Source organism: Pantoea coffeiphila, from assembly GCF_016909495.1.
Lineage (GTDB): Bacteria > Pseudomonadota > Gammaproteobacteria > Enterobacterales > Enterobacteriaceae > Erwinia > Erwinia coffeiphila.
This window is the reverse complement of record NZ_JAFBFW010000002.1, coordinates 115,344-230,686: the sequence shown is the minus strand read 5'-3', so window position 1 is coordinate 230,686 and position 115,343 is coordinate 115,344. Positions and strand designations below refer to the sequence as shown.

The window sequence follows — 115,343 nt, the reverse complement described above, 5'->3', positions numbered from 1 at the left end:
CAACCACTGGTCTGGCGGCTGGTGCCGGAATCGATGCTGGCGTGGCATGCGGGAATCAGCTACTGGCAGGGAGCCACGCGGCTTAACGACACCTCGATTGGTATTGAACTGGAAAACCCCGGCTGGCGGCGGGTGGGGAAAGAGATGGTTTTCGCTCCGTTTCCCCCTTCGCAAATGGCTGCACTGCTGCCGCTGGCTCGCGATATTGTGCAGCGCTACGGTATTCGTCCGCAGGATGTGGTGGCGCACAGCGATATTGCGCCGATGCGTAAGCAGGACCCCGGCCCGATGTTTCCCTGGCAGTGGCTGGCGGAGCAGGGTGTGGGCGCCTGGCCCGATGCTGACCGGGTCGCGTTTTATCTCGGCAACCGCTCACCCGCCCAGCGGGTAGATAAAAGTAAGCTGCTTGGCCTGCTGGCAAGCTACGGTTATGAGGTCACTCCGCAGATGACACCGTACCAGCAGCAGGTGCTGATCGCGGCGTTTCAGATGCACTTTCGCCAGAGCGACTATCGCGGCTTTGCCGATGCGGAAACGGAAGCTATTGCTTCGGCGCTGATTGAAAAATATGGGACGGGTTCGGGTTAATCGCCCGGATACTGGACGGGCTTGTACTGGCCCGTTCAGCGTCCCTCATACCGGCAGCAATATCACCTGGCCTGAGGTTAATCAATATTGTGCCAAAAATGCCTGCCACTCATTAACGAGGGTTTGCAGCGCATCACGATTGACGTCCAGATGGGTCACCAGCCGTGTTACCGCGCCCGGGCTGAGCAGAATGCCGCGCTCGCGCATCCACGGCCCCAGCGCGGCAATCTGATTTTCCGGCAGGCGCAGGAACAGCATATTGGTATCGTGACGGGTGACATCCACGCCGATTTCACGCAGCGCACCGGCCAGCCAGGCTGCGTTATCATGATCTTCCCGCAGGCGTTCAACGTTGTTTTGCAGCGCATAGCGCCCGGCTGCGGCGAGGATACCCGCCTGGCGCAGGCCGCCGCCGGTCATTTTCCGCCAGCGGCGTGCGCGCTGGATAAATTCCGCACTGCCGCACAGCAGCGAACCGACCGGCGCACCCAGCCCTTTAGACAGGCAGATGGTTAAGGTGTCGCAGTAGCGGCTGATTTCTTCCAGCGGCACGTTCAGCGCCACCGCAGCATTAAAGATGCGCGCACCGTCAATATGCAGTGCCAGCCCGCGCTGGCGGGTAAATTCCCACGCCTGTTGCAGATAGCTCAGCGGCAGCACTTTGCCGTTATGGGTATTCTCCAGGCTGAGCAGGCGGGTGATGGCGAAATGCAGGTCGTCTGGTTTAATAAACTGTGCGACCACATCCAGCGGCAGCGTGCCGTCACCGGCGGCTAAAATCGGCTGTGGCTGGATGCTGCCAAGTACTGCAGCTCCACCCGCTTCATATTTGTAGTTATGGGCCAGCTGGCCGACGATGTATTCTTCGCCGCGCTGGCAGTGGCAGAGCAGCGCCACCAGATTTGCCTGAGTGCCGGTGGGCAGAAACAGCGCCGCCTCTTTGCCGCTGAGCGCTGCGGCTTCCGCCTCCAGCAGATTTACCGTCGGGTCATCACCATAGACATCATCACCGGTTTCAGCGGTCATCATTGCTGCCAGCATTGCCTGGCTCGGGCGTGTTACGGTATCACTACGCAGATCGATCACATTTGCTCTCCTCTACCCATGAAAACGGGCGCCGCAGCGCCCGAAAAAAAGACAATCCTTTTTTACCTCAGCCAGTTAGTTTTTGCCAGTTCGACCACTTCATCGCCACGACCGTTGATAATCGCCCGCAGCATATACAGGCTGAATCCTTTGGCCTGTTCCAATTTAATCTCCGGCGGCATTGCCAGTTCTTCTTTCGCGGTCACCACATCCACCAGGGCCGGGCCATCGTGTGCAAATGCCTGCTGCAGTGCATCATCAAGGTCGGAGGCTCGCTCCACACGAATTCCCTTAACGCCGCAGGCTTCGGCGATTGCCGCAAAGTTAGGATTATGCAGTTCGGTGCCGTCGGTCATATAGCCTCCGGCTTTCATTTCCATCGCCACAAAGCCCAGCACGCTGTTATTAAACACCACGATTTTCACCGGGAGTTTGAGCTGGGCCAGCGAAAGAAAATCGCCCATCAGCATACTGAAGCCGCCGTCGCCGCACAGGGCGATAACCTGCCGCTGTGGATCGATGGCCTGCGCGCCCAGCGCCTGCGGCATGGCGTTAGCCATGGAACCGTGGCTGAACGATCCCAGCAGGCGACGCTTGCCGTTCATTTTCAGATAGCGGGCCGCCCACACGGTTGGCGTGCCGACGTCGCAGCTGAATATGGCATCTTCTGCGGCGAACCGACTGACCTGCTGTGCCAGATACTGCGGATGGATCGCCTGTTTATCGTTAGCGGTGGCCAGATCGTCGAGATCTTTGCGAGTCCTCGCATAGTGCTCCAGGGCTTTGTCCAGGAACCGTCGCTCGCTTTTTACGCTGAGCTGCGGCAGAAGCTCGCTCAGCGTGGCTTTGATATCACCCACCAGCGCCATATTCACATGGCTGTGGCTGCCAAGGCTGCCGGGATTGATATCAATCTGAATAATCTGTGCTTCAGGCGGATAAAACGCGCGATAGGGGAACTGGCTGCCAAGTACCACCAGCGTATCGGCATTCATCATCGCGTGATATCCCGATGAAAAACCGATCAGCCCGGTCATACCGACATCATAGGGGTTGTCATACTCAATGTGTTCTTTCCCGCGCAGGGCGTGAACAATCGGTGCTTTCAGGGTTTCGGCCAGTTTCACCACCTCGGCATGGGCTCCGGCGCAGCCGCTGCCGCACAGCAGGGTAATATTGCTGGCGGCGTTAAGTTTTTCAGCCAGCGCGGAGAGCTGTCCGGCCGTAGGGCGCACCAGCGGCTGCTGCGGAGGATACCAGGCATCGCTGGCACCCTCCGGGGCGAGCTGAAGGGCGACGTCACCCGGCAGAACCACCACCGAGACGCCCCGATTGAGTATCGCTTTACGCATCGCGATACCGAGTACCTGCGGCAGCTGCTCGGGATTGGAGACCAGCTCGCAGTAGTGGCTGCATTCGCGGAACAGCTCCTGCGGATGGGTTTCCTGGAAATAGTTGCTGCCGATTTCGCTTGAGGGGATATGTGCGGCAATGGCCAGCACCGGAACATGGTTGCGATGACAGTCAAACAGGCCATTGATCAGATGCAGGTTACCCGGTCCGCAGGAACCGGCACAGACCGCCAGTTCACCGGTAAGATGCGCCTCTGCCCCGGCAGCAAAAGCCGCTACCTCTTCATGGCGGGTGGGCATCCAGCGAATGGTTCCCATCTTATTAAGGCTGTCACTCAGTCCATTAAGCGAGTCGCCGGTCACGCCCCAGATGCGCTTTACTCCTGCACTTTCAAGGGTTTTCGCGACCAGTGCCGCAACAGTTTGCTTCATGCTTTCCTCCTCGTTCAGCACGATCGAATTAAAATACCGTGATTAATTCCTGGCAAAAGCATAGTTGAAGACGAACAGGATCGGGAAAGCGTGTGCAACAAGCTGTTTCACACGCGGTGGGTCAGCCAATAACAATATCGCTGTTTGGCTGGCAGCTGCACGCCAGCACATAACCCTGGGCGATCTCGGCATCGCTGAGCGTCAGCGTGCTGCTGGTTGTGTAGTTGCCGCTGGCAACGCGCGTTTTACAGCAGCCGCAAACGCCCGCCCGGCATACGGCGGTGACCGGAAGATGATGGGCCTCCATGGCGGCCAGCAGTGACCAGCCAGCGGGGAACGGTGCCGCAGCAGCGAGCGGCGGGCCGCTGATGGTCAGAGTAGCGCCTGCTTCGGAGGCTGGTTCAACATGTGCAGTAGCGGCAACGGGTGTAAATCGTTCTGTCAGTATTTGCCTGGCACCCAGCGCGGCGGCATCGCTCTCCATCAGATCCATATAGGGTTGAGGTCCGCAGATCATCACCGTTGCGTCAGCAATATCCGGTGCGATTGCTGCAAGGCGCTCACGGTCCAGGCGACCTGCCAGCATGTCCGCTGCGGGCTGATTTTCCGCTACTACGGTCAGTTTCAGCCAGGGCTGCATGGCGACCAGTTCACTGGCAAAGATCACATCGCTGGCGGAACGCACGCTGTAAATCAACCGCACGCTGCATTCCGGCCGATGCTCCCGCAGCCAGCGGCACATTGACATCACCGGCGTGATGCCGCAGCCCGCGGCCAGAAACAGATAGTTTGCGGCCGGATACTTTTCACAGCTGAATTCGCCCTGCGGATCGGACAGCCAGAGGTGATCGCCCGGTTTCAGCTGCTGCGTCAGCCAGCCTGAGCCTTTGCCCTCGGCAATATGGCGTACGGTCAGCGTAATCAACGCGCTTTGTCCGGGCGTGGAGGAGAGGGTGTAGGCGCGCAGTTCATCGCTGCCCGCAATGCTGACCAGTGCATACTGTCCTGCCTGCCAGCGATAAAAATCGTGGTTAATCAGCGCAATGGTCCAGACATCCGGCGTTTCCTGATGCAGGTGATGAACCTGCATCCGCCACTGACACAGGGGATGCATGTCCATGATTTATACCTCTTCGCCCAGCGCGATAGCCATATCCTGTTCGGCAGTGTTGACCGGCATCAGGCCAAACTGTTCGTTGAGGATGGTCAGCAGGTTTTCTGTCAGGAATGCCGGAACGGTTGGGCCGGTGCGCACATTCTTAACCCCCAGCGCCAGCAGCGTCAGCAGCACGACAATGGCCTTCTGCTCAAACCAGGAGAGCATCAGCGACAGCGGCAGATCGTTAACCCCGCAGTTCAGTTTTTCGGCCAGTTTCACCGCCAGCATAATTGCCGAGTAACTGTCATTGCACTGGCCGACATCCAGCAGGCGGGGTAGCCCTTCGATGGTGCCGAAGTCGAGCTTGTTAAAGCGATACTTGCCGCAGCCGAGCGTCATAATCAGCGCGTCTTTCGGGGCTGCCAGCGCCAGTTCGGTGTAATAGCTGCGCTGGTCGCGGCTGCCGTCACAGCCGCCAATCACAAAGACGTGGCGCAGTTTTTTACGGCTGACCAGGTCAATCACGCTGTCGCACGCATCCTGTAACACTTTTCGGCCAAATCCGACGGTGATCTCATGCGGGATTTCACTGTACGGGAATCCCGGCATCGCCAGCGCCTGGTTGATAACTGATGTAAAATCTTCGTCTTCGATATGGTTCACGCCCGGCCAGCCAACGATGCTGCGGGTCCAGATGCGCTGCTGATAGTCGCCGACGGTGGGATCGATAATGCAGTTGGAGGTCATGATGACCGGGCCGGGGAAACGGGCAAACTCGGTCTGTTGGTTTTGCCAGCCGCTGCCGTAGTTGCCGACCAGATGCGGGTGTTTTTTCAGTTCCGGGTAGCCGTGAGCGGGCAACATCTCGCCGTGGGTATAAACATTAATACCTTTGCCAGCGGTCTGTTCCAGCAGCAGCTGAAGGTCTTTCAGATCGTGGCCGGAAATCAAAATCGCTTTACCGGCAACCGGGCGGACGTTCACCGTCGTCGGCTGCGGGTCGCCGTAAACGCTGGTTTGTGCTTCATCCAGCATGCCCATAATGGCGAAGTTCATCTTGCCGATTTGCATCGCGCAGTCGACCAGTTTCGCGCTGTCGTTCGGCTGGGTGCCGAGCCAGGCCATGATCTGGTGATATTGGGCGTAGACGTCATTGTCGAAACGACCATGTACGTGAGCATGCTCCATATAGGCCGCCGCGCCTTTCAGACCGTACAGATTCAGCAGGCGCAAGCCGAGGATATCGGGGTGGGTGTTCGCATCGCGCAGAGCAAACTGCGCCGCCTGCTGTTGCAGAACGCTGACGTCGTGGCTCTCCAGACGCAGATTGGCCAGCGGGTGATGCGGTGCTGCGCTTCCGGCCACCAGTTCACAGCGCTGGCGCAGATCCTCACGCAGGCGAATCGCTTCGAAGGCGTAATCGATAATACGATGGGAATCAAAGTTGACGTTGGTCAGCGTGGAGAAGAAGGCGCGGGGTGAAAAGCTGTCGACCTGGTGATCGACAATCCCCAGACTACGTGCTTCCAGCGCCCACGCCGACAGGCCCTGCAGTACGGCGACCAGCAGATCCTGAAGATCGGACGTTTCCGCCGTTTTACCACACATACCCTGTGCATAGGCGCAGCCGTCACCGGCTGGCGTACGCATTGTTTGCTCACATTGAATACAAAACATGATCTCATCCTTATAAGATGTATTTTAAATACACCTTATAAAAGATCGTGCAGCCGATGATTGCAAGCTTCAGCCGGGTGAATCAGGTATCGACTTGATCTGGCTCAAATTCATGCGTAAATGGAAATAATAGTAATCTGCATTACGAGCCTTGACCTGACGCTGTCCGCCGACCATTCTCATTAAAACGGACGAGTTGAGGCGGATATGATTCTGGAACAAATTGACGTCATGGGCTTTCGTGGCCTGAGTCGACTGGTGCTGCCGCTGGAACAGCACAATGTACTGATTGGTGAGAATGCCTGGGGTAAATCCAGCCTGCTGGATGTACTGTCGCTGCTGTTAGCGCCGCAGCAGGAGCTGTATCAGTTTACCCCGCATGATTTCTATTATCCGCCAGGGGAGCAACAAAGCCGCGAGCAACGTCTGTATGCAATCTTTACCTGGTGTGAGGAGCAGGGCGATGTGCAGTCCGATCGCTATCAGCGTTATTCGTCGTTGTGGCGTAAAGGAGACGATCGTCTTCAGCGGATCAGATTACGCTTTGAAGGGCGTTTACAGGCCGACGATCGTGTGACGACCCGACGCCAGTTTATCGACAGCGAAGGGCTGCCGCTGCTGGAAGGCAGCGCCTGCAATGAGCGGGTGAAATTGCTAATACAGCTGCATCCGGTACTGAGGTTACGGGATGCGCGCTTTAGCCGTCGCCTGCCGCGTGAAGCGATTGCCGAGGCAGGAGAGCGGCAGTTTGGTGAGCTGGTCAGCCAGATAAGCGATTTGACGCGCGACGTGGTTTCCCGACCGCAAAATCTTACTGACAGCGCGCTACAGCAGGGGCTGGGCACGCTGCAACAGCTGCTGGAGCACTATTTCTCCTGGCAGCAGTCCGTGGATGATGTGCCGCAAAAGCGCGCGCCTCACCATCATCGTGCTTCCCGACTTGGCTGGCGGCATCTGGCCGAAATCAATCAGCTGATTGTGGCCGCCGACAGCCGCAGTCGGCGGCTGATCCTGTTACAGATGTTTGCACAGCTGGTGCAAGTCCGCGGCGTTCAGCAGCTTGCACCGCAGGCACGGCCGCTGCTGCTGCTGGAAGATCCTGAAACGCGGCTTCATCCTATTATGCTGGCGGTAGCACAGGAGCTGCTTGCAGTGCTACCGCTGCAGCAGATTGCCACGACCAACTCCGGTGAGCTGCTGGCGCAGGTGCCGGTTGAACATGTTTGCCGTCTGGTGCGCGACAGCGGGCGGGTTGCCGCCTGGCGGCTGGGTGAGAGCGGACTGAGCAGTGAAGACGCACGGCGTATTGCCTTCCATATTCGCCTGAACCGGCCCTCGGCGCTGTTTGCCCGCTGCTGGCTGCTGGTGGAGGGCGAAACGGAAGTCTGGGTGATGAATGAGCTGGCGCGGCAGTGCAATTATCATTTTGCCGCTGAAGGGATCAAAGTCATCGAGTTTGCGCAGTCGGGGCTGAAACCGCTGCTGAAATTTGCCCGGCGCATGGGCATTGAGTGGCACGTGCTGACCGATGGCGACGAAGCCGGGAAAAAATATGCCGCTACGGCGCGCAGTCAGATATCAGCAGAAGAACATGAAGCGAACTATCTGACGCAATTACCCGCACTGGATATGGAGCATTTCCTGTACAGGCAGGGATTCTCGGCGGTATATCATCGTGTAGCGCGTTTACCCGAGGGCGTGCCGATGAACCTGCGGCGGGTTATCGCCAAAGCCATCTCCCATTCGTCAAAGCCTGACCTGGCGATTGCGGTGGCGGAAGAGGCTGCCGTTCGCGGCACGGAGGCGATTCCATCATTGTTGCGTAAAATGTTTGCCCGCGTGCAGTGGCTGGCAAGAGGGAAGGCGGACTGAGGGAAAACGGGCGCGGTGGCGGGTTGAAAAGCGACTATTCAGCCCAATATTAATACCGTTGTGCAGTTATCGCATAAAAATGCCAGCATCGCTGGCTGGCATTTTGTCGCAGGGTTGTACAGAATGAGTTAGAAAGGTCAGGCGCTTACCGCGACTGCCGTTTCTACAGGGACGATCAGGCTGGCATGATTGCCTTTTGGCCCCTGATGCACATCAAACTGGACTTGTTGCCCGGCTTTCAGCGTTCTGTATCCATCCATCTGAATCGTGGAGTAGTGCGCGAAGATATCGTCGCCACCCCCTACCGGGCAGATGAAACCGAAGCCTTTGGCGTTATTAAACCATTTAACAGTACCCGTCTCCATGCTTCTACATCCCTCGCAAGACATTCAAAATTGGTGGGGAAACATCAGGCAATTCGCCCGATGGCTGTTTAAAACACATTCAGCCTGTTTGAGTACTGTAGAGAATTAGCAGGGCCGGTCAAGCAAACGAGCGGTGCACTCAGGGACAAAATCATCAAAATTTGAGGTAGTTAACGCTATTGCGAATTTTGTGATGAAGGTCGCGAATGTTACCTTTCGTTCACAATATCAACGATATTGCACAACATTTTGGTCATGTAAAACATAACCTGAATGATGTTAATCTGGCAGAAGTAAGTAATGTTGATCACACTGGATATGTATGGGAAAGACTAACGACTGGCTTAATTTTGAACAGCTTGCGGATGACAAAGTTCGCGAGGAGCTTAAGCCACCCTCCATGTATAAGGTCATTCTGCACAATGATGACTATACGCCTATGGAATTTGTTATTGACGTACTGCAAAAGTTCTTTTCTTATGATGTTGAACGTGCAACGCAACTGATGCTTACGGTGCATTACCAGGGGAAGGCGATCTGCGGCGTATTTACCGCCGAAGTTGCAGAAACCAAAGTGGCACACGTGAACAAGTATGCCAGGGAAAACGAGCATCCGTTGCTATGTACGCTGGAAAAAGCCTGAATAAGGCGATCTATTGGGGGAGGTGCCTATGCTCAATCAAGAACTGGAACTCAGTTTAAATATGGCTTTCGCCAGAGCGCGCGAGCACCGACATGAGTTTATGACCGTCGAGCATTTGTTACTGGCATTGCTCAGTAACCCGTCGGCCAGAGAGGCACTGGAAGCCTGCAGTGTCGATATCGTGGCGCTCCGTCAGGAGCTTGAAGCGTTTATCGAACAAACCACCCCGGTTCTGCCGGTCAGCGAAGAAGAGCGTGATACACAACCTACGCTCAGCTTCCAGCGCGTACTGCAGCGTGCAGTATTCCATGTCCAGTCATCAGGCCGTAGTGAAGTGGCTGGCGCAAACGTACTGGTCGCTATTTTTAGCGAGCAGGAGTCGCAGGCAGCTTATCTGCTGCGCAAACATGAAGTCAGCCGCCTTGATGTGGTGAACTTTATTTCTCACGGCACGCGTAAAGATGAGCCAGGTCCGTCATCCAGCGCAGAAAATCCGGTTAACGAAGAGCAAGCAGGCGGGGAGGAACGTATGGAAAACTTCACCACCAACCTTAACCAGCTTGCCCGCGTCGGGGGCATCGATCCCCTGATCGGCCGCGATAAAGAGCTGGAGCGCGCCATCCAGGTACTGTGCCGTCGCCGGAAAAACAACCCGCTGCTGGTGGGTGAGTCCGGTGTAGGTAAAACCGCGATTGCCGAAGGTCTGGCATGGCGTATCGTGCAGGGTGATGTGCCGGAAGTCATGAAAGAGTGCACCATCTATTCGCTGGATATCGGTTCGCTGCTGGCGGGTACTAAATACCGTGGCGATTTCGAGAAGCGTTTTAAAGCGTTGCTGAAGCAGCTTGAGCAGGACACCAGCAGTATTCTGTTTATCGATGAGATCCATACCATCATCGGTGCAGGTGCAGCTTCCGGTGGCCAGGTTGATGCGGCTAATCTGATCAAACCGCTGCTTTCAAGCGGCAAGATCCGGGTCATGGGCTCAACTACCTATCAGGAGTTCAGCAATATCTTTGAGAAGGATCGTGCGCTGGCGCGTCGCTTCCAGAAAATTGATATCACTGAACCGACAGTTGAAGAAACGGTGCAGATCCTTAACGGGCTGAAGCCGAAGTATGAAGCGCACCACGATGTTCGCTATACGGCGAAAGCCGTGCGTGCAGCCGTGGAGCTGGCGGTGAAGTACATCAACGATCGTCATCTGCCCGATAAGGCGATTGACGTGATTGATGAAGCCGGTGCGCGTGCACGTCTGATGCCAGCCAGCAAACGCAAGAAAACCGTTAACGTGGCGGATATTGAAAGCGTTGTGGCACGCATTGCACGCATTCCGGAAAAAAGCGTTTCTGCCAGCGATCGCGATACGCTGAAAACGCTCGGCGACCGCCTGAAAATGCTGGTGTTCGGTCAGGATAATGCTATTGAAGCGTTGACCGAGGCGATCAAGATGAGCCGCGCGGGTCTGGGTCAGGATCGCAAACCGGTCGGTTCATTCCTGTTTGCCGGGCCTACCGGGGTTGGTAAAACTGAAGTTACGGTACAGCTGGCGCGTGCGCTGGGTATTGAACTGTTGCGCTTTGATATGTCCGAGTATATGGAACGCCACACCGTCAGCCGCCTTATCGGTGCGCCTCCGGGCTACGTTGGCTTCGATCAGGGTGGATTGCTGACCGATGCGGTGATTAAGCATCCGCACGCCGTAGTGCTGCTGGATGAAATCGAGAAGGCCCACCCGGACGTATTTAACCTGCTGTTGCAGGTGATGGACAACGGCATGCTGACCGATAACAACGGCCGTAAGGCGGACTTCCGTAACGTCGTGCTGGTGATGACCACCAACGCCGGGGTGCGGGAAACCGAACGTAAATCGATCGGCCTGATCCAGCAGGATAACAGCACCGATGCGATGGAAGAGATCAAAAAGATCTTTACGCCGGAGTTCCGTAACCGTCTCGATAACATTATCTGGTTCAAACACCTGGATCGCGTGGTGATCCATCAGGTTGTCGATAAGTTTATCGTTGAGCTGCAGGCCCAGCTGGACCCGAAAGGCGTATCGCTGGAAGTCAGCGATGATGCAAGGGAATGGCTGGCGGATAAAGGCTATGACAAAGCGATGGGTGCCCGTCCGATGGCCCGTGCCGTTCAGGAGAACCTGAAAAAACCGCTGGCGAACGAGTTGCTGTTCGGCTCGCTGGTTGATGGTGGTTCGGTATCCGTTGGGCTGGACAAAGAGAAGAATCAGCTGACCTATCACTTCCTCAGCGCTGAAAAGCGTAAAGCGGAAGGGACCGTACACTAACGGTTCAGTTCAGTAGATAAAATAAAGGCCGGATAATTATCCGGCCTTTTTAATGGTTGCTGCCAGGCAGAATTCTGCGGGCAGCAACGGAATGGGGCTAATCAGCGACTACGGAAGACAATGCGGCCTTTGCTCAGGTCGTACGGGGTCAGCTCTACAGTGACTTTGTCACCCGTCAGGATGCGGATATAGTTTTTGCGCATTTTACCGGAGATATGAGCGGTAACCACGTGACCGTTTTCCAATTCAACGCGGAACATGGTGTTAGGTAACGTATCAAGTACGGTACCCTGCATTTCAATATTGTCTTCTTTGGCCATCGAATCCTCTAGGTGGACTACCTTAGTTTTGAACCGGCAAGATAATGCCGAATTTCACGTATTAAGTAAAGAATTGCAGATGATTTGATCACCCACATCAACTCCTCTCATGCCATTTAAGCACGGAAAAGTTACGAATAAGTCGTATTGAATAGCGTCTGCGTGGGGGAACAGCGGGCTAAGAATCTGTTTAAATCTGCTTTATCGCACGATGAGAAACAGTTCTGACAGGTGCGTTGAGATTCCCAGCCTGGGATTCCGCATCACCATCTTGTACCGGTGAAAAGCGGACGACATACCAAACGCCGGGGATTATATCACTTTTATTCGTCGGGTGCTGGAAAACATCAGCGTTAGCGTCTAAAAAAGGCGCTTTGGCTGCCAGCAGTCGGATAAAAGTGCCTGTCTGGCGTAATTTTCTACGTGTTGCAAATAGCTGGCGCGGGATATTTCCCTGGCACCCAGCGAGGCGGTATGAGGATTAAGTATCTGGCAGTCAATTAATTGCCCACCCTGCTGCTGAAACCAGCGGCTGAATACCAGCAGGGCGGTTTTTGATGCATTCTCGCTGCGGCTGAACATCGATTCACCGCAAAAAATCTGCCCCAGCGCCAGGCCGTACATACCGCCGACCAGCTCGTCCCCGAACCAGACTTCAACCGAGTGTGCATAGCCCTGAGAATGTAATAATTGCCAGGCCTGCCTGACCTCCGGGGTAATCCAGGTGCCTTCATCACGTTCGGCTGCACAGCCTGCTACAATGTCGGAAAATCGCTGATTAAGCGTAACGGTGTAGGGGGATTTATGATGAAAACGCTTCATGCTGCGGCTGAGGTGAAATTCCTCCGGCGGCAGTACAGCACGGGGGTCAGGTGACCACCAGAGAATCGGATCGCCCGGGGAAAACCAGGGGAAAATACCGTGATGGTAGGCATTAAGCAGGCGGGCGGAGCTGAGATCGCCCCCCATAGCCAATAGTCCGTTAGGTTCCCGCAGCGCCATTTCTGGCGGCGGGAAGTTTAACGAATCGCGTGATAGCTGGATCAAACGCATCGTGATATCCGCAGGTTTTCTGAGCTAAAGACTATAGCGCAAAGCGTTGTAAAAATGTCCAGTAGCGGCCACGATCCGCCACTAATTTCTGATGATCGCCCTGTTCGATGATCCTGCCGCTATCCATCACGCAGATCCGATCAAAGTTTGCCAGGCCACGCAGGCGATGCGTTACCATGATCATGGTTTTACCCTTCGACACTTCACGTAGCAGTGACAGTATTTGCTGCTCGGTCTCCGCATCCAGCCCCTCGGTCGGTTCATCCAGGAGCAGCAGGTCACCGTTGTGCAGCAGCGCCCGGGCAAGGCCAAGACGCCGCAGCTCACCGCCTGACAGTTGGCGACCGCCCTCACCCAGCCATGCATTTAGCCCCTGTTCATTATCCAGGAGCTTATCCAGCCCGACCTGATGCAGAGCGGTGCTGAGTTCTTCATCGCTGGCATTCGGTGCAGCAAGCAGCAGGTTGTCGCGCAGCGTGCTGGTAAACAGGTGAACGCGCTGAGTCACCACGCTGGTGCGGCTCCGTAAGTCGGCCTCACTCCAGCTCTTGAGTGGGATACCATTCAGCATGATCTCACCCTGTTGCGGGTCCCATGCACGGGTTAACAGCTGCAGCAGCGTGGATTTTCCGCAGCCGGTTCGACCCAGCAGTGCGATGTGCTCACCGGATGCAATATCCAGAGAAACGCTGTCCAGCGCCAGCGGATCGCTACTGGCATAGCGGAAACTGACGTCACGTAGCGTTACCGCTGCGCCGCCAGCATTCTGCGGCGAAGTTGTCGTAAAGGTTACCGCCGGTTCTTGCTCGATGATTTGCGTTACCCGCTGCGCTGAGGCAATAACATGCCCCAGATGCTGGAAAGCGGTGCCCACTGGCCCCAGTGCTTCAAAAGCGGCCAGTGCACAGAATACAAACAGTGCAATATACGCGCCGGGATGAGGATCGCCGCCAATGCCTGCGGCACTCAGCCACAGCATCAGGGTGACGGCAATCCCTCCCATCAGCATCACCAGCGCCTGCGACAGCCCGGTCAGGCTGGCCTGGCGAAGCTGCACATTCAGCCACTGTTGTTCCGTACCGTCCAGCGCGTTGCGGAACTGAGCGGCGGCACCATACAGTCTCAGCTCGGCCTGCCCCTGTAACCATCGTGTGAGGCCGCTGCGATACTGCCCGCGTAAACGGGTGAGGTTTTGCCCTACGGGCAATCCGGCACGATAAAATACCGGGGGAAGCAGCAGCAGGGTTAACAGCATCAGTGCGGCGAGGGTCAGCGCCAGGCCGACGTCGAGCCAGCTCAGACCAACTGTGACCACGGCAACCACCACCAGCGCGCCGACCAGCGGCGAAATGACCCGCAGGTAAAGGTGGTCCAGAGTATCGACATCGGCGACCAGACGGTTAAGCAACTCACCCTGACGGAAGCGGGCAATACCGGCAGGGGAGAGCGGTAGCAGTTTGCTGAAGGTAAACACCCGAAGATGTTGCAGTACGCGGAAGGTGCCGTCGTGGCTGACCAGGCGCTCGACGTAACGCGCAACGGTACGGCTAATGGCAGCACCCCGCACGCCTGCCGCCGGCAGCATGTAGTTAAAGCTGTAGATACCCGCCACGCCCGCCAGCGAGGTGGCCGCAAGGAACCAGCCCGACAACGTCAGTAAGCCGATGCTGGCTAACAGCGTGACTGCGGCCAGCAGCATGCCAAACAACAGCCGCCAGATGTGGCGACGATAAAGCTTCAGAAAGGGCAGCAGAGTTTTCATTCCAACGATCCTCCTCGCTGTGCCAGTAGTTCAGCAAACGGTCCCGGGGTATCAGCCAGCGTTGCCCAGTCTCCCTGTTGCACAAGAGTACCGTTGCGCATCAGCCAGATTTCGTCCCACTGCGCCAGACGGTCCAGCTGGTGGGTGATCAGCAGGGTGCTCTGGTCATGAGAAGCCTGCAACAGCGCATGATTCACATGCTGCTCGCTTTGCGCATCCAGGCTGGCATCGGGTTCATCCAGCAGCATCAGGCGGCAGGGTTTCATCAGCGCACGCGCAACGGCAACGCGCTGCGCCTGCCCTACAGACAGGCGTGCGGCCTGATCGCCCGTCTCACTGTCCAGACCCGCAGGCAGCCGGGGGAGAAATTCATTAACACCGGCCAGCTCCAGAACCTGCTGCAGGCGCATTTCGTCCTGGCTGCCGTTAAGCTGAATATTTTCACGCAGCGTGTTTGCCGGGAGATGAGGGTTTTGCCCGACCCAGGCCAGCTGCGCCTGCCAGTGGTCCTGATCGATATCGCGTAGCTCCGTATCGTTCACTAACAGCGAACCCGTATACGGCAGATAACCGAGAAGGGCATTCATCAGCGAGGTTTTACCCGCTCCGCTTTGCCCCACGACCGCGATCCGCTGTCCCGGTTGCAATACGAAGTTCAGCGGGCCAGCCAGCACCGTGCCATCGGTGGTGGTCACGGTCATATCGCGCGCAATCAGGCTGAAGCCAGCGCTGAGATCTGGTTTCAGTTCCCCGCGCTTAATGGCTGCATCCTCGCTCTCTTCCAGGAAGGTTTGCAGTGCATCGGCACCGCCAACAGCCTGGGCTTTGGCATGATAGAAAGCGCCCAGATCGCGCAGCGGCTGGTAAAACTCCGGAGCCAGAATCAGCACCAGGAAGCCTGCAAACAGCGTGACCGGGCCGCTGTAGTGGCCGAAGTCGAACACGCCGAGGTAGGAGAAGCCGAAATAGACGGCGATCAGCGCGATAGAAATAGAAGCAAAGAATTCCAGCACTGCCGAGGAAAGAAAGGCCATGCGCAATACTTCCATCGTGCGCTGGCGGAACTGCTCGGAGGCATCTCGAATTGTTTCGGTTTCAGCTTTGGCGCGATTAAACAAACGCAGCGTTTCCAGCCCGCGCAGGCGATCGAGAAACTGACCGCTCAGGCGGCCGAGCGCGAGGAAATTACGGCGGTTTGCATCCGCCGCGCCCATCCCGACCATCGCCATAAACAACGGAATGAGAGGAGCCGTGGCCAGCAGGATAAGCGATGCTGCCCAGTTAACCGGGAACAGCAGGATGAGCACCATGCAGGGGATCACGCCGGCTAGCATCATCTGTGGCAGATAGCGCGCGTAGTAATCCTGCATCTCTTCAATCTGTTCCAGCAGCAGGGTGGCCCAGCTTCCGGCAGGCTTGCCTTGAATCCACGCCGGACCCAGCTCGGTCAGTCGGTCCAGTACGCGCTTGCGCAGTGCCAGACGGATCGCCTGTCCGGCTCTAAAACCCGCCTTTTCCCGCAGCCATGCCAGCAGGGCGCGTGCAGCGAAACAGGCCAGTAACAGGATAAAATCAACCCGCTGCGTTTCGCGAGGGAGGTGATCGATGATCAGCGCCTGCAGCAGCGAGGCAAGGAACCACGCCTGAGCCAGTATAAGCAGCGCGCTTAGCGTACCGAGCAGGGATGAGAGCCGCAGCCAGCGATGGCCGTGAACGCTCTGACTTTTCAGCCAGCGGGTGAGTTGTTGTTGTCGAGTTTTATTCATGTTTTGCCGAGTTGCCCTGACGTAAACGGTAGTGAGGCGGAAGCCCCCAGGAAGATCGGTGTCAAGCGCGGCAATGTTACAATGCGGAGGGTAAAAAGGCGACAATTGCTCGTCGCCTTAAGCAAGATAAGCTCAGAGTTTTAACAACTTACTGATTATTTTTAACCAAACCGTCCAGGTAACGCTCTGCATCAAGCGCAGCCATACAGCCGGTGCCCGCAGAAGTAATCGCCTGACGATAAATATGGTCCATCACGTCACCGGCAGCGAATACGCCGGGAATGCTGGTTTGCGTGGCGTTACCGTGGATACCGGACTGTACTTTGATATAGCCGTTTTCCAGCTCAAGCTGACCGTTGAAAATGCCGGTGTTCGGGCTGTGGCCGATAGCAACGAACAGGCCAGCCACTTCCAGGGTTTCGGTTTGCGTTTCATCATGAGTTGAACGCAGGTGCAGGGAGCTGACGCCCATCTGATCGCCAAGCACTTCATCCAGCGTGCGGTCGGTGTGCAGCACGATGTTGCCGTTCTTCACTTTTTCCATCAGCCGGTCAATCAGGATCTTTTCCGCGCGGAAGCTGTCGCGACGGTGGATCAGATGTACCTCAGCGGCGATGTTTGCCAGGTAAAGCGCTTCTTCAACGGCGGTATTACCGCCACCGATAACGGCGACTTTCTGATTGCGATAGAAAAAGCCGTCGCAGGTTGCGCAGGCAGAAACGCCACGGCCCTTAAACTCATCTTCAGAAGGCAGGCCCAGATAACGCGCGGAGGCACCGGTAGCGATAATCAATGCGTCAGCGGTGTATTCGCCTTCATCACCGGTAAGACGGAACGGACGATTCTGCAGATCAACGCTGTGGATATGGTCGAAAATGATCTCGGTGTTAAATTTCACCGCATGTTCGTGCATGCGTTCCATCAGCAGCGGGCCGGTCAGCTCGTTAGCATCTCCCGGCCAGTTTTCAACGTCGGTCGTGGTAGTGAGCTGACCGCCTTTTTCCAGACCGGTAATCAGCACCGGATTCAGGTTGGCCCTGGCCGCATAAACGGCGGCAGTGTAACCAGCCGGACCCGAACCAAGAATCAGTAACTTACTGTGTTTAGCCGTACCCATGAGATCCTCATTAATTAACTGACGAGCATGATTGCGGATTGTAGGGAATTTAGCGGGGCAAAAAAAGCATTCTGCGATTTTGTTAACGATTAATGAAAAAGGCTAAACCAATCATCCTTATCTTAAGAGGGAAATCTGGGTAAAAATTCAGCAGTTGTTATCTTATCATGGCGCAAAGGGAAAAAAATTGTCATTGAAAAACAGAGAGCCAGCCTCTTATCTGGAATGTTGTACTGGTTTTGATTGTTTTACTTTGACAATCGGCTGCTGTTTTGCGAAAACATTATTGGAAGCGGAGAATATTTAAGAGAGCGCAGCGGCGTTTTTGCCTGTTTTGTGTTCATCGTCAAATAAACTCAGTCTGTCATTTGGAATGACGCATGGTGTGGACAGACAACATGCGTCATGCAGATGAGGCGTGCAATATCGCAGCAGGCTCTATGTCTTCACTTAGAACGACTCTGTAAACGACTCAGCGTGCAGGGTAGGCAGGTAAAGGGAAGGATTTAAGAGAGACAATAATAATGGTAGACAATAAAAAACGACCGGGTAAAGACCTTGACAGAATCGACCGCAACATCCTGAATGAATTACAGAAGGATGGGCGTATTTCTAACGTTGAACTATCCAAACGCGTGGGACTATCCCCAACGCCGTGTCTGGAGCGTGTCCGTCGCCTGGAACGCCAGGGCTTCATTCTTGGCTATACCGCGCAGCTGAATCCACACTATCTTGACGCTTCTCTGCTGGTTTTCGTTGAGATTACTCTGAATCGTGGCGCGCCAGACGTGTTTGAACAATTTAACGCCGCCGTGCAAAAACTTGAGGAAACTCAAGAGTGTCACCTCGTTTCCGGTGATTTCGACTATCTGTTGAAAACGCGCGTACCTGACATGTCCGCCTACCGTAAATTACTCGGCGAAACGCTGCTGCGCCTGCCGGGAGTGAACGATACGCGTACCTATGTAGTCATGGAAGAAGTGAAACAAAGTAACCGTTTAGTGATTAAGACCCGGTAACACAGGACAGGTGCAAAACCTGGTAGGTTTCGATACACTCCTGTGAATTCATACAGGTTCAGCGTCGGGTTAACCCCGACGCTGTTGCCTTCATAGTTTACAGGCACCTGGAGAGTACTCTTGAGCCAGGAATATACAGAAGATAAAGAAGTTTCGTTACAACCGCTAAGCAGTGGACGCCGTCTACTGGAAGCGTTATTGATTATTGTTGCTCTTTTCGCCATTTATCTGATGGTCGCACTGGTGAGCTTCAATGCCTCCGATCCGAGCTGGTCGCAAACCGCCTGGCACGAGCCTATCCATAACCTCGGTGGTGGAGTGGGTGCGTGGCTTGCCGATACGCTGTTTTTCATCTTTGGCGTGATGGCGTATGCAATTCCTCCCGTTATTTTAGGCCTGTGCTGGATCACCTTCCGTCAGCGTAGCTCCCAGGAATACATCGACTATTTTGCCGTTGCTTTACGGCTTATCGGCGTACTTGCGCTGGTGGTGACCTCCTGTGGCCTGGCTGCGTTAAATGCTGATGATATGGGTTACTTCGCCTCCGGTGGCGTGATTGGCAGTCTGTTAAGCAATGCCATGGCTCCGTGGGTGAACGGCCCTGCCGGGACTTTAATCCTGCTTTGCGTTTGGGCGGCAGGCCTGACGCTATATACTGGCTGGTCCTGGTTGACCATCGCTGAGAAAATTGGCGCGGTGGTGATGGGCGTGTTGACGTTTGCCAGTAATCGCTCCCGTGCGGATGAAAAGTGGCAGGAAGACGATGATGACGAGGAAGAGGATGCACCGGCCATCTCTTCACGTGCGACGCGTAAAGACGAAAGTGATGACGTTCTGCTGACAAAACACGCTTTGCCGGATGTTGAAGACGACGAACACGATCCGCTGTTGGCTAAACCGCTGAAGGCCGTATCCGACGAATCCGCAGTACCTGTGGTTTCGGTGGCGGAAGTGGCTTCCGCAGGTCAGGCTGCGGCAGTCAGCGCTGTTGCATCGACGAACGCCTTTGCTGCAGAAGCGACGAATACTGATGCTTTGCAGCATACCCCTTCGGCGCATCATGAACCTGTTATCGCGCAGCCGCAGGCATCTGCTCTGTCGCAGCCGACTACGCCGTCAGCACAGCCCGTTACACAACAGGCCGCTGCTCCGGTCTATCGCTTCGAAGTTCCACAGGAAGTGCAGACCCCGCCGCCGGTTGCACCCTCTTATCAGGATGAAGATGATGGCCCACAAATGGGGAACTGGCGTGAAGCTTCTTCCTCACCGTTTGAATTTTCACCGCAGTCGACCTCACATGCTGCTGCGACGATAGCGACAGCGGCCGGTGCCGCCGCTGCCGTTGTGCAGGCCTCTGATAACGCGATGCCGTTTATGCCTGGCTTCAGCGCGACCAGCGATGATGACGATAATCCGCAGGTGAAGCAGGGGATTGGTCCTGAACTGCCACGACCGAAACCGGTTAAGCTCCCGACGCGGCGCGAACTGGCTTCCTATGGCATTAAGCTGCCTTCGCAGCGGATGGCCGAAGAAAAAGCCAGAGAAGAAGAACTGCGTCAGCAGCAGGAACAGCAGCAGGCCGCAACCCGTTATGCTGTGCCAGAACTGAGTGATGAACAGGATAACGAAGCCGAAGAGGCAAGTCTGCGTGCAGCGTTCCTGGCTCAGCAGCAGCAGCGCTACGGTGAAGAGCTCTCCCCTGAGGAAGAGGATCTGGTGCAGCAGGCTGCGCTGGCCAGCCAGTTTGCGGCGCAGCAACAGCAGCGTTATGCAGCTGAGAGTGCACCGACTGCGCCAGCACAGTCTGCATCAATACCTGCAGCTCCAACGTTCACTCTGGATACCTCTTCCGCATTCGATTTCTCACCAATGGACGATCTGGTGGATGATGGTCCTGTCGAGCCTCTGTTTATGCCATCGGCAGTCACAGAACCAGAGCACGTTGCGCCTCAGTGGCAACAGCCACCGGTAAGTACATATCAACAACCGCAGTCTCCAGTCAGCGCTCAGCAGCCTCAGGCTTTGGTTACTGCGCCACAGCAACAGTGGCGTGAAGAGCCTGCGTCCCAGTGGCAGAAAGCGGAGCCTGAATCGCAGCGGCAGCCGGAGCCAGATAGCTGGCAGCCAGCACGGGAGCAAGCGGCCGATCCTGCACCCGCTTCAGCCTGGCGACCGGTGCCCGCCGCGCAGGCCGTTCAGCCGCCGGCGAGCGTTGAGCCTGTCGCAGCCGAACCGGATATGGACAGCCTGATCCATCCATTCCTGGTACGTCACGAGCAGCCAACGTATAAACCGACGACGCCACTGCCTAGCCTCGATCTGTTGACCTCTCCGCCAACGGAAACCGAGCCGGTCGATCATTTTGCGCTTGAGCAGACCTCACGTCTGATTGAGGCACGACTGGCAGATTATCGCGTTAAAGCTGAAGTCGTGGGTAACTCGCCAGGGCCGGTAATCACGCGCTTTGAGCTGGATCTGGCGCCTGGCGTGAAAGCGGCGCGAATTTCTAACCTTTCCCGCGATCTGGCCCGTTCCCTTTCTGCCGTCGCCGTGCGCGTGGTGGAAGTGATCCCGGGGCGGCCCTACGTTGGCCTGGAGTTGCCTAACCAGAAACGCCAGACGGTTTATCTGCGAGAAGTGCTGAACTGCCCGGCGTTCCTGGATAACCCTTCGCCGCTGTCTATCGTTCTCGGTAAGGATATTTCCGGCGAGCCGGTGGTGGCCGATCTGGGTAAAATGCCTCACCTGCTGGTTGCCGGTACGACCGGTTCCGGTAAGTCTGTGGGCGTTAACGCGATGATCCTCAGCATCCTGTATAAAGCGACGCCGAAAGAAGTGCGCTTTATCATGATCGACCCGAAAATGCTTGAGCTGTCGGTCTACGAAGGTATCCCGCATCTGCTAACTGATGTGGTTACGGATATGAAAGATGCGGCAAATGCCCTGCGCTGGTGTGTGGTTGAGATGGAACGTCGTTACAAGCTGATGTCGGCGCTGGGCGTGCGTAACATTGCTGGCTACAACGAAAAAGTCGATTTGGCAGAAGAGATGGGGCGCCCGATTCCCGATCCGTTCTGGAAGCCAACCGACAGTATGGATATGACGCCACCGGTGCTGGAGAAAGAGCCTTACATCGTGGTGATGGTCGATGAATTTGCCGACCTGATTATGACCGTAGGTAAAAAGGTGGAGGAGCTGATCGCTCGCCTGGCGCAGAAAGCCCGTGCCGCCGGTATTCACCTGGTGCTGGCGACTCAGCGTCCTTCGGTAGATGTGATCACCGGTCTGATCAAGGCGAATATTCCAACCCGTATCGCCTTTACCGTCTCAAGTAAAATTGACTCACGCACGATCCTCGATCAGGGCGGCGCGGAGTCGTTGCTGGGCATGGGCGATATGCTTTATCTGGCTCCGAACTCATCGATTCCTGTTCGCGTTCACGGTGCTTTTGTTCGCGATCAGGAAGTCCACGCGGTGGTGAAAGACTGGAAAGCGCGCGAGCGGCCAAAATATAAAGAAGGTATTCTCAGCGGCGGCGATGATGGTGAATCCGCAGGTGGCGGCATGGAAGGGGATGAAGAACTCGACCAGCTGTTTGACCAGGCCGTTGCCTTCGTGGTGGATAAACGCCGTGCTTCCATTTCCGGGGTGCAGCGTCAGTTCCGTATCGGCTACAACCGCGCCGCGCGTATCATCGAACAGATGGAAGCACAGGGCATCGTGTCATCGCCAGGTCACAACGGGAACCGTGAAGTACTGGCACCGCCACCGCATGAAATGTGATGGTTGTTTAGTTAATCAATGCTTTATTTTAAGCGTGATATCAAAGCGTTATTAAGGATGCCGTAATGAAAAAATTTGTAATCTCATGCTGTCTGCTGGCGGCCTTTACTTCGGCCAGCGTGCTGGCAGATGCCTCCAGCGAGCTGAAGCAGCGCCTGGATAAGGTAAAAAGCTTCCACGCCACGTTCAGTCAGAAAGTGACTGACGGCAGCGGCGCATCCGTTCAGGACGGCGAGGGGGAAATGTGGGTGCAACGGCCAAATCTGTTTAACTGGCATATGACGGCCCCCGATGAGAGCACCCTGATTTCCGATGGTAAAACGCTGTGGTTCTACAATCCTTTTGTTGAACAGGTTAGCGCCAGCTGGCTGAAAGACGCCACTGGCAACACACCGTTTATGCTGATCGCCCGTAATCAGGCCAGCGACTGGAAGCAGTATAATATCGCGCAGAAAGGAGATAACTTCTCACTGACGCCGAAATCTATTGACGGCAATCTGAAGCAGTTTGATATCAACGTATCAACCAACGGTACGATCAACCAGTTCAGTGCAGTAGAACAGGATGGCCAGCGCAGCAGCTATGCGCTGAAAAGTCAGCAGAACGGGGCTATTTCCGCCGATAAGTTCACGTTCACGCCACCAAAAGGCGTAACCCTGGACGATCAGCGTCAGTGAGGTTCGCGTGAGTAACCTGTCTCTCGACTTTTCCCGTAACGAATTTCAGCCTCTGGCCGCGCGCATGCGGCCACGCAATCTGAATGAATATATTGGTCAGCAGCATTTGCTGGCAGTGGGTAAACCACTGCCGCGGGCGATTGAAGCCGGTCATCTTCATTCGATGATTTTATGGGGACCGCCGGGGACAGGAAAAACCACGCTGGCTGAGATTATCGGCCACTACGGCCAGGCGGACGTTGAACGTATTTCCGCCGTGACATCCGGCGTGAAAGAGATACGTGAAGCTATCGAACGCGCCAGACAGAGCCGCAATGCGGGTCGCCGTACCATCCTCTTTGTCGATGAGGTGCATCGCTTCAATAAAAGCCAGCAGGATGCCTTCCTGCCGCATATTGAGGACGGCACCATTACTTTTATCGGTGCGACAACTGAGAACCCCTCGTTTGAACTCAATTCCGCGCTGCTTTCACGTGCCCGTGTCTATCTGCTGAAATCGTTAACCAGCGATGATATCGCCGCCGTGCTCGATCAGGCGATGCATGATGCTGAACGTGGCTTCGGCAAAGACAACGTCATTTTGCCGGATAATACCCGCAGTATGATTGCCGAACTGGTAAACGGTGATGCGCGCCGGGCGCTGAATACGCTGGAAATGATGGCGGATATAGCGGAAGTGAATGCGGACGGCAAGCGCGAACTGACGCCGCAGTTGCTTAACGAAGTTTCAGGGGAACGCAGCGCCCGCTTCGATAACAAGGGCGACCGCTTTTACGATCTGATCTCTGCCTTGCATAAGTCCGTACGCGGTTCCGCACCGGATGCGGCGCTGTACTGGTATGCGAGAATTATTACCGCGGGGGGCGATCCGCTGTATGTTGCCCGCCGCCTGTTGGCTATCGCTTCTGAGGACGTCGGTAATGCCGATCCTCGCGGTATGCAGGTGGCTATTGCCGCCTGGGACTGCTTTACCCGCGTTGGTCCGGCTGAGGGTGAACGTGCGATTGCTCAGGCGATTGTCTACCTGGCCTGCGCACCGAAAAGCAACGCCGTTTACACCGCGTTCAAAGCGGCCATGCGCGATGCGCGTGAGAATCCGGATTACGACGTGCCTGAACATTTGCGCAATGCACCAACGAAGCTGATGAAGGAAATGGGGCTGGGAGCAGAGTACCGCTACGCTCACGATGAACCGAACGCCTACGCGGCCGGTGAGGACTATTTCCCCCCACAGATGGCACAGACGCGCTACTATCAGCCAACATCTCGCGGGCTTGAGGGCAAAATCGGTGAAAAGCTCACCTGGCTTGCCGCTCAGGATCAAAATAGCCCGACAAAACGCTACCGCTGACCGGGGCGTTGCGGTAAGGTTACCTGCGAATTCAACGCATTCACTATGGTGAATGCGCCTTTTCTTTAATTCCATCACAACAAGCACAGGACAAGCATGCTCGATCCCAATCTGCTGCGTAATGAGCCAGACGCAGTCGCTGAAAAACTGGCACGCCGGGGTTATAAACTGGACGTTGACACGCTGCGCGCTCATGAAGAGCGTCGTAAAGTGTTGCAGGTAGAAACTGAAAATCTGCAGGCAGAGCGTAACTCGCGATCCAAATCCATCGGGCAGGCTAAAGCGCGTGGGGAAGACATCGAACCGTTGCGTCAGGAAGTGAATGCCCTGGGCGAACGCCTGGATGCGGCTAAAGCAGAGCTGGACGCACTGCAAAACGATATTCGTGACTTCTCACTGGCTATTCCTAATCTGCCTGATGATGTGGTTCCGCTGGGTAAAGACGACACTGAAAACCTGGAAATCAGCCGCTGGGGTGAACCGCGTAAGTTTGATTTTGCGGTGCGCGACCACGTTGAGCTGGGTGAAATGGCCGCAGGCCTGGATTTTGCCGCGGCGGTTAAGCTGACCGGTTCTCGCTTTATCGTGATGAAGGGCCAGATTGCCCTGATGCACCGCGCGCTGAGCCAGTTTATGCTCGACCTGCACACTGAGCAGCACGGCTATCAGGAAACCTACGTCCCTTATCTGGTGAATCACGCCAGCCTGTACGGTACCGGCCAGCTGCCTAAGTTTGGCGAAGATCTGTTCCATACCCGTCCGCTGGAAGAAGAAGCGTCCAGCAGCAACTATGCGCTGATCCCAACTTCAGAAGTCCCGCTGACCAACCTGGTTCGCGATGAGATTCTGGAAGAAGAGTCGCTGCCGCTGAAAATGACCGCGCATACGCCATGCTTCCGCTCCGAAGCCGGAGCCTATGGGCGTGATACCCGTGGCCTGATTCGTATGCACCAGTTCGATAAAGTCGAAATGGTACATATTACTCGTCCTGAAGATTCCATGGATGCGCTGGAAGAACTGGTCGGCCACGCGGAGAAAGTGCTGCAGTTGCTTAATCTGCCGTACCGTAAGGTACTGCTGTGCACCGGTGATATGGGCTTTGGTTCAACCAAGACTTACGATCTGGAAGTCTGGCTGCCGGCGCAGGACACTTACCGTGAAATCTCTTCCTGTTCTAACATGGGTGATTTCCAGGCGCGTCGTATGCAGGCACGTTGCCGTACCAAAACAGAGAAAAAACCGCGTCTGGTCCACACTCTGAACGGTTCCGGTCTGGCAGTGGGGCGTACTCTGGTTGCGGTGCTGGAAAACTACCAGCAGGCTGACGGTCGTATTGAAGTGCCGGAAGTGCTGCGTCCCTATATGAAAGGCCTTGAATACATCGGCTAATACCGATCGCTATTCATGCTGAAAAGGCCGCCTGTGACATTACGTCTCAGGCGGTTTTTTTTCATTGTTATCAAGCAAAATTTGTTATGGATATTTTCGTTCTCTGCAGCTTAATTTGATGCAAATTCAATGAGATATTTTTAGCTGCTGTGCCGGTTTGAATACTGCTAACTCCTTGTAGATAAAAAAATTAAATCATTTAGCAGCAAATCGTGCTGCGACTATTTTTTGGTGCTTTTACAAACCTTCGCGCGGTGGCATGATGCGCACAAAATCCTTCCTTATTCTGGTTTCTCACTACTATGTCCATCTGGTCGCGTCCTGTAATAGTGCTGCTTTGCGGTCTGCTGTTGCTGACGATTTCTATTGCTGCGCTGAATACTCTGGTTCCGCTGTGGCTGACACACGACGCGTTACCGACCTGGCAGATTGGTGTTGTCAGTTCCTCCTACTATTGCGGTAACCTGTTGGGTACGCTGATTGCAGGCTGGCTGATTAAGCGCCTGGGCTTTAACCGCAGCTACTATCTGGCTTCGCTGGTCTTTGCCCTTGCTACCGTTGCGCTGGGTCTGCAAAGCGGTTTCTGGATGTGGACCTTCTGGCGGTTTGTGGCTGGCGTTGGCTGTGCGCTGATTTGGGTGATTGTGGAGAGTGCGCTGCTGTGTAACGGCACTTTACGCAATCGTGGCCGACTGCTGGCGGCCTACATGATCGTTTATTATGTTGCGACCGTTGCCGGACAGCTGATGGTCAGCCGTGTATCCACCGAGCTGATGCAGGTACTGCCATGGGTAAGCGGTCTGATTCTGGCGGCCATTCTGCCGCTGGTATTTACCCGAATTACCGCTTCTGCCTCAGAAGAGGGTGACGAAGGGGCTTCTGGTCGTCTGTGGCCGATGCTGCGCCGTCGCAATGCTCGCTTAGGTATCAACGGCTGTATTATTTCCGGTATTGTGCTGGGCTCATTGTATGGTCTGATGCCGCTGTATCTGTCGCATCAGGGAATGAGTGATTCCAGCGTGGGCTACTGGATGGCACTGCTGGTCAGTGCCGGTATTATCGGACAGTGGCCAATCGGTCGCCTGGCAGATCGCTATGGGCGTCTGCTGGTACTGAGAGTGCAGGTTTTTGGCGTGATCCTCGGTGCGCTGGCCATGTTGGGTAATGCGGCGATGGGCCCGGCGCTATTTGTTCTTGGCTGTGCGGGTTTTACCCTGTATCCGGTCGCGATGTCCTGGGCATGCGAAAAGGTCGCTCATCATGAGCTGGTCGCGATGAACCAGGCGCTACTGCTCAGCTATACCGTTGGCAGCCTTGCCGGTCCGACCATGACTTCAATGCTGATGCAGAATTATTCAGACCGTCTGCTGTTTGTGATGATTGCCGTGGTTGCGTTGATTTATCTCGCCATGCTGCTGCGTAAAGCGGATCATCATATCAATCCGGTGGCACATGCCTGAGAAGAACGGGTGTAGTGAGCTGAATCTTTAGCGACCGTTTTCATCGTTGGATGTGCTCAGGCGTTATTGAAGATGTGTGTAGTGGTGAATGGTTTACGGTAAAAGGGCGATCCTGTGGATCGCCCTTTTATTTTTGCTCAGTACATCACGTAGTGGCCGTAGCCTTCAAGGATATGTTTAATCCGCTCCATGGTTTCCGCTTTGGGGGGATGTACACCGTCAAGCTTGTATTCCTCACCCATCGCAACCCATTTGTGCTTGCCCAATTCGTGATAGGGCAGCATTTCAATTTTCTCTACGTTGCCCATATCGCGGGTAAACTCCCCGAGGCGGTGGGCGGAATCATCATCATCCGTATAGCCGGGCACCACCACATAACGTATCCAGGTGCGAATTTTTCGCTTAGCCAGATAGCGGGCAAAATCCAGCGTACGGTGGTTTGAAACGCCAACCAGCACCTGATGGATATCATCATTAATCTGCTTCAAATCGAGCATCACCAGGTCTGTAACATCCAGAAGTTCATCAATGACCGGGTCGTAGCGCCGCACGAAACCATTGGTGTCGAGGCAGGTATTAATCCCTTCTTCCTTACAGGCGCGGAACCAGTCGCGAACGAATTCAGCCTGCAGGATAGCCTCGCCGCCGGAAGCGGTAACGCCGCCGCCGGATGCATTCATAAAGTGACGATAGGACACTACGTCCTTCATCAGTTCCTCGACCGTAATTTCTTTACCGCCGTGAGTATCCCAGGTATCCCGGTTATGGCAGTAGAGGCAGCGCATCAGGCAGCCCTGGAAGAAGGTGATAAAACGAATGCCGGGACCATCAACGGTTCCGCAAGATTCAAATGAGTGAATACGTCCGATTACTGACATTGCGATGAATTCTCCACGTTGACGCAGTCTTAAGCTGCGTTAAGTCTGTTTTGACAGTGCCCTGCAAGATGAATAACAGGCCACTGGCGAAACCGACTTCTCACGGCGGCCCCCCCGAAGAGGGCCACAGGGTATTACATGGTCTGCGTGAAGGTACGGGTAATCACGTCCTGCTGCTGTTCTTTGGTCAGCGAGTTAAAGCGAACGGCATAACCGGAAACACGGATGGTCAACTGCGGATATTTTTCCGGATCTTCCATCGCTTCCAGCAGCATCTCACGGTTCATCACGTTGACGTTAAGGTGCTGACCACCTTCGATGCTGGCTTCGTGGTGGAAGTATCCATCCATCAGGCCCGCAAGGTTGGTTTTACGCACGTCATCGTTTTTACCCAGCGCGTTTGGCACGATAGAGAAGGTATAGGAAATACCATCCTTAGCGTAGGCAAACGGCAGCTTGGCAACGGAGGTCAGAGAAGCTACTGCACCTTTCTGGTCGCGACCGTGCATTGGGTTAGCACCCGGTCCGAATGGTGCACCGGCGCGACGTCCGTCCGGGGTATTACCGGTTTTCTTACCATATACCACGTTTGAGGTAATGGTCAGTACGGACTGAGTCGGTACGGCGTTACGGTAGGTGTGCAGTTTCTGAATTTTCTTCATGAAACGCTCAACCAGGTCGCAGGCAATATCATCAACGCGGGAGTCATTGTTACCGAACTGCGGATATTCACCTTCAATTTTAAAGTCTACCGCCAGGCCATCTTCATCACGAATGGTGGACACTTTGGCATACTTAATTGCTGAAAGTGAGTCAGCGGCAACCGACAGACCTGCGATACCGCATGCCATGGTGCGATAAACGTCACGATCGTGCAGCGCCATCAGTGAGGCTTCATAGCTGTATTTGTCATGCATATAGTGGATGACATTCAGCGCGGTGACATACTGTTTTGCCAGCCAGTCCATAAAGTGATCCATACGCGCCATCACTTTTTCGTAATCCAGCACCTCATCCATCATTGGTGCTTCTTTCGGACCTACCTGCATTTTCAGTTTTTCATCCACGCCGCCGTTAATTGCGTACAGCATGGTTTTCGCCAGGTTGGCACGGGCGCCGAAGAACTGCATCTGTTTGCCAACGATCATTGGACTAACGCAGCAGGCGATAGCGTAGTCATCGTTGTTAAAGTCAGGGCGCATCAGATCGTCATTCTCATATTGCAGAGAAGATGTGTCGATAGAGACTTTCGCCGCGAATTTTTTAAAGTTCAGAGGCAGTTTTTCAGACCACAGAATGGTCATGTTAGGCTCAGGTGACGGGCCCATGGTGTAGAGCGTATTCAAGAAGCGGAAGGTGTTTTTGGTCACCAGGGTACGGCCATCAACACCCATACCGGCCAGTGATTCCGTTGCCCAGATTGGGTCACCGGAGAACAGCTCATCGTATTCAGGGGTACGCAGGAAGCGTACCATACGCAGTTTCATCACCAGATGGTCAATCAGTTCCTGCGCTTCTTCTTCGGTAATTTTGCCGGCTTTGAGATCGCGGCTGATGTAGATGTCGAGGAAGGTCGACACGCGACCGAAGGACATTGCTGCGCCGTTCTGCGATTTCACCGCAGCAAGGTAACCAAAGTAGGTCCACTGTACGGCTTCCTGAGCGGTCGTTGCCGGGCCAGAGATATCAAAGCCGTGTTTCGCCGCCATCTCTTTAATCTGCTGCAGCGCGCGGTGCTGGTCAGCAATCTCTTCACGCAGGCGGATAGTGGCTTCCAGGTTAACGCCATTTTCCATATCGCTCTGCAGAGAGGCGAACTGGGCAAACTTGTCTTTCATCAGATAATCAATACCGTACAGCGCAACGCGACGGTAGTCACCGATGATACGTCCGCGGCCATAGGCATCCGGCAGGCCGGTCAGCACGCCTGACTTACGGCAGCGCAGAATATCCGGGGTGTACACATCAAACACGCCCTGGTTGTGGGTTTTACGATACTCGGTAAAGATTTTTTTCAGTGATGGATCGAGTTCACGGCCATATACCTTACAAGAGCCTTCCACCATTTTGATGCCGCCGAATGGGATCAGCGCACGTTTTAATGGGGCTTCGGTTTGTAGACCAACAATCTTTTCCAGGTCTTTTTCGATGTAGCCAGCATCATGAGAGGTAATGGTCGCCGCAAGGTCGGTATCAAAATCAACCGGCGCATGGGTTTTGTTTTCCAGCTTGATGCCTTCCATGACCTTATCCCACAGGGTGGTGGTCGCCTGAGTGGCACCGGCCAGGAATGACTCGTCGCCTTCATACGGAGTGTAGTTTTTCTGGATGAAGTCGCGAACGTTAACGCTGTTCTGCCATTCACCTTCTGCAAAACTGTCCCAGGCTTTTGCCATGTCTTTATTTAGCTCGGTCATGTGATACCTACCTTTATAACGTGAAGTTCGTTGTACGTTGCCGTCAGACGGTGATCGGCCTGCGGCTGTATAAGATTCTGTTACAGAGACTCAGTGGTGATCGCCGTCGCGCAGATAGATCACCCAGTACGTTAACCCTACCAGCAGTCCGCCACCGATAATGTTGCCGAGGGTAACGGGGATCAGGTTGTCAGTAACAAAGTTGCTGACGGTAAGGTGTGAAAACTGTTGGGCTGTTGCCCCGGTTGCCTGCCAGAACTCCGGCGAAGCGAAATCTTTGATGACAATAGCCATGGGGATAAGAAACATATTGGCGATGCTGTGTTCGAAGCCGCTGGCCACAAACATGGCAACCGGCAGAACCATGGCAAACATCTTATCCATCAGGCTGCGGCCGGAATAACTCATCCACACCGCCATACACACCATCAGGTTAGCCAAAATGCCCAGGCATACTGCTTCTATAAAGGTGTGGTGCATTTTATGGTCAGCGGTCTGCAGGACGTTCAGTCCCCATGCGCCGTCTGCGGTCATGTATTGACCCGCGAACCAGATCAGGGCGACGAAGAAAACGGCACCGATAAAATTGCCAACGTAAACGTTAATCCAGTTGCGTGCCAGTTGAGCCCAGGTGATTCTGCCGCTGGCTTTAGCCACTACGATGAGAACGGTAGAGGTGAAAAGGTCGGCACCGCAAACAACAACTAACATCAAGCCCAGTGAAAAGCAGATACCTCCAACCAGTTTTGCCAGCCCCCAGGGAATGGTGCCGGTGCCGGTAGTTGCCGTGATGTAAAAAGCGAAGGCGATAGAGATAAATACGCCCGCGTTAATTGCCAGAAAGAAGGTGGTGAACGGTTTTTTTGTCGCTTTGTAGACGCCAGCGTCTTCAGCAACTTTGGCCATTTCAGCAGGTAATAATAGATCAAAGAGGTTGCCAGCTTTCACACTAACGTTCTCCAAAAATTAGTCAGCAAGGAAAGTCTAACAAACGAGTATAGAAGGGAAATTGACATGGATCATAGTGGCCTGGTAATTCAGCCATTCCGATCGGAATTAGAGGGTTTGTTTTGTTGTATGTTGATGATAAATATGAAATAAAACTTTTTTAATATTTAAAAAAATAATTTAAATATTATTTTTAGACACCATGGAAAGGTAAAAAAATGGCGGTGATTAATTCTAATTTGTGAAAATAAAAAGGTAACAGCTATTAACTGTTACCTTTTTTTAACTTATCGCCTGCGGTACATTTTCAGAAAGAAATTACCCGCATCTGGCGCCATTAGGTGAGGTTGCGGAGTTATTTCCAGTAACGGCGTTTTGCCGCCTGTAATTTCTCATAAGCCGCCAGCAGCGACTGATGTGCAGGGAATGCCAGCAGATCGCTATCTACATTTTGCAAACCGTAGAATGGCGCTTCACCGCTAATCGCTGCAGAAGCGTTATCGACCGCTTCCTGGCCGTACATACGCACGAATGCTGTATGGTACTGCAGCGGATCGCGTTCATCTTCCTGGCTCAGCAGCAGCAGAGTCTGCAGGCAACGGTAGTAGTTTGCACGCGCCGGGCTGAAGATAGACTGGTTGAATTCCATCGTCCATTCGGTCCAGATCAGCGCCTGATCGAGGTCACCACCAGCCAGGGCCAGCATGGCCTTCAGTTCACCGATACGCAGTGTGTACCAGCCGTTATCTTTACCGGTCGCCAGACCCAGCAGCTCACGTACGCGGGTAAAGTCGTCGTGTCCGTCTTCATCCAGCTGTTCCAGCAGCGCCAGGTAGTCTTCTTTTTCCCAGCTGCTATCAGGCAGATTGAGCAGGGTATCGCGCAGGTATGCACCCATGCTGTTATTGGCCAGCAACAGGTCTTCTGCCGGATAAATGTCTGACATGCCCGGTACGATGATTCGGCAGGCATAAACATCCAGATGCTGATAATCGGCAATATAAACTTCCTGGCCTTCCGCATCGAAGATTGCCATCAGAGTGGCGAATTCTTCTTCCGTTGTCCCCTTGAAGCTCCAGTCAGCGAACGGATAGTCGGCATCGTCTTTAAACAGATCCCAGGAGATCAGACCGCTGGAATCGATAAAGTGGGTTTCCAGGTTTGCGTGTTCGGCAACTTCTTCATCATCAAAGGTCGGTGGCGTAAAGACATCAAGGTCCTTAAGGCCGCGGCCCTGCAGCAGTTCGGTAACGGTACGTTCCAGCGCTACGCCAAAATCAGGATGCGCGCCGAATGAGGCGAAGCAGGTGCCATTTTCCGGGTTAAACAGCACCACGCAGATCACCGGGTATTTTCCGCCCAGAGAAGCGTCGTAGGAGAAGATAGGGAAACCTTCGGCTTCAAGACGATCGATGGCTTCAACCACGCCAGGATAGCGGTTCAGCACATCCTGTGGAATCGCCGGCAGGCTGATGGACTCAGCGATAATACGATTCTTAATATAGCGCTCAAAGACTTCAGACAAACCCTGTACGCGGGCTTCGTTAGCGGTGTTGCCCGCTGACATACCGTTGGATACATACAGGTTGCCGATGATATTCATCGGAATATAGACCGTCTGCTGGTCTGACTGGCGCGTAAACGGCAGACCAACAATACCGCGATCGGCATTACCGGACTGAAGGTCGATAAGATCGCTGGCGCTCAGCTCATTTTCCGGATCGTAAAACTTACGCAGGCGCGCGTCGAGAATACCTTCCGGCAGCTGGTCATCTTCAGGCAGCGGGAACCACTTTTCGTTTGGATAATGAACGAAATCGCCGTTGGCAATCTGCTTACCCAGCCAGAAATCGGCAAAGAAATAGTTGGTAGAAAGGCGTTCAAAGTATTCACCCAGTGCGGAAGCCAGCGCTGCCTTCTTGCTGGCGCCTTTACCGTTGGTGAAGCACAGTGGGCAGTCGCGATCGCGAATATGCACTGACCAGACATTGGGAACCGGATTCAGCCAGGACGCTTCTTCAATATTGAAGCCCAGATCCTGTAGTTTTTGCTGAAAGCGCGCGATGGAATCTTCCAACGCGGCGTCTTTGCCTGGAATATAAGTTTGAGTCATTTTGCCCACTCGTTATTGATTGTGCGGAAAGCGCGCAATGATACGGGTTTTCCGCTGGAATCGCCATCCGGCAACCTAAAATTCATCTGCTGAAGAATGCCATATTCCGCCGAAACAGTAACAGAGGTGTTTACAATGGTGGAAAACGCCTCACAAAATATCGTTTGCTGTTTCATTTACCCTACAAGCTGTTGCGGCTGTGGCCTGAAAACTGGTCGGTTGACCGGATAAATCATTGCAGCATTGGGGAGGCAATGATAAAACCGATAAAGGAATCAAAACCGATTGATCTGAAAGTGGTGAGGGGAAATGAGTCAGGTTTTCAATTTTAGCTCTGGCCCGGCAATGCTGCCGGTAGAAGTGCTCCGTCGTGCTGAGCAGGAACTCTGCAACTGGCAGGGGTTAGGCACCTCCGTAATGGAGATCAGCCACCGCAGTAAGGAATTTATTCAGGTGGCGGAAGAGGCAGAAAAAGATTTTCGCGATCTGCTGAAAATCCCCTCCAACTACAAAGTTTTATTCTGCCATGGTGGCGCGCGTGCGCAGTTTGCAGCGGTTCCGATGAACCTGCTGGGTAGCCATACGACCGCAGACTATGTTGACGGTGGCTACTGGGCGGCTAGCGCGGTAAAAGAAGCGCAGAAGTACTGCACGCCGAATGTGATCGACGCGAAAACTACAGTTGATGGCCTGCGTGGCATCACCCCGATGAGCAGTTGGGCGCTGTCCGATGACGCCGCCTATGTTCACTACTGCCCGAATGAAACTATTGATGGTATTGCCATCAGTGAAACGCCTGATTTTGGCGACAAGCTGGTTGTAGCCGATCTCTCTTCAACCATTTTGTCTTCGCCGATTGATGTTAGCCGCTACGGCGTACTGTATGCCGGCGCTCAGAAAAACATCGGCCCGGCTGGTTTGACGCTGGTTGTTGTGCGTGAAGACCTGTTAGGCAAGGCCCGCAAAGAGCTGCCTTCTATTCTTGACTATAAGGTGCTGGCCGATAACGACTCGATGTTCAACACGCCACCGACCTTTGCCTGGTATCTTTCTGGCCTGGTATTTAAGTGGCTGAAAGAGCAGGGCGGTGTGGCTGAGATGGACAAGCGTAACCAGCTCAAAGCCGATCTGCTTTACGGCACTATTGATAACAGCAGCTTCTATCGTAATGATGTCGCTGTAGCAAACCGCTCGCGTATGAACGTGCCTTTCCAGCTGGCCGATGCGTCACTGGATAAGTTGTTCCTGGAAGAGTCCTTCGCACACGGCCTGCATGCGCTGAAAGGCCATCGCGTGGTCGGCGGCATGCGTGCTTCAATTTATAACGCGATGCCACTGGAAGGCATTAAGACGCTGACTGATTTCATGATCGACTTCGAGCGTCGCCACGGTTAAGGATTTTGCCGAAACTGCAGTAAGTTTTTAATCTGAAACCCCGCCTTGCTGCGGGGTTTCATTGTAATTTTTTTGGAGAGTACGTTTCACATGCAGGATTCCCTGACGTTACAACCTATCGCCCTGGTCAACGGTACCGTTAACCTTCCTGGTTCCAAGAGCGTATCGAACCGTGCGCTTCTGCTGGCTGCGCTGGCTAATGGCACCACCCGTTTGACTAACCTGCTGGACAGCGATGACGTTCGCCACATGCTCAACGCTTTGCAGCTGCTTGGCGTTCACTACACGCTGTCTGCTGACCGTACGGTGTGTGAAGTGGTGGGTCAGGGGGGAGCGCTAAAGGCTGACGGTGCGCTGGAGCTGTTCCTCGGCAATGCCGGTACGGCGATGCGTCCGCTGGCAGCAGCCCTGTGCCTCGGCAGCAACGATATTGTGCTGACCGGTGAGCCGCGCATGAAAGAGCGTCCGATTGGCCATCTGGTTGATGCACTGCGACAGGGTGGTGCGGTCATTGAATACCTTGAACAGGAAGACTACCCGCCGCTTCGTCTTAAGGGCGGTTTTAGCGGCGGTGATGTATCCGTTGATGGCAGCGTCTCCAGCCAGTTCCTGACGGCACTGCTGATGACAGCTCCACTGGCGGCAAACGATACGCATATCGTCATCAAAGGCGAACTGGTATCGAAACCGTACATTGATATCACGCTCAATCTGATGGCAACCTTTGGCATTGAGGTTGAGAACGACAGCTATCGCGCGTTCCACATCCGTGGGCAGCAGCAGTATCAGGCACCGGGTGATTATCTGGTTGAGGGCGATGCTTCTTCGGCTTCCTATTTCCTCGCGGCGGCGGCCATCAAGGGCGGCACCGTTAAAGTCACCGGCATCGGTCGTAAGAGCATGCAGGGCGATATTCGTTTCGCCGACGTGCTGGAAAAAATGGGTGCAAGTATTGAGTGGGGCGATGACTTTATTGCCTGTACGCGTGGCGAACTGAATGCTATCGATCTGGATATGAACCACATTCCCGATGCGGCTATGACCATCGCGACGGCCGCGCTGTTCGCCAAAGGCATCACGGTAATGCGCAACATTTACAACTGGCGTGTTAAAGAAACCGATCGCCTGGCGGCAATGGCCACCGAACTGCGTAAAGTTGGCGCTGAAGTTGAAGAGGGGCACGATTACATCCGCATCACGCCACCTGCAGCGATCCAGTATGCCGAGATTGGTACCTATAACGATCACCGCATGGCGATGTGTTTCTCGCTGGTCGCACTCTCCAGCACCCCGGTCACCATTCTTGACCCAAAATGCACTGCGAAAACATTCCCGGACTACTTTGAACAGCTTGCTCGTATCAGCCAGCTGGTATAACAAACTCTTCCGCCGCACTGAGGTGCGGCGGAAGCTGCGTTTATCTCATTCTATTCTGCTGCATTACCCGCCTGTTGTTTGAACCCGCCTAAAATTTTGTAGCTGACTATGTTTAAGGGGTAACTATCCCGGTTTTTGCAGCGTATAATGCGCGACGATATTTGTCCGGGCACTGATAGCCGCAGACATTCCACCGACAGGAGAACGACATGACGGCAATAGCCCCAGTGATCACCATTGATGGCCCAAGTGGTGCGGGTAAAGGCACATTATGTAAAGCGATGGCCGAAGCATTGCAGTGGCACCTGTTGGATTCTGGCGCAATTTATCGCGTGCTGGCGCTGGCAGCACTGCATCATCAGGTTGATATCACTTCTGAAGAAGCGCTGGTCCCACTGGCTGCTCATCTTGACGTGCGTTTTGTGTCCAGTGAAGGCGAGATGGAAGTCATCCTTGAAGGTGAGGATGTTTCCGCAGAGATCCGTACTCAGGATGTCAGCAACACCGCGTCAAAAGTTGCCGCATTTCCACGCGTGCGTGAAGCCCTGCTGCGCCGTCAGCGCGGTTTTCGTGAACTTCCGGGCCTGATCGCCGATGGGCGCGATATGGGTACCGTTGTATTCCCGGATGCGCCAGTTAAAATTTTCCTTGATGCCAGTTCGGAAGAACGTGCGCATCGCCGTATGCTACAGTTGCAGGAAAAGGGCTTTAGTGTTAACTTTGACCGCCTTTTATCCGAGATAAAAGAACGCGATGAGCGCGATCGTAACCGGTCGATTGCACCTTTGGTGCCTGCGGATGATGCCTTAGTGCTTGATTCGACAACAATGTCTATTGAGCAGGTCATAGAAGTTGCGCTAAAATATGCGCGCGAAAAGCTTGCCATTGCGTAATAGGTAATTCCGACGACAGTGCACTATACTGTGCACCTGTTCGCAAAATTTAATTAACCCTGTGATATGGATGTTATGGGGCATGTGAAACAACCCCACCCGTCAGGATGTCAGGTGGACGTTAAATTGAAGAATCCTGAAGATTATCAATATGACTGAATCTTTTGCTCAACTATTTGAAGAATCCCTGAAAGAAATCGAAACCCGCCCGGGTTCCATCGTTCGTGGCGTCGTTGTTGCTATCGACAAAGACGTTGTTCTGGTTGATGCGGGCCTGAAATCTGAATCTGCAATTCCTGCAGAGCAGTTCAAAAACGCAGCCGGCGAACTGGAAATCCAGGTTGGCGACGAAGTTGACGTTGCTCTGGATGCAGTGGAAGACGGCTTCGGTGAAACCCTGCTGTCCCGTGAGAAAGCTAAACGTCACGAAGCTTGGATCACGCTGGAAAAAGCTTACGAAGATGCTGAAACTGTTACCGGTATTATCAACGGCAAAGTTAAAGGTGGCTTCACAGTTGAGCTGAACGGTATTCGTGCGTTCCTGCCAGGTTCACTGGTAGACGTGCGTCCAGTGCGTGATACTCTGCACCTGGAAGGCAAAGAGCTTGAGTTCAAAGTAATCAAGCTGGATCAGAAGCGCAACAACGTGGTTGTTTCACGTCGTGCGGTTATCGAATCCGAGAACAGCGCAGAGCGCGATCAGCTGCTGGAAAACCTGCAGGAAGGCATGGAAGTTAAAGGTATCGTTAAGAACCTCACTGACTACGGTGCATTCGTTGATCTGGGCGGCGTTGACGGCCTTCTGCACATCACTGACATGGCCTGGAAACGCGTTAAGCATCCAAGCGAAATCGTCAATGTTGGCGATGAAATCAACGTGAAAGTGCTGAAATTCGACCGCGAGCGTACCCGTGTTTCTCTGGGTCTGAAGCAGCTGGGCGAAGATCCATGGGTTGCTATCGCTAAACGTTACCCAGAAGGCACCAAGCTGACTGGTCGTGTAACCAACCTGACCGACTACGGCTGCTTCGTTGAAATCGAAGAAGGCGTTGAAGGCCTGGTACACGTTTCTGAAATGGACTGGACCAACAAAAACATTCACCCATCTAAAGTTGTTAACGTGGGCGACGTTGTTGAAGTTATGGTTCTGGACATCGACGAAGAACGTCGTCGTATCTCCCTGGGTCTGAAGCAGTGCAAATCTAACCCATGGCAGCAGTTCGCAGAAACCCACAACAAGGGCGACCGTGTTGAAGGTAAAATCAAGTCAATCACTGACTTCGGTATCTTCATCGGCCTGGACGGCGGTATCGACGGCCTGGTTCACCTGTCTGACATCTCCTGGAACGCTACCGGAGAAGAAGCAGTTCGTGAATACAAGAAAGGCGACGAAATCGCAGCTGTGGTTCTGCAGGTTGACGCAGAGCGCGAGCGTATCTCCCTGGGCGTTAAGCAGCTGGCAGAAGATCCGTTCAACAACTACATCTCTCTGAACAAGAAAGGTGCAATTGTTAACGGTAAAGTAACTGCAGTTGACGCTAAAGGTGCTACAGTTGAATTGGCTGACGGCGTTGAAGGTTACCTGCGTGCTTCTGAAGCCTCGCTGGACCGCGTTGAAGACGCAACTCTGGTTCTGAATGTTGGCGACGATGTTGAAGCCAAATTCACCGGCGTTGACCGTAAAAACCGCGTTGTTAGCCTGTCTGTACGTGCGAAAGACCAGGCAGACGAGAAAGAAGCCATCAATACTGTTAACACCAAACAGGAAGAAGGTAACTTCTCTAACGCTATGGCTGAAGCTTTCAAAGCAGCTAAAGGCGAGTAATCTTCGCTTTAAGGGCAGCGCAAGCTGCCCTGTATCGTCGATAACTGCCAGAGCTATTCCTACAAGGGATTAACCGGAGGTTTTATGACCAAGTCAGAACTTATTGAAAGACTTGCTGGCCAGCACTCTCATATACCGGCGAAAGTCGTTGAGGATGCGGTAAAAGAGATGCTTGAGCATATGGCGACGACCCTGTCGCAGGGCGAGCGCATTGAAATCCGGGGATTTGGCAGCTTCTCTTTGCATTATCGCGCACCTCGTACCGGCCGTAACCCGAAAACGGGCGACAAAGTGGAGTTGGAAGGTAAATACGTTCCACACTTCAAGCCAGGTAAAGAACTGCGCGATCGCGCCAATATCTACGGCAGCTGATAGCGACGAAACGATAAAAACGACACTCCGGTGTCGTTTTTTTTGCTTAAATACGGTAATTCGGCTGCGATACGATGATAGACCGCATTGTAGAATCTGAACCCGGCACACAATAATCCCGTCTTGTTGCTGCAAAACAGAAAGAGTTTTCGGCCTGTCTCTGAGCACTGAACCTGCGCTGATGTTCGTCTCTCATCTGCATGTCACACTATGACCTGCATCAGGGAGGAAACATGCGCATAACGGCAACACAGCTGGCTGGCGGTCTTATTATCGGCACTTTGCCGCTCACGGTCATACCCCGTTTACCCGGATATGGGTACGATATCGCTGCGATCGTACTTTCATTTTTACTTATGCGCTGTTCACAACGCGTTGCTATTTTCACTGCAATGGTTCTGCTGTTCTCTCTCTGGCCGTTGAATACAGCCCGATCTCTTCAGGATCAGATTGATCGGCTGACGCAGGGGATTGTGCGGGCAGAGGTGCAAATTGACACAGTCCTGCCCGGTGCTGAACGCGCCAGAGTGCGTCTGTTTCGTCAGGATGGTCGGCTACTATTTCCTCCGATTTATGCTTCCATACGATTACCAGGCGGCGAAGAGACTTTCTGCCAGGGGGCAGCGATGGAATATGGCTCTGGCGCTTCGTCCTCTTCATGCCCAGCTAAATGAGGGAGGGTTCGATCGGCAACGATTTACGCTGGCCAACAGCATGCCGCTCACAGGACGAGTGATTAGTGCGGAAGTTCGGCAGCCCCGGTGTAGCTGGCGTGGCGCTATCATGAATTCTACCCGGCAAAACTATGGTCATTTACCCTGGCAGGCACTGATTTCCGCGCTGGCATTTGGCGACCGTTCAGAGGTTAAGCGTGAAATTACCCAGCTGCTAAGAGAAACGGGTACGGCACATCTGATGGCAATCGCCGGGATGCAGATTGGACTGGCTGCAGGATTTGGCTGGCTGGTTGCCAGACTCATTCAGTTCTTTTTTCCTGCATGGATGATTAGCTATCGCTTTCCTTTGTACTGCAGTTTGCTGGTGGCACTGATCTACTGCTGGCTCTCCGGCAGCAATCCACCAGCGATGCGCGCGATGCTGGCATTACTGATGTGGAGCACATTAAGGCTGAAGGGGATTAACTGTAGCAGCTGGCAGGTATGGCTGTTTTGTATTGCACTTATCCTGTTTCTGGAACCGCTCAGTATTCTGTCAGACAGCTTGTGGATGTCGGCGCTGGCAGTCGCGGGGTTGCTGATATGGTATCAAAGCTTCGCGCTTCCCGTCCGTTTCCGCAGGAGAAAGCGTTGGCTGCCAATCCGACTGCTGCATTTGCAATTGGGCATGCTGCTGCTGTTAATGCCGCTACAGGTATTTATTTTCCATGGTTTTAGCCTGAGTGCGCTAGTGGCTAATCTGTGGGCCGTGCCGTTGATATCTCTGGTTACCGTACCGCTGATACTGACATCGCTGTTGCTTAATTTCCTGCCGTTGGTCGGCCCTTTTATATGGTGGCTGGCCGATCGCTCACTGGCACTGGTTTTTTTCCCGTTGCAGCAGTTGCCGAACGGCTGGCTTCCTCTGGAAAACACATTCGCAGCCGGTTCGCTGGCGTGTTGGCTTCTGCTGCTCGCGTTTCGCTTTGGCTGGTGGCGTAGCTCTCCGTTCACTCTGGTGGCGTGCACGTTGCTGCTGCTGAGCTGGCGTAATTTTAGCGCTAAACCCGAGTGGCGGGTGGATATGCTGGACGTAGGTCACGGGTTAGCCGTGGTGATTTCACAGCATGGCAGGGCAGTTTTATATGATACCGGCAATCGCTGGCCGGGAGGGGATGTCGCCCATAGTCAGATTATTCCATGGCTGGAATGGCAGGGGTTAACGCTGACCGACGTGGTTATCAGCCACGCGCATCTTGACCACATTGGCGGATTGCCGAGCATACAGTCTGCATATCCCGATGCCCGGGTGCGAAGCGCTTTAAAGCGCCCGGGTCATTTACCCTGCTATCGTGATGTAGGCTGGCGCTGGCAGGGGTTGACGTTTCAGGCGTTGTGGCCGCCAGAAAATATGCCCGGTGAAGGCAATAATCAGTCCTGCGTGGTGATGGTAAGCGACGGGCGATGGCGCGTGCTGCTGACCGGGGATATTGAGCGCGAGGCAGAGCTGCAGCTCGTTGCCGAACAGCGCGCCGCGCTGAGTGCCGATCTGTTGCAGGTTCCGCATCATGGCAGCCGTACCTCATCAACCCCGCCGCTGCTGCGTGCGGTAGCGCCGAAGGCCGCCATTGCCTCTGCTGCACGTTACAGCGCCTGGCGGTTACCCGCAGCGAAAATAATTATGCGCTATGATGAAAATCGCATCATCTGGCGCGACACCGCACTTTCCGGGCAGATTAGCGCGCGTTTTTTCGTTGATAACTGGCATCTTTTGGGGTTAAGAGAACAAATAATGAACCGTTGGTACCATCAGTGGTTTGGCGTACCCAGGGAATCCAGGTAGAATGAGCGGCTATTTCAACTAAAGCTGGTTAAATAATGCATCTGGATAAAGATCTCTCAACCTGGCAGACATTTCGTCGTCTCTGGCCCATGATTGTGCCTTATAAGGCGGGATTGATTGTGGCCGCTATCGCGCTGATCCTTAACGCGGCGGGCGATACGCTTATGCTGTCACTGCTGAAGCCTTTACTCGATGATGGTTTTGGCAAGGCGGATAGTTCTGTTCTGATATGGATGCCGCTGGCCGTTATCGGTCTGATGCTGATTCGCGGCATTACCAGCTATGCCTCAAGCTACTGTATATCCTGGGTATCCGGCAATGTGGTCATGGGCATGCGCCGCAGGCTGTTCAGCCATATGATGGGAATGCCGGTCTCGTTTTTCGATCAGCAGTCGACCGGAACGCTGCTTTCGCGCATTACCTATGATTCCGAGCAGGTCGCGTCGTCTTCCTCCAGCGCGCTGGTGACGGTTGTGCGTGAAGGGGCCTCAATTATCGGCCTGTTTATCATGATGTTCTACTACAGCTGGCAGCTGTCGTTGATCCTGATTGTACTGGCACCGATTGTATCCTTTGCTATTCGCAGCGTGTCAAAACGCTTCCGTAATATCAGCAAGAACATGCAGAACACCATGGGGCAGGTGACCACCAGCGCCGAGCAGATGCTGAAAGGGCACAAAGAAGTCCTGATTTTTGGCGGGCAGCAGATCGAAAGCGAGCGTTTCGACCGCGTCAGCAACCGTATGCGCCAGCAGGGAATGAAGCTGGTCTCAGCCTCATCCATCTCTGACCCCATTATTCAGCTGATTGCTTCGCTGGCGCTGGCATTTGTACTGTATGCGGCAAGCTTCCCAAGCGTGATGGAAACGCTAACCGCCGGTACTATTACCGTTGTGTTTTCATCGATGATTGCGCTGATGCGTCCGTTGAAATCACTGACCAACGTTAACGCCCAGTTCCAGCGCGGTATGGCTGCCTGCCAGACGCTGTTCTCGATTCTGGACAGCGAGCAGGAAAATGATAAAGGCACCCGTACCGTCGATCGCGTGAAGGGGGATATCGAGTTCCGAAATGTGACCTTCGCTTATCCAGGCCGTGAAATCCCTGCACTGAAGAATATTAATCTCAATATTCCGGCGGGAAAAACGGTTGCACTGGTCGGGCGTTCAGGCTCAGGCAAGTCCACTATCGCCAGCCTGCTGACGCGCTTCTACGATATTCAGCAGGGTGAAATTCTGATGGATGGCCACGAGCTGCGCGAATATACCCTGTCGTCGCTGCGTAATCAGGTGGCGCTGGTTTCTCAGAATGTACACCTGTTTAACGACACTATCGCCAACAATATCGCCTATGCGCGCAGCGAGCAGTACAGCCGTGAAGATATTGAGAAGGCGGCGATCATGGCCCATGCGATGGACTTTATCGGCAAAATGGAACATGGGCTTGACACCGTCATTGGTGAAAACGGCGTGCTGCTTTCCGGCGGCCAGCGTCAGCGTATCGCCATTGCCCGCGCACTGCTGCGAGACTGCCCGGTACTGATTCTGGATGAGGCCACATCGGCGCTGGATACGGAATCCGAGCGCGCGATTCAGGCTGCGCTGGATGAACTGCAGAAAAACCGCACTTCGCTGGTCATTGCTCACCGTCTGTCGACTATCGAAAAAGCCGATGAAATTGTGGTGGTGGAAGACGGGCAGATTGTTGAGCGTGGCAGCCATGAAACGCTGCTGGCTGAACGCGGTGCTTACGCTCAGCTCTATAAGATGCAGTTTGGTCAATGATTGAACGCATCTGGAGCGGCCGCTCTGCGCTATATGTGCTGCTGTTGCCGCTTAGCCTGCTATACGGACTCATCAGCAATTTGCTGCGGTTGAGTTACGTTTGGGGCTGGCGTAAAGCGTGGCGCGCTCCGGTTCCGGTGGTGGTGGTGGGTAACCTCACCGCCGGGGGCAATGGTAAAACTCCGGTGGTTATCTGGCTGGTGCAGGCCTTGCAGCAGCAGGGTTTGCGGGTTGGCGTGGTCTCACGTGGCTATGGCGGCAAGGCTGCACGTTATCCTCTGGTGTTGGATGTGGAAACCAGTACGGCTGAAGCGGGTGATGAGCCGGTGCTGATTTATCAGCGTACCGGTGCTGCCGTGGCGGTATCACCCAGCCGCCGGGAAGCCGTTGAGGCTCTGCTTGCAGCTGGCCCGATAGATATTATCGTTACCGATGACGGATTGCAGCATTACGCGCTGGCACGTGATATTGAAATTGTGGTTGTGGATGGCGAACGGCGTTTTGGCAACGGCTGGTGGTTACCGGCGGGGCCGATGCGTGAGCGTGCCGGTCGGTTGAAAAGCGTGTCTGCGGTGATCAATAACGGCGGCGTGCCGCAGCCGGGTGAACTGGCGATGCAGCTGGTACCCGGTAAGGCGATTAACCTGTCCTCGGGCGCTGAACGTGATGCGGTAACGCTGAATAACGTCATTGCGATGGCGGGTATCGGTCATCCACCGCGATTCTTCAATATGCTACGTAATCTCGGTATGTCTCCGGTAAAAGAGGTCGCTTTTGCCGATCATCAGAATTACAGCGCCGAGGAGCTTGGCGCTTTAGTTGAATCCGGGCAAACGCTGCTGATGACCGAGAAGGATGCGGTGAAAGCCCGGGCATTTGCCTGTCCAGACTGGTGGTATTTACCGGTGGACGCCGTTGTGCAAGATGCTGATGCGCTACTGGCTCGTATTCTGGCTCTGAGCAACGGCTAACGGTCGATCTCTGTTCTGCCGGTGAGCGCTTAACTAACCTCTTCGTTGACGGAGCGCGCCATGATCTCCTCAGATCTTTCTTTGAACCATGCCCGTCAGCTCCAGCTGGCGGCACAGGGATTATTACGGCCACTACGTCGGAAAGCTCTTTTCGACGATCTGCTTGCCAGCATCCGGCAAATGTCTTTACTGCAAATCGATACCATTCACGTGGTTGCTCGCAGCCCCTATCTGGTGTTGTTCAGCCGCCTTGGTGACTATCCCCCTGAGTGGCTGGAGCAGGCGCTGGCTCAGAAACAGCTGTTTGAATACTGGGCACATGAAGCCTGTTTTATTCCTATTGAAGATTATCCTCTGCTGCGCCACCGCATGTTGAACCCTGCGGCGCTCGGCTGGAAATACAATCAGGCCTGGATGGATCAGCATCATCAGGAGATAACCGGGCTGCTCGAGCATATCCGCGAACGGGGACCGGTCCGATCCGCTGACTTCGATTCTCCGCCGGGTCAGAAACCGGGCTGGTGGTCGTGGAAACCGCACAAACGCCATCTGGAGAATCTGTTCAGCGCCGGGGAATTAATGGTGACCGAACGGCGAAACTTCCAGCGGGTGTACGATCTGCGCCAGAAAATAATGCCGCAGTGGGATGACCGGCTGCACGCGCTGAGCGAAGAGGACGCGATGCAGCAGATGCTGGAGCGCAGTGCGGCCAGTCTCGGTATTTTCCATCCCTCATGGCTGGCAGATTACTATCGACTGAAGCGGGCACCGATAGCAACGTATCTGGCACAGTGGCTGGAACAGGGGCTGGTTCGCGCGGTGCAGGTGGAAAAACTCGGTGAGCTGTACGTTCACCATACTCGCTATTCGCAGCTGGAAAACCCGCAGGCAGCAACGCACACTGCAATACTCTCTCCGTTTGATCCGCTGGTCTGGCATCGTAAGCGAGCTTCGGAACTGTTTAATTTCGACTATCGCCTTGAATGCTATACCCCCGAAGCAAAACGCCAGTACGGCTATTTTGTGCTGCCGATTTTGCACCGTGGTGCCTTAAAGGGGCGGCTTGATGCCCGTATGCTGCGTAAAGAGCGCGTTTTGCAGGTCCGGGAACTGTGGCTGGAACCCGGTACGCGCATCAGCCAGCAGCTTCTGGATGATTTACCGCGTGCGCTGATCAACTTTGCCCGCTGGCAGGGCGCGGAATCTGTCAGGCTGGAGGCGCTGCCACCGGAGTTAGCGCACCGCTTGCCAGCCGTATGGTCCACCGGGCCAGATAGCGATTAATCCTGAAGTTAGCAACAGCACGGGCGGCAGCTATGGTATTCTTTACCTACTGTAATTCCGGGTCCATTACGGAGGAACCATGGATCATCGTTTACTCGAAATCGTCGCTTGCCCTGTTTGTCACGGCAAGCTGTACTTCAATAAAGACCAGCAGGAGCTGATTTGTAAGCCTGACGGTTTGGCCTATCCGGTTCGTGACGGCATTCCTGTTTTGCTGGAAGTGGAAGCCCGCTCTCTGACGTTGGAAGAGACTCATCCATGAGTTTTATCGCCATTATTCCTGCCCGTTTTGCTTCCACTCGACTGCCGGGTAAGCCACTGGTCGATATCCACGGCAAGCCGATGGTTGTCCACGTCATGGAGCGCGCGATTGAGTCCGGTGCCGAACGGGTTATTGTGGCGACCGATAACGCGGATGTAGCCCGAGCGGTTGAGGCTGCTGGCGGGGAAGTCTGCATGACGCGTCCCGATCATCAGTCCGGTACTGAGCGCCTGGCGGAAGTGATCGAGAAGTATAACTTCCCGGACGATGCGGTGATCGTCAACGTGCAGGGTGATGAGCCGATGATCCCACCGGTGATTATTCGCCAGGTTGCGGACAATCTGGCTCAAAGCACGGCAGGCATGGCGACGCTGGCCGTTCCGATTACCTCTGCTGAAGAGGCGTTTAACCCGAACGCGGTAAAAGTGGTGCGCGATGCCAACGGTTACGCGCTCTATTTCTCGCGGGCCACCATTCCGTGGGATCGCGAGCGGTTCAGCTCTTCACGTGATGAGATTGGCGATACCTTCCTGCGCCATATCGGTATCTACGGTTATCGTGCCGGGTTTATCCGCCGCTATGTCAGCTGGGAAGCCAGTCCGCTGGAGCAGATCGAGCTGCTGGAGCAGCTGCGCGTGCTGTGGTACGGCGAGAAAATCCACGTTGATGTCGCAAAAGCGATTCCCAGCGTAGGTGTTGACACGCCAGAGGATTTACTTCGCGTCCGCGAAGCGATGCAATAATATCTGCGGGGCCGGTTATCTGGCCCCCTTATTCTTCGCTGAAATTGATCCCGCACGGGGTAAATTCCCCGCCTCAGCGCCATCATAGATACCCGTATTGTCCACAGGGTATGACCCTCTGACCTGACAGGAGGAGAGATGGAACAACTTCGCAATGAGCTGGCACTGGTACTGGGTGAAACAGTCAGCCGCGTTGAATGTATTAAACGCCAGCCGGATGCCTGCCTCTACACGCTTTACGATGATAACGGCTATTCGCTGCCGATGGTCGCTAAGTATTTTCGCATTAAGGGCATCGCTGCACAGGAAGCGCACAAGCTGTCGCTACTGGCGCGTGAAGGTCAGGTACGCGTTCCGGCAATCTATGGCCTGGTGATCAGCCAGCAGACGCCGCTGCATGAGGTTTTGCTGATTGAGCGGATGGGCGGCGTGTCGGTTGAGGCACCCTCCCGTACCTATACTCGCTGGCAGCAGCTACAGCAGCAAATCGTTGAAGGGCTGCTCAGCTGGCATAAAACCGATAGCCACGGGCTGGTGGGCACGGTGGACAGCACCCAGAGAAACACGTGGCCAGCCTGGTATAAGCAGCGGGTGGAAGTAATATGGGCGACACTCAGCTATCTGAAACCGCCGCAGCTGACGCAGGAGGATCGGCAAATCCTGTACCGCAGCCGCGAGCACCTTGCCGCTCTGTTTCACGGTTTTGACGATCCCTGTGTACTGGTCCATGGTAATTTGGCGCTCAGCAGTATCCTGAAAGATGCCCGGGGCGACCAGCTACTGGCGTTGGTCAGCCCGGGTAACGTGCTGTGGGCCCCGCGTGAGTTCGATCTTCACCCCCTGTGTGGTAGTACAACGGGTGAAGAACTACTGGCATGCTACTTGCAGCGGGCACCGGTAGCTGAAGAATTTGTTGCACGTCGCTGGCTGTATATCCTATGGGAGGAGATGCAGCGGCTGATTTTTACCGCTCAGTTTGACCGCCAGCGCTTTGATATTGCAGCGACATCACTCCTTCCCTGGCTGCGTTGACGCGGCTTCTTCTGGCTTTATTGCCTGCCAGAGACGCCCGATCCACTCATATACCGCGCGTTCGCTGTGCCCCAGCCATAAAGCCGACGGAGTAAATTTATCCCAGTAGCTGATAGGGGAGTCGATAGCCATCTGGTTGGCCGGTGCGGGCCACGGCTGTAACCCCTGGCGCTGGAAGAAAACCATTGCTCGCGGCAGATGGCTGGCTGAGGTCACCAGTGCGAAAGACTTTTTGCCAACAATTTTTGCCACTTCCTGCGCTTCTTCCTCGGTATCACGCGGTTTATCGAGAGTGATGATCGCTTCCGCTGGCACGCCCAGCGACTGCGCCACACGCGAACCGACTTCAGCCGTGCTCAGCGGATTGGTCTTTGCCGCCGCGCCGGTGAAGATCATCTTTGATCCTGGATTGGCCTGCCAGATGCGGATGCCTTCCGTCAGGCGCGGCAAGCTGTTGTTCAGCATATTGGAGCTGGGTGCCCACTCCGGGTTCCATGTATAACCGCCGCCGAGGACGACAACATAATCCACCGGGTGCTGATTTTGCCAGGTGGGCCAGCGGTTTTCCAGCGGCCTCAGCAGGCTGTCGGCCACCGGTTGCAGGCCCAGCAGCAGCAACAGCAGCCATGCAGCGGAGATAAGCGTTTTGCCACTTTTCTGCCAGCGACTGAACCAGAGCAGCAAAATCCCCACAGCCATGAGTATCAACAGCACTGGCAAAGGAAGCAGCAGCCCGCCGATGACTTTTTTTAAGGTAAAAAGCATGAAAACAGGTTCCTTTTGTCCGAAAAAACATCACCCGGAAGCCGCGTGATGACTGAAAGGTTTATTATCTGCCAGTGTATGCGAAAATGAGCGTCTGAATCACCCCTGAAAGCCGGAGCCGTCAGCATGCAGGATCGCAACTTCGATGATATCGCAGAAAAATTCTCCAAAAATATTTACGGTACGACTAAAGGCCGTATTCGCCAGGCAATTCTCTGGCAGGAGCTTGATGCGCTGCTGACAACGTTACCCGCTGCTCCACTGTCCGTTTTGGACGCGGGTGGCGGAGAAGGGCAAACGGGCTGCGGAATTGCCGCGCGGGGGCATAACGTACTTTTATGCGATCTCTCCGCTGAAATGCTTAGCCGCGCGCGTCGCCTCGCCGAAGAAAAAGGTGTGAGCGACAACATGCAATTTAAACAAATCAGCGCTCAGCAGGCAGGCCAATATTTGGATAAGCCCGTTGATCTGGTATTGTTTCACGCTGTACTCGAATGGGTGGCAGAACCGCAGCAGGCGCTGCGCGCGCTTTATGATGTACTCAAACCGGGTGGCGTATTGTCGCTAATGTTCTATAACATCAATGGTCTTACTATGCAGACCATGGTGCTGGGGAACTTTGGCTATTTACAAGCGGGATTAGGGAAGCGCAAACGTAAGACGCTGTCCCCCGACTACCCGCGCGATCCACAGCAGGTTTATGGCTGGTTGCAGGCGTGCGGTTTCACAATTGAAAACAAAACCGGCATTCGGGTATTCCACGACTATCTGCGTGACAAGAATAAGCAGAGTGAACGATTTGATGAGGTTCTGGCGCTGGAGAAGCAGTACTGCCACCAGGAGCCATTTTTAAGTTTAGGGCGTTACATCCACGTCACAGCGCGGAAACCCATTCAAAAGGACGAGTTATGAGTGAATTTTCCCAGACTGTACCTGAACTGGTGGCCTGGGCGCGAAAAAATGATTTTTCCGTCTCTTTGCCAACCGAACGCCTGGCATTTTTGCTGGCCGTTGCGGCTTTAAACGGCGAGCGCATGGATGGCGAAATGAGCGAAGGCGAATTGATAGATGCTTTTCGCCACGTCAGCGACGGATTTGAGCAGACCAGTGAAACCGTTCTGGTGCGTGCTAACAATGCCATTAATGACATGGTTCGTCAGCGCCTTCTCAACCGCTTTACCAGCGAATTTTCCGAAGGGAATGCTATTTATCGCCTGACTCCGTTGGCGATTGGCATCACCGATTACTATATCCGCCAGCGTGAATTCTCAACGCTGCGTTTGTCTATGCAGCTCTCTATTGTGGCGGGTGAACTAAAGCAGGCTGCCGATGCCGCCGAGGAAGACGGCGATGAGTATCACTGGCACCGCAATGTTTTCGCCCCGTTAAAGTATTCGGTTGCTGAAATATTCGACAGTATCGATATTACCCAGCGCATTATGGATGAGCAGCAGCAGGCGGTAAAAGACGATATCTCTCAACTGCTGAATAAAGACTGGCGCGCGGCGATTTCCAGCTGTGAGCTTCTGCTGAATGAAACGTCCGGTACGCTGCGCGAACTGCAGGATACGCTGGAAGCGGCGGGGGATAAGCTGCAGGCAAATCTGTTGCGGATTCAGGACTCAATTATGAACAGTCCGGACCTCGGCTTTATTGACAAGCTGGTCTTCGATCTGCAAAACAAACTCGACCGCATTATCAGCTGGGGGCAGCAGGCTATCGACCTGTGGATTGGCTACGATCGCCACGTGCATAAATTTATTCGTACCGCGATCGATATGGATAAAAATCGCGTCTTTGCACAGCGACTTCGCGTCTCGGTGCAGAACTATTTCGATATGCCGTGGGCACTCACCTACGCCAATGCCGATCGCCTGTACGACATGCGTGATGAAGAACTGACGCTGCGTAATGAAGAGGTGACCGGTGAATTGCCGTCCGAACTGGAATACGAAGAGTTTAATGAAATTCGCGAGCAGCTTGCCGCGATGATTGAAGAGGCGCTGGCAATTTATAAAGCGCAGAAGCGGCCGCTGGATTTGGGCGCGGTGATGCGTGATTACCTGGCACAGTACCCGCGAGTGCGTCATTTTGACGTCGCGCGTATTGTTGTCGACCAGGCCGTGCGCTTAGGCGTGGCCGAAGCAGATTTCTCCGGTCTGTCCGCTGAGTGGCAGGCCATTAATGATTACGGAGCCAAGGTGCAGGCACATGTCATCGACAAATATTGAACAAGTGATGCCGGTTAAACTGGCGCAGGCACTGGCTAACCCGATTTTTCCAGCGCTGGACAGTCAGCTGCGCGCAGGCCGCCATATTGGTATTGAAGAGTTAGATAATCACGCTTTCCTGATGGATTATCAGGAGTTTCTGGAAGAGTTTTACTCGCGCTATAACGTTGAACTGATCCGCGCACCGGAAGGTTTTTTCTACCTTCGTCCGCGCTCCACAACGCTGATCCCGCGCTCGGTCCTGTCCGAGTTGGACATGATGGTCGGAAAAATTCTCTGCTACCTCTATCTCAGCCCGGAACGCCTGGCGAATGAAGGGATCTTTAGCCAGCAGGAACTGCACGATGAGCTGATGTCGTTAGCGGATGAAGGCAAGCTGCTGAAGCTGGTGAACCAGCGCTCAACGGGCTCTGACCTTGACCGGCAGAAGCTGCAGGAAAAAATGCGTGCGTCACTGAACCGCCTGCGCCGTCTGGGCATGGTCTGGTTTATGGGTAATGACAGCAGCAAGTTCCGCATTACCGAGTCGGTATTTCGCTTCGGTGCCGATGTGCGCAGCGGCGATGACGCCCGCGATGCGCAGCTGCGGATGATCCGCGACGGCGAGGCGATGCAGCTGGATGGCGGACTGGCGCTGAACGATGAGAATGATGACGGTGAAGCAGACCACAGCGCGCAGGAAAGCGGAGAGGAAGAATAAATGATTGAACGTGGCAAATTTCGCTCACTGACGCTGATTAACTGGAACGGTTTTTTTGCGCGTACCTTTGACCTTGATGAACTGGTCACCACGCTTTCCGGCGGTAACGGAGCCGGTAAATCGACCACCATGGCGGCCTTCGTTACCGCGCTGATCCCCGATTTGACGCTGCTGCATTTCCGTAACACCACGGAAGCCGGTGCAACGTCGGGCTCCCGCGACAAGGGGCTACACGGCAAACTCCGCCCGGGCGTGTGTTACGCCGCGCTGGACGTGGTGAACTCCCGCCATCAGCGAGTGATCGTCGGGGTACGCCTGCAGCAGGTGGCGGGGCGCGATCGTAAGGTGGATATCAAACCGTTCAGCATTCACGGCCTGCCAACGGCAATCAATCCGACGGAAATCCTGACCGAAACGGTCAATGCCCGCCAGGCACGCGTGCTGCCGCTCAGCGAACTGAAAGACAAGTTCGAAGCGATGGAAAGCGTGCAGTTTAAACAGTACAACTCAATCACCGATTATCACTCGGTGATGTTTGACCTGGGCATTGTTGCCCGCCGCCTGCGCTCTGCCGCTGACCGCAGCAAATACTATCGCCTGATTGAAGCTTCGCTGTACGGTGGTATCTCCAGTGCGATCACCCGCTCGCTGCGCGATTACCTGCTGCCGGAAAACAGCGGCGTGCGTAAGGCATTCCAGGACATGGAAGCCGCGCTGCGTGAAAACCGCATGACGCTGGAAGCGATCCGCGTGACCCAGTCCGATCGCGATCTCTTTAAACATCTGATTTCCGAAGCGACCAGCTACGTTGCCGCAGATTATATGCGGCACGCCAACGAACGGCGTATTCATCTGGATGGTGCTATTCAGCTGCGCAGTGAGCTGTTTACCAGTCGTAAACAGCTGGTCGCCGAGCAGTTCCGCCACGTTGAAATGGCGCGTGAACTGGCCGAACAAAACGGCGCTGAGAGCGATCTCGAAACCGACTATCAGGGCGCCAGCGATCACCTCAATCTGGTGCAGACCGCGCTGCGTCAGCAGGAAAAAATCGACCGCTATGATGCAGATCTCGAAGAGCTGACCTTCCGTCTGGAAGAACAGAACGAGGTAGTGGCGGAAGCGCGGGAAGTTCAGGAAGAAAACGAAGCGCGCAGCGAAGCGGCCGAGCTGGAAGTGGACGAGCTGAAAAGTCAGCTTGCCGACTATCAGCAGGCGCTGGACGTACAGCAGACCCGCGCTATTCAGTATCAGCAGGCGCTCCAGGCGTTGCAGCGTGCCAAAGAAATTTGTCAGCTGGGCGATCTCAGCGTGGAAAACGCTGAAGAGTGGCAGGAAACCTTCCAGGCTAAAGAGCAGGAAGCGACCGAAAAACTGCTGCAGCTGGAACAAAAAATGAGTGTGGCGCAGGCCGCCCACAGCCAGTTTGAACAGGCTTTTGAGCTGGTTACGCGTATTGCCGGTCCGGTTAGCCGTGCCGATGCATGGCAGACCGGGCGTGACATGTTGCGCGATGCCGCTAATCAGCGCTATCACGCCGAGCAGCTTCAGCCGCTGCGATCCCGCCTTTCCGAACTGGAACAGCGCCTGCGTGAGCAACAGGATGCCGAACGCCTGCTGAATGAATTCTGTAAGCGCCACGGCAATCGCGTTGAAGCTGATGAACTTGAGGCGCTTCACGGCGAACTGGAAGCGCAGATCGAACTGTTGAACGACAGCGTTGCCGATGCCGGTGAGCGCCGCATGGCGCTGCGCCAGGAGCTGGAGCAGCTGCGCGAGCGCATTACGCGCCTGACCCGCCAGGCTCCACAGTGGCTGGCTGCGCAGGAGATCCTGACCCAGCTCAGCGAGCAAACCGGGCAGCCGCTGGAAAGCAGCCAGCAGGTAACCGAGTTCATGCAGCAGCTGCTGGAGAGCGAGCGAGAAACCACGGTTGAGCGTGACGAAGTTGCTGCCCGTAAGCGTGAACTGGAACAGCAGATTGAGCGGCTGAGCCAGCCGGGCGGGGCGGAAGATAACCGTCTTAATGCCCTGGCCGAGCGCTTTGGCGGTGTCCTGCTGTCAGAAATTTATGATGATGTGACCATCGACGACGCGCCTTACTTCTCGGCGCTTTACGGTCCGTCTCGTCATGCGATTGTGGTGCCCGACCTTTCTCTGGTCCGCGATCTGTTGGACGGGCTTGAAGATTGCCCGGAAGACCTCTATCTGATCGAGGGCGATCCGCAGTCGTTCGATGACAGCGTATTTAACGTAGAGGAGCTGGAAAAAGCGGTGGTGGTGAAAGCCGGCGATCGCCAGTGGCGTTATTCCCGCTTCCCGAAAGTACCGCTGTTTGGCCGCGCCGCGCGTGAAAATCAGCTTGAGCTGCTGCACGCCGAGCGTGAAACCCTCGCCGAGCGGTACGCCACGCTTTCCTTTGACGTGCAAAAAGCGCAGCGTCTGCACCAGTCCTTCAGCCGCTTTGTCGGTAGCCACCTTGGCGTGGCGTTTGAATCCGATCCGGAAGCGGAAATGCGCCAGCTTAACGCCCGGCGTAGTGAAGTTGAACGGGCGCTGAGCAATCACGAAAGTGAAAATCAGCAGCAGCGTCAGCAGTTCGACCAGGCCAAAGAGGGCGTCGCGCAGCTGAACCGCCTGCTGCCGCGCGTCAGCCTGCTGCTGGATGACACGCTACAGGACCGTTACGACGAAGTGCTTGAGCGTCTGGACGAGGCGCAGGAAGCTGCGCGGTTCATTCAGCAGCATGCTGCACATCTGGCGAAGCTGGAGCCGATTCTGTCGGTATTGCAAAGCGATCCCGAACAGCACGAACAGCTGAAGCTGGACTATCAGCAGGCACAGCAGCAGCAACGTGATGCGCGCCAGCAGGCTTTTGCGCTGACTGAAGTCGTTCAGCGCCGCACCCACTTCAGCTATACCGACTCTGCCGGGATGCTCAACGGCACCAGCGATCTGAATGAAAAACTGCGCCAGCGTCTGGAGCAGGCGGAAGGGGAACGCGCCCGCGCCCGTGAGCAGCTTCGACAGCATCAGACTCAGCTGACCCAGTATTCTCAGGTGCTGGCGTCGTTGAAAAGTTCGTATGACGCCAAGCGCGACATGCTGAAAGAGCTACAGCAGGAGATGCAGGATATCGGCGTGCAGGCCGATGCCAGCGCTGAAGAACGCGCGCGTCTGCGCCGGGATGAACTCTACAGCGCACTGAGTAATAACCGTGCGCGCCGTAACCAGCTGGAAAAACAGATCACCTTCTGTGAAGCCGAAATGGATGCGCTGCAGAAAAAACTGCGCCGCGTTGAGCGTGAGTACCATCAGGGTCGTGAGCAGGTGGTCAATGCCAAGGCAGGCTGGGTAGCGGTACTAAGACTGGTGAAAGATAACGGCGTTGAACGCCGTCTGCACCGTCGTGAGCTGGCCTATCTGGGGGGCGATGAACTACGCTCCATGTCGGATAAGGCGCTGGGTGCGCTGCGTCTGGCCGTGGCGGATAATGAGCATCTGCGCGATGTGCTGCGCCTGTCGGAAGATCCGAAACGCCCGGAGCGTAAGATCCAGTTCTTTATCGCCGTCTATCAGCATCTGCGTGAGCGTATTCGCCAGGATATTATTCGCACCGACGATCCGGTTGAAGCGATCGAACAGATGGAGATTGAACTGAACCGTCTGACCGAAGAACTGACCGCCCGCGAGCAGATGCTGGCGATCAGTTCACGCAGCGTGTCGAACATTATTCGCAAAACGATCCTGCGCGAACAGAACCGCATTCGTCAGCTGAACCAGGGACTACAGGCGGTCAGCTTTGGCCAGGTTAACAGCGTACGGCTGAACGTCAACGTCCGTGAAGCGCACTCAACGCTGCTGGATGTGCTTTCTGAAGAGCACGAACAACATCAGGATCTGTTTAACAGCAATCGCCTGACCTTCTCAGAGGCGCTGGCGAAGCTGTACCAGCGCCTGAATCCGCAGATTGATATGGGGCAGCGTACGCCGCAGACCATCGGTGAAGAGCTACTGGACTACCGTAACTATCTTGAGATGGAAGTGGAAGTTAACCGTGGTTCCGACGGCTGGCTGCGCGCAGAGAGTGGGGCGCTCTCTACCGGTGAAGCAATCGGTACGGGGATGTCGATTCTGGTGATGGTAGTACAGAGCTGGGAAGAAGAGTCCCGCCGACTTCGCGGTAAGGATATTTCGCCGTGCCGGCTGCTGTTCCTGGATGAAGCGGCGCGTCTGGATGCGAAATCGATCGCCACGCTGTTTGAGCTGTGTGACCGTCTGGAGATGCAGCTGATCATTGCGGCACCGGAAAATATCAGCCCGGAAAAAGGCACAACCTATAAGCTGGTGCGTAAGGTATTTAATAATACCGAGCACGTGCACGTCGTCGGGCTGCGCGGATTCTCCGCTGATATTCCGGCGAATTCAGGTGTTACGGAGAGCAGTACCGGGGCTGGCTGACGCAGAATTATTACCGGACGGAAGTGGTAAAATCCCTGTTAGCGGATTACTCTCAATAACGGCATTTGCAACGTAAGAGGCAAATGCCGTTTTCTGTTTATATACTTAAAATAGATGTTCACTATCGCTCAGCATTAGTTGCTGACTTATACAGGGAGCAAGGATGTTGCTGCAGAAATCTTCTATCGCTAAGGCCATTGTCATCGGCTGTAGCCTGATGTTTGGGCTGGCATACGTGTCTCCCTCTTTGGCAGGAATCCCGCCTGTTTCTGCTCCGGTTAATCATCGTGTTACCGTGGCGCAGAGTCAGGCTGACATTACCGCAGCGATGTCTCGCTTCGGTTCCCCGTTTTATTTAAAAACGTTGGCTCCGCTCTATGCTAATCGCGGTATGCAGCCGATGTGGCAGGATCGTCAGGCAATCCAGCAGTTCCAACAGCAGCTTGCCGAAGTGGCAATTTCTGGCGTTCAGCCGCAGTTTACCCAGTGGGTTAAGATGCTGACCGATAAAAATATCAGCGGGCTGGCGCGTGACGTGGTGCTTTCTGATGCGCTGCTGGGCTATTTGCAATTCACCTCAAGTGTTCCGAGCAGGGGGGAAGTCTGGCTGTATAGCAATGTGCCGTATAAAATGGAAACCCCTCCGCTGTCGGTGATCAATCAGTGGCAGAAATCGGTGACGCATGGCAGCCTGAACGGTTTTATTCTCTCGCTGGTTCCGCAGCATCCTCAGTATTCGCGCATGCACAATGCCCTGAAAACGCTGTTAACGGATAGCCGCCCCTGGCCGCAGTTGACCGACAGACAAACCCTTCGCCCGGGGCAAATCAGCAACGATGTGCCCGCGCTGCGAGATATTCTGCAGCGCACAGGGATGATGTCTCCAGAAAATGAGCCGCCGAAGCCTGCCGATGAGGTAGTCGGTGCCGTTGATGCACCAATGGTTCATGACGATGATAATGCACAGCCGGATGTCACTGCAGGGCAGAACCAGGCCGCCAACAGCGCTGTGGTTAGCCCTTCCGCCACGACTACCACCGATGTGCAGCCAGAAACACCGAATAACATTGGTAACGTGCAGGGCACTGTGGTGCCGGTAAACAGTGATAATATTTACACGCCCGAGCTGGTGGAAGGTCTGAAGCGTTTTCAGCGTTGGCAGGGACTGGAGGCGGATGGTTTAATCGGCCTGCGTACCCGCGAATGGCTGAATGTTTCGCCTCAGCTGCGAGCTTCACTGCTGGCGTTAAATATCCAGCGACTGCGACTGCTGCCCGACGACATGCACAACGGCATCATGGTCAACATCCCTAACTATTCACTGGCCTATTATGTTAACGGCAATGAAATTCTGTCCTCGCGGGTTATCGTTGGGCGACCGGATCGTAAAACGCCGTTGATGCGCAGCGCATTGAACAATGTGGTACTTAATCCACCGTGGAATGTGCCGACTACGCTGGTGCGCAAGGATATTGTGCCAAAGGTGAAGCAGGACCCCAGCTATCTTTATAAACACAATTATACGTTGCTGTCGGGGTGGAGCGGCGAGTCGGAAGTCATCGATCCTTCAATGATCAACTGGAGCATGGTGTCCGCTGATTCATTCCCATACCGTATCCGTCAGGCACCGGGACCGACCAATTCGCTGGGGCGTTATAAGTTCAATATGCCAAGTTCAGATGCGATCTATTTACACGATACGCCGAACCATGGTCTCTTCCAGCGGGATATCCGCGCGCTAAGTTCTGGTTGTGTACGTGTAAATCGCGCATCCGATTTGGCGAATTTGTTATTGCAGGATGTCGGCTGGAACGATACGCGTATTTCCGGTGCGCTGAAGGAAGGTAATACCCGGTTTGTTTCTATCCGTCAGCGCGTTCCCGTGAACCTTTACTATCTTACCGCGTGGGTTGCTGATGACGGACAACCTCAGTTTCGTACAGATATTTACAATTATGACAGTACAGCTCGTTCAGGGGCTCAGATCCTGAAGCGCGCTGGTCAGTTATTGCTCTAGCGGTTGATTATTCAGCAGTTCTGTGGCGGACAGCAAAACCGTCGCCGACCGGCGCAGTGGGAGTGTATAGCTTCTCTGCGCCGGTTTACATTTTGTCGGGTTGACGGGGGTTTGTTACATCGGTAAGGTTTTGGGCAGTGTTGTAAAAGCACGTTTCCAACTACTTTTCCAGGTAATACTGATTAATGGACAAATTCGACTCTAACCGCCGTAAATTGTTGGCGTTAGGGGGGGCTGCGCTTGGCGTTGCTCTCCTTCCGACACAGGCATTTGCTTCGCTTTCCACCTCCCGTCCTCGGGTATTGACGCTAAGCAATCTGAATACCGGTGAAAGCCTGAAAACGGAATTTTTTAATGGTAAAAAATATGACAAGGACGAGCTGGTTCGTCTTAATCATTTTTTCCGCGATTACCGGGCGAACAAAATAAAAACTATCGATCCACATCTCTTTGATCAGCTCTTCCGTTTGCAGACCATGCTGGATACTCGTAAACCTGTACAGTTGATTTCAGGCTATCGTTCACTGGCCACAAATAACTCCCTGCGATCCCATAGCCGTGGCGTGGCTAAACACAGCTACCATACCCTCGGGCAGGCGATGGATTTCCATATTGACGGCATTGCTCTCAGCAATGTGCGCAAAGCTGCTCTCGCTCTGCGAGCGGGTGGTGTAGGATACTATCCGAGTAGCAACTTTGTGCATATTGATACCGGTCCTGTAAGGCACTGGTAAAATGGAACGCCGGCCTTTTGTCGTTGCCGGCAGTGGAGCGTTATGAACTATCATATTATTCCCGTTACGGCTTTCTCGCAGAACTGTTCGGTGATTTGGTGCCCGGAAACCCGGGAAGCCGCTCTGGTCGATCCGGGTGGTGATGCGGACAAGATCAAACAAGAAATTGCCGCTCTGAATGTGGAACTGAAGCAGATTCTGTTGACCCACGGGCATCTCGATCACGTCGGGGCCGCCGCCGAGTTAGCAGAGTACTACGGCGTTAAGATTGTCGGACCTCATAAAGCTGACCTGTTCTGGCTGGAAGGATTACCGACTCAGAGTCAGATGTTTGGCTTTGGTTACTGTGCCCCCCTGACGCCAGATCGCTGGCTGGAAGAGGGCGAAACGGTGTCTGTAGGTAACGTTACGCTGGAAGTCCTGCTTTGCCCGGGACATACCCCAGGCCACATCGTGTTTTTTGACCGGGTTGGTCGGCTGCTGGTTTCTGGCGACGTCATTTTCAACGGTGGTGTAGGGCGGTCTGATTTCCCACAGGGCAGCCACAGCGATTTGATCGCTTCTATCCATACGAAGCTGTTACCACTGGGTGATGACGTGACGTTCATTCCCGGTCACGGCCCAATCTCAACGCTTGGGCGGGAAAGAATCAGCAATCCTTTCCTGCAATAAATAAAAAAGCCTGCAAACGCAGGCTTTATTATTTCATCCGTAGCGAATTACAGTACGGCGACGATTGCTTCACACAGCGGTGACATATTATCAGGTGTCATACCCGCCACGTTAACGCGACCGGAATTAACCGCATAGACACCAAACTCATCACGCAGGCGTACGACCTGGTCTTTTGTCAGGCCGCTGAATGAGAACATTCCGTTCTGGCTGATGATAAAGCTGAAATCACCCTTCGCGCCTTTTTCCTGCAGCGTATTAACAAACAGCTGACGCATGCGCTGGATGCGCTGGCGCATATCGGCCAGTTCCTGTTCCCATAGCGCGCGAAGAGCCGCGTTACTGAGGATAATCGCGACGACAGCCGCACCGTGAGACGGTGGGTTAGAGTAGTTAGCGCGAATTGTCGCTTTAACCTGGCTGAATGCGGTATCCGCAACGGCTGTTTCAGCGGCCACCAGCGTAAATGCGCCTACGCGCTCGTTATACAGGCCAAAGTTCTTCGAGTAGGAACTACAAACAATCAGCTCCTGGTGGCTGGCGGCAAAGATGCGCAGGCCTTCTGCGTCTTCTTCCAGGCCACGTGCGAAGCCCTGATAGGCGAAGTCGAACAGCGGAAGCCATCCTTTAGCCAGCGACAGTTTTGCCAGTGCTTCCCACTGTTCTGCCGTTGGGTCGATACCGGTCGGGTTATGGCAGCAGCCGTGGAACAGAACCACGTCTCCGGCCTGCGCGGCGTCCAGGCTGCTGACCAGTGCATCAAAATCGAGAGCATGATTAGCGGCATCGTAATACGCGTATTCACAGACTTCCAGCCCGGCAGCGGCAAACACGTTCTTATGATTCGGCCAGCTAGGATTGCTCACCCAAACGCGTTTAGCGCTGGTCTGGTTAGCAATAAAATCCGCAGCAATACGCAGCGCGCCGGTACCACCTGGCGTTTGCGCCGTGCGCGCACGTTTAGTGCTGATGATGGCGCTGTCGGCTGAAAACAGGAGTTCCTGCGTACAGCGAGCAAAGTCAGCGATACCGTCAATGCTGAGGTAATTTTTGGTTGTTTCGTTTTCCAGCAGATACTGCTCAGCTTTTTTTACGCTGGCCAGCACCGGCGTTTTGCCGGTTTCATCTTTATACACCCCGATACCGAGGTTGATCTTATTTGGGCGATCGTCAGCACGAAACAGGTCGGCTAAACCAAGAATGGGATCGGCGGGTGCAGCTGCAATACGTTCAAACATAATTGAAGTCCGTTAGCTTAATCTAAAGCGAAGTGAGCAATCAGGTTACCGTCAGAAAGCTGAAATTGCCAACCGTTTGCGCTAAAAAAGCCGGGTAAAGATCAAGCTTCATTAAAAGAAAACTTTGACGATGGTCATGCAGGTAGCGGCAATGGCGACGGCGGTAGCAATTATCCAGCGAGTCTGGTTAGCTATCTCTCGGTGCATATTGCCAATCTCTTTGTGCATGCCGCCCATTTCTTTATGGATGCCCACCAGGCTCTGATGCATTTCCGTTCTCAGCTCCGCCAAATCAGTTTTAGTGGCGAATGTTTCTGAGCGTGCCGTCAGACAGGCGAGGTCGATTTTAATTTGGCCGGTGTCTTTTTCAAGCTGTTCAATACGATTGATCATGATGTCCATACTCTCTTCCTTATGCAGGTCCTTGCCTGAGAATGAGTGTACGGTAGCTGTTGGAAATATCAGCCTTTATATTCTGACGAGCGTGGATTTATCACCGGGCTGGGAAGGGGATCGCAGAGTTTGTGTAATGGGCTGTAAATTGGCGGGGCCGGGATGATTAAAAACAAAAACGGGGCCGAAGCCCCGTTTGTTGCGAATTGCGCGGTGGGCATTCCCACCGGCAAAAGGCAATTAGAACTGGTACTGCAGGCCAACACCAACGGTATCGTCGGTAGATTTGCCAGCTGCACGAGTGTAGTCGGTGTCGTCCAGCAGGTTGATACGGTAATCAACATAGGTAGACATGTTTTTGTTGAAGTAGTAGTAGGTACCCACTTCGATGTATTTAACCAGGTCAGCGTCGCCGCCGCCGAAGGTAGAACCGTTACCGCTGAAGCCGTCCAGTTCCTTACCTTTAGACTGCAGGTAAGCGATGGATGGGCGCAGACCGAAGTCGAACTGGTACTGTGCAACCACTTCGAAGTTAGTCGTTTTGTTAGCAGCGATGTTGGTTACAGCTGCGTTGCTTGCACCGTAGTTGGTGGTGTTACGGGATTCACCGTAGAACGCTGCCAGGTATACGTTGTTAGCGTCGTATTTCAGACCCAAGCCGTATGCGTCAGCTTTGTCGCCGGTGCCGTCTTCTTTCTGCTCAACGGTACGGTTAGCTGAGAAGTAAGAACCTACTGCGCTGATGCCGATACCGGTGTCATAGGCTACAGAAGTACCCCAGCCGTCGCCGTTCTGGAACTTGGCTTCACGACCTTCGTTTTTACCCTGGTACTGTACAGCGAAGCTCAGGCCGTCAACCAGACCGAAGAAGTTGCTGTTACGGTAAGTAGCAACACCTGAAGAACGACCGATCAGGAAGTTGTCGTTGTCCTGGTACAGAGTGTCATCGCCGAACACTGGCAGCTGGTCAGTGTAAGACATTGCGTCGTAGATCACGCCGTAGTTACGACCGTAGTCGAATGAACCAGCGTCACCGAATTTCAGACCAGCAAAGCCCAGACGGGTTTTGTTACCAGACTGCACGTCAGCGCCGCCTTCAGTGTGGTTAGCCTGAATGTTGTATTCCCACTGGCCGTAACCGGTCAGCTGGTCATTAATCTGAGTTTCGCCTTTAAAACCGAAACGCACATAAGTTGCATCGCCGTCATCGCCAGCGTTGTCAGAGAAAGTGTGACGCGCATCAACTTTACCGTAAAGATCCAGTTTGTTGCCGTCTTTGTTGTAGATTTCTGCTGCGTTGGCTGCACCAGCTGCTAACAGAGCTGGGATTACCACTGCAAGAATGTTGCGCTTCATCATTTTTTATTACCCTCATTGGAGTTATTTGGACACCTGCCACTGCCGTCAATAATTCGTTACAGAACCATGATGAGAGTTTGGTGTCTTCCTGTGTCTGCACGCATCTTTCCATTCGTAGCGCGGTTAATCTAGTTGGAAAATGCTACTAATATCCTATTCTGGTTACAAGAGGAAAATGTGTGTAACAAGATGTAAAAAACAGGGAACTTTGTGAGTGAACTCAAAATTTACAAAAATAAAAAAAGGCCAGCGAGGCTGGCCTTTGTATATATATGAATTTCTTATATTTAATTCTAAAATCAGAAAGAAGCATTCCGCGGCGTACGTGGGAATGCGATAACATCCCTTACATTTTGTACCCCGGTGACATAGGCGATTAATCGTTCGAAACCTAAACCGAACCCTGAGTGAGGAACGGTACCGTAACGACGAAGATCGCGATACCACCAGTAATCTTCTTTATTCAGTCCCATTTCGGCCAGACGTGCATCAAGAACGTCTAAACGCTCTTCACGCTGGGAACCTCCGATGATTTCACCAATTCCCGGAGCCAGAACGTCCATCGCCGCAACGGTTTTGCCGTCATCGTTCAGGCGCATATAGAACGCTTTGATGTCTTTCGGATAGTTTTTCACTACCACCGGGGCCTTGAAGTGTTTCTCGGCCAGGTAACGTTCGTGCTCAGAGGAGAGATCGATACCCCATGAAACCGGGTTCTCAAAGGTCTGGCCGGATGCCAGCAGGATTTCTACCGCTTCGGTGTAATCGACCTGGGCAAAATCGGTGGTAACAAACCGCTCCAGGCGAGTGATGGCTTCTTTATCTACGCGCTCGGCGAAGAAGGCCATATCATCGGCACGCTCTTCCAATACGGCTTTAAAGACGTATTTCAGCATCGCTTCGGCCAGCGCGGCGTTATCTTCCAGATCGGCAAAGGCGATTTCCGGCTCCAGCATCCAAAACTCAGCCAGGTGACGGCTGGTGTTAGAGTTCTCGGCGCGGAAGGTTGGACCGAAGGTGTAAATTTTAGAGATTGCGCTGGCGTAGGTTTCGCCGTTCAGCTGGCCGGATACGGTCAGGAACGACTCTCTGCCGAAGAAATCTTCTTCGTAGTTGACCTTGCCTTCCGGCGTGCGCGGCAGGTTTTCCAGATCCAGCGTGGATACGCGGAACATCTCACCGGCACCTTCGGTATCGGAAGCGGTGATCAGCGGAGTAGAAACCCAGAAGAACCCCTGCTCGTCGAAGAAGCGATGCAGCGCCTGGGCCAGCGTATGGCGCACGCGGGCAACCGCGCCAATCAGGTTGGTACGCGGGCGCAGGTGAGCCACTTCTCGCAGATATTCAATGCTGTGGCGCTTAGCCGCCATCGGATAAGTATCCGGATCGTCCACCCAGCCAACCACTTCTACGTGGGTCGCCTGAATCTCAAAGCTCTGTCCTTCGCCCGGAGATTCCACTACTTTGCCGGTAACAATCACGGAACAGCCAGTGGTCAGACGCAGTACTTCATCCTGATAATTATTCAGAGAATTATTGACCACAGCCTGAACGGGATTAAAGCAGGAGCCGTCATAAACGGCGATAAAGGAAATACCGGCTTTTGAATCTCTTCGGGTACGCACCCAGCCACGTACGGTGACTTCGCTGTCAACCGCAACCCGGCCGTGCAGTACATCCGCTACAGGCACAACGCTCATATAAGTCTCTCACTATTGATCTGAATAGGAATGGTTACCCCAAATTTTGGGTCTTGCTATGTTACTTGCCGGGCGATGAGAAACAAGAGGAATTCAATGAATGTGGGGAGATTTATTCAGTATTGGCAGTGTTGAGGGCCAGAAAGCGTCTGGCCCTGAGGGAAGTCCTAGCTGGCTTTCTTCACCAGCGGCAGATCGAAGGCTTTACGCAGTGCGCGAACGAAGGCCTGATCCTGGCAAATCGTTTTGCCGGGGCTGTCGGAAAGCTTGGCTACCGGTTTGCCGTTACACTCGACCAGTTTAATGACGATGTTTAGCGGTTTAACCTGAGGAATATCGCAGGTCAGGCGTGTGCCAATACCGAACGCCACGTTAATACGCTGGCCGAAATGGCGGTAAAGCGCCACGGCGCTGTCGAGATCCAGATTATCGGAGAACACCAGTGTTTTGCTGAGCGGGTCTATTCCCAACTGCTGATAATGGGCAATCGCTTTTTCTCCCCACTCCTGCGGCTCACCGGAATCATGGCGCAATCCCTGATAGGCGCTGGCAAAGTTGCGGCCAAAATCGCGCAGGAAGGCATCCATCGTAATGCAGTCGGTGAGGGCGATACCCAACTGATCAGGGTACTCTTCCAGCCAGGCCTGCAGTGCGGCGCGCTGACTGTTCGCCAGTACCGGGCTGATTTGCTGATGTGCCTGGAACCATTCATGGGCCTGCGTCCCCATTGGCGCGATATCCAGCCGGCGGGCAATCTCATAATTGCTCGAACCTACCAGCCAGGGGAAATCCTGCTTCAGCGTGCTGACAATCGCCAGATGCACATCCCACGAGAAGCGGCGGCGTGTGCCAAAGTCCATCAGACGGAAGCGCGACATATCCAGATCGGCGGTCAAACCGGCGAACTGGTCGAGCTTGCTTTTGAGTTTATCGACGGCCATTTCCGCCGTCACCAGCGGAGAGCGGTGGCGATGTACGACTTCACTGATCAGCGCAAGCAGTGGGACTTCCCACATAATTACTTCACGCCACGGGCCGCTGATGCGGATATCCAGCTTGCCCAGATTATTGCGTACCTGAACCTGTTGCGGATCGTATCGGAATTCCCTTAGCCAGGCGAGATAGTCAGCGGTAAAGAAAGGCAGGCCGGAGAGATAGGTGAACTCTTGATCGTTCAACGCCAGCGTAGCCATCATCTTTATCTGCTGCACGATTTCATCGGCATACAGGCCCAGCATATCGTCACCACGGCAGCGAAATTCAGCTGCAACCGTAACGTCATGATACCGGTGAAAAACCGCCTGCTGCATATGAAGTTTGTAGGCGTCGGTGTCCAGAAGCGTAGTCAAAATCGGGGAAGCGTGTCGTGTCATGGTGCGTTTCAGCATCCTCTGGCGAAGAGCGTTATCCCTGGTTCAAATGGAAAAAAGTCGCAGGAGTATAACCCGAATACTCATTTATTGAACCCGATCACAGCACAATTCAGACGGGCTGGTCGAGGACATTATGTGCTCATGTTAACAGTATGTATCATTTTCCATCAATCCCGCGTTTCGTGTGGAATCAACGTGGCAACCGTGCGATAACAGGAATAAACTTGAAATGTTAAATTAATTATCGACGTGAGAAGGACTTATGACGCAACTGCCGCAAGCTAAGAATCGCCATGATTATCGTGCACCCGACTACACGATTACCGATATCGATCTGACGTTCGATCTTAATGCCAGTACTACCAGGGTGACCGCCGTAAGTCAGATTAAGCGACTGGCGCACTCTGACGCCGAGCTGCGTCTGGACGGCGAAGATCTGTCGCTGGTGTCGATTGCCGTCGATGAACAGCCCTGGGAGCATTATCGGCTGGAAGAGGGGGCGTTAATTATCAGCCACCTGCCTGACGTGTTTACGCTAAAGATTGTCAATGAGATCCACCCGGATAAAAACACCGCACTTGAGGGATTGTACAAATCCGGCGAGGCCCTGTGTACCCAGTGTGAAGCGGAAGGTTTCCGCCATATAACCTGGTATCTTGACCGCCCGGACGTCCTGGCCCGCTTCACGACGACCATTATTGCCGAGCAGGCGTTGTATCCTTATTTACTGTCGAACGGCAACCGAATTGATGGCGGCGAACTTGAAGGGGGCCGTCACTGGACCAAATGGCAGGACCCGTTCCCGAAACCTTGCTACCTGTTTGCGCTGGTTGCCGGTGATTTCGACGTGCTGCGTGACAGTTTCCACACCCGTTCCGGTCGCGATGTGGCGCTGGAGATCTTTGTCGATCGTGGCAACCTTGACCGCGCCGACTGGGCGATGACCTCGCTGAAAAACAGCATGAAGTGGGATGAAGAACGTTTCGGTCTGGAATATGACCTGGATATCTTTATGATCGTGGCCGTTGATTTCTTCAACATGGGCGCCATGGAAAATAAAGGCCTGAACGTTTTTAACTCTAAATACGTACTGGCGAAGGCGGAAACCGCGACCGATAAAGATTATCTCGGTATTGAGGCGGTGATCGGCCACGAATATTTCCATAACTGGACTGGAAACCGCGTGACCTGCCGCGACTGGTTCCAGCTCAGCCTGAAAGAGGGGCTGACCGTGTTCCGCGATCAGGAGTTCAGTTCCGATCTGGGCTCCCGCCCGGTTAACCGTATTGACAACGTGCGCGTGATGCGCGGCGCGCAGTTTGCGGAAGATGCCAGCCCGATGGCGCATCCGATTCGCCCGGAGCAGGTGATCGAGATGAACAACTTCTACACGCTGACGGTGTATGAAAAAGGTTCGGAAGTGATCCGTATGATGCACACGCTGCTGGGTGAAGCAGGCTTCCAGAAAGGCATGCAGCTCTATTTCGAACGTCATGACGGCAGTGCGGCTACCTGTGATGACTTTGTGCAGGCGATGGAAGACGCATCGAATGTCGATCTGTCGCAGTTCCGCCGCTGGTACAGCCAGTCGGGCACACCGGTACTGTCCGTGCGCGATGACTATAACCCTGAGCTTGAGCAGTACACGCTGCACGTTACCCAGATGACGCCGCCGACCGCCGATCGTCAGGAGAAGCTGCCGCTGCATATTCCGCTGGATATTGAACTGTACGACAATAAAGGCCAGCCAATCCCGCTTCAGCACAATGGTCATCCGTTGCATAACGTGCTGAACGTTACCGAAAGCTTCCAGACGTTTGTTTTCGATGGCGTTCCAGTCCAGCCCGTACCTTCGCTGCTGCGTGAGTTCTCCGCACCGGTCAAACTGGATTACAACTGGAGCGACGCGCAGCTCACCTTCCTGATGCGCCACGCGCGTAACGATTTTTCGCGCTGGGATGCCGCGCAGAGTCTGATGGTGAATCATATCCGGCTGAACGTTGCCCGCTATCAGCAAGGGCAGCCGCTTTCTCTGCCGCTGCACGTGGCGGATGCCTTCCGTGCAGTGCTGTTAGAAGAGAACAGCGATCCGGCGCTGATGGCGTTAATCCTGACGCTGCCAAGTGAAAATGAAATTGCCGAGCTGTTCGATACCATCGATCCGCAGGCGATCGCGGCGGTGCGTGAAGCGCTGGTACGCACGCTGGCTGAGGAACTGACGGATGAGCTGCTGGCAGTATACCGGGCTAATCAAACCGCTGAATATCGCATTGAACATGCGGATATCGGTCAGCGCGCGCTGAAAAACGTCTGCCTGAGCTATCTGGCGTTCGGTGATGCGGCGGCGGCGGATAAGCTGGTCAGCGATCAGTATCACCATGCTAACAATATGACCGACAGTATCGCCGCGCTGGCCGCGTCTGTCGCAGCACAGCTGCCGTGCCGTACTGAGCTGCTGGCGGCGTTTGATGAGCGCTGGCATCATGACGGACTGGTGATGGACAAATGGTTTGCCCTGCAGGCAACCAGCCCGGCTGAGGATGTGTTGACCCAGGTGAGAGCGTTGCTGAATCACCGCTCCTTCACCCTCGGCAACCCGAACCGCGTTCGTTCGCTTGTTGGTGCGTTTGCTGCAGCCAATCCGTCGGCGTTCCACGCGCAGGACGGCAGCGGCTATCAGTTCCTGGTTGAAATGCTGACCGATCTGAATACCCGCAATCCGCAGATTGCGGCGCGGCTGATCGAACCGCTGATTCGTCTGAAGCGTTACGATGCCTCCCGCCAGGCGCTGATGCGTAAAGCGCTGGAGCAGTTGAAGGGGCTGGATAAGCTTTCTGGCGATTTGTTCGAGAAAATCGAGAAAGCGCTGAACGCCTGAATTTGGTGCCGGCGTTAAGCAAAGGGGGGCGATTACATCGCCCCCTTTATTTTTAGCGCTGCGCGTAGCGCGGTTCAGCGGGAGCTGCCGGGCGTTTCAGCACGCGATCGAGGACTTCGGCTTCCAGCTCGGCCAGCCGTACGGAGCCTTTCCGTCGTGGTCGCGGCAGGTCAATGCTCAGATCGAGGCCAATATTTCCTTCCTCTATTAACAGCACGCGGTCTGCCATCGCCACCGCTTCGCTGACGTCGTGCGTCACCAGCAGTACGGTGAAGTGATGCTGCTGCCACAGCGACTCAATCAGGTCCTGCATTTCAATCCGCGTTAAGGCATCCAGCGCACCGAGTGGCTCATCCAGTAGCAGCAGTCCTGTACGATGAATCAGCGCTCTGGCCAGTGCCACACGCTGTTTCTGACCGCCCGAGAGGGCCGCGGGCCATTCTCCGGCGCGATCGGCCAGCCCTACGGCGGCAAGTGCCTCCAGCGCATTTTGCTTCCAGTCACGCCCTTTTAGTCCCAGGCCGACGTTATCAATGACGCTTTTCCACGGCAGTAATCGGGCATCCTGAAACATTAGCCGGATATCTTCGCGCGCTTCGTTGAGCGGTGCGCTGCCGGCCAGAAGTTCGCCGCTGCTGGCTTTCTCCAACCCGGCCAGCAGCCGTAACAGGGTACTTTTACCGCAGCCGCTGCGGCCGACCACTGCCACAAATTGTCCTGAGGGAATATGCAGATCGATGCTGTTCAGTACGGTGCGGCCATTGTACTGTTTGCTGGCACCGTTAATGTTTAACGGTGTCCCTGCGTTCAAACGCGCCGGAGCAGAACTTAGCTCACTCATGCATTCTCCTCTTTCAGTTGATATGCCGGATGCCAGCGCAGCCAGACGCGCTCCAGTAGCTGCGCGCCGACATCAGCCAGTTTCCCCAGCAGGGCATAAAGGATGATGGCTACCACCACCACATCGGTTTGTAAAAATTCACGGGCGTTCATCGCCAGATAACCGATACCTGAATTGGCGGAAATTGTTTCAGCCACAATCAGCGTCAGCCACATCAGACCAAGAGCGAAGCGTACGCCAACCATAATTGACGGCAGCGCGCCCGGCAGCACAACCTGAATAAACAGGCTCCAGCCAGAGAGTCCATAGCTGCGCGCCATTTCCACCAGGCCGCGATCGACATTACGGATGCCGTGATAGGTATTCAGATAGATCGGGAACAGGGTGCCGAGGGCGACCAGAAATATCTTGGCGGATTCATCAATGCCAAACCACAGTATTACCAGCGGTATTAGCGCCAGGTGAGGGACATTGCGCAGCATCTGTACGGAAGTGTCCAGCAGGCGCTCGCCCAGGCGTGACATGCCGGTTATCAGGCCCAGTAGCAGACCAATTGAACCACCTATGCCAAAGCCCAGCAGGGCACGCCAGCCGCTGATAGCCAGATGCTGCCACAGTTCCCCGCTGTCGGAAAGCCGCCAGAAAGTGACAAGCACCGACTCGGGTGACGGCAGAATACGTGTGGAAAGCCAGCCGGTTTGAGAAGCCAGCTGCCAGACCACGACCAGCAGTACCGGTAGCGCCCACGGCAGCAGGGCATTGGTGATATGTTTAGTTGCTTTACTCATGCCTACCTCTGAACCCTCTCGGCGGGTATTGCTGTAAAACCAAAACGCCCGCACATCAGCACGGCGGGGCGTTGTTAGCTTTGAGAAACTTTCTGAGGCGCGAAATCATGCGCAACGTGCTCACCGTGGGCATTGATTTTCGCAGGCTGCGGCACCTCCGGGATCGCCAGATCGAGATGCGGGAACAGCAGTTCACCCACGCGATAGGCCTCTTCCAGATGCGGATAACCGGAGAGAATAAAGGTTTCAATGCCGAGGTCGGCGTACTCCTGCATTCTTGCGGCCACCGTCGGGCCATCACCGACCAGGGCCGTACCGGCGCCGCCGCGCACCAGACCGACTCCGGCCCACAGATTCGGCGCGATCTCCAGTTTGTCCCGCTTGCCGCCGTGCAGAGCGGCCATCCGCTGCTGGCCGACGGAGTCGGTGCGCGCCAGTGCGGCCTGGGCTTTGGCAATGGTGGCATCATCAAGATGGGAGATCAGGCGGTCGGCGGCCTGCCAGGCTTCCTCATTGGTTTCGCGGACGATCACGTGGAGGCGGATACCAAAGCGTACTTTACGACCCAGTGCGGCGGCTTTTGCCTGTACCTGAGCAATTTTTTCTTTTACCTGTGCAGGAGGTTCGCCCCATGTCAGATAGACATCGACCTGTTCTGCCGCCAGATCCTGAGCGACCTCGGATGAGCCGCCGAACCACAGCGGTGGCCTTGGCTGCTGTACCGGTTTAAACATCAGCCGTGCGCCGCGCACATTGACATGCTTACCTTCATAATCAACGGTTTCGCCTTCCAGCACTCGGCGCCAGACGCGGGTAAATTCTGCTGATTCCGCATAGCGTTCACGGTGGTCGAGGAACACGCCGTCACCCGCCAGTTCTTCTGCATCCCCACCAGTCACCAGGTTAAACAGGGCGCGGCCGTTGGAAAGACGATCGAGCGTCGCGGCCTGGCGAGCCGCATGGGTCGGTGATGTGACGCCCGGACGAAGAGCGACCAAAAAGCGCAGCCGCTGTGTCACCGGAATCAGCGAAGCAGCGACCAGCCAGGCATCTTCACACGATCGCCCTGTCGGGATTAGCACACCGCCAAATCCCAGGCGGTCTGTTGCCTGGGCAATTTGTTGCAGATAGGTGTAATCCACCGGGCGGGCACCTTGGTTGGTACCCAGATAATGACCATCACCGTGAGTGGGAAGGAACCAGAAGACGGACAGGCTCATCGTTTTACTCCTTAATTCAGGGGCGTGGCTGCGTCAGCAGAAAACAGAAACGGGTTAAACGGCCGCGGCCAGCGGTTGATGGCGGCGGGCCAGCGCATGCCAGAAGGTATCTACCGATTCCTCAAGGCGTGCAGCCAGTCCAGGAGATAATTCCGGCTGACGATCGTAGTGGGCAATCTGGCTGTCGTCGGCAAATACGCCGTGCAGAACTTCCTGTGCTTTCAGGGCGTTAAGCACGGGTTTAAGTGCGTAATCTACCGCCAGCAGGTGGGCAACGGTGCCGCCGGTGGCCAGCGGCAGAACCACCTTATGTTCCAGCGCGCGTTCCGGCAGTAAATCGAGCAGGGTTTTCAGCGCACCGGCAAAAGACGCTTTATAGACCGGTGTTGAAACGATCAGCCCGTCGGCTTTTTCCAGATCTTCCTTAAAGGCCAGCAGGGCGGGGGAGTCAAAGCGCGCGTAAAGCAGATCTTCAGGATGGAAGTTATGCAGATTCCACGGAGTCACCTCAACGCCGCGCTTTTCAAGGGCATGCTGGCACACCGTCAACAGTGCGGTGGAGCGAGAGGGAAAGCGGGGGCTTCCCGCCAGAGTAATAACGCGCATAACCACTCCTTATAGCTAAAAGTTATTAATTAAACACATTCAAGAACTGATTGGCTTATCCTGACAGAGCAGGAAGAGGGGCTTAAATGATTTATCCGGCATTTTTTTGCCGTTTTTTTCATATAGCGGCTGGTGGTGTTGACGGTGTCGCTAACAGGACGCACTTTTTTTTAGCTTTTACGCCACGACGTTTCCATTTAGTGGCTGAATACCGGATAATACGACCCCGATTTTCTATCGGGACCTCAGGAGTGACCATGTACTATCCCCTCGTTCGTAAGGCGCTGTTCCAGCTCGATCCTGAGCGCGCGCATGAACTGACTTTGCAGCAGCTGACGCGCCTTTCCGGCACCCCCTTTACTGCCCTGATCCGCCAGTCATTACCGTTTAAACCGGTTAATTGCATGGGGCTGACGTTTAAAAATCCGCTCGGGCTGGCTGCCGGGCTGGATAAAAACGGTGAATGCATTGATGCCTTTGGCGCAATGGGGTTTGGTTTTATTGAAATTGGTACGGTCACCCCGCGCCCGCAGCCGGGTAATGATAAGCCTCGCATGTTCCGCGTTGTAGAAGCGCAGGGCATCATTAATCGCATGGGATTTAATAATCTGGGCGTTGACCATCTGGTAGAGAACGTTAAGAAAGCCCACTATGACGGCATTCTCGGCATTAATATCGGTAAGAATAAAGACACCCCGGTTGAGCAGGGAAAAGAAGATTATTTAACCTGCATGGATAAAATTTATCCGTATGCGGGCTATATCGCCATCAACATTTCCTCGCCGAACACACCGGGCCTTCGCAGTCTGCAATACGGTGAAGCGCTGGATGATTTGCTGCAGGCGATTAAAACCCGGCAGGGTGAACTTCAACAGCTTCATCATAAATATGTTCCTGTCGCGGTGAAGATCGCGCCCGATCTTTCTGAAGAAGAATTGATCCAGGTTGCCGATAGTTTGCAGCGACACAATATTGATGGCGTTATTGCGACCAATACGACCCTCGATCGTTCTTTGATTAAAGGGTTAAAACATTGTGATGAAGCCGGTGGGCTGAGTGGCCGTCCCGTACAGTTGCGCAGTACGGAAATTATTCGTCGACTCTCTGCTGAGCTGAAGGGCAGCATGCCAATTATTGGCGTGGGCGGTATTGATTCCCTGGTTTCAGCGCGTGAAAAAATGGAAGCGGGAGCTTCACTGGTACAAATATATTCCGGCTTTATTTACAAAGGTCCGCCACTAATAAAAGAAATTGTGACCCATATTTGAGTAAAAAATGCCAGGGGCTTTATTTTCGCCTCTGGCTCGTTTATATTTTGTTCTGTTAGATCGCTATTAAGTCATTTTGGCGTGTTGCTGTAAGTTAAAAAACAGCCGTTTTTTTCCCGGACCATGAATATTTTTCCGGACATCTGTAACCCATTATTACTACAGGACTCATCATGAGGATAAAACCGGACGATAACTGGCGTTGGTTTTTCGACGCAGAACAAGACCGTATGATGCTGGACCTGGCTCGTGAACAGCCATTTCGCTCACGTTTTCCCCGCAAGATGCTCACGCCAGATGCCTTTGATGTTTCAGGCTTTTGTGTCGATGACGCTGCACTATTTTTCACCTTTGCTGAGCGATGCCGCCAGGCAGAGCTGGATTCTGAACAGCACGCTGAATTGGTGCTGAACGTGCTGGTGGCGACCCGTTTCCTCAAGCCGCTGATGCCCAAGAGCTGGCATTTTGTGACTCAGACACACGGTGGCTTCCGTCCTGAAGAGGGCGATCTGGTTTGCGTTACCGTTAGCGATAGCGGTGAGCAGGCGACAATGATCGTCGTTGAATCGGGTGAGAACGCGGCGCTTTGCCTGCTGGCTCAGCCGGAGCTTATTCTGGCTGGCCGCAGTATGATGCTGGGTGATGCGATAAAAATTATGCACGATCGTCTTACGCCTCAGGTTAAACCTGACGCGCTGCGGTTTGCTCGCGCGGTGTAACTCACCGCGCAAGATCCTTAGCGTAGAATCAGATCCCCTGACGGGATACAGCTGCAGCTGAGAATGGTTCCATCCTTCCGTATTGCTCCTTTTTTCAATGCGCTGACCTCACCACTGACCAGGGTGACTTTGCAACTGCCGCAGATCCCTGCCCGGCAGGAGTAGGGAATACGAATCCCCTGCATTTCCAACTGCTCCAGCAGCACCTGCTGATTGTTGCCGCTGAATGCCTGACCGTTCCAATTCAGGGTCACCTCACCGGGCGGTGGTGTATCGACCGTTAGCGTTTCGGTAACGTCACCGCTGCCGTAGGCGCGGGCAGGCTGGCGTTTAATCACCTCAAACCTGTCGCCAGTCCGGATGACGCCGCTACTGCGGGCGACCAGATTCATTCCGAAGTCGATATCTCCGCTGCCGTCCTGCGCGCTGCGAAAACGCTGGAGCGTGGACAGCGGTTCACCGCTGGGATGTTTGCGGCCACGCTGGGGGCTGATGGTGGTGAACACGCAGCGGCTACAGGGTTTGGGCAGATCGAAAAGCACATCGCCGATCTTTACGGTTGACCAGCCGTCTTCGGCCCAGGCATCCGCGCCGGTAATCACCAGGTTCGGACGGAACTGTTCCATCCTCACGCCTGCCGGGCAGCGCTGTTGTAAATCAAACAGCGAGGCTTCATTAACCAACAGATAGGGGAAGCCATCGGCGAATCCGAGAGGAACCTGTTCAAAATGTTTAACCCTGCGGGTCATTCGGGGGCCAACCCAACGTAGCTGAAGTGGTCGGGGGAAAAAGCTGCTCAGCCACTGGTTGATACTGTCTGGGGCAATCAGGGCGCTGAAGTGGCTTCCCCAGACTTCAGTGGGCTCACTGTCGGGGAGAAAATCCTCAAACAGCACCGTTGCGCTGCTGCCATCGGGTGCGCTGAGCTGTAAACCACCCATAATTAAAGCCGGAGTGAACAACACCATTTCGGGATACTGGCGCGCGGTAATAAAGGTGCCATCAGGTTCGGTAAGCATAAAGATGCGATCGAAGGCAAGGCCGCTCTCTAAAGCCTGAGCATGCGAAACCTGCATGCCGCGCATGGATTTTACCGGGTGAATAAATAACCGTGACAGTGTGATCATGGTGCTGACTCCTTGTGCAGCCGGTATATGCCCCCTGTTAAGCCAGGGTTTCTGCAGCAAAAGAAGCTAACTTTATGACATGACGCCATGATTAGCTATAATGCGCAGCAATTTTCTGATGACGATAAGTGACACTATGAATTCTCTGTTTGCCAGTACGGCGCGTGGGCTCGAAGAGCTGTTAAAAAGTGAACTGGAAGCCCTTGGCGCGCAAAGCTGCCAGGTCGTCCAGGGCGGCGTACATTATCAGGGTGACGATCGTCTGATGTACCAAAGTCTGATGTGGAGTCGTCTGGCGTCGCGTATTCTGCTGCCGCTGACAGAATGCGGTGTTTACAGCGATCTTGACCTCTACCTTGGCGTGCAGGCTATTGACTGGCCGGCAATGTTCGGCAGCGATAAAACCTTCGCCGTGCATTTTAGCGGTCTGAACGAGGTTATCCGCAACAGTCAGTATGGTGCGCTGAAGGTGAAAGATGCCATTGTTGACAGTTTCACCCGTAAAGGGCTGGCGCGTCCGGATGTCGATCGCGAACTGCCGGATATCCGCGTCAATGTCTGGTTGAATAAAGACACGGCCAGTATCGCGCTTGATCTCAGCGGCGAAGGCTTGCATATGCGCGGTTATCGCCAGCAAACCGGTCAGGCACCGCTAAAAGAGACCCTGGCTGCCGCTATTGTGCTGCGCTCCGGCTGGCAGTCGGGTACGCCACTGGTCGATCCGATGTGTGGTTCCGGTACGCTGTTGCTGGAAGCCGCCATGATCGCCTGCGATCGTGCACCGGGCCTGCACCGCAATCACTGGGGCTTTACCGGCTGGAGTAAATTTGATGCGGCGCTTTGGGGTGAAGTGAAGCAGGAAGCGCAGGCGAGAGCAAAGAAAGGCCTGCAGGAAAATACCTCGCGCTTCTTCGGCTATGACAACGATCCGCGCGTAATTGAAAGTGCACGGGCCAACGCCCGTCGTGCTGGCCTGGCTGAGCGGATTAGCTTCACCCTTCAGGATGTGCTGAAGCTGCAAAATCCGCTGCCGGAAGGGCCCGCGGGTACGGTGCTGAGCAACCCGCCTTACGGCGAGCGCCTGGAGAGTGAACCCGCGCTGATCGCGCTGCACAGCCAGTTGGGCCGTCTGATGAAAGCCCAGTTTGGCGGCTGGAATCTGTCGCTGTTCAGTGCATCACCGGAACTGTTGAGCTGCCTGCAATTGCGTGCCGATCGCCAGTTTAAGGCGAAGAACGGCCCGCTGGACTGCGTGCAGAAAAACTATCAGCTGGCCGCGAACCCGTCGGGTGGTGCCGTGGCGCAGCTGGCCGATGATTATGCTAACCGCTTGCGTAAAAATCTGAAGAAGCTGGATAAATGGGCGCGTCAGGAAGGTATTGAATGCTACCGCGTCTATGATGCCGATCTGCCGGACTATAACGTTGCTGTTGACCGCTACGGTGACTGGGTGGTGGTGCAGGAATATGCGCCACCGAAAACCGTTGAGCCAGCCAAAGCGCGTCAGCGTTTGTTCGATGTGATTGCGGCAACGCTCAATGTTATGGAAATGCCGACCAACCGACTGGTGCTGAAAACCCGTGAGAGGCAGAAAGGTAAAAGTCAGTATCAAAAACTGGGTGAGAAGGGGGATTTCTTCCAGGTCAGCGAATTTAATGCCAAACTGTGGGTCAATCTGACTGATTATCTTGATACTGGCTTGTTCCTTGACCATCGCATCGCCCGCAAAATGCTTGGCCAGATGAGTAAAGGCAAAGACTTCCTCAACCTGTTCGCTTACACCGGCAGCGCCAGCGTTCATGCTGGTCTTGGCGGTGCGCGCAGTACCACCACGGTGGATATGTCGCGCACCTATCTGGAGTGGGCGGAGCGTAACCTGCGGCTTAACGGTTTAACCGGCCGCCAGCACCGTCTGATGCAGGCAGATTGCCTGAACTGGATGCGTGAGGCCGATGAACAGTTCGATCTGATCTTTATCGATCCGCCAACGTTCTCTAACTCCAAGCGTATGGAGGAGAGTTTTGACGTGCAGCGCGATCATCTGGATCTGATGAAGGATCTTAAACGCCTGCTCAGAGCGGGTGGTACCATTATGTTCTCTAACAATAAACGCGGCTTTAAGATGGACTTCGCCGGGCTGGAAGCGCTGGGCCTTGAGGCTCGCGAAATTACCGCCAAAACGCAGTCACAGGATTTTGCCCGTAACCGTCAAATTCACAACTGCTGGCTGCTGACGCATGCCGGTAAGGAATAAGTTTTTATGTCACTAATCAGTATTCATGGCGCTTACCTCTCATTCAGCGACGCGCCGCTGTTGGATAACACTGAACTGCATATCGAAGAGAATGAGCGCGTTTGTCTGGTCGGGCGTAACGGGGCGGGTAAATCCACGCTGATGAAAATCATCAACCGTGAGCAGCCACTGGATGACGGTCGTATCATTTATGAGCAGGATCTGATCGTGGCGCGTCTGCAACAGGATCCACCGCGTAACGTCGCCGGTTCGGTGTATGATTTCGTTGCCGAAGGCGTGGAAGAGCAGGCTGAACACCTGAAAGCCTATCACGCGATTTCTCACCTGGTGATGGAAGATCCGAGTGACCGAAATCTGAATGAGATGGCGCGCCTGCAGGCGATCCTCGATCACCAGAATCTCTGGCAGTTGGAAAGCCGTATTCATGACGTGCTGGAAAAGATTGGTCTTGACGGTGATGCCGAGCTTTCCTCTCTTTCAGGCGGCTGGCTGCGTAAAGCAGCGCTGGGGCGCGCGCTGGTCAGCAACCCGAAGGTGCTGATGCTCGATGAGCCAACCAACCACCTGGATATCGAAACTATCGACTGGCTGGAAACGTTCCTGAAAACGTTCCAGGGCAGCATTATCTTTATTTCTCACGACCGTTCATTTATCCGCAATATGGCGACCCGTATTGTCGATCTTGACCGCGGCAAGCTGGTGTCCTGGCCGGGAGATTACGATCAGTATCTGCTGGGTAAAGAGGAAGCACTGCGCGTTGAAGAGATGCAGAACGCAGAATTTGACCGTAAGCTGGCGCAGGAAGAAGTGTGGATACGCCAGGGCATCAAAGCCCGACGTACGCGTAATGAAGGACGTGTACGCGCACTGAAAGCCTTGCGCCGCGAACGTTCCGAACGCCGCGAAGTGATGGGCAAAGCCAACATGCAGGTGGAAGAGGCGTCGCGTTCAGGCAAGATTGTCTTTGAAATGGAAAACGTTAAATACGGTATAGCGGGCAAGCAGCTGGTTAACGATTTCTCTCGCCAGGTTCAGCGCGGTGACAAAATTGCTCTGATCGGCCCGAACGGCTGCGGTAAAACTACGCTGCTGAAGCTGATGCTGGATCAGCTCAAGCCGGACAGTGGTCGGGTACATATCGGTACTAAACTGGAAGTGGCCTACTTTGACCAGCACCGTGCCGAGCTGGACCCGGATCGCACGGTGATGGATAACCTGGCTGAAGGCAAGCAGGAAGTGATGGTTAACGGCAAGCCGCGCCATGTGCTGGGTTATCTGCAGGAGTTCCTGTTCCATCCAAAACGCGCGATGACGCCGGTGCGAGCCTTGTCCGGTGGAGAGCGCAACCGACTGCTGCTGGCTCGTCTGTTCCTCAAGCCGAGTAATCTGCTGATTCTCGATGAACCGACCAACGACCTTGATGTTGAAACGCTCGAGTTGCTGGAAGAACTTATCGATGGCTATCAGGGCACGGTACTGCTGGTCAGCCACGATCGTCAGTTTGTTGATAACACCGTCACCGAATGCTGGATCTTTGATGGCAACGGCGAAATTGGCGCGTTTGTGGGTGGTTACCATGATGCTCAGCTTCAGCGTACGGCCTGGAAACAAAACCGGGCTGCGGCTAAAAATACGGTTTCTCAGCCACGTCAGGAAAGCGTTAAAAGCGAAGCAGTGAAGAAAACGGCTGCTAAGCTGAGCTACAATTTACAGCGCGAACTGGAACAGCTGCCGCAGAAAATGGAAGAGCTGGAAGCACAACTTGCTGCGTATCAGGCTCAGGTTGCTGATGTAAACTTCTTTAACCAGCCGCATGAGGCAACTCAGCCGGTTCTGGATGCGCTGGCAAAAGCCGAACAGGAACTGGAAACGGCGTTTGAACGTTGGGAATACCTTGAGTCGTTAAGTAACGGCGCGTAATTTTATTGAGGGAAAGGTATGTGTTCGTCGCACCACGCACATCAATGGATTCTATGTCCGCAGTGTGACCTCATGACACAGTTGCCCGTGCTTCTGCCGGGCAGCAAAGCAAGCTGCCCGCGCTGTCATACCACACTTCACTCCAGCTGGGTTGAGCCGCTCAGGCGGCCAGCTGGCTATGCGCTGGCGGCGCTGTTTATGCTGCTGCTGGCCAACCTCTTTCCCTTCGTTAATATGCGGGTTGCGGGTTTAAGCAGCGAAATTTCCATGATGCAGATCCCTCAGGTGATGGTTTCTGAGGACTACAGCAGTCTGGCTACGCTGTTTATGCTCTTCGTTCAGGGCGTGCCCGCGTTCTGTATGATAGCGATCCTGCTGCTGGTCAGCCCGTTAAAACTGCCGCTGCCGTTGAAACGGGGTATGACCCGTATCCTGATGCAGCTGCGGAGCTGGGGCATGGCGGAGATTTTTCTCGCCGGAGTGCTGGTCAGTTTCGTCAAGTTGATGGCCTATGGCGACATCGGCATTGGTAGCAGCTTTATCCCCTGGTGCCTGTTTTGCGTACTGCAACTGCGGGCATTTCAGTGCATAGAACGTCGGGTGCTTTGGCAGCGAGTTGCGCCATTACCCGCTCTGCCTGCGCGTCCGGTGGCGGGCATTAGCGGCCTGCGGCAGGGTATGCGCTCCTGCTCATGCTGTACCGCAGTGCTGGCCAGCGATCGGTTAGTCTGCCCGCGCTGTGGGAGTCATGGCCATGCTCGGCGTAAGCACAGTCTGCAGTGGACGCTGGCGCTGCTGTTGACCTCCATACTGCTTTATATTCCCGCTAACCTGATGCCAATCATGATCACCGAAGCGCTGGGTAACAAGATGGGTTCAACCATCATGGCCGGGGTTATCCTGCTGTGGAGCGATGGTTCCTATCCGGTAGCGTTAGTGATATTCATTGCCAGTATCATGGTACCTTCATTGAAAATGCTGGCTATCGGCTGGTTGTGCTGGGATGTCAAGGGGGATAGCCGACATCACCACGACAGTGAACGGATGCATAAAATTTATGAAATGGTTGAGTTTGTCGGACGCTGGTCAATGATTGACGTTTTTGTTATTGCCGTACTGTCGGCACTGGTGCGTATGGGGCGGCTGATGAGCATTTATCCCGCCACGGGTGCGCTGTTATTCGCGATGGTGGTGATCCTGACAATGTTTGCAGCAATTACGTTTGATCCCCGACTAACCTGGGATCGGGTGAAAGATAAGCGTACTGAGGAGTCGTTTAGTGACGGACAATAATCACAGCACCGCCAGGGTAGAACATATTAAACGCTGGTCTCCGGTGTGGATCGTGCCGATTGTGACCGTGCTGATCGGTGCATGGATACTGTTTTATCATTTCAGTCATCAGGGGCCGGAAGTGACCCTGATTACCACCAATGCGGAAGGCATTGAAGGTGGAAAAACCACTATTAAAAGCCGCAGCGTGGATGTCGGAATAGTTGAAAGTGCTGTATTGACGGACGATCTGCACCACGTTGAAATTAAAGCGCGTCTTAACTCTGGTATGGAGAAACTCCTGCGCGAAGACAGCGCATTTTGGGTGGTGAAACCGATGATTGGCCGCGGTGGCGTCAGTGGCTTGAGCACGCTGCTCTCCGGTGCTTACATTGAACTCCAGCCGGGGGCAAAGGGCGAAAAAGCCAAAGAATACCAGCTGCTGGATGCGCCACCGCTGGCTCCGCCGGATGCGAAAGGGATCCGCATCACTCTGGACAGTCGCAAAGCAGGCCAGCTCAATGCCGGCGATCCAGTGCTGTTCCGGGGCTATCGGGTGGGCTCGGTGGAAACCAGTTCGTTCGATACCGATAAACGTATGATTGCCTATCAGCTGTTTATCGCCGCACCTTACGATCGCCTGATTACCACTAATGTTCGATTCTGGAAAGACAGTGGTATTGCGGTCGATATGTCGGCATCCGGAATGCGTGTTGAGATGGGATCGCTGGCCACCCTGTTAAGCGGCGGGGTGAGCTTTGACGTGCCGGAAGGCTGGGAGTTGGGCAAACCCGCGGAGAATAAAGCGGAATATCGCCTCTTTGACGATCAGCGCAGCATTCAGGACTCCCTGTATAGCGAACATAAAGACTTCCTGATGTTCTTTAATGAATCCGTTCGTGGATTGAACGCTGGCGCGCCGGTCGAATTCCGCGGCATTCGCCTGGGAACTGTTGCGGAGGTTCCATTTACGGCGCCGGGTATTGCACAGCGTCTGAACAATGATTACCGCATTCCGGTATTGATTCGAATTGAGCCCGATCGCTTCCGTAAGCAGCTGGGCGAAGGCTTTAACTTTGAGCAGCATCTGAAAACGGGTATCAGTGAGGGATTACGCGCTTCGCTTAAATCTGCCAATCTGCTAACCGGTTCGCTGTACGTGGATCTGGACTTCTATAAAAATGCCAAACCGGTGAGCGGCCCGGCGACATTTGAAAATTACGAACTGATTCCGACGGTCAGCGGCGGACTTGCGCAGATACAGGAGAAGCTGGTGGAGTCGTTGGATAAGATCAACAACCTGCCGCTGAATCCGATGCTGAACGAGGCAACCGGTACGCTGAAAGAGAGCCAGCGCACGCTGCGCGAGCTGCAAAAAACGCTGGATAACCTCAATCAAATCACTTCCAGTCAGGCGATGCAGGAGCTGCCGGCAGATATGCAGAATACGCTGCGTGAACTGAATCGCAGCATGAAGGGCTTCCAGCCAGGATCGCCGGCCTACAACAAAATGGTGGCGGATATGCAACGACTGGATCAGGTGATGCGTGAGCTACAGCCGGTACTGAAAACGTTAAATAGCAAAAGTAATGCGCTGGTGTTTGAAGCAAAACCCGGTCAGGACCCACAGCCGAAGAGGGCGAAATGATGATGAAATGGATACCCTTAGCGCTGCTTCTTACATTAACAGCCTGTAGCAGTACGCCGGAAACGCGTTACTATCAGCTGCCTGCGGCAGGTGGCAGCACGGTAGTAAGCAGCCAGACATTCTCGCGCCCTATTTGGGTTGAGGCGGTCTCAATACCGGATTATCTGGCAGGTAACGGTGTGGTCTATCAGAGCAATGACGTTCAGTACGTTATCGCCGCTAACAATCGCTGGGCCAGTCCGCTCGACCAGCAGCTTCAGCAAACCCTGGTCAGCAATCTGAGTAACGAATTGCCCGGCGCGGTGGTCTCTTCTTCGCCGGTTGGCCAACAGCACGACACGCTTAACGTGACGGTCACCGGCTTTCACGGGCGTTACGATGGCCGTGCAGTGATCAGTGGTGTGTGGATGCTGCAGCGTGAAGGCCGCATAGAGAAGCGTGCGTTTATGCTGGACCTGCCGCAAAGCGAGGACGGTTATGATTCGCTAGTCAGAACGCTGTCGCAGGGCTGGCAACAGATTTCGACCCAGATCGCAAATGCGATAAATCAGCAACGTTAGTTATTATTTTTACAAATAGCCTAAGCCTTTGATTATCGCAAAATGAGACTTTTGCCTGATCGAAGGCTTTTTTATTGCTAATCATCCACCTGTAACCTTTCAGTACCAAAAAGCAATGCAAAATTATGAAAATGCCAGGTCACAAATATGACATTGGCGTGAAATTTGCGCATTGATCTTTTATGACCGCAGAGGTAGAACTTAACTGTGGCTGCGCACTCAGTAGCCACTGTTTTCTTTCCACCAGATTCCACCAGACAAAATGAGGGAAACGCGGCATGAAGAGACAGAAACGAGATCGCCTGGATCGGGCACATTCACGGGGTTATCAGGCGGGCATTACCGGACGCTCAAAAGAGATGTGTCCTTACCAAATGCTAGATGCTCGATCTCACTGGTTGGGAGGTTGGCGACAGGCCATGGAGGACAGGACGGTTACCGCGTAACGCCTGTTCAACGTAAAGGAACAAACCTCCGCTGCTGCGGAGGTTTTCGGTTCTGGAGGTCATCGTTTTGCAACAATGACCAGAACGATTAGAAAGCAGTCGTATCTTTGAACAGACCCACTTTCAGGTCGGTAGCGGTGTAAATTACATGACCATCGACCAGCACTTCTCCATCAGCAACGCCCATCACCAGTTTACGGTTAATAACGCGTTTAAAATGAATACGGTACGAAACCTTTTTCGCCGTTGGCAGGACCTGGCCGGTGAATTTCACCTCGCCAACGCCCAGCGCACGGCCTTTACCTTCAGCGCCTAACCAGCCGAGGTAAAAACCGACCAGCTGCCACATTGCATCCAGACCCAGGCAGCCAGGCATAACCGGATCGCCAATAAAGTGGCAGCCGAAGAACCACAGGTCCGGATTGATATCCAGCTCGGCCTCAACAAAGCCCTTACCGTAGTTGCCGCCATCTTCTGTCATTTTGATTACGCGGTCCATCATCAACATATTGCCGGCTGGCAATGGCGGGCCTTCTGCACCAAAAAGTTCACCGCGACCAGAAGCAATCAGGTCTTCTTTTGTATAGGATTCGCGTTTATCTACCATATTCTCAATAAGCCTTATTTTAGTGAATCACGAATTTTAGCTAACACGTGTACGCTGAACAAGTCCGATCAGCGCTGGTTGAACCAGTTTAACCAACGTAGTGCCCACGGAAGCTGTCGTGCATCCTGTTGGTTAATCTGAGCAATGCGATCCTGAATAGAACGCAGCAGGCAAGGATCGTTCTCCTTGTCCCATTCAACACCCGTTAACAACGGCAGGGCTTCATCCACGCTGGATACGGCCCACAAATGGAATTTACCTTCCCGCACAGCATCTACAACTTCTTGTTGTAACGAGAGGTGACGTACGTTGGCCGCAGGAATAATAACGCCCTGATTGCCATTTAGCGTACGTTGATTACAGATATTGAAGAAGCCTTCAATTTTTTCATTTAATCCGCCCACGGGCTGAACGCGACCAAACTGATCGACGGAACCGGTAACGGCAATTTGCTGATTGATTGGCTGTAAAGCGAGTGCGCTGATTAATACGCAAAGCTCTGCCAGCGAGGCGCTGTCGCCATCAACTTCTGAGTATGACTGTTCAAATACCAGGGAAGCGGAGAAGGGCAGCTGTTGGTCCAGCTCCAGCTCGGCGATCAGCCAAGCCTGCATAATCATCATGCCTTTAGCATGGATATTTCCACCGAGTTCTGCTTTACGCTCTACATCGGTAAACTCGCCGTCACCGACATGCACCACACAGCTGATACGCGAAGGCTCACCAAACGGACGTGGGTGACCCGGGAAATCGATCACCGAAAGTGCGTTGATTTGGCCAACCATTTCACCTTCTGTTTCGATCAGAATCTGGTCAAGCAGAATGTCATCACGGACGCGCTCTGAAAGGAAACCTTCACGCCATTCGCGGGTAGTGAGAGCATCGCGTAAATTTTCACCGTTTACGTTCTCATCTTCACTGTAAAGTGCAGCATCCTGCAGCTGGCGTGCCAGCCAGGTTGGATCTAGAGGAAGTGTCTCCTGATCGCCGGTATAGCGGGCTGCTTCGCGGATGAGTACTGGCCAGAAATCAGCGGCCGGGGCCGGATAACCGAGGCTTTGCGCAATGCTGAGCACCCACTGCATCCAGTTAGTGAATTCTTCCTCATCAACCAGCTGGATGTTCTCTTCAAACTCGCTGTAAAGCGACAGCGCAGCCAGCTCGGGTTCCATATCCTGGAAATCAGCCAGTGCATCACGATCGCCGGTAAGAACCAGACGAAGCTGCATCGGCATTGACGGGACGTCAAGTGGCAGAGGCCGTGTTTCATCCTGCGAATACCAGTCAAAGCGCTGGTTGACTATGATTTTTTTCAGGCGTAGCCAGAGTAATGGCTGTGCCAGCAGCGCGCGCAGGGAGAGGATCAGCACGCCGCCGTTGGCGCGGTGAACAAGGCCCGGGGACAGCGTAAGCATCGAGTTATAAACACGAACGCAGCCAAAAAGCTGCTCGGCTTCGATCCAGTCAGCCTGATGAACGCCGCCGGTGCTGGCAAAATTGTCGAGCGGACTTTCCGCCGGGCGCCAGACGATCATTTGCGGTTCAACCAGATAGTGCCCACCGTATAACAGGTTTGCATCATCCTCTTCATCTGATTCGACGAGGGAAGAGAGGACATCCTGTAGCAAAGCCAGATATTCGGCGCTTTCGGCGCTTTTGACCAGCATAAGCGGTACTTTAGCCGGGGTTTGCAGAAGCAGGCTGAGGCCGTTGAACAGGCGAGACTGCACGTTAGCAAAACACTCTGTCTCAGTGGTGGCAGCCTGTGAGATGAGATGCTGGAAGCGTTCTGTATCGGGCTGTAGGGCGCGCCACTCTAATCGGTTGTTGGTCAAAGTTATCGTATTTTTCTGAAATGAATAAAAGCGGCATTATACAATAATTCAGCCTGTTAAGCACAGCAGACATGCGGTTCTGTATTAACTGAATTGATATTCACGCCCTGGTTCCGGTTTTCTTTGCAGCCAGATTAAAAAAAGCTGTTATTCTTAACTTGTTATAGGATCAGCATGAGATTCCGATGAAATATCAACAACTGGAAAATCTTGAAAGCGGATGGAAATGGAAATACCTCGTCAAAAAACACCGCGAAGGTGAAGCGATCACGCGCTATGTCGAACTCAGCGCAGCGCAGGCGGTCGTGGATGAGTTGTTGGCGATGGAGAATACTCCCAATCTGGTTTTGACCTGGATTAACCAGCATATTAATCCGGCTCTTGAAAACCGTATGAAGCAGACGATTCGCGCGCGTCGTAAACGCCATTTTAATGCTGAACATCAGCATACGCGGAAGAAGTCTATCGATCTGGAATATCTGGTGTGGCAGCGTCTTGCTGGACTGGCGCAGCGCCGTAACAGTACGCTTTCGGAAACGGTGGTGCAGCTCATTGAGGATGCGGAACGTAAAGAGCAATATGCCAGTCAGATGTCCTCACTTAAGCAGGATCTGAAGGCTATTCTCGGAAAACCTGAATAGCAGGACGGGAAGCAATTTAACGCTCAGATGCTGTAATGAAGGAAATAAAAAACCCCGCCGAAGCGGGGTTTTTTGCTCAAAGCGTCACTTAAGCCTGAGGCTGAGTCACAACGTCTTTGATGCCTTTAACTTCGATTTCTACGCGACGGTCTGGCGCCAGGCAGTCGATCAGAGCCTGACGGCCTTTCACGCTGTCACAGGTGTTGCCAGTAACTGGGTTAGATTTACCCTGGCCACGTGCAGAGATCTTGTTAGCTGGGATACCTTTAGATACCAGGTAATCCACTACTGACTGAGCACGTTTCTCAGACAGTTTCTGGTTGTATTCTTCAGAACCGATGCGGTCTGTGAAGCCCAGTACTACAACAGAGCCATCTTTAGGGTCCAGATTGCTCAGCTGGGTGTACAGCTGATCCAGAGCCTGCTGACCTTCTGGTTTCAGAGTGGCTTTGTTGAAGTTGAACAGCACGTCAGACTTCAGGGTGAAACGCTTGGTTTCAACAACTGGAGCCGGAGCTGGTGCCGGAGCTGGTGCTGGAGCAGCAGCTTCTTCCTGACCGAAACGGTAAGAAACACCTACGCTGAACATAGAGTTGTCAGGACGTGCACCAACGGTACCTGCGTCACCGATGTTGTTAACCCACTGATAGTCCAGACGGGTTGCCCAGTTTGGAGTCAGAGCATATTCAACACCCACTGCTGCCAGTGGAGAAACGCCGGTGTCGTGATCGCTGATGCGATCGCCGCCAACTACCTGCTGAGTGGAGTCAGCACGCCATACCATACCACCCAGACGGGTGTACAGGTCCAGGTTGTCCAGAACCGGGTAGCTCAACTTAGCTGCCAGCTGAACGCCCTGCGCTTTGAATGCGCCATTGACCTGATCGCCTTTGTTAGGCATACGGCCCAGCCAGTCATAACCCAGTTCGAAGCCCAGGTATGGATTCGCCTGATAACCAACGAATGCACCAGCACCAAGCTGGTTTTCATGAGTTGGGCCGTCGTTGTTTTGGTAACCGTTACCGTAGTAACCTTTGTCGTGGTACTGAGACCAGCCCAGTTTAGCACCGGTATACCAGGTGTCATCTTTAGGAGCGGCCTGCGCTACGGTAGCGAAGCCAGCCAGTGCCACTGCAATTGCGATAGCTGTCTTTTTCATTTTTGCGCCTCGTTATCATCCAAATAGGCAATGAGCTTAAATTAAGCTCTTTGGTTAAATCCTTTGCCGGGTTGTCATGCTCGTTTATGACTCTTCCAAAAAAAGGAGGTTATTGAGCACCCTGGCGAGATAAAGTCTACAACGTACTAGCAAACTTACAAGTGTGATATGACGCTGGCCGGTAAAAAAATAGGGAATCTTACATATTTTTTAACATTCCGAAGGGAATTATGTGTATAAGAAATGGTCAGAGACGCAGCTAACCTATTGTACAGCCGCGTCATAACATTATCTGGGGCTTAAGGCGCGTACCACGAGAAAAAATCCTGAGAATTATCTCATTTTTACTTAATGATACAAACTTGAATGAATTTTTAACCCGCTAAGTGGTCTGCCTGACTGAGAATTTGCACGATCGGGACGCATGATTAACCCCAGTGCCTGGCCAGAGTTTGCTGCTGCCAGCATTCTTGCACGATCGCTCTCCGAAACATCCTCTTCGAACCACCCCAAAACGACGCTGTAATTACCTGTTTGCAAAGCTTTAATCATTGCTTCAACGGTAGTGATTGGCCCTGAATGTGCGGCTTGCATAACGCGATCTAAAGGAAGCCCTGAACGCTGCAACCACTCGCGGCTCAATTTTTGATGAGGAGTGAGCCACAGCTGCCAGCGAGACTGTTTGCCTAACTGCTGTAACAGAGGGAGCAGCAACAGCTGCGTCATACCTGGCTGGTTCTCGCTGTAAATTAATTCGCTAATCAGGCCAGCGGCATTAGCTGGAGCAGATGTCACGCGTGATGAAACGTGGAATGCACTATTAACTGATTGAGATTTCGGGAAATAGGTATGCATGATGTCTTCGCTCGCAATGTCACTGTATGAATATACAGTATATGCGTAATGAACAAAGATCAACCTTATTTTTTTGATTACGCCTCGCAAAATCGCAAGATAACTTGAAACATTCTCATTTATTCATTGAACCTGTAATACGGATTGCCTATGTTTCAATATGTTGATTTTTCGGGATTTATGCGAATGTTCTTAAGCTGAGCAGGGAGTTGCTATGAGTAGTTCAAAACAGAGAATTGAGCAGACGAAACAGCGTTTGGCGGCGTTGGGGCCGGTGGAGTCACGCACACAGTTTGGTGGCTATAGCCTGTCTGTGGCGAAGACCGTATTTGCCGTTGTTGCTGATGGAGAACTGTATCTTCGTGCCTGTGAGCAGGCCCAGCCATATATAAGTGAAAGGAAAATGCAGCCCCTGCATTTTGTAAAGCGAGGTCTGCCGGTTGCCCTTAATTACTACCGTGTTGATGGTGTGTTGTGGTCCGATGCCGACCAGCTAGTGGCTATTTCCTCTCTGTGTCTGAATGGTGCACGGCAGGAATTAAAAGACAGGCTAAGGAATCGGCGTATCAAAGATCTACCCAATATGGGGATTCGGATGGAGGCGTTGCTGCGGGAAGTCGGTATTTGTTCCATTGAAATGCTCATGGAACAGGGGGCAAAACGAAGCTGGCTTAAACTGCGGGCTATCAATAAACATCTTGGTCTTTCGGTGCTATTTGCTCTTGAAGGGGCGATAGTTGGCAGCCACTATGAGGCGCTGCCGACCGCAGTCAAAGAGGAATTGCGCGCCTGGTTTAAAAGCAATGCGCATCGAAAAGGGTGATTTTTTTCAGTAAGCCTGGTTGCCGGCACGTTGAACAATCTGTTGTTTAAGCCTGGCAATTTCAGGTAACAATGCCACCAGCAGGCCCACCTGCTGTAAGACAAGCGGTTCTTTGGTGGCATTATCCGCCTCAGTTTGCTGAATCCGCTGTGCCAGGTTTGCCATCATGCGGTGCGCTTTAGCTTCATCCACCACTTCAATATGCAGGATGTCGTCAACATAGCAGACGGCATCATCCATTAGCTGAAGCAGATTGGTGTTTTCCAGTTTCTCACGGTGTGCCCCCAGCGCCGAAATGTAGCTCAGGAACGAGTGGTTGAGGCACAGTAGTCGGAAAGCGGCTTCACGAAGGGCGCTATCCGCTTTACTTTCAACTGAGATATTCGATACCACGGCAGCGAGCTCTGCATCACCGTTGTGGGCATCCCGCCGTGCGATGCGGTAATCAAGTCGGTTGTCTTTTCCCTGGTGATACTGCACCAACACTGCGTCCAGGTAGCGGCAGTTAGCATTGAGCGTTCGCTCCGCCACGGCCGGAAGTCTGAGGAAACGCCAGTCCGGCCAGATAAATGCGACGGCCAACCAGGCAATGCCGCAGCCCAGCAGCGTATCAATAATGCGTGGCAGCGCGACTTCAAACCCTTCACCCAGCAGATTGAAGCACAGCAGCACCAGCAACGTGATAAACATGGTGGCGTGGGCATACTGAATGTTACGGAAGAAGAAGAACATCACGCCGGTAACGACGATCAGCATCAACTGCCCTTCAATAGACGGTACCAGCCAAAGTAGAGGCAATCCGAGTGCAATCCCTGCCAGTGTACCGACGATTCGCAGTGCCAGCCGCCTGCGCGTGGCACTGTAATTGGGCTGGCAAACAAACAGGCTGGTTAGCAATATCCAGTAGCCGTGCTGCAGGCCGGTGAATTGAATAAAAGCGTAACCGGCGCACAGAAGCAGTGAAAGTCGAACAGCATGGCGGAACAGCGGCGATTCCGCACTCATATGGCGGCTGAGGCGCAGGCGAATATCGCTCCAGCCGGTTAGCCCCTCGCGGGAAAGCGACTGATCGTGGTAATAACCGCCTTCCGCCAGCGCTTGCTCTGATTCTATCGTCGCCAGCTGGGCATCAATCGCTTTCAGATTGTTCAGCAGGAAGTGCATTGCTTTTACTTCCCGGCTCTCCGGCTGTTGCTCAGTCAGTCTCTGGAGCGCTGCGTTAAGATTGGCAAACACGCGTTCAAAGCGCGAATCATGCTGATAGGTTTCGCGCAGCAGGATGGTGCGTGAAAGCTGTCGACATGCCACGGCCTGCAGCGTTAACAGGCGCTGAAAGCGGAAGAGAATATCACTGGCACCCCATGCTTTACGCAGAGAATGGTACTGCACGTGTGAGGAACTGGCGCGCTCATGGATATCCTGAGCGACAAAATAGTAATGAAGCGTACGCCTGGTTCCGCGTTGGCCGCGATCCCCTCGTAGCCGCGACTGTATGGACGCTTTGGCCTGATTCAGCAGGGTGACCAGTTGACTGTTTGCCATAGCGACATCCACCATCGCCTGCCGGTCATCTTCTTCAAGGTCAGGATCGAACAGGCTGGCTTTGGCTTCCAGATACTGCGCCAACTGCGCATAGCAGCGTGACAGATTTTCCTGCAGCGGGCGGATAGGAAACAGCAGGTGCCCGAAAAGCGTCAGCAGGTTATACCAAATGGCGCCGGTCAGTAGCAGGATAGGCTGCAAGTACCATTGGGGAAACAGACTAATTCCCAGCATGGTGTAGATGGCGATCAGCAGTGCGCCGAAGGCAATAGTTGCGTAACGCGGCCCCAACGCGCCCAGCAGAATAAAGCCCCAGCTTGAGATCGCCAACCCGATAACAAACAGCCACGGATGTGGGAAGAGCAGCTCAACAGATACAGAAGCAATACAAAAACAGATCAGCGTAATAAGCAGGTTACGCAGGCGGCCGCTGAGGCGATCGTCGAGATCGGTCAGCGCGGCGGCAACGACGCCCAGCGTTAGCGGTATTGTCCAGGTGATCTGATGCAGCCACCAGGGGACGGCCGTGGTGCCAATCAGGGCCAGCGTAATGCGAATATTGTACAGCCAGCTGCTGTTAAACGCATGCCGGCGAAGGTTATCGATCAGCGAGGTTTGCATGGTACGGCTCACGAAAAACGGCGGCGCGCATTGGCTTCACGTGCAGCACGTGCGACTTCAACGGGCACGACGCGGCGGCCCACCGGCCAGAGTGCGATAACGGCAATTTTCAGGTTAGCGATGCCCACCGGAATACCAATAATCGTCAGACATTGCGCAATACCTGCGGTGATGTGCATCAGGCACAGCCACCAGCCGAAAAAAATCACCCACAGAATATTAAGCAGCGTACCGCCTGAGTTCATTAGTGCACTTTTCCCATCAGGGTTTATCTCATCCACATGTATCGCTTCATTACCGAAGGGCAGCAGTGAAAGTTTAGTGATTTCCCAGCATGAACGGGTCAGCGGCAGGGTAAAAATGAACACGATACTGACTAATGTGGCCAACAACCATGACAGGGTGGTCAGACAGCCGCCCAGAATGAAATTGAGGATATTAAGTATGGCGCGCATCGGTAGTGTCCCCTTAGGCGTTGAGAGAAGTCTCAGTGACAATTCATTGATTGTAACGCGTTTTAACGCTGGAGAGGTAAACTGTCGCCAGCTAAACTATATGCAGATGAAATTAACCGCAGCAGGGTCGCAGGAATGGAACTGAAAGCAACATCGCTGGGTAAACATCTGGCACAACATCCTTACAATCGGGTGCGGCTGTTGAATGCTGGCGTTGAGGTCAGCGGTGAAAAACACGAGTATCTGATCCCCTTTAATCAGCTGTTATCCATAGCCTGTAAGCGTGGTCTGGTTTGGGGCGAGCTGGAATTTTCATTGCCTGACGATAAAGTCGTTCGTTTGCACGGTACGGAATGGAATGAAACGCAGCGTTTCTACCACTACCTTAGCCTCGCCTGGCAACAGTGGAGCCAGGAGATGAGTGACGTGGCGGCCGGAGTGTTAAACCAGCAGGCCGAAGCCATTCGCCTTGCCGAGCAGCAGGATCGTTGGCTGAAACGCAGCGATATTAGCAGCTGGCAGCAGGCGATCCGTAAATCCTTCGACGCCGTGCCGCTTCCTGTATCCCGGCTTGACGAATTTGATAACTGCCGCGAATCCTGGCGGTATTGTCAGCAATGGCTGAATGACAGTGACAGTCAGCGCGTGAAGCGAAATGCGCGCTGGACGGAGCGTATGCTGGAACAGCACGCCGATTACTTCGAGCAGGTGGAGAGTTCGCCGCTGAATCCCTCGCAGGCGCGAGCGGTGGTTAATGGTGAAGATTCGGTGCTGGTACTGGCCGGAGCGGGCAGCGGTAAAACCTCGGTGCTGGTTGCGCGGGCGGGGTGGCTGTTGCTGCGCAAGCAGGCGACGGCGGAACAGGTGCTGTTGCTCGCTTTTGGTCGTAAAGCGGCAGAAGAGATGAATGAGCGTCTGCGTTCACGCCTGCACAGCGAAGACTTCTCGGCACGTACCTTCCACTCTCTGGCGTTGCATATTATTCGTCAGGGCAGCAATAAATCCCCCGCGATCAGCAAACTGGAAAGCGATACAGCGGCGCGTCATGATTTGCTGATTAGCGTCTGGCGGCAGCAGTGCAGTGAGAAAAAAGCCCACGCCAACGGCTGGCGTCAGTGGCTGAGTGACGAGCTGGAATGGGAGATAGAGGAAGGAGACTTCTGGCAAAGTAATAGCCTGGCAAAGCGGCTGGCGGCACGCCTTGAACGCTGGCTGGGGCTGATGCGTATGCACGGCGGTGCTCAGGCGGCAATGATCGACGGTGCGCCGGAAGAAATCCGCGAACTGTTTAGCAAAAGAGTCAAGCTGATGGCTCCGCTGCTAAAAGCCTGGAAAACTGCACTGAAGGAAGAGGGTGCAGTTGATTTTTCTGGCCTGATCCATCAGGCGGTTAATATTCTGGATAAAGGCCGCTTTATTAGCCCGTGGAAACACATTCTGGTGGATGAGTTCCAGGATATCTCGCCGCAGCGGGCAGAACTGCTGGCTGCACTGCGTCGGCAAAATCGGCAAACCGCACTGTTCGCCGTCGGCGACGACTGGCAGGCTATATACCGGTTCAGCGGCGCTGAAATGACCCTGACCACGGCTTTCCATCACTATTTTGGTGAGGGCGACCGCTGCATACTTGATACCACCTACCGCTTCAATCAACGCATTGGGGAAGTTGCCAACGCCTTTGTACAGCGTAATCCGCACCAGTTGAAGAAAACGCTGAACAGCCTGACCAAAGGAACCAAAAAATCGGTTCAGCTATTGCCGGAAGATCAGCTGGAAGCGCTGCTGAATAAAATGAGTGGCTACGTTCAGCCGAACGAGCGGATTATGGTGCTGGCCCGCTATCATCACCTTCGCCCTGAGGTACTGGATAAAGCGGCAACTCGCTGGCCAAAACTCAAACTGGAGTTTATGACTATCCACGCCAGTAAAGGACAGCAGGCGGAGTACGTTATCCTACTGGGACTGTCTCAGGGGGATGAGGGTTTCCCTGCACCGGCGAGGGAATCGGTGATGGAAGCGGCGCTACTGCCCAAGGTGGAAGAGTTTCCCGATGCCGAGGAGCGTCGACTGGCGTATGTCGCCATCACCCGTGCAATCCATCAGGTCTGGCTGCTTTACGATCGCGATGAACCGTCGGATTTTGTTGCCGAACTGGGCCGCCAGGGCGTTCCGCAGGTGCGAAAACCCTGACGGCAGAAGCGGTTACTTCAGGCGCTGCTGCAGGTAGCGCTCGTAATCCGGGATCTGGATTTCAACCTGCTGATCGAATAACGGCGAGTGGATAATGAAATCAGCGGTGGCGCGGTTGGTGGCCACCGGGATATTCCACACGGTAGCCAGACGCAGCAGGGCTTTCACATCCGGGTCGTGCGGAACGGCGTTCAGCGGGTCCCAGAAGAAAATTAACAGATCGATTTTCCCTTCCGATATCAACGCACCCACCTGCTGATCGCCGCCCATCGGGCCACTGAGCATGGCGGTAACCGGCAGGCCGGTGGCTCGCTGTACCAGATTACCGGTTGTGCCGGTGGCATACAGCGTATGGGGCTGCAGCTTATCTCTGTGAATATTTACCCATTCCATCAGGGAGTTTTTACAGTGGTCATGAGCGACCAGCGCAATATGTTTTTGCGGCTGTATCTTACGAGTGGTCTGGTCCATTCAGATATCCTGGCTATGTAGGGTAACGGCAGAAACGTCAAATAAACAGAAAGTTGAGTGTAACGTTGCGGTTAAACGGATATCAACTGGTATGTAAGGCTTTCATCAGGGTAATAAAACGCTGGCGGGTGGCAGCATCAACCTGCTGATACCAGAGATGCAGCATCCTTTCCGCTGCCGAACGGCGATCGAGGGCCAGATCCTGCTCCTGTGCAGCGCTAAGGGCAGTATGTTTACCCGGCTGCGCAAAACGTGGAACCGAGGCGTTTTCTCCGTTCAGGTTATAGTGAATCATCGCCTGTTCAAAATCACCGCTGGTAGTGACGGTCAAAAAATCGCGCTTATTTGCGATCTCGCCGCCTTTTTCATCGACTAAAGTAAACTGCGGTTTCCTGTCGAACATTCTGACTTCGCGTACGGAAGCTAAAGGGGGAAGCTGAATCAGCACCGAACGACTGCGGGCGGTAAACGTCACAATTTGCGGAGCCGAAACCCAGGTTACGGGGCTGTGGGCGGGGATATGAAACGATTTCTCTACGCGAAAAAGCAGCTGATGTTCGCCGCGCTCCAGCTCTAATCCGTCAGCGCCTTTTAGCAGCGAACCGGAAATTTTATGCCCGTCCAGAACCAAAAGGTCGATATCGGCAGAAAGCTTTAGCGTGGTTGCCTGCACAGAAGAGGCAATCAGCATCATGACCAGCCCGATTATGACCTTAAACAGCTTCATTCTTACTCCAGACGAGCAAAAGGTGAGAAAACGTCGAATGTATCAAAGTCTTTCAGTATGGCATCATATTAACATTTAAACACACTTAATCGTGCTATTGATCGTGAATTACTGAAGTGGTGATACTGAGCCAGGCGAATCAGTCATAATGAGAAAATACAGGCCGTTAACCCGAACCGGAGAGAAAAATGGATGACAAAAAGATTATCAATGTTCTGACCAGTAGCAAAACTATCGCCCTGGTAGGGGCCACTGATAACGAGCAGCGCCCGGCCTTCCACGTTATGGAATATCTTCTTTCTCAGGGTTATGCCGTTATACCGGTCAACCCTAAACTGGCCGGTCAGAAACTGTTGGGGCAGGCGGTTTATGCCGAACTGAAAGACATTCCTCAGCCTGTCGACATGGTGGATGTGTTCCGCAACGCGGAGGCGGCGTGGGGCATTGCCCAGGAGGCGATTGCCATCGGCGCGAAAACACTTTGGCTGCAGATTGGGGTGATCAACGAACAGGCTGCGGTGCTGGCGGCGGATGCCGGGCTAACCGTTGTGATGGATCGCTGCCCGAAAATAGAAATCCCGCGCCTTGGATTGGCGAAGAGCGCATAAAAAACCCTGCTTTAGCAGGGTTTAAATTAGTTTCTCAGGCTTGGAGACTGCAGCTGCTGGCGAATGGAAAGCGCCAGCTCATCCAGCGACTGCTGATCAGGATGTTCTCCCGGCTGCTCCCAGGCAATCTGCGCTTCGGCCAGGTAGGTGTGTACCGTCTGGCCTTCTTCATCTTCCATCACCACATGATACCAGGGCGCTGCACGCATTGCTTCGCTGCCGCTGATATCTTCACTGACCGACTCTTTCAGTGAATACTGAGGATCGACATCGACTATCACGCCCAAAAAACCCAGCAGCTGATGACGAACCTGCTGACCAATACCGTATTTGCTGGCAATCATGGGTGACCTCCTGAAACGTTGCCCTTACCACAGTGTATGGAGGCGAAGGCAACACTTTTCAAGTCACAGCACGCGGCAGGCGAAACCTTTCAGATAAAGTCCTTCCGGATAGCTGGAAATAACCGGATGATCGGCAGCCTGACGGAACTGCTCAATAATCTGCACGTCGCGCTTAGCATCGACGGCGGCATCTGCAATGAGCTTCTGGAACAGTTCGGTAGGCATCAGTCCGGAGCAGGAGAAGGTCATCAGCATACCGCCCGGGTTCAGCAGTTGCATCGCCAGCATATTAATGTCTTTATAGCCACGGCACGCACCCATCAGCTGATTTTTATTCTCAACAAACTTAGGTGGGTCCATCACAATCAGATCGAATTTTTCGCCTTCGTCACGATAGCGGCGCAGCAGTTTGAAAACGTCATCGCGCAGGAACTGGGCCTTGCTCAGATCCAGACCGTTTAACTCAACGTTCTGCTTTGCCACATCCAGCGCCGCCTGCGAAGTATCAACGCTGATCACTTCACGACAGTTGCCCATCAGGGCGGAAACTGCGAAACCACCGGTGTAAGAGAAGCAGTTCAGTACGCGACGATCTTCTGCATAGCGGCGGGTTGCCAGACGGCTGTCGCGCTGATCGAGGTAATAGCCGGTTTTGTGACCAGTCTGAATGTCCACCAGCAGCTTCATTCCGTGTTCGGTAATCGGCAGCAGTGCCGGTGGCGTTTCGCCCAGAACAACACCCTGGGTCAGCTCCAGACCTTCTTTTTTACGCACGCTAACGTCAGAACGATCGTAAATTGCGCAGCCCGGATAGCAGGTTTGCAGCGCGGTGATCAGCGCGGCACGCTGGTATTCCGCTCCGGCAGACAGGAGCTGCAGCACAAGGAAGTTACCGAATCGATCGATAGTGATCCCCGGCAGCCCGTCGGATTCACCGGCAATCAGGCGGTAGCTGTCAAGATTATCACGGTGAGCCAGCCAGTCGCGCAGCTGCTGCGCGGCCTGCAGACGGCGGACGAAAAAGTCGATATCAATCGATTCGTCTTGCTCCCAGCTCCAGACGCGTGCGCGAATTTGCGACTGTGGAGACCAGGCGGCACGTGCCAGCCATTTTCCCTGGCTATCGCAGACATCAATAGTTTCACCCGACTGGGCTTTACCTTCCATGCGGGCAATCGCCCCGGAGAACACCCATGGATGGCGACGGAGTAAGGACTTTTCACGCCCTTTGGCAAGAATCAAACGAACAGTCATAGTTAGTTATGCTTATACTCAGAGAATCAGGCGATATTGTCCGGTGCTGACTGGGAAAAAGCAATCAGTGGTGGAGATAAGGAGAGAAAATGGCGAGTGTCGGTCTGCGTGCATGGGTTTACGGCAGAGTGCAGGGCGTCGGGTTCCGCTACAGTACCCAGCGCGAAGCAAAAGCTCTGGGGCTTACGGGTCATGCGATAAACCTTGATGACGGCAGCGTAGAAGTTTTGATGTGCGGTGAGCAGCAGCAGGTTGATGCGCTGCTCGGCTGGCTGCAGGCAGGAGGGCCGCGAAGCGCCAGGGTTGAACGCGTATTGACGGAGCCCTGCCAGCCTGCTGCCGGGTTAAAAGGGTTTACGACGGGTTAGCGTTACAGGCACTTCGCGGGCTTGGGTAAACCGGCAATTTTAGTCGCCTGTTTAGCGGGGCCTTTCGGGAACAGCCGGAAAAGATAACGGCTGTTGCCTTTCTCTTCGCCATACTTCTGTGCCATGGCTTTCACCAGCATGCGTACGGCCGGAGAGGTATTAAACTCCAGATAAAATTCGCGCACGAACCGAACGACTTCCCAGTGTGCGTCGCTCAGTTCAATGTCTTCTTCTTCCGCCAGCAGCGGTGCCAACGCTTCGCTCCAGTCTGCGGTGGATTTCAGATAGCCCTGCGCGTCGCGCTCAATCTCTCTGCCTTCAAATTGCACTCTATTACCTCTACAGCCTGATTCACTCTGCGGCGGAGTTTAACAAACTTTTACTTCAGCCAAAAATAAAGCCCCGCATAAGCGAGGCTTTGTTTACATCAGGTCAGAATTAGTTGCTGCGGGACATGCCCAGCAGGCTCAGCAGACTTACGAAGATGTTGTAGATCGAAACGTACAGGCTGACGGTGGCGCGAATATAGTTGGTCTCGCCGCCGTTAATGATGTTGCTGGTTTCCCACAGGATGGCACCGGTAGAGAACAACACAAACAGCACGCTGATCGCCATATGCAGCGCCGGGATGTTCAGGAAGATGTTAGCCACAACCGCAATCAGCAGCACGACAAAACCTGCCATCAGCATGCCGGACAGGAAAGACATATCCTTACGAGTGGTCAACACGTAGGCTGAACAGCAGAAGAACACCAGCGCAGTACCGCCCAGCGCCAGTCCAATCACATCACCCATGCCGGCAGACAGGAACGAGTTCAGGATCGGTCCCAGGCAGTAGCCAAGGAAACCGGTAAAGGCAAACGCAGCCAGAATACCCGCCGGGCTGTTAGCCAGACGATAGGTCAGGAACATCAGGCCGTAGAAACCCACCAGCATCAGGATCAGTCCTGGGGAAGGCAGAGCAAACACGGTGCTCAGCGTGGCGGTGACGGCGGAAAATGCCAGCGTCAGGCCCAGCAGGAAATAGGTATTACGTAAAACTTTGTGCGTGCTCAACAACGAGCTTTCGCGTGAGGAATAAACTATGCGATCCATAAAGCACCTCTCAGGGTCACTAAAATACCAGAGAGAATAAAGAGGGAAGGGCGAAGGGGAAAGATGTTTTACCCTTCTTTACTCGCTAAAGCGCTGATAACTTAAGCAGATTGGCGAATATCACAGCGAGCGCGTCGTTTTCGCTGATTTTTCAGGCAAACGAAACAAAACCTGCTTTACAAGCCCGGTCGGGATGTTTATAGTGCGCCCCATTGTGGAAGCGTGGCCGAGTGGCTGAAGGCACCGGTCTTGAAAACCGGCGACGGGAAACCGTTCTAGAGTTCGAATCTCTACGCTTCCACCACCTAATTCTACGGGTCAGCGAAAGCTGACCCGTTTTGTTATGCGAAAAATAAATTTGCAGGCAAAACAAATCCGCTAAGCTTGTCTCTGTCTCTGTCTCTGTCTCTGTCTCTGTCTCTGTCTCTGTCTCTGTCTCTGTCTCTGTCTCTGTCTCTGTCTCTGTCTCTGTCTCTCTTCATTTTTGTACGGCAACATCATCGGTTTGAGAGGAAAAACCGTCTGTTTTATAATCACTTGCCGCAATGTTTGCCTGTAAAACAGCCAAAAGAATTCAAATGTTCACAAAATCAACAAAATAGCGAAAAATAATCTTGGCAAACGAAAAAACTCCCCCTATACTGCGCTCCATCAGTTACCGGCACCTTAGCCGAAGCTGATACCGTGTGGAAGCGTGGCCGAGTGGCTGAAGGCACCGGTCTTGAAAACCGGCGACGGGAAACCGTTCTAGAGTTCGAATCTCTACGCTTCCACCATCTATTCTGACCCCGAGCTTGAAGAAGCTCGGGGTTTTTGCTTTTTACAGCTATCACCTCAAACGTCTTCTGTTTTCCCTCACATCCTGCTATTTTCTTGCTGTGATGAGCGATTGAGCATTACAGAAAACATCTTGTTTCTTTTCAATCTTCTAATGCCACTAAACCGCCGGGGGCAGAGTCTGCTATATTCTCAATATCGATGATGATTGTGAGTTTCTGGACTTTCTCTGGAGAGCGGTGGTGGTGACCCAGCGTTGTGCGCTGTTTTCTTCTGTGCCGCACGTTTATCTGCCAGTTATTCACCCTGATGAATCAATGGAATACACCTATGATTAAAAAGTTAAGTCTCTGTGCACTCGCTGTATGCTCTGCACTTTCCGGCGTGTCTGCATGGGCTGCCGATAGCGATTACCAGTTGGAACAGGTGCTGATGATGAGCCGCCACAACCTGCGTGCGCCGCTGGCGGACAATGGTAGCGTGCTGGCACAGGCGACGAAAAAAGCCTGGCCGAAGTGGGATGTGCCGGGTGGTCAACTGACCACCAAGGGCGGTGTGCTGGAAGTTTATATGGGGCGCTATACCCGCGAATGGCTGGCGCAGCAGGGGCTGATTAAAGATGGCGAATGCCCGTCTCCTGACGCGATCTATGCGTATGCCAACAGCCTGCAGCGTACCGTCGCCACCGCGCAGTTCTTTATTACCGGTGCGTTCCCGGGATGCGATGTAGCGGTTTCTCATCAGGATGAAATGGGTTCGATGGACCCGATCTTTAATCCGGTTATCACCAGCAGCAGTGAAGACTTCAACAAGCAGGCGCTCTCAGCGATGAATGCCGAAGGCGAAAAGCTGGCGCTTAAGCCTGCATTCCAGCGCCTGGAAAAAATTATCGATTATAAAAACTCTGCGGCCTGCAACGGCAAAAAACAGTGCGATCTTTCCAGCACCAATCAGAACACTTTCAGCGCCGACAGCGGCAAAGAGCCCGGCGTTTCTGGTCCGCTGAAAGTGGGTAACTCACTGGTTGATGCGTTTACCCTGCAGTATTACGAAGGCATGCCGCTCGACCAGGTGGCCTGGGGACAGATCAAAACTCCGGAGCAGTGGAAAGAACTGTCGGCCATTAAAAATGGTTATCAGGACACACTGTTCACCTCCCCCCTGGTAGCGCGAGAAGTGGCTGCCCCGCTGGTGGACTATATTCGCAGCATGCTGATCGACCAGGATAAAGACAGCGCGCCGAAAGTCACGCTGATGGTCGGCCATGATTCTAATATCGCTTCGTTATTGACCGCGCTGGACTTTAAGCCTTATGACTTAGCCGATCAGAATGAACGTACGCCAATTGGCGGGATGATTCAGTTCCAGCGGTGGCTGGATAAGAAAAACAACCGTGAGCTGGTGAAGGTTGAATACGTTTATCAGAGCACCGAGCAGCTACGCGATGCAGAACCTCTGTCGCTGGATAACCCGCCGAAACGCGTGACCCTGCAAATGGCCGGCTGCCAGACTGATGCTAACGGATTCTGCCCGTGGGATCAGTTCACTGCGGTGTTGAATACTGCGCTGCAGGGTACGTCAATGCAGGTTGCTGAACCTGTTGCCGCTTCAGCCGATGCGGCTGACGTAACGAAAGAGGCATCGGACAAAGCTGCTGCCGATCAGGCTGCTGCTAAAGCAACACAGGATAAAGCCGCGACGGATGCCAAAGATAAAGCGGCGGCTGAACAGCAGGCAAAAGACAAGGCAGCTCAGGAAAAAGCGGCGAAGGAAAAGGCCGCCGCGGAGAAAGCTGCTGCTGAGAAAGCCGCTAAGGAAAAAGCTGCCGCAGAACAGGCTGCAAAAGATAAAGCGGCCGCAGATAAGGCCGCTGCTGACAAAGCAGCAGCGGATAAAGCAGCAGCAGAGAAAGATAAGGCTAGCGAAACTAAGACCGCTCAGCCTGATTCCGCCAGCAGCGCTGATAAAACACAGGCGCAGCCGTCAGCGAGCTGATTGCGTTTTTCCAGACCCGCCAACGTTAAAAGGCCGACACCCGGGTGTCGGCCTTTTTTTCACCATTTTCAAGGTGGGCTTATTTGCTGATTACCACCAGCTTTTGATTCACAAACTCTTTAATACCAAGATCGGAAAGCTCACGGCCAAAACCAGAACGTTTGATGCCACCAAACGGTAACTCCGGGGCGGTATTACTGGCCGAGTTGATATACACCATGCCGGTTTCAATACGCGATGCCAGCGCTTTACCGCGAGCGATATCTCCGGTGAACACGGCACCGCCCAGACCATAGTGGGAGTCGTTAGCCAGTTTGACCACCTCATCGTCGTTACGCACGATGTAGATCTGCGCTACCGGGCCGAAGAACTCTTCAAACCAGGCGGGGTTATCGCGTGTAATACCGGTCAAAATGGTCGGCTGATAGAAACAGCCTGCACCGTTCACCGGCTTGCCGCCCAGCACCAGTTTTGCGCCTTTTTCAACGGCCTGTTTCACCTGTTTCTCAAGGCGATCGCGCGCTTCTGCTGAAGAGAGAGGGCCAAGGGTCGTGTTGGGATCTAACGGATCGCCAATTTTCACTGCCTCAAAAGCGGCAACGAGTTTTTCCATAAACGTCTCGGCGATCTTCTCGTGCACCAGGAAACGTTTGGCGGCGGTACACACCTGACCGCAGTTGCTCAGGCGCGCACCTGCGCCCGCCTTCACCGCTTTGTCCAGATCGCAGTCATCAAGCACCACGAAAACGTCGTTACCACCGAGTTCAAGAGTGGTTTTCTTCAGATATTTACCCGCCTGCTGCGCTACAGCGCTGCCCGCGCGTTCTGAACCGGTGAGGGCAGCACCCTGAACACGGTCATCGGCAATCAACTCTGCGATTTGATCATTGCTGACAAACAGATTGGTCCAGGCACCTTTTGGTGCACCTGCCTGACTGACCAGATCGGCAAAAAGCGTTGCGCAGTGCGGGACATTTTGCGCATGTTTTGCCAGCACCGGATTACCGGCGGCAAGGTTAGGTGCCAGTACGCGCATCAGCTGGTAGAAGGGAAAATTCCACGGTTCAACGGCGACCAGCACACCAATGGGATGATGTTCCACCCAGGCTTCACCCAGTTCGCTGGGATAACGTACGGGAGCAAGAAAACGCTCGGCGTTTTCGGCATAGTAGCGAGCGATCTGTGCACAAAGCTCAACTTCTCCCCGGCTTTGGCCAATCAACTTGCCCATCTCTTCACTGGCGGCGATGGCAAGTTCCTCCACGCGTTCCTCGATCAGCGTAGCCAGCTTCTGTAATACCTGTAAACGCGGTTGAATGTCTCCTTTTGACCAGCTGGAGTGATACAACGCATCGGCGGCTGCCAGCGCCTGTTCTACCTGTTCGTCAGTGTGCGCGGGCCAGGATTTTATCAGCTTATTGCTCGCGGGATTGATGGTCTGATAGGACATTCTACGCTCCTTGGTCGTTAGTCAGCCCTGCGGGCTGAAATGTGTCACGTGGAGTTAAGCGTAGTAGAAACCTAGAAGGGCATGCCAGGTTATCGGAAGAGTCCCAGTGGAATAAAACAGAAAGGGCGGGAAAATCCCGCCCTCTGCTTCAGACATTTTTGCGTTCGACCACTTTATTATCCCAGGTCAGCACATCGTCTTCGGTTTTGTTAAATGCACGAATCAGAACGTCATCGCTTCCCTGTTGTTCCCAGATTTGTTCGGCAAGGCGTTCATCATAATTAGCCACCTCGAAGATGGCTTCCGCGATTTCCAGCGAGGTGCAGCGCAGGGCGGCCCATTCTCCGACGTGATGAGCCTTAGATTGTTGTGTTGCCATAATTGTCTCCTGTCCGATTATCCGTTGAGTTTTACTGCCAGCCCGGCAACATATTCACCCTGATAGCGTGCAATATTGAGTTCTTCTTCGCTGGGCTGACGGGAACCGTCGCCGCCGGCAATGGTGGTTGCGCCATACGGCGTTCCGCCGCGTACCTGAGAGATATCGAAGAGTTCCTGCGTTCCGTACCCGATGGGAACGATCACCATGCCGTGATGGGCGAGGGTGGTCCAGGTGGAAGTGATGGTCTGCTCCTGACCGCCCCCGGTACCGGTAGAGGCGAAGACGCTGGCGAGTTTGCCGTAGAGGGCTCCAGACGCCCACAGTCCGCCGGTGCGATCGAGAAAGTTACGCATCTGCCCGGCCATATTGCCGAAACGGGTGGGCGTGCCAAGCAGGATGGCATCATAGTCCGCCAGTTCTCTCGGATCGGCTTCTGCCGCGGTCTGGCCGGTTTTACCGCCAACTTCGGCAAACCGGGCGGCATCCATTGTTTCCGGCACGCGTTTAATGGTGACTTCTGCACCAGGGACTTTACGGGCACCTTCCGCAACGGCCTGCGCCATTGTTTCAATATGTCCGTACATGGAGTAATAGAGCACTAGAATTTTAGCCATACGCTGCTGACCTCTTCAAACGCCAAGTTAATTTTTTAACTGATTTTTCAGTATAGAAGAAGCCTCTGCGGCTGCCTGGCGGCAGATCAATTTTGTATTAAAAATCATTTCGGGGTGGTCCTGGGTCTGACTATGCAGGCGACGGGCAGGGCCAGCAAACCCGGCAGGGTGTGATGAACGCAGCCCACACCGTGCGGTGCTTGACCGGCTGCCGTTATCCCCGCACACTGACGCCAAAATTACAGCAGAGTGCGTTATGTCTGGTTTACTTTCCCGTTATAAATTTTCCATTAACACCAGTGAGCTGGTGCTTATTCTGATTACCATGGTCTGGGGCGGCACGTTTCTGGCTGTGCATCATGCGATGACCGTCAGCGGCCCGTTCTTCTTTATCGGTGTGCGGTTTGCCGTTGCGGCGCTGTTGCTTGGGCTGGTTTCATGGCGCGTTATGCGCAACGTCACCTGGCCTGAGATCAAAGCCGGTGTGCTGATCGGCATTGCGATTGGACTGGGATATGGTCTGCAAACTTACGGAATGCAAACCATCTCCAGCAGTAAGTCGGCCTTTATTACTGCAATGTACGTACCGCTCGTTCCGCTAATGCAGTGGGTGTTTCTGCGTAAAATGCCGGGGCTGATGTCGTGGATTGGCATTGCGCTGGCGTTCAGCGGACTGCTGTTGCTGGCCGGGCCTGATGGCGGAGAGGTGGCGTTTAATGTCGGTGAAATTGCCACGCTGCTCAGCACGCTGGCGATTGCCGCAGAGATCCTGCTCATTGGAGCCAGTGCGGGGAAAGTGGACGTGCGGCGCGTTACCGTTATTCAGCTGGCCGCCGCCTCGATTTTTGGTTTTCTGATGATGGCCCCGAACGGCGAGTCTGTTCCGGCGTGGAGCCCGTATCTGCTGTACAGCGCGGTGGGCCTGGGTATCGCCAGCGCCATCATTCAGGTGACGATGAACTGGGCACAGCGCAGCGTTTCTCCGACCCGTGCCACCGTGATTTATGCCGGTGAACCGGTATGGGCAGGCGTTGTAGGGCGCATTGCCGGGGAACGCCTGCCGGCTATCGCTCTGCTGGGCGGCGCATTGATTGTGATGGGTGTGCTGGTTAGCGAGCTGAAACTGAAGCGCAAAAAAAAGGCGAAGGGATCGCCTTCGCCCGTAGAGTGTAAAAACGGCTAACTGTCCTGGCGTACTACGCTGCTGTCGCTTAAGGCAGCGGCACGCTTATGGCTCAGAATCGCATTGAGCAGAATCGCACCAAACGTCGCCGTGCCGATGCCGCCAAGTGTGAAGCTGCCGATTTTCAGTGCGAAATCACCCGCACCCAGTACCAGTGTCACCGCCACCATAATCAGGTTACCGTTCTGGCTAAGATCAACATTGTTCTGTACCCAGATCCGCGCGCCGGCCACGGCGATCAGGCCGAAGACCACGATCGAGGCACCGCCGATGACCGGGCCCGGAATCGTGTGGATCAGCGCACCAAACTTAGGTGAAAAGCCCAGTACCATGGCAATCAGCGCTGCTGCAACGAACACCAGTGTCGAATAGACTTTAGTGACGGCCATCACCCCGATATTTTCCGCATAGGTGGTCACGCCCGTTCCGCCTGCGCTACCGGAAATCATGGTCGCCAGACCGTCACCGACGAACGCACGGCCCATCCATGGATCGAGGTTGCGTCCGGTCATTCCGGCCACGGCTTTGATATGGCCGAGATTTTCTGCCACCAGAATCACCGCCACCGGCGCGATCATCACGATAGCCTGAGTGCTAAACGTGGGTGACGTAGTCTGCGGCATACCGAACCAGGCCGCAGCGGCCAGCGGGCTGAAGTCCACCGGCGTGCCAAAACCCAGCACGTTGGTCATCAGTGCATAAATCGCCCATGCGACAATCAGCCCGACCAGGATTAGCAATCGCTGCACCATGCCGCGGGTAAAAACCGCCACCACGCCGATACACATCACCGTCATCACTGCCATCCAGCTGTCGAACATCGAAGCGGATACGCCGCGAACCGCAATCGGCGCCAGGTTCAGGCCGATGGCCATGACCACCGCCCCGGTGACCACCGGCGGCATCATCTTTTCGATCCAGCGGGTTCCCGCCTTCATCACCACAAAGCCGATCAGCGTGTACAGCGCGCCGCAGGCAATGATCCCGCCCAGCGCAACGCTGATATTGGGGTTGATGCCCTGGCCGTTAAATCCGGTGGCAGCGATGACCACGCCGACGAACGCCGCACTCGAACCGAGGTAGCTGGGGATACGCCCGCCGGTTACCAGGAAGAACAGCAGGGTGCCAATACCCGACATCAGGATCGACAGGTTAGGATCAAAACCCATCAGCAGCGGCATCAACACGGTGGCACCGAACATCGCCACCGCGTGTTGCAGGCCCATAATCAGGGTTTGCCCGACGGGCAACGCTTCATCGGGCGCGACAATATCCTGCGCTGACGCCGTTTTTTTCGACCATTGAGGAAACCAGGAACTCGCCATCGTCTTCTCCAGAGTGTCATAACCACATTGACCGGCCGCGTTGCCGCTGAATGAGCCAGTAGGTATGCGGGCCGTGTAGCCCGCGAAGAAAAATCAGAAACTGTGCTCTCCCACCGGGTGATAGCGGCGATCGAAATAGATCAGGCCACTTCGGCTATCGCCAAACACCAGCGCGCGGGTTTCACAGACCAGGATGTCATGTGTACCGACGCTGACAATCTGGCTGACGATGCAATCAAATGAGGCCAGCGCGCCGCTGAGGATCGGTGACCCGGTTACCTGGGTCGTCCAGTCGGCGGCAATAAAGCGCTCGGCCATTGGCGTTTTACCGCCGAACAGACCGGACAGCGACTCATGACCTGCGGCCAGCGTATTGACGCACAGCTGCATGTTCTCTCTGAATACCTCGTATACCGAAGCAGAACGATTCAGGCATACCAGCAGCGTCGGAGGTGAATCCGTGACGCTGCACACCGCCGAGGCGGTAAAGCCAGCACGCCCCGCGGGGCCGTCGGTGGTGATAATATTGACGGCGGCGCCAAGGCGAGACATGGCATCACGAAACTGGTGTTTTTCTACCGTCGGGTCATTCAGGGTTTCAGCCATATCAGCTCCATATCAACGGTTTCGGGGCTGCGTTCGGTATGCTGCAGCCAGGTCAGTAAATGGTGATTAAAGGTGGCACTGTCGGTAACGCTCATGGCATGGCCGCCCCAGTTCATTTGCTGTAGCGTGGCATTGGGCAGGGCAGCATGCAGGCGTTCGGAACAGGTCCAGGGAACCAGCAGATCGTCGCGGGAGCAGAGCAGCAGTACCGGCTGGGTGATACGCGCCGCCTGCGTGCTGTAATCGCAGCTCATCAGCGCGTGCAGCCGCTTAAGCAGATTCTCCATCCCCTGAAAATGCGCGGTATGCAGCGCATCTTCGGCTTCAATACGATCCTGATGCTCCGACAGCCAGTCTGCGGGATAAAGAAACAGCGGCTGAGCGCGGACATAAGCCTCGACGCCCGTATTGAGTAACAGATCCTGACGCACGCGAAAGCAGCGACGGGTATGGGCATCCAGCTGAAGCCAGCCGTTGACCAGTACGAGTCTTTCCACCCTTTGCGGATGGTCGAGCGCCAGTTGCATGGCGATCATCCCGCCCAGCGCGTGGCCGATAACATCGAAGCGTTCAATCCCATGCCGGTCTAGTCGCGCGATCAGCTCGTCGGCCATATCCTGCATGCTGTAACCGTCAGGCAGGCTGTCCGCGCTGCGGCCGGTGCCGCGCTGGTCATATACCACCACGCGATAGGCGGCGCGAAGGGCGTTCATTTGCGGTAGCCAGAAGTTCCCCAGTCCGCCGAGTCCGGCGGAGAGTACAAGGGTTCTGGCATCGGGATCGCTACAGCCTGACAGTTCAATATGCATAAGGTATCCCCTTATTTACCGATATGCGCCACGCTGGCGATTTCAACCAGTGCATCCGGTTTCACCAGCCCGCACTGAATGCAAAAACGAGCGGGCTTCTCGCCGGGGAAGTAGTCGGCATACACCGCGTTCACCGCCGCGTAGTTGCTCCAGTCGGTAATAAATATGGAGTTAAAGGTAACGTCATCCATCGTGCCGCCTGCCGTTTCGATAACGCTCTTAATCGTTTCCAGCACGTGGCGGGTCTGCGCCGCCGCGTCGCCAACGTGGACAACGTTATTGTCCTTATCAAAAGGCAGCGTTCCGGAAACATACACGATGCCGTCGGCCAGCGTTCCGGGGACGAAAGGTGCAATGGGGACGCTGGTCCCGGGTGGCGTAATAATGGTTTTAGGCATGATGGTTCTTCCTCAGTCAAGTGATGGTTATGCCGTTTGCGGCAGCGCGTTTTGCCCGGCCTTCAGCGTGGCGCAGAAGCTGTCAACGTTAGACACCCAGCCGAAGAAGGTCTCGATATTGAAGATCGCCGCCTGCTGGGCAAACAGCGGTCCGGCCTGATAGGTCGCGTCTTCCAGCACGATGCCGAAATATTCGAGGAAGAAGCCATCACGCAGCGTTGACTCAACGCAGACGTTGGTCGCGATTCCGGTGAAGACCAGATGGCGGATGCCGCGGCTGCGCAGCATGCTGTCGAGTGCGGTATTAAAGAAACCGCTGTAGCGGGGCTTGGGCAACACAATGTCGCCGGGCTGCGGGGTCAGCTGATCGACCAGCTGATAGTCCCAGGTTCCTTTGGCCAGCAGCGTACCCTCCAGTTCAGGGCGCTGGCGCATGGTTTTCAGGGCGTTGGATTTATGCCAGTTTGGCGATCCGGGGCCGCCTGCTTCAACGTAGTTATCGTCCCAGCCGTTCTGGAACCAGATAATCTGTATCCCGGCTTCGCGCGCGGCGTTAACCGCATTGTTAATCCGATCGATAACCGGTCGTGTTGCCGAAACATCAAATCCTGCCAGATCCAGATAGCCACCGGGCGTGGCGTAGGCATTCTGCATGTCCACCACGATCAGCGCGGTCTGCTCGGGCGGGAAGACGATATCCTCCGGACGGGCTGGGAGGGTAACGGCATGTGTTGTTGATGCGGTGGTACAGACTACGGCGCGTTTCGCGTTCATTATGCTACCTCTTTCGCGATATCAATCAGCTCGGCGCGGCTCTTCATCAGTGGCTGAATGCGCTCGCCAAAATCTTCAATGCCCTGCAGGAAATCATCAAACGTCAGCAGGATGCCCTGAGTACCGGCCACGGTGGCGGCCTCATCCAGCATGCGGGCCACGTTGGACCATGACCCCACCAGCGTGCCCATATTGATGTTGACCGCTGACGTCGGGTCGGCCATCTGGCGGACGTTGGTATCGCTCCCGGAGCGTTTATCCTGCTGGCTCTGGGTGGTCAGCCAGGCGAGTGCTTCTTCATCGGCACCGTCTTTGTAGTGTTCCCATTTGGCGCGGGCGGCCTCGTCGGTTTCCGCGGCAATAATCATAAATAGTACGTAAGAACCCACGTCGCGGCCTGCGGCATCGGCGGCAGCCTTCATGCGAGCGGCGGTAGGGGCAAAAGCGGTTGGTGTGTTGACGCCTTTACCGAAGCAGAAGTTGTAGTCCGCATGCTGCGCCGAAAACGCCATTCCGGCATCGCTCTGCGCGGCGCAAATCACTTTCATCGGGCGCTGCGGCTGCGGGCTGAGGCGACAGTCGTTCATGGTGAAGAATTCACCTTTCAGGTCGGATTTACCGGTGCCCCACAGATCGCGCAGCACGTTGACGTACTCGGTCAGATAGTCATAGCGGCGGGAGAAATATTCATCGCCCGGCCACAGACCCATCTGGTCGTATTCGGGTTTCTGCCAGCCGGTGACCAGATTCACACCGAAGCGGCCGCCGGAAATGGAATCAATCGTTGAGGCCATCCGCGCCACAATGGCCGGAGGCAGAGTCAGGGTGGCTGCGGTGGCATAAATCTCGATGCGGGAAGTCACGGCGGCCAGACCGGCCATCAGCGTGAAGGATTCCAGATTATGGTCCCAGAACTCCGTTTCACCGCCAAAGCCGCGCAGCTTAATCATCGACAGGGCAAAATCGAAGTTGTAGGCCTCCGCTTTCTGCACAATGGCTTTATTCAGCTCGAAAGTTGGCATGTACTGCGGCGCGTTGCGGGAGATCAGCCAGCCGTTGTTACCGATAGGAATAAAAACACCGATTTTCATATGGAACCCTCTGATTAATTGGAAGATTTAATCCCGGCGCTGCGTTGCATCCTGCGGTTTCCATTAAAGCGGCGCGTTGCAGGAAAGATTGCAAAGGTTATGCCAGAATTAAAAATGTTAATTAAAGCAACGGGTTGTTTTCTCTCTGTGAATTTAAAGGTAGAGCAGTCGGTCAAAACGGACCATTTGATAAAAAATAACTGCACAAAAAACTGGCAGCGGTGCGCAATAAAAGTGCAGCGTCGCGATTAGGTGTGATTCAGGTGATTTGGTATTATCCCCGCAACCCATATGGATCACGGAGTCACGGTGAATTCGACAGATAAACAACCGGTCAAAGCCCCGACGAGGCGCTCCCGCGCGGTCGCGGCGAAGCGTTCCGCTATTCTGGCGGCGGCGCTGGAGTATTTTTCACAGTTTGGTATCCACGGCACCAGCCTGGATAAAGTGGCCGAACGCGCCGATGTATCCAAAACCAATCTGCTGTATTACTTCCCTTCTAAGGAAGAACTGTACATTGCGGTGTTAAAAGATCTGCTGGATATCTGGCTGGCACCGCTGCGAGCGCTGCGCGCCGACCAGCATCCGCTGGAGGCTATTCGCCAATATATACGTCTTAAACTGGAGGTATCGCGCGATTATCCTCAGGCCTCCAGGCTGTTCTGTATGGAGATGCTGCAGGGGGCACCGCTGCTGAAGGCTGAGCTGGCGGGGGATTTGCGTCATCTGGTTGAAGATAAGGCGACAATCATTGAACAGTGGGTTCGCGAGGGAAAACTAGCGGAAGTTCAGCCACACCATTTGATTTTTATGCTGTGGGCAACCACGCAGCACTATGCTGATTTTGCGACTCAGGTTGAAGCCGTGACCGGCCAGACGCTAAGCGATGAAGCCTTTTTTAATCAGACGGTGGAAAACGTGCAGAAAATGGTGATTGAGGGAATACGCGTACGTTAAGCCTGGCTGACCGCTAAAGCAGGGCAGTCCAACGATGGACTGCCCCGTTCGGGTAAGGCTTAGGCTTTTTTGCGGCTACGCAGGAACCAGCCCACGGCCAGCATCAGGAACCACAGCGGCGTGACCATCAACGCCTGGCGAGTATCTTCTTCCAGCGTTAACAGCACCAGTACGAAGGCGAAGAAGGCCATGCATACCCAGCACATAAATTTGCCCAGCGGCATTTTATAGCTCGACTCCGCATGGCGCTGCGGATGCTTTTTGCGGTAGGCGAGGTACGAGCACAGAATAATCGTCCAGACGAACATAAACAGGATGGCGGAGACCGTGGTGACCAGGGTAAACACCGTCATGACGTTCGGGATCAGATAAATCAGCGCCACGCCGCCCAGCAGGCAGAAGCAGGAGAAGAACAGGCCGGTTGTTGGCACTGCACGGCTTGAAAGCACACCAAAACGACGATGCGCCACGCCCTGCTGTGACAGGCCGTACAGCATACGGCTGGTGGAGAAGATACCGCTGTTGGCGGAGGATGCCGCCGAGGTCAGCACCACGAAGTTAACGATACTTGCCGCGGCCGGCAGACCAATCAGCACAAACATTTCAACAAACGGGCTGCGGTCGGCGACAACCTGATTCCACGGCGTCACGGCCATAATCACCATCAGCGCCAGCACGTAGAACATGATGATACGCAGGGGAATGGCGTTAATCGCGCGCGGCAGCACTTTTTTGGGATCGTGAGTTTCCGCTGCTGCGGTGCCCACCAGCTCGATACCGACGAAGGCGAATACGGCAATCTGGAAGCCGGCAAAGAATCCGCTCAGCCCTTTCGGGAACATACCGCCGTGATCCCAGATGTTGCTTAAGGAGGCAGTACCGCCGCCCGGCGAAGGATAGTGCATGGCAACCAGTACAATACCGGTGGCAATCAGCGCTACGATGGCGACGATTTTAATAATGGCGAACCAGAACTCCATCTCACCAAACAGCTTAACGGTGGCGACGTTGAGCGATAAGAACACCACGATACACAGCAGGGCACTCATCCAGATAGAGAAGTCAGGGAACCACAGCTGGAAGTACGAACTGATGGCCACCACGTCGGCAATACCGGTAACGACCCAGCAGAACCAGTAGGTCCAGCCGGTAAAATAGCCGGCCCACGGGCCAAGCAGGTCCGCCGCAAAATCGCTGAAGGATTTGTATTCAAGATTGGAGAGCAGCAGCTCACCCATGGCTCGCATGACGAAAAACAGCATAAAGCCGATGATCATGTAGACGAAGATGATCGAAGGCCCGGCCAGGCTGATTGTTTTTCCCGATCCCATGAACAGCCCGGTACCGATGGCCCCACCGATGGCGATAAGCTGGATATGCCGATTGTGCAGGTTACGCCGTAGCGTGTCCGGGCCTTCCTCTGAAAGCGTTGCCTCTTTTGATTGATCAACCATTAAGGTTCTCCTGTCGTGTTCTGTCCTGTGTAAATGAGTTAAAGCTCTGATGGCTTTTATTTCATTCGGTCCTGCCATGATTAGCTGGCATAAGATAGTGTAATAACGCTTTAAACGGGTAATTCTTTTCGGTAATAGTGATGGCGATCGAAGCGAATGATTCCGGTTGACACCACAGGAAGAGGAGCTTAACGCAAAATCAGAATGATAAAGTATAAAAAACAACGACATTGCGCTAAACGGGGATTATCTGCTTAAAAAGTCGCCATCCTAAAGGAGACAGGATTGGATTTCAGATGAGGGACTTCAGAAAGAAAGTGTATGAACAGGTCATGAACTGCGTTTTTTTGAACATTTGTGGCGATTTTATGGCATGCGCTAGATTAAATAATTATATTAAAATCATTGGTTTATTCGTTTTTCAGGGTTTTGATCTGACTGTGATACCTGTCTGGGTATGACAACATGCAGATCAGGGGGAAAAAAGCGCAAAGTTGCTGTATGCTGATAGGATAAATCCTATGATGCTAGTGTTATCTGAGGCTTAATGATCGATGCAGAGTGGGAAATCCGAGCATTGAGGTGATAATAACATACGGTATTGTGATGGGTTGGATAAAAGTTAGGCTTGTTTCGGTGAAAAAATAGCTACACTTAATAAGAATTAGAGAACGATCCTGTAATTTACTCACGAAAACATTATTACAATAATCATTTATCTGGTCACATTTAATGTCTAATTACACAGCAATATTTACAATGAAAACCAGAATCACCGCGAGTGGGTTCCCTTACGTTCCGTTGGGGAATTGATGACTGCTGACACTTATTTCAGCTGGCGAGACGAAGTTCAATTAGCATTCAGTAAAAAAACTGAGGTTGAACAGGTAACTCTGTTAATTGAGCAACAGGCAAAGCGTCTTGGGTTCGATTTTTATGTGCTTTTCATCAAGCACCCTGTGCCATTTACTCGGCCTAAGACCTTCTATTACTGCAATTTACCCGATGAATGGATAAATTCTTATTTTCGGGAAAACTATTCCCCTGTGGACCCTATCCTGCAGAATTGTCATCTCCCGGGAAGTCTGTGGGTGTGGGACGATGAGAGCGCAGGCGAAGGGGTTGTCATGATGCGAGCGGCAAGGCGGCATGGGATTTATCACGGTATCTCAATCTCAGCCATCGCGCAAAACAGAGCAACGGGGATATTATCATTCGCCTCATCAGATCCGTTAAATAATGTAAAGTTAACCACCGAGTTACAACTTAAACTCCAGTATATGGTGGAACTGTCGCTGGCGACGCTCAGCCGGCTTGAAGATATTTCCATGGTCTCTGTGAAACTGGAATTAAGCGATCGCGAGCGCGAAATCCTTAAATGGACGGCGGAAGGAAAAACGTCTGCTGAAATATCGCTGATACTCTCTATTTCTCAGCACACGGTTAATTTTCATCAGAAAAACATGCAAAAACGATTAAATGCGCCAAACAAGACGCAAATTGCCTCTTACGCAGCTGCAATCGGTTTGATCTGAAAAACAACGCAACTACTAATTTTGGTAGTTTCGTATTACTAATTGGTTGTCTACCCTTCGCAAGGGTAACAACCCTGCGCGTCCCGCCCGGGGTGGTTTTCGTGCGGGAGTGCGACGGGGATTTATAAATGAAAATTATCCAGACCAAACTGAAGGATATGCCTTCCTCGTTGCTGGCCGAATTGGGAAGCTATCGTTACAGCGTGTTTGCCAGAGAAGAAGGTTGGTCAATTCCTTCTCGGCTCAGCACCCCAGGCCAGGAGTACGATCGCTTTGATCGTTCCGATGTCTGCTGGCTGATCGCCTGGCATGCACAGCACGGCATTTGCGGCTGTGCCCGGCTGATGAAATGGCAGTGTCCGCAAAATAGCGAACTTTCTGACGCCGATCGGGAAAGCCTCGACGGTGGACAAATTTGGGAAATGTCCCGTTTTTCAGCGCGCCTGGAAATAGACAGTGAGCTGCCATTAAATATCTTATGGCACGCGCTTCAGCTCGCTGAACAGTCCGGAATCAGCAATTTATTCAGCGCCGCGACACCAATGCTGGAAAACATGTTCGGTCAGTATCAGGTTAACTATCTGCAATTGCCGCCGGGCGTCATTCAGTCAGAAGATAATCTCTTTGCTGTAAGAATACCGATATCCCAGCCTCATCTGGCCAGGCGTTTTCATGGTTCAAGACGCTTCAAGCCTGAAGAGGTCCTGCCTTCTCTGGGCGTTTCAATCAGCTGGGGTATGCGCGGGCGCTAGGCCTGCCATTTCGACCACAGCGTTATCAATAGCCATGCCGCCGCGGACCAGCAGGCTACCGCGGCCATCAGTGCAGGCACCAATCGCATCATATTGATGAAATACCACAGCGATAACAGATAAACGAAATAGGGAATGATTGCCCACATGCCAAACAGAATGGTTGCGCGCAGCGCCTCGACCCCACGCTCGCTTGCGACGATATAGTGTGCAATCAGCGCAAAAGTGGGAAACAGGGGGATCAAGCCGGCAAGATAGTAATTACGTGTTTTCGCAAGGATGCCGATGAGTAACACAACGACTGCACCAAGTATCGCTTTAATAAGTAAGGCCATTATTTCATCAACTGGTTATTGTTTATTCTTCTGAGGCTGACGCTTATCAGATGATGCAGAAGGGCGGCATCGTCAGGGAAAATTAGGCACGCTCGAGGCCGACAGCGGGATCGAGAGCCCTGCTGCCGGCCCCTGTCTGGTTACTGACGGAAGGCGTGTTTGATTTGTTTTACGGTGTTGCTGAACACTTCAGCCTGCTGCTCATCTTCCAGACC

General features: G+C 54.0%; 99 protein-coding genes and 2 tRNA genes (2 of these 101 cut by a window edge). 51 read left to right on the top strand and 50 right to left on the bottom strand.

Features of this window, described 5'->3' with window-relative positions; all coding sequences use genetic code 11:
- Positions 1-588, top strand: the 3' portion of a protein-coding gene (locus tag JOE09_RS06785; protein ID WP_205065259.1) for an N-acetylmuramoyl-L-alanine amidase. It extends 261 nt beyond the left edge of the window; the window shows 588 of its 849 coding nt (coding positions 262-849); its start codon lies off the left edge, out of view; its stop codon occupies positions 586-588.
- A gap of 81 nt (positions 589-669) precedes the next feature.
- Here JOE09_RS06785 and ltaE read toward each other — a convergent pair whose 3' ends face one another.
- From ltaE to hcp, 4 genes are all read right to left on the bottom strand, one after another.
- A complete protein-coding gene (gene ltaE / locus JOE09_RS06780; RefSeq protein ID WP_205065258.1) occupies positions 670-1,674 on the bottom strand; it encodes a low-specificity L-threonine aldolase in 1,005 nt (334 codons plus the stop codon).
- A 62-nt stretch (positions 1,675-1,736) separates the two neighbouring features.
- Entirely contained in the window at positions 1,737-3,458 is a 1,722-nt protein-coding gene (poxB, locus tag JOE09_RS06775) for a ubiquinone-dependent pyruvate dehydrogenase (protein ID WP_200545761.1), read from the bottom strand.
- 121 nt (positions 3,459-3,579) lie between these two features.
- The gene (hcr, locus tag JOE09_RS06770) at positions 3,580-4,578 is read right to left on the bottom strand and encodes an NADH oxidoreductase (protein ID WP_205065257.1); all 999 of its coding nucleotides are present in this window, start codon (positions 4,576-4,578) and stop codon (positions 3,580-3,582) included.
- Between the two features lie 3 nt (positions 4,579-4,581).
- Complete coding sequence (hcp, locus tag JOE09_RS06765; protein WP_205065256.1) at positions 4,582-6,234, bottom strand: hydroxylamine reductase; 1,653 nt, start codon at positions 6,232-6,234, stop codon at positions 4,582-4,584.
- Positions 6,235-6,441: 207 nt separating this feature from the next.
- Between hcp and JOE09_RS06760 the strand changes: the two genes are divergently transcribed.
- Entirely contained in the window at positions 6,442-8,106 is a 1,665-nt protein-coding gene (locus JOE09_RS06760) for an ATP-dependent nuclease (RefSeq protein WP_205065255.1), read from the top strand.
- A 137-nt stretch (positions 8,107-8,243) separates the two neighbouring features.
- On the opposite strand, the gene cspD is transcribed toward JOE09_RS06760, so the two are convergent.
- Positions 8,244-8,471: a cold shock-like protein CspD gene (gene cspD, locus JOE09_RS06755; protein ID WP_105593464.1), complete on the bottom strand. Its 228-nt coding sequence runs from the start codon at positions 8,469-8,471 to the stop codon at positions 8,244-8,246.
- Positions 8,472-8,793: 322 nt separating this feature from the next.
- On the opposite strand from cspD, the gene clpS reads away from it, so the two are divergent.
- A complete protein-coding gene (gene clpS / locus JOE09_RS06750) occupies positions 8,794-9,114 on the top strand; it encodes an ATP-dependent Clp protease adapter ClpS (protein ID WP_105593463.1) in 321 nt (106 codons plus the stop codon).
- A gap of 28 nt (positions 9,115-9,142) precedes the next feature.
- Positions 9,143-11,419, top strand: coding sequence for an ATP-dependent Clp protease ATP-binding subunit ClpA (gene clpA / locus JOE09_RS06745; protein ID WP_105593462.1), 2,277 nt, complete (start codon positions 9,143-9,145; stop codon positions 11,417-11,419).
- A 101-nt stretch (positions 11,420-11,520) separates the two neighbouring features.
- Here the strand turns inward: clpA and infA are convergent, their stop codons facing one another.
- The 5 genes from infA to trxB form a co-directional block, all read right to left on the bottom strand.
- Complete coding sequence (gene infA / locus JOE09_RS06740) at positions 11,521-11,739, bottom strand: translation initiation factor IF-1 (protein ID WP_002211347.1); 219 nt, start codon at positions 11,737-11,739, stop codon at positions 11,521-11,523.
- A gap of 360 nt (positions 11,740-12,099) precedes the next feature.
- A complete protein-coding gene (gene aat, locus JOE09_RS06735) occupies positions 12,100-12,792 on the bottom strand; it encodes a leucyl/phenylalanyl-tRNA--protein transferase (RefSeq protein ID WP_205065254.1) in 693 nt (230 codons plus the stop codon).
- 31 nt (positions 12,793-12,823) lie between these two features.
- Positions 12,824-14,554, bottom strand: coding sequence for a heme ABC transporter ATP-binding protein/permease CydC (cydC, locus tag JOE09_RS06730; RefSeq protein WP_205065253.1), 1,731 nt, complete (start codon positions 14,552-14,554; stop codon positions 12,824-12,826).
- Positions 14,551-16,320 carry a heme ABC transporter permease/ATP-binding protein CydD gene (gene cydD / locus JOE09_RS06725; protein ID WP_205065252.1) on the bottom strand — a complete coding sequence of 590 codons (1,770 nt, stop codon included), beginning with the start codon at positions 16,318-16,320 and terminating at the stop codon, positions 14,551-14,553. The genes cydC and cydD overlap by 4 nt, the downstream gene beginning before the upstream one ends.
- Positions 16,321-16,468: 148 nt before the next feature.
- Positions 16,469-17,437 (bottom strand): thioredoxin-disulfide reductase, encoded by a 969-nt coding sequence (gene trxB, locus JOE09_RS06720; protein WP_205065251.1) that lies wholly within the window; start codon positions 17,435-17,437, stop codon positions 16,469-16,471.
- Positions 17,438-17,961: 524 nt separating this feature from the next.
- On the opposite strand from trxB, the gene lrp reads away from it, so the two are divergent.
- The 6 genes from lrp (at position 17,962) to JOE09_RS06690 (ending at position 27,116) form a co-directional block, all read left to right on the top strand.
- Entirely contained in the window at positions 17,962-18,456 is a 495-nt protein-coding gene (gene lrp, locus JOE09_RS06715; RefSeq protein ID WP_006118610.1) for a leucine-responsive transcriptional regulator Lrp, read from the top strand.
- Positions 18,457-18,576: 120 nt separating this feature from the next.
- On the top strand, positions 18,577-22,239 hold the full coding sequence (locus JOE09_RS06710) for a DNA translocase FtsK 4TM domain-containing protein (protein ID WP_205065250.1): 3,663 nt from the start codon (positions 18,577-18,579) through the stop codon (positions 22,237-22,239).
- A 65-nt stretch (positions 22,240-22,304) separates the two neighbouring features.
- Complete coding sequence (gene lolA / locus JOE09_RS06705) at positions 22,305-22,916, top strand: outer membrane lipoprotein periplasmic chaperone LolA (protein ID WP_105593456.1); 612 nt, start codon at positions 22,305-22,307, stop codon at positions 22,914-22,916.
- A 7-nt stretch (positions 22,917-22,923) separates the two neighbouring features.
- Positions 22,924-24,267 carry an AAA family ATPase gene (locus JOE09_RS06700; protein ID WP_205065249.1) on the top strand — a complete coding sequence of 448 codons (1,344 nt, stop codon included), beginning with the start codon at positions 22,924-22,926 and terminating at the stop codon, positions 24,265-24,267.
- Positions 24,268-24,363: 96 nt separating this feature from the next.
- Entirely contained in the window at positions 24,364-25,656 is a 1,293-nt protein-coding gene (gene serS / locus JOE09_RS06695) for a serine--tRNA ligase (RefSeq protein ID WP_205065248.1), read from the top strand.
- Between the two features lie 302 nt (positions 25,657-25,958).
- Complete coding sequence (locus JOE09_RS06690; RefSeq protein WP_205065247.1) at positions 25,959-27,116, top strand: MFS transporter; 1,158 nt, start codon at positions 25,959-25,961, stop codon at positions 27,114-27,116.
- Positions 27,117-27,253: 137 nt separating this feature from the next.
- On the opposite strand, the gene pflA is transcribed toward JOE09_RS06690, so the two are convergent.
- From pflA to JOE09_RS06665, 5 genes are all read right to left on the bottom strand, one after another.
- The gene (gene pflA, locus JOE09_RS06685) at positions 27,254-27,994 is read right to left on the bottom strand and encodes a pyruvate formate lyase 1-activating protein (protein WP_205065246.1); all 741 of its coding nucleotides are present in this window, start codon (positions 27,992-27,994) and stop codon (positions 27,254-27,256) included.
- Between the two features lie 134 nt (positions 27,995-28,128).
- Positions 28,129-30,411 (bottom strand): formate C-acetyltransferase, encoded by a 2,283-nt coding sequence (pflB, locus tag JOE09_RS06680; protein ID WP_205065245.1) that lies wholly within the window; start codon positions 30,409-30,411, stop codon positions 28,129-28,131.
- 90 nt (positions 30,412-30,501) lie between these two features.
- Positions 30,502-31,359, bottom strand: a complete 858-nt coding sequence (gene focA / locus JOE09_RS06675) for a formate transporter FocA (protein WP_205065244.1) — start codon at positions 31,357-31,359, stop codon at positions 30,502-30,504.
- 355 nt (positions 31,360-31,714) lie between these two features.
- Positions 31,715-33,472, bottom strand: a complete 1,758-nt coding sequence (ycaO, locus tag JOE09_RS06670) for a 30S ribosomal protein S12 methylthiotransferase accessory factor YcaO (protein WP_205065243.1) — start codon at positions 33,470-33,472, stop codon at positions 31,715-31,717.
- The gene (locus JOE09_RS06665; RefSeq protein WP_205065242.1) at positions 33,469-33,648 is read right to left on the bottom strand and encodes a hypothetical protein; all 180 of its coding nucleotides are present in this window, start codon (positions 33,646-33,648) and stop codon (positions 33,469-33,471) included. Before JOE09_RS06665 ends, ycaO begins: the two co-directional genes overlap by 4 nt.
- Positions 33,649-33,781: 133 nt before the next feature.
- Between JOE09_RS06665 and serC the strand changes: the two genes are divergently transcribed.
- From serC to JOE09_RS06605, 13 genes are all read left to right on the top strand, one after another.
- Entirely contained in the window at positions 33,782-34,867 is a 1,086-nt protein-coding gene (gene serC / locus JOE09_RS06660; RefSeq protein WP_200545775.1) for a 3-phosphoserine/phosphohydroxythreonine transaminase, read from the top strand.
- Between the two features lie 90 nt (positions 34,868-34,957).
- Positions 34,958-36,244 carry a 3-phosphoshikimate 1-carboxyvinyltransferase gene (aroA, locus tag JOE09_RS06655; RefSeq protein WP_205065241.1) on the top strand — a complete coding sequence of 429 codons (1,287 nt, stop codon included), beginning with the start codon at positions 34,958-34,960 and terminating at the stop codon, positions 36,242-36,244.
- A gap of 209 nt (positions 36,245-36,453) precedes the next feature.
- The gene (gene cmk / locus JOE09_RS06650) at positions 36,454-37,137 is read left to right on the top strand and encodes a (d)CMP kinase (protein WP_105593446.1); all 684 of its coding nucleotides are present in this window, start codon (positions 36,454-36,456) and stop codon (positions 37,135-37,137) included.
- A 151-nt stretch (positions 37,138-37,288) separates the two neighbouring features.
- Positions 37,289-38,962, top strand: coding sequence for a 30S ribosomal protein S1 (rpsA, locus tag JOE09_RS06645; protein WP_105593445.1), 1,674 nt, complete (start codon positions 37,289-37,291; stop codon positions 38,960-38,962).
- Positions 38,963-39,046: 84 nt separating this feature from the next.
- Positions 39,047-39,334, top strand: coding sequence for an integration host factor subunit beta (gene ihfB, locus JOE09_RS06640; protein WP_105593444.1), 288 nt, complete (start codon positions 39,047-39,049; stop codon positions 39,332-39,334).
- A gap of 233 nt (positions 39,335-39,567) precedes the next feature.
- Positions 39,568-40,008 carry a hypothetical protein gene (locus JOE09_RS26090; RefSeq protein WP_239552981.1) on the top strand — a complete coding sequence of 147 codons (441 nt, stop codon included), beginning with the start codon at positions 39,568-39,570 and terminating at the stop codon, positions 40,006-40,008.
- Positions 39,908-41,833 (top strand): DNA internalization-related competence protein ComEC/Rec2, encoded by a 1,926-nt coding sequence (locus JOE09_RS06635; RefSeq protein ID WP_338049322.1) that lies wholly within the window; start codon positions 39,908-39,910, stop codon positions 41,831-41,833. The genes JOE09_RS26090 and JOE09_RS06635 overlap by 101 nt, the downstream gene beginning before the upstream one ends.
- Positions 41,834-41,868: 35 nt before the next feature.
- The gene (gene msbA, locus JOE09_RS06630) at positions 41,869-43,617 is read left to right on the top strand and encodes a lipid A ABC transporter ATP-binding protein/permease MsbA (protein WP_205065240.1); all 1,749 of its coding nucleotides are present in this window, start codon (positions 41,869-41,871) and stop codon (positions 43,615-43,617) included.
- Complete coding sequence (gene lpxK, locus JOE09_RS06625; protein ID WP_205065239.1) at positions 43,614-44,588, top strand: tetraacyldisaccharide 4'-kinase; 975 nt, start codon at positions 43,614-43,616, stop codon at positions 44,586-44,588. Before msbA ends, lpxK begins: the two co-directional genes overlap by 4 nt.
- Before the next feature lie 60 nt (positions 44,589-44,648).
- Positions 44,649-45,872, top strand: a complete 1,224-nt coding sequence (locus JOE09_RS06620; RefSeq protein ID WP_205065238.1) for a winged helix-turn-helix domain-containing protein — start codon at positions 44,649-44,651, stop codon at positions 45,870-45,872.
- A gap of 79 nt (positions 45,873-45,951) precedes the next feature.
- On the top strand, positions 45,952-46,134 hold the full coding sequence (locus tag JOE09_RS06615; RefSeq protein ID WP_105593439.1) for a Trm112 family protein: 183 nt from the start codon (positions 45,952-45,954) through the stop codon (positions 46,132-46,134).
- Positions 46,131-46,877, top strand: coding sequence for a 3-deoxy-manno-octulosonate cytidylyltransferase (kdsB, locus tag JOE09_RS06610; RefSeq protein WP_205065237.1), 747 nt, complete (start codon positions 46,131-46,133; stop codon positions 46,875-46,877). The genes JOE09_RS06615 and kdsB overlap by 4 nt, the downstream gene beginning before the upstream one ends.
- Before the next feature lie 138 nt (positions 46,878-47,015).
- The gene (locus tag JOE09_RS06605) at positions 47,016-47,909 is read left to right on the top strand and encodes a YcbJ family phosphotransferase (RefSeq protein WP_205065236.1); all 894 of its coding nucleotides are present in this window, start codon (positions 47,016-47,018) and stop codon (positions 47,907-47,909) included.
- Here the strand turns inward: JOE09_RS06605 and elyC are convergent.
- Entirely contained in the window at positions 47,886-48,674 is a 789-nt protein-coding gene (elyC, locus tag JOE09_RS06600; RefSeq protein WP_205065235.1) for an envelope biogenesis factor ElyC, read from the bottom strand. The genes JOE09_RS06605 and elyC overlap by 24 nt on opposite strands.
- A gap of 126 nt (positions 48,675-48,800) precedes the next feature.
- On the opposite strand from elyC, the gene cmoM reads away from it, so the two are divergent.
- From cmoM to JOE09_RS06565, 7 genes are all read left to right on the top strand, one after another.
- The gene (gene cmoM, locus JOE09_RS06595; RefSeq protein ID WP_205065234.1) at positions 48,801-49,586 is read left to right on the top strand and encodes a tRNA uridine 5-oxyacetic acid(34) methyltransferase CmoM; all 786 of its coding nucleotides are present in this window, start codon (positions 48,801-48,803) and stop codon (positions 49,584-49,586) included.
- Positions 49,583-50,905, top strand: coding sequence for a chromosome partition protein MukF (gene mukF, locus JOE09_RS06590; protein WP_200545786.1), 1,323 nt, complete (start codon positions 49,583-49,585; stop codon positions 50,903-50,905). The genes cmoM and mukF overlap by 4 nt, the downstream gene beginning before the upstream one ends.
- Positions 50,886-51,605: a chromosome partition protein MukE gene (mukE, locus tag JOE09_RS06585; RefSeq protein ID WP_105593433.1), complete on the top strand. Its 720-nt coding sequence runs from the start codon at positions 50,886-50,888 to the stop codon at positions 51,603-51,605. The genes mukF and mukE overlap by 20 nt, the downstream gene beginning before the upstream one ends.
- On the top strand, positions 51,606-56,063 hold the full coding sequence (mukB, locus tag JOE09_RS06580) for a chromosome partition protein MukB (RefSeq protein ID WP_205065233.1): 4,458 nt from the start codon (positions 51,606-51,608) through the stop codon (positions 56,061-56,063).
- A gap of 163 nt (positions 56,064-56,226) precedes the next feature.
- Entirely contained in the window at positions 56,227-58,080 is a 1,854-nt protein-coding gene (ldtD, locus tag JOE09_RS06575) for a L,D-transpeptidase (RefSeq protein ID WP_205065232.1), read from the top strand.
- Positions 58,081-58,265: 185 nt separating this feature from the next.
- Positions 58,266-58,814: a peptidoglycan L,D-endopeptidase MepK gene (gene mepK, locus JOE09_RS06570; protein WP_105593430.1), complete on the top strand. Its 549-nt coding sequence runs from the start codon at positions 58,266-58,268 to the stop codon at positions 58,812-58,814.
- 42 nt (positions 58,815-58,856) lie between these two features.
- Entirely contained in the window at positions 58,857-59,486 is a 630-nt protein-coding gene (locus JOE09_RS06565; protein WP_205065231.1) for an MBL fold metallo-hydrolase, read from the top strand.
- A 47-nt stretch (positions 59,487-59,533) separates the two neighbouring features.
- On the opposite strand, the gene JOE09_RS06560 is transcribed toward JOE09_RS06565, so the two are convergent.
- The 5 genes from JOE09_RS06560 to pncB form a co-directional block, all read right to left on the bottom strand.
- The gene (locus JOE09_RS06560) at positions 59,534-60,724 is read right to left on the bottom strand and encodes an amino acid aminotransferase (protein WP_205065230.1); all 1,191 of its coding nucleotides are present in this window, start codon (positions 60,722-60,724) and stop codon (positions 59,534-59,536) included.
- 111 nt (positions 60,725-60,835) lie between these two features.
- Positions 60,836-61,126 (bottom strand): hypothetical protein, encoded by a 291-nt coding sequence (locus tag JOE09_RS06555; RefSeq protein WP_205065229.1) that lies wholly within the window; start codon positions 61,124-61,126, stop codon positions 60,836-60,838.
- 231 nt (positions 61,127-61,357) lie between these two features.
- Positions 61,358-62,476: a porin OmpC gene (gene ompC, locus JOE09_RS06550; RefSeq protein ID WP_275584417.1), complete on the bottom strand. Its 1,119-nt coding sequence runs from the start codon at positions 62,474-62,476 to the stop codon at positions 61,358-61,360.
- 299 nt (positions 62,477-62,775) lie between these two features.
- Complete coding sequence (gene asnS, locus JOE09_RS06545) at positions 62,776-64,176, bottom strand: asparagine--tRNA ligase (protein WP_200545793.1); 1,401 nt, start codon at positions 64,174-64,176, stop codon at positions 62,776-62,778.
- Between the two features lie 167 nt (positions 64,177-64,343).
- A complete protein-coding gene (gene pncB, locus JOE09_RS06540) occupies positions 64,344-65,549 on the bottom strand; it encodes a nicotinate phosphoribosyltransferase (RefSeq protein ID WP_205065228.1) in 1,206 nt (401 codons plus the stop codon).
- A 262-nt stretch (positions 65,550-65,811) separates the two neighbouring features.
- Here pncB and pepN point away from each other — a divergent pair, with 262 nt between their 5' ends.
- On the top strand, positions 65,812-68,427 hold the full coding sequence (pepN, locus tag JOE09_RS06535; protein ID WP_205065227.1) for an aminopeptidase N: 2,616 nt from the start codon (positions 65,812-65,814) through the stop codon (positions 68,425-68,427).
- A gap of 52 nt (positions 68,428-68,479) precedes the next feature.
- Here pepN and ssuB read toward each other — a convergent pair whose 3' ends face one another.
- The 4 genes from ssuB to ssuE all read right to left on the bottom strand — a co-directional run bounded on the left by ssuB (position 68,480) and on the right by ssuE (position 71,882).
- Positions 68,480-69,268, bottom strand: a complete 789-nt coding sequence (gene ssuB, locus JOE09_RS06530; RefSeq protein WP_205065226.1) for an aliphatic sulfonates ABC transporter ATP-binding protein — start codon at positions 69,266-69,268, stop codon at positions 68,480-68,482.
- The gene (ssuC, locus tag JOE09_RS06525) at positions 69,265-70,056 is read right to left on the bottom strand and encodes an aliphatic sulfonate ABC transporter permease SsuC (RefSeq protein ID WP_205065225.1); all 792 of its coding nucleotides are present in this window, start codon (positions 70,054-70,056) and stop codon (positions 69,265-69,267) included. Before ssuC ends, ssuB begins: the two co-directional genes overlap by 4 nt.
- Before the next feature lie 74 nt (positions 70,057-70,130).
- Entirely contained in the window at positions 70,131-71,276 is a 1,146-nt protein-coding gene (gene ssuD, locus JOE09_RS06520; protein WP_105593419.1) for an FMNH2-dependent alkanesulfonate monooxygenase, read from the bottom strand.
- Positions 71,277-71,330: 54 nt separating this feature from the next.
- The gene (gene ssuE, locus JOE09_RS06515; RefSeq protein WP_205065224.1) at positions 71,331-71,882 is read right to left on the bottom strand and encodes an NADPH-dependent FMN reductase; all 552 of its coding nucleotides are present in this window, start codon (positions 71,880-71,882) and stop codon (positions 71,331-71,333) included.
- 257 nt (positions 71,883-72,139) lie between these two features.
- Here ssuE and pyrD point away from each other — a divergent pair, with 257 nt between their 5' ends.
- Both pyrD and JOE09_RS06505 read left to right on the top strand, forming a co-directional pair.
- Positions 72,140-73,150 (top strand): quinone-dependent dihydroorotate dehydrogenase, encoded by a 1,011-nt coding sequence (gene pyrD, locus JOE09_RS06510; protein ID WP_105593417.1) that lies wholly within the window; start codon positions 72,140-72,142, stop codon positions 73,148-73,150.
- Positions 73,151-73,323: 173 nt separating this feature from the next.
- Entirely contained in the window at positions 73,324-73,869 is a 546-nt protein-coding gene (locus tag JOE09_RS06505) for a cell division protein ZapC (protein WP_200561410.1), read from the top strand.
- Between the two features lie 17 nt (positions 73,870-73,886).
- On the opposite strand, the gene JOE09_RS06500 is transcribed toward JOE09_RS06505, so the two are convergent.
- Positions 73,887-74,996 carry a YcbX family protein gene (locus JOE09_RS06500; RefSeq protein ID WP_205065223.1) on the bottom strand — a complete coding sequence of 370 codons (1,110 nt, stop codon included), beginning with the start codon at positions 74,994-74,996 and terminating at the stop codon, positions 73,887-73,889.
- A gap of 136 nt (positions 74,997-75,132) precedes the next feature.
- Between JOE09_RS06500 and rlmKL the strand changes: the two genes are divergently transcribed.
- The 6 genes from rlmKL (at position 75,133) to rmf (ending at position 83,096) form a co-directional block, all read left to right on the top strand.
- Positions 75,133-77,250, top strand: coding sequence for a bifunctional 23S rRNA (guanine(2069)-N(7))-methyltransferase RlmK/23S rRNA (guanine(2445)-N(2))-methyltransferase RlmL (gene rlmKL, locus JOE09_RS06495; protein WP_205065222.1), 2,118 nt, complete (start codon positions 75,133-75,135; stop codon positions 77,248-77,250).
- Positions 77,251-77,256: 6 nt separating this feature from the next.
- Complete coding sequence (locus JOE09_RS06490; RefSeq protein WP_205065221.1) at positions 77,257-79,170, top strand: ABC transporter ATP-binding protein; 1,914 nt, start codon at positions 77,257-77,259, stop codon at positions 79,168-79,170.
- Between the two features lie 18 nt (positions 79,171-79,188).
- Entirely contained in the window at positions 79,189-80,463 is a 1,275-nt protein-coding gene (gene pqiA, locus JOE09_RS06485; protein ID WP_205065220.1) for a membrane integrity-associated transporter subunit PqiA, read from the top strand.
- Complete coding sequence (gene pqiB, locus JOE09_RS06480; protein WP_205065219.1) at positions 80,450-82,090, top strand: intermembrane transport protein PqiB; 1,641 nt, start codon at positions 80,450-80,452, stop codon at positions 82,088-82,090. Before pqiA ends, pqiB begins: the two co-directional genes overlap by 14 nt.
- Positions 82,090-82,650, top strand: a complete 561-nt coding sequence (pqiC, locus tag JOE09_RS06475) for a membrane integrity-associated transporter subunit PqiC (RefSeq protein WP_205065617.1) — start codon at positions 82,090-82,092, stop codon at positions 82,648-82,650. The genes pqiB and pqiC overlap by 1 nt, the downstream gene beginning before the upstream one ends.
- Positions 82,651-82,928: 278 nt before the next feature.
- Positions 82,929-83,096 (top strand): ribosome modulation factor, encoded by a 168-nt coding sequence (gene rmf, locus JOE09_RS06470; protein WP_105593410.1) that lies wholly within the window; start codon positions 82,929-82,931, stop codon positions 83,094-83,096.
- 88 nt (positions 83,097-83,184) lie between these two features.
- Here the strand turns inward: rmf and fabA are convergent, their stop codons facing one another.
- Positions 83,185-83,703 carry a bifunctional 3-hydroxydecanoyl-ACP dehydratase/trans-2-decenoyl-ACP isomerase gene (fabA, locus tag JOE09_RS06465; protein ID WP_205065218.1) on the bottom strand — a complete coding sequence of 173 codons (519 nt, stop codon included), beginning with the start codon at positions 83,701-83,703 and terminating at the stop codon, positions 83,185-83,187.
- Positions 83,704-83,771: 68 nt separating this feature from the next.
- Positions 83,772-85,538 carry an AAA family ATPase gene (locus JOE09_RS06460; RefSeq protein WP_205065217.1) on the bottom strand — a complete coding sequence of 589 codons (1,767 nt, stop codon included), beginning with the start codon at positions 85,536-85,538 and terminating at the stop codon, positions 83,772-83,774.
- Between the two features lie 185 nt (positions 85,539-85,723).
- Between JOE09_RS06460 and matP the strand changes: the two genes are divergently transcribed.
- On the top strand, positions 85,724-86,179 hold the full coding sequence (matP, locus tag JOE09_RS06455; protein ID WP_105593407.1) for a macrodomain Ter protein MatP: 456 nt from the start codon (positions 85,724-85,726) through the stop codon (positions 86,177-86,179).
- An 88-nt stretch (positions 86,180-86,267) separates the two neighbouring features.
- Here matP and ompA read toward each other — a convergent pair whose 3' ends face one another.
- Entirely contained in the window at positions 86,268-87,338 is a 1,071-nt protein-coding gene (ompA, locus tag JOE09_RS06450) for a porin OmpA (protein ID WP_105593406.1), read from the bottom strand.
- 348 nt (positions 87,339-87,686) lie between these two features.
- The gene (gene sulA, locus JOE09_RS06445) at positions 87,687-88,193 is read right to left on the bottom strand and encodes an SOS-induced cell division inhibitor SulA (protein WP_205065216.1); all 507 of its coding nucleotides are present in this window, start codon (positions 88,191-88,193) and stop codon (positions 87,687-87,689) included.
- A 214-nt stretch (positions 88,194-88,407) separates the two neighbouring features.
- Between sulA and JOE09_RS06440 the strand changes: the two genes are divergently transcribed.
- The gene (locus JOE09_RS06440) at positions 88,408-89,016 is read left to right on the top strand and encodes a TfoX/Sxy family DNA transformation protein (RefSeq protein WP_205065215.1); all 609 of its coding nucleotides are present in this window, start codon (positions 88,408-88,410) and stop codon (positions 89,014-89,016) included.
- A gap of 6 nt (positions 89,017-89,022) precedes the next feature.
- Here the strand turns inward: JOE09_RS06440 and yccS are convergent, their stop codons facing one another.
- Together yccS and JOE09_RS06430 are read right to left on the bottom strand one after the other, a co-directional pair.
- A complete protein-coding gene (gene yccS / locus JOE09_RS06435; RefSeq protein ID WP_205065214.1) occupies positions 89,023-91,179 on the bottom strand; it encodes a YccS family putative transporter in 2,157 nt (718 codons plus the stop codon).
- Positions 91,180-91,187: 8 nt separating this feature from the next.
- The gene (locus tag JOE09_RS06430) at positions 91,188-91,634 is read right to left on the bottom strand and encodes a YccF domain-containing protein (RefSeq protein WP_205065213.1); all 447 of its coding nucleotides are present in this window, start codon (positions 91,632-91,634) and stop codon (positions 91,188-91,190) included.
- A 135-nt stretch (positions 91,635-91,769) separates the two neighbouring features.
- On the opposite strand from JOE09_RS06430, the gene helD reads away from it, so the two are divergent.
- A complete protein-coding gene (gene helD, locus JOE09_RS06425; protein ID WP_205065212.1) occupies positions 91,770-93,824 on the top strand; it encodes a DNA helicase IV in 2,055 nt (684 codons plus the stop codon).
- 12 nt (positions 93,825-93,836) lie between these two features.
- On the opposite strand, the gene JOE09_RS06420 is transcribed toward helD, so the two are convergent.
- Together JOE09_RS06420 and JOE09_RS06415 are read right to left on the bottom strand one after the other, a co-directional pair.
- The gene (locus JOE09_RS06420; RefSeq protein WP_200561386.1) at positions 93,837-94,295 is read right to left on the bottom strand and encodes a methylglyoxal synthase; all 459 of its coding nucleotides are present in this window, start codon (positions 94,293-94,295) and stop codon (positions 93,837-93,839) included.
- A gap of 82 nt (positions 94,296-94,377) precedes the next feature.
- The gene (locus JOE09_RS06415) at positions 94,378-95,022 is read right to left on the bottom strand and encodes a DUF2057 family protein (protein ID WP_205065211.1); all 645 of its coding nucleotides are present in this window, start codon (positions 95,020-95,022) and stop codon (positions 94,378-94,380) included.
- A 188-nt stretch (positions 95,023-95,210) separates the two neighbouring features.
- Here JOE09_RS06415 and JOE09_RS06410 point away from each other — a divergent pair, with 188 nt between their 5' ends.
- Positions 95,211-95,630 carry a CoA-binding protein gene (locus tag JOE09_RS06410; protein WP_200561382.1) on the top strand — a complete coding sequence of 140 codons (420 nt, stop codon included), beginning with the start codon at positions 95,211-95,213 and terminating at the stop codon, positions 95,628-95,630.
- Positions 95,631-95,656: 26 nt separating this feature from the next.
- Here JOE09_RS06410 and hspQ read toward each other — a convergent pair whose 3' ends face one another.
- Both hspQ and rlmI read right to left on the bottom strand, forming a co-directional pair.
- Positions 95,657-95,974 (bottom strand): heat shock protein HspQ, encoded by a 318-nt coding sequence (gene hspQ / locus JOE09_RS06405; RefSeq protein WP_105593397.1) that lies wholly within the window; start codon positions 95,972-95,974, stop codon positions 95,657-95,659.
- Positions 95,975-96,037: 63 nt separating this feature from the next.
- The gene (gene rlmI / locus JOE09_RS06400) at positions 96,038-97,228 is read right to left on the bottom strand and encodes a 23S rRNA (cytosine(1962)-C(5))-methyltransferase RlmI (RefSeq protein WP_205065210.1); all 1,191 of its coding nucleotides are present in this window, start codon (positions 97,226-97,228) and stop codon (positions 96,038-96,040) included.
- Positions 97,229-97,317: 89 nt separating this feature from the next.
- On the opposite strand from rlmI, the gene yccX reads away from it, so the two are divergent.
- Positions 97,318-97,596: an acylphosphatase gene (yccX, locus tag JOE09_RS06395; RefSeq protein ID WP_105593395.1), complete on the top strand. Its 279-nt coding sequence runs from the start codon at positions 97,318-97,320 to the stop codon at positions 97,594-97,596.
- A 2-nt stretch (positions 97,597-97,598) separates the two neighbouring features.
- Here the strand turns inward: yccX and tusE are convergent, their stop codons facing one another.
- Entirely contained in the window at positions 97,599-97,925 is a 327-nt protein-coding gene (gene tusE, locus JOE09_RS06390; RefSeq protein WP_105593394.1) for a sulfurtransferase TusE, read from the bottom strand.
- Between the two features lie 109 nt (positions 97,926-98,034).
- Positions 98,035-98,691, bottom strand: coding sequence for an FtsH protease modulator YccA (gene yccA / locus JOE09_RS06385; protein ID WP_105593393.1), 657 nt, complete (start codon positions 98,689-98,691; stop codon positions 98,035-98,037).
- 216 nt (positions 98,692-98,907) lie between these two features.
- On the opposite strand from yccA, the gene JOE09_RS06380 reads away from it, so the two are divergent.
- From JOE09_RS06380 to agp, 3 genes are all read left to right on the top strand, one after another.
- A tRNA-Ser gene (locus JOE09_RS06380) sits at positions 98,908-98,995 on the top strand.
- Positions 98,996-99,379: 384 nt separating this feature from the next.
- A tRNA-Ser gene (locus JOE09_RS06375) sits at positions 99,380-99,467 on the top strand.
- Positions 99,468-99,798: 331 nt separating this feature from the next.
- The gene (agp, locus tag JOE09_RS06370; RefSeq protein WP_205065209.1) at positions 99,799-101,463 is read left to right on the top strand and encodes a bifunctional glucose-1-phosphatase/inositol phosphatase; all 1,665 of its coding nucleotides are present in this window, start codon (positions 99,799-99,801) and stop codon (positions 101,461-101,463) included.
- A gap of 79 nt (positions 101,464-101,542) precedes the next feature.
- Here the strand turns inward: agp and JOE09_RS06365 are convergent, their stop codons facing one another.
- The 3 genes from JOE09_RS06365 to wrbA all read right to left on the bottom strand — a co-directional run bounded on the left by JOE09_RS06365 (position 101,543) and on the right by wrbA (position 103,909).
- Positions 101,543-102,913, bottom strand: a complete 1,371-nt coding sequence (locus JOE09_RS06365; protein ID WP_205065208.1) for an NAD-dependent succinate-semialdehyde dehydrogenase — start codon at positions 102,911-102,913, stop codon at positions 101,543-101,545.
- A gap of 148 nt (positions 102,914-103,061) precedes the next feature.
- Positions 103,062-103,292, bottom strand: a complete 231-nt coding sequence (locus JOE09_RS06360) for a YccJ family protein (RefSeq protein WP_205065207.1) — start codon at positions 103,290-103,292, stop codon at positions 103,062-103,064.
- A 17-nt stretch (positions 103,293-103,309) separates the two neighbouring features.
- Positions 103,310-103,909, bottom strand: a complete 600-nt coding sequence (gene wrbA / locus JOE09_RS06355) for an NAD(P)H:quinone oxidoreductase (protein WP_205065206.1) — start codon at positions 103,907-103,909, stop codon at positions 103,310-103,312.
- Positions 103,910-104,165: 256 nt separating this feature from the next.
- Between wrbA and JOE09_RS06350 the strand changes: the two genes are divergently transcribed.
- Positions 104,166-105,092, top strand: a complete 927-nt coding sequence (locus tag JOE09_RS06350; protein ID WP_105593555.1) for a DMT family transporter — start codon at positions 104,166-104,168, stop codon at positions 105,090-105,092.
- Here the strand turns inward: JOE09_RS06350 and rutG are convergent.
- The 6 genes from rutG to rutA all read right to left on the bottom strand — a co-directional run bounded on the left by rutG (position 105,089) and on the right by rutA (position 110,095).
- Positions 105,089-106,417: a pyrimidine utilization transport protein G gene (gene rutG / locus JOE09_RS06345; RefSeq protein ID WP_205065205.1), complete on the bottom strand. Its 1,329-nt coding sequence runs from the start codon at positions 106,415-106,417 to the stop codon at positions 105,089-105,091. The genes JOE09_RS06350 and rutG overlap by 4 nt on opposite strands.
- A 93-nt stretch (positions 106,418-106,510) precedes the next feature.
- Positions 106,511-107,023 (bottom strand): NADH-dependent FMN reductase RutF, encoded by a 513-nt coding sequence (rutF, locus tag JOE09_RS06340; RefSeq protein ID WP_205065204.1) that lies wholly within the window; start codon positions 107,021-107,023, stop codon positions 106,511-106,513.
- Positions 107,008-107,832, bottom strand: a complete 825-nt coding sequence (rutD, locus tag JOE09_RS06335) for a pyrimidine utilization protein D (RefSeq protein WP_205065203.1) — start codon at positions 107,830-107,832, stop codon at positions 107,008-107,010. Before rutD ends, rutF begins: the two co-directional genes overlap by 16 nt.
- Positions 107,833-107,843: 11 nt before the next feature.
- Positions 107,844-108,230, bottom strand: coding sequence for a pyrimidine utilization protein C (gene rutC / locus JOE09_RS06330; protein ID WP_105593384.1), 387 nt, complete (start codon positions 108,228-108,230; stop codon positions 107,844-107,846).
- Positions 108,231-108,257: 27 nt separating this feature from the next.
- Positions 108,258-109,004 carry a pyrimidine utilization protein B gene (rutB, locus tag JOE09_RS06325; RefSeq protein WP_205065202.1) on the bottom strand — a complete coding sequence of 249 codons (747 nt, stop codon included), beginning with the start codon at positions 109,002-109,004 and terminating at the stop codon, positions 108,258-108,260.
- The gene (gene rutA / locus JOE09_RS06320; RefSeq protein WP_205065201.1) at positions 109,004-110,095 is read right to left on the bottom strand and encodes a pyrimidine utilization protein A; all 1,092 of its coding nucleotides are present in this window, start codon (positions 110,093-110,095) and stop codon (positions 109,004-109,006) included. The genes rutB and rutA overlap by 1 nt, the downstream gene beginning before the upstream one ends.
- A 291-nt stretch (positions 110,096-110,386) precedes the next feature.
- Between rutA and rutR the strand changes: the two genes are divergently transcribed.
- Positions 110,387-111,052, top strand: a complete 666-nt coding sequence (gene rutR / locus JOE09_RS06315) for an HTH-type transcriptional regulator RutR (protein ID WP_200548038.1) — start codon at positions 110,387-110,389, stop codon at positions 111,050-111,052.
- 59 nt (positions 111,053-111,111) lie between these two features.
- Here rutR and cycA read toward each other — a convergent pair whose 3' ends face one another.
- On the bottom strand, positions 111,112-112,506 hold the full coding sequence (gene cycA, locus JOE09_RS06310) for a D-serine/D-alanine/glycine transporter (RefSeq protein ID WP_205065200.1): 1,395 nt from the start codon (positions 112,504-112,506) through the stop codon (positions 111,112-111,114).
- An 812-nt stretch (positions 112,507-113,318) separates the two neighbouring features.
- Here cycA and sdiA point away from each other — a divergent pair.
- A complete protein-coding gene (gene sdiA / locus JOE09_RS06305) occupies positions 113,319-114,041 on the top strand; it encodes an autoinducer binding domain-containing protein (RefSeq protein ID WP_205065199.1) in 723 nt (240 codons plus the stop codon).
- Positions 114,042-114,169: 128 nt separating this feature from the next.
- The gene (locus tag JOE09_RS06300; protein WP_205065198.1) at positions 114,170-114,793 is read left to right on the top strand and encodes an acyl-homoserine-lactone synthase; all 624 of its coding nucleotides are present in this window, start codon (positions 114,170-114,172) and stop codon (positions 114,791-114,793) included.
- Here the strand turns inward: JOE09_RS06300 and JOE09_RS06295 are convergent.
- Both JOE09_RS06295 and JOE09_RS06290 read right to left on the bottom strand, forming a co-directional pair.
- A complete protein-coding gene (locus JOE09_RS06295) occupies positions 114,790-115,128 on the bottom strand; it encodes a GlpM family protein (RefSeq protein WP_205065197.1) in 339 nt (112 codons plus the stop codon). The two genes, JOE09_RS06300 and JOE09_RS06295, sit on opposite strands and share 4 nt — an antisense overlap.
- A gap of 140 nt (positions 115,129-115,268) precedes the next feature.
- Positions 115,269-115,343, bottom strand: partial view of a DUF2594 family protein gene (locus tag JOE09_RS06290; RefSeq protein ID WP_105593376.1) — the final stretch only. It continues 150 nt past the right edge of the window; the window shows 75 of its 225 coding nt (coding positions 151-225); the start codon falls outside the window, past its right edge; its stop codon occupies positions 115,269-115,271.

Excerpts from the sequence above, each read along its gene's own strand:
- ycaO (WP_205065243.1), bottom strand. The coding sequence starts at position 33,472 with ATGACTCAAACTTATATTCCAGGCAAAGACGCCGCGTTGGAAGATTCC.
- rutC (WP_105593384.1), bottom strand. The coding sequence starts at position 108,230 with ATGCCTAAAACCATTATTACGCCACCCGGGACCAGCGTCCCCATTGCA.
- pqiC (WP_205065617.1), top strand. The coding sequence starts at position 82,090 with ATGATGAAATGGATACCCTTAGCGCTGCTTCTTACATTAACAGCCTGT.
- yccA (WP_105593393.1), bottom strand. The coding sequence starts at position 98,691 with ATGGATCGCATAGTTTATTCCTCACGCGAAAGCTCGTTGTTGAGCACG.
- lolA (WP_105593456.1), top strand. The coding sequence starts at position 22,305 with ATGAAAAAATTTGTAATCTCATGCTGTCTGCTGGCGGCCTTTACTTCG.
- mukE (WP_105593433.1), top strand. The coding sequence starts at position 50,886 with ATGTCATCGACAAATATTGAACAAGTGATGCCGGTTAAACTGGCGCAG.
- JOE09_RS06560 (WP_205065230.1), bottom strand. The coding sequence starts at position 60,724 with ATGTTTGAACGTATTGCAGCTGCACCCGCCGATCCCATTCTTGGTTTA.
- rutA (WP_205065201.1), bottom strand. The coding sequence starts at position 110,095 with ATGAAAATCGGTGTTTTTATTCCTATCGGTAACAACGGCTGGCTGATC.
- JOE09_RS06760 (WP_205065255.1), top strand. The coding sequence starts at position 6,442 with ATGATTCTGGAACAAATTGACGTCATGGGCTTTCGTGGCCTGAGTCGA.
- helD (WP_205065212.1), top strand. The coding sequence starts at position 91,770 with ATGGAACTGAAAGCAACATCGCTGGGTAAACATCTGGCACAACATCCT.
- poxB (WP_200545761.1), bottom strand. The coding sequence starts at position 3,458 with ATGAAGCAAACTGTTGCGGCACTGGTCGCGAAAACCCTTGAAAGTGCA.
- clpA (WP_105593462.1), top strand. The coding sequence starts at position 9,143 with ATGCTCAATCAAGAACTGGAACTCAGTTTAAATATGGCTTTCGCCAGA.
- JOE09_RS06365 (WP_205065208.1), bottom strand. The coding sequence starts at position 102,913 with ATGTCCTATCAGACCATCAATCCCGCGAGCAATAAGCTGATAAAATCC.
- lrp (WP_006118610.1), top strand. The coding sequence starts at position 17,962 with ATGGTAGACAATAAAAAACGACCGGGTAAAGACCTTGACAGAATCGAC.
- agp (WP_205065209.1), top strand. The coding sequence starts at position 99,799 with ATGATTAAAAAGTTAAGTCTCTGTGCACTCGCTGTATGCTCTGCACTT.
- JOE09_RS06615 (WP_105593439.1), top strand. The coding sequence starts at position 45,952 with ATGGATCATCGTTTACTCGAAATCGTCGCTTGCCCTGTTTGTCACGGC.
- JOE09_RS06360 (WP_205065207.1), bottom strand. The coding sequence starts at position 103,292 with ATGGCAACACAACAATCTAAGGCTCATCACGTCGGAGAATGGGCCGCC.
- pflB (WP_205065245.1), bottom strand. The coding sequence starts at position 30,411 with ATGACCGAGCTAAATAAAGACATGGCAAAAGCCTGGGACAGTTTTGCA.
- trxB (WP_205065251.1), bottom strand. The coding sequence starts at position 17,437 with ATGGGTACGGCTAAACACAGTAAGTTACTGATTCTTGGTTCGGGTCCG.
- pncB (WP_205065228.1), bottom strand. The coding sequence starts at position 65,549 with ATGACACGACACGCTTCCCCGATTTTGACTACGCTTCTGGACACCGAC.
- JOE09_RS06420 (WP_200561386.1), bottom strand. The coding sequence starts at position 94,295 with ATGGACCAGACCACTCGTAAGATACAGCCGCAAAAACATATTGCGCTG.
- sdiA (WP_205065199.1), top strand. The coding sequence starts at position 113,319 with ATGACTGCTGACACTTATTTCAGCTGGCGAGACGAAGTTCAATTAGCA.
- ihfB (WP_105593444.1), top strand. The coding sequence starts at position 39,047 with ATGACCAAGTCAGAACTTATTGAAAGACTTGCTGGCCAGCACTCTCAT.
- cmoM (WP_205065234.1), top strand. The coding sequence starts at position 48,801 with ATGCAGGATCGCAACTTCGATGATATCGCAGAAAAATTCTCCAAAAAT.
- kdsB (WP_205065237.1), top strand. The coding sequence starts at position 46,131 with ATGAGTTTTATCGCCATTATTCCTGCCCGTTTTGCTTCCACTCGACTG.
- JOE09_RS06505 (WP_200561410.1), top strand. The coding sequence starts at position 73,324 with ATGAGGATAAAACCGGACGATAACTGGCGTTGGTTTTTCGACGCAGAA.
- mepK (WP_105593430.1), top strand. The coding sequence starts at position 58,266 with ATGGACAAATTCGACTCTAACCGCCGTAAATTGTTGGCGTTAGGGGGG.
- infA (WP_002211347.1), bottom strand. The coding sequence starts at position 11,739 with ATGGCCAAAGAAGACAATATTGAAATGCAGGGTACCGTACTTGATACG.
- JOE09_RS06295 (WP_205065197.1), bottom strand. The coding sequence starts at position 115,128 with ATGGCCTTACTTATTAAAGCGATACTTGGTGCAGTCGTTGTGTTACTC.
- cydC (WP_205065253.1), bottom strand. The coding sequence starts at position 14,554 with ATGAAAACTCTGCTGCCCTTTCTGAAGCTTTATCGTCGCCACATCTGG.
- ldtD (WP_205065232.1), top strand. The coding sequence starts at position 56,227 with ATGTTGCTGCAGAAATCTTCTATCGCTAAGGCCATTGTCATCGGCTGT.
- hcp (WP_205065256.1), bottom strand. The coding sequence starts at position 6,234 with ATGTTTTGTATTCAATGTGAGCAAACAATGCGTACGCCAGCCGGTGAC.
- ompA (WP_105593406.1), bottom strand. The coding sequence starts at position 87,338 with ATGAAAAAGACAGCTATCGCAATTGCAGTGGCACTGGCTGGCTTCGCT.
- aroA (WP_205065241.1), top strand. The coding sequence starts at position 34,958 with ATGCAGGATTCCCTGACGTTACAACCTATCGCCCTGGTCAACGGTACC.
- rutB (WP_205065202.1), bottom strand. The coding sequence starts at position 109,004 with ATGAACGCGAAACGCGCCGTAGTCTGTACCACCGCATCAACAACACAT.
- lpxK (WP_205065239.1), top strand. The coding sequence starts at position 43,614 with ATGATTGAACGCATCTGGAGCGGCCGCTCTGCGCTATATGTGCTGCTG.
- yccX (WP_105593395.1), top strand. The coding sequence starts at position 97,318 with ATGGCGAGTGTCGGTCTGCGTGCATGGGTTTACGGCAGAGTGCAGGGC.
- JOE09_RS06635 (WP_338049322.1), top strand. The coding sequence starts at position 39,908 with ATGCTTCCATACGATTACCAGGCGGCGAAGAGACTTTCTGCCAGGGGG.
- pepN (WP_205065227.1), top strand. The coding sequence starts at position 65,812 with ATGACGCAACTGCCGCAAGCTAAGAATCGCCATGATTATCGTGCACCC.
- ssuB (WP_205065226.1), bottom strand. The coding sequence starts at position 69,268 with ATGAGTGAGCTAAGTTCTGCTCCGGCGCGTTTGAACGCAGGGACACCG.
- ssuE (WP_205065224.1), bottom strand. The coding sequence starts at position 71,882 with ATGCGCGTTATTACTCTGGCGGGAAGCCCCCGCTTTCCCTCTCGCTCC.
- cspD (WP_105593464.1), bottom strand. The coding sequence starts at position 8,471 with ATGGAGACGGGTACTGTTAAATGGTTTAATAACGCCAAAGGCTTCGGT.
- JOE09_RS06490 (WP_205065221.1), top strand. The coding sequence starts at position 77,257 with ATGTCACTAATCAGTATTCATGGCGCTTACCTCTCATTCAGCGACGCG.
- matP (WP_105593407.1), top strand. The coding sequence starts at position 85,724 with ATGAAATATCAACAACTGGAAAATCTTGAAAGCGGATGGAAATGGAAA.
- mukF (WP_200545786.1), top strand. The coding sequence starts at position 49,583 with ATGAGTGAATTTTCCCAGACTGTACCTGAACTGGTGGCCTGGGCGCGA.
- ompC (WP_275584417.1), bottom strand. The coding sequence starts at position 62,476 with ATGATGAAGCGCAACATTCTTGCAGTGGTAATCCCAGCTCTGTTAGCA.
- fabA (WP_205065218.1), bottom strand. The coding sequence starts at position 83,703 with ATGGTAGATAAACGCGAATCCTATACAAAAGAAGACCTGATTGCTTCT.
- yccS (WP_205065214.1), bottom strand. The coding sequence starts at position 91,179 with ATGCAAACCTCGCTGATCGATAACCTTCGCCGGCATGCGTTTAACAGC.
- serS (WP_205065248.1), top strand. The coding sequence starts at position 24,364 with ATGCTCGATCCCAATCTGCTGCGTAATGAGCCAGACGCAGTCGCTGAA.
- mukB (WP_205065233.1), top strand. The coding sequence starts at position 51,606 with ATGATTGAACGTGGCAAATTTCGCTCACTGACGCTGATTAACTGGAAC.
- JOE09_RS26090 (WP_239552981.1), top strand. The coding sequence starts at position 39,568 with ATGCGCATAACGGCAACACAGCTGGCTGGCGGTCTTATTATCGGCACT.
- JOE09_RS06555 (WP_205065229.1), bottom strand. The coding sequence starts at position 61,126 with ATGGACATCATGATCAATCGTATTGAACAGCTTGAAAAAGACACCGGC.
- JOE09_RS06300 (WP_205065198.1), top strand. The coding sequence starts at position 114,170 with ATGAAAATTATCCAGACCAAACTGAAGGATATGCCTTCCTCGTTGCTG.
- JOE09_RS06690 (WP_205065247.1), top strand. The coding sequence starts at position 25,959 with ATGTCCATCTGGTCGCGTCCTGTAATAGTGCTGCTTTGCGGTCTGCTG.
- JOE09_RS06665 (WP_205065242.1), bottom strand. The coding sequence starts at position 33,648 with ATGAAACAGCAAACGATATTTTGTGAGGCGTTTTCCACCATTGTAAAC.
- rmf (WP_105593410.1), top strand. The coding sequence starts at position 82,929 with ATGAAGAGACAGAAACGAGATCGCCTGGATCGGGCACATTCACGGGGT.
- msbA (WP_205065240.1), top strand. The coding sequence starts at position 41,869 with ATGCATCTGGATAAAGATCTCTCAACCTGGCAGACATTTCGTCGTCTC.
- JOE09_RS06565 (WP_205065231.1), top strand. The coding sequence starts at position 58,857 with ATGAACTATCATATTATTCCCGTTACGGCTTTCTCGCAGAACTGTTCG.
- JOE09_RS06415 (WP_205065211.1), bottom strand. The coding sequence starts at position 95,022 with ATGAAGCTGTTTAAGGTCATAATCGGGCTGGTCATGATGCTGATTGCC.
- wrbA (WP_205065206.1), bottom strand. The coding sequence starts at position 103,909 with ATGGCTAAAATTCTAGTGCTCTATTACTCCATGTACGGACATATTGAA.
- cydD (WP_205065252.1), bottom strand. The coding sequence starts at position 16,320 with ATGAATAAAACTCGACAACAACAACTCACCCGCTGGCTGAAAAGTCAG.
- JOE09_RS06410 (WP_200561382.1), top strand. The coding sequence starts at position 95,211 with ATGGATGACAAAAAGATTATCAATGTTCTGACCAGTAGCAAAACTATC.
- rlmKL (WP_205065222.1), top strand. The coding sequence starts at position 75,133 with ATGAATTCTCTGTTTGCCAGTACGGCGCGTGGGCTCGAAGAGCTGTTA.
- pqiA (WP_205065220.1), top strand. The coding sequence starts at position 79,189 with ATGTGTTCGTCGCACCACGCACATCAATGGATTCTATGTCCGCAGTGT.
- rutR (WP_200548038.1), top strand. The coding sequence starts at position 110,387 with ATGGATCACGGAGTCACGGTGAATTCGACAGATAAACAACCGGTCAAA.
- rutG (WP_205065205.1), bottom strand. The coding sequence starts at position 106,417 with ATGGCGAGTTCCTGGTTTCCTCAATGGTCGAAAAAAACGGCGTCAGCG.
- cycA (WP_205065200.1), bottom strand. The coding sequence starts at position 112,506 with ATGGTTGATCAATCAAAAGAGGCAACGCTTTCAGAGGAAGGCCCGGAC.
- sulA (WP_205065216.1), bottom strand. The coding sequence starts at position 88,193 with ATGCATACCTATTTCCCGAAATCTCAATCAGTTAATAGTGCATTCCAC.
- hspQ (WP_105593397.1), bottom strand. The coding sequence starts at position 95,974 with ATGATTGCCAGCAAATACGGTATTGGTCAGCAGGTTCGTCATCAGCTG.
- rutD (WP_205065203.1), bottom strand. The coding sequence starts at position 107,832 with ATGCATATTGAACTGTCAGGCTGTAGCGATCCCGATGCCAGAACCCTT.
- ssuD (WP_105593419.1), bottom strand. The coding sequence starts at position 71,276 with ATGAGCCTGTCCGTCTTCTGGTTCCTTCCCACTCACGGTGATGGTCAT.
- clpS (WP_105593463.1), top strand. The coding sequence starts at position 8,794 with ATGGGAAAGACTAACGACTGGCTTAATTTTGAACAGCTTGCGGATGAC.
- pflA (WP_205065246.1), bottom strand. The coding sequence starts at position 27,994 with ATGTCAGTAATCGGACGTATTCACTCATTTGAATCTTGCGGAACCGTT.
- serC (WP_200545775.1), top strand. The coding sequence starts at position 33,782 with ATGAGTCAGGTTTTCAATTTTAGCTCTGGCCCGGCAATGCTGCCGGTA.
- elyC (WP_205065235.1), bottom strand. The coding sequence starts at position 48,674 with ATGCTTTTTACCTTAAAAAAAGTCATCGGCGGGCTGCTGCTTCCTTTG.
- asnS (WP_200545793.1), bottom strand. The coding sequence starts at position 64,176 with ATGAGCGTTGTGCCTGTAGCGGATGTACTGCACGGCCGGGTTGCGGTT.
- JOE09_RS06500 (WP_205065223.1), bottom strand. The coding sequence starts at position 74,996 with ATGATCACACTGTCACGGTTATTTATTCACCCGGTAAAATCCATGCGC.
- JOE09_RS06350 (WP_105593555.1), top strand. The coding sequence starts at position 104,166 with ATGTCTGGTTTACTTTCCCGTTATAAATTTTCCATTAACACCAGTGAG.
- JOE09_RS06440 (WP_205065215.1), top strand. The coding sequence starts at position 88,408 with ATGAGTAGTTCAAAACAGAGAATTGAGCAGACGAAACAGCGTTTGGCG.
- rutF (WP_205065204.1), bottom strand. The coding sequence starts at position 107,023 with ATGGCTGAAACCCTGAATGACCCGACGGTAGAAAAACACCAGTTTCGT.
- JOE09_RS06620 (WP_205065238.1), top strand. The coding sequence starts at position 44,649 with ATGATCTCCTCAGATCTTTCTTTGAACCATGCCCGTCAGCTCCAGCTG.
- pyrD (WP_105593417.1), top strand. The coding sequence starts at position 72,140 with ATGTACTATCCCCTCGTTCGTAAGGCGCTGTTCCAGCTCGATCCTGAG.
- rpsA (WP_105593445.1), top strand. The coding sequence starts at position 37,289 with ATGACTGAATCTTTTGCTCAACTATTTGAAGAATCCCTGAAAGAAATC.
- aat (WP_205065254.1), bottom strand. The coding sequence starts at position 12,792 with ATGCGTTTGATCCAGCTATCACGCGATTCGTTAAACTTCCCGCCGCCA.
- rlmI (WP_205065210.1), bottom strand. The coding sequence starts at position 97,228 with ATGACTGTTCGTTTGATTCTTGCCAAAGGGCGTGAAAAGTCCTTACTC.
- JOE09_RS06605 (WP_205065236.1), top strand. The coding sequence starts at position 47,016 with ATGGAACAACTTCGCAATGAGCTGGCACTGGTACTGGGTGAAACAGTC.
- JOE09_RS06430 (WP_205065213.1), bottom strand. The coding sequence starts at position 91,634 with ATGCGCGCCATACTTAATATCCTCAATTTCATTCTGGGCGGCTGTCTG.
- hcr (WP_205065257.1), bottom strand. The coding sequence starts at position 4,578 with ATGGACATGCATCCCCTGTGTCAGTGGCGGATGCAGGTTCATCACCTG.
- ssuC (WP_205065225.1), bottom strand. The coding sequence starts at position 70,056 with ATGAGTAAAGCAACTAAACATATCACCAATGCCCTGCTGCCGTGGGCG.
- cmk (WP_105593446.1), top strand. The coding sequence starts at position 36,454 with ATGACGGCAATAGCCCCAGTGATCACCATTGATGGCCCAAGTGGTGCG.